We start from the raw sequence: 115,343 nt of genomic DNA on the forward strand, positions 1-115,343 counted from the left end.
AAAATTATTCGATTTCAAGCAATTTTTAAAGACACGGTGGAATTTACCTGTGCACTGGAATTTAAAATTTCAAGTCAGCGCAAATGTATTATTTTTTCTTACGTTTACACTTTGTATCACAAAACTTCTACACTTCAAATACTCGGAAGTGTTTCTGAACAGATTCATATTTCCCTGTTTCGTAATTTAGTATTTTCCATACCGGATTTAATTGCTCGTCCGTTAACGGAGTAACCTGATTGTCTTTATCCAGCCATGCAAAAATTATCTGTTCTGATTCTATCCAGGTTAAGTTTTTATCCTTCTTTATCTCATCAATATTCTCCTAAATATTTTTCTAGTCATTGCAATATAAAATTGCTTATACAGTCTCTCCCTTAAGAGTCCTGGTATTCTGGATAATATACAGAGCGACCGATATGACCATCATTATAGCGCACAAACCAATCAACAGATCTGATACCATCGGTGTAATGTGGAACCATATAATATGCACCGTTGCAGTTCCATATAATAAAAAGGTTACTATCTTTCCATGCCAGTCTGCACCATGTACTTTTCCCGTCTTTCGTATCACAAGACATCCACTGACTACCATATACAGCTCCTTACCTGCCATTATTACGATTAAAAGAAGCACATGCGGAAAACGAGTAAACAGACAGATTAACATCGCTGCCTGTGTCAGCTTATCAGCCACCGGATCAAGTATTTTTCCTAAATTACTAATTCTATGGAATCTTCTTGCGATATATCCATCAGCAAGATCCGTAAGACCAGACAGCAATAAGATTTCACCAGCTAACAGAGGATTTTTCTTTACACAATAACTCCATATAATTACCGGAATCAGACAAAGCCGAAAAAAAGAAAGAAGATTAGGAACCGTAATAATTCTATTCAAATTTTCTTCCTGATTCACTTCACTCTGCATGTACGGTCACCTCACTTTCCTTTTTTTTAGACATAAACCAATAAAATATAACACAAAATGCTAAAGCAAACACAACACCAAAAACATTTTGAATCACTCTAAGACTAACCGCTCCTTGTAGTCCATAAGTCTCTGCAGCAATGGCTAAAGCACCAAATGTGTTAAATACTGCCTGCCAGCCATATTGTGCTGAAAATCCTACACCGATTCCACCAAGAATTCCTATATATGCATAGATTGACGAAGGAAGCAGAAAATATAATACTGTAAAACATATAACACCTGCAATATTTCCGACAATCCTTTTACGGACTCTGTAGTGCATATCTTCCATAAACGGCAAAATCGTGGACATGGCCGCAATACCAGCCCACATTGCACGTGGCATATTACAAAGTTCTGCAATGCAAAGGACAATCGGTACGCATAAAATCTGACATATCTGCCATTTTGTTCTGGAAGAAGTGATATCAAATTCTTGTATCAGATCTTTCAGATTTCTTTTATAGGTTCTGTTTTTATGATTTCGATAAAATACGAAGCAGGTAAGTGCTGCACCTAAAGCCATTCCGACTAATCGCATCTGATAGCTTTTTCCCGTAACATCATAACCATATAGCAGTAGATACCCAAGAACCAATGTAGATTGATTAAACATGAATGGATTATGGCATCCGAACAGAATCAACACAGCCAGTGCCGCAATATTTAACAGCATTCCCAATACCGGTGAAAACTGATTTGCTAAATGCGGACATACAGTCATAATTACAAAGAACAAAGCCAAAAGCATCGTAGATTGTCCGGTGTGGATCCCCAGATCCGCATTTCTAAACACCATGAGACATAATAAGACTACTACACCTACAATGCTGTTCTCATTTCCAAATAGGATACTGAAAATACTAACAAAGAAAAAACAAAATGCCATTGTAGCAGCTATCTTCACCAGATATACCCACATATGATATAATTTTTCTTTTAGTGTTTCACTCTTTTTCAACAGGTTTTTAGAACCTGCCTGATTTAACTGCAACTCCTGATAAAATGTCATGTAATTCCTCCTCTATCTGTTTTTCTTAAACTTATATGGCCTCATCTTTCTGTATTGGAAGCTCTACAACAAATCTGCATCCACCATATTCCCGGTTTTCTGCCTTGATTGTCCCGCCAGCACTATCTACGATCCGTTTCGCAAGTGCAAGGCCGAGACCATTTCCTTCTGCTTTGTGAGAACCGTCTGCCTGATAAAATTTATCAAATATTCTGGTTTTCACATCATCCTCTATTCCCGGTCCTTCATCTTCCAGAATAAACATTACAGAATCCTTTTCCTGCTTCAAAAACATCATAATTGTCCCCTTTGCAGGACTGAACTTAATCGCATTATCTAAAAGATTCATCCATATATGCATAAAAAGTCCCTCATTCCCAGTATATTTAACTTCCTCAAGCTCTACCTGGAAACCAATTTCTTTTTCTGTCCATTTTGTCTCCAGGGAAAGAAATGCCTGACGGATCTGTTCATCCAAACGATATTCTGTTTTTTTCATTGGTATGTTCTGATTCTCTAACTTGGATAACAGCAAAATATTTCCAACCAATCCGGAAAGCCTTTGGGTATTAAACAGGATTTTTTCTACATATTCCTCTTGCTCCTGAGACAGTTCTTCTCCCTGAAGAAGCATTGTATACCCTTCAATGGCATTGATCGGGGTCTTAAACTCATGAGAAACATTGGAGACAAAATCCATCTGCAGTACTTCTGTTGCACGAAGTTCTTTTGTCATAACGTTAAAACTTTGATAAGATTCTCCAACTTCTGCTATACGGCTGTTCGTTTCCAAATGCTGTTCAAAATCTCCCCGAGAAACTTCCTTCATTGCTTTACTGAGTCTGGTAATTGGTTCCAGTAACTTTGCATTAATAAAGGAAGTGATCAGCCCTGCAATCAATGTATTGAAAATCAAAAGCCAGCCAAGCACAGGTATGCTGCCCGGCAGATGAAAAAAATGATTCAAAAAAGCAAATAATAACGCAGATATGACTGTTGAAAATACAAGTGCCAGCCAGATTGCACCAGTCAGACAGGATCGGATCCGCAATCCTTTTTCTTTCTTTTGTTCCATTATTTTTTCACCACCTTGTATCCAATTCCACGCATTGTTACGATTTCAAAATCAGGGTTATCTTTCAAACGCTCCCTGATTCTTCCTATATGTACCTCTATCGTATGTGGGTCTGCCTCCGTCTCGTATCCCCATACTTCATCCATCAACTGTTGTTTTGTAAATGTTCTGCCTGGCGAAGCTGCAAGCTTATATAAAAGCAGGAATTCTTTTTTAGGCAAAACAAGACTTTCCTTATCAGTTGTAACCGTCATTGCATCATAATCAAACTCTGTTGAACCGATCACAATTTTGTGTTCATTCAGTATCTGTGCACGGCGAAGCAGTGCTCCGACTCTTAAAACCATTTCATTCACGTTTACCGGTTTTACCATATAATCGTCACTTCCCGAAAGAAATCCCTGGCGCATATCATCAAAGGAACCTTTCGCAGTGATCATAAGTACCGGTATCTGATATCCTGCTGAACGGAGTTCCGACACCAGTTCATAACCATCCATAACCGGCATCATAATATCGGAAATGATCAGATCAATGTACTCTTTATCCAATATTTCTAATGCCAGTGCTCCATCCGATGCACTTTTGACCTGATATCCATTCTTCTCAAGCACTTTTTGGAATAGCTGGCTTAATTCTTTATCATCTTCTACAATTAATATTTGAAACACGATCTTCTTCCTCCTTTATCAGAACAGATACCTTGCCCATCCAAGCAGATGCTGTACCAAAAGTACGTTTCTCTGACGCTTCTTTGTCAATTCAATTGGCTCTACATGATACGGATCACGATAGGTTCCATCTTCCAATACCTGTCGGGACACTCTTTCATATTCCATCATGCCTTCTTCCAACTGTTTATTAATCTCTCTGCTACGTATTACAAGCATCAGTTCCGTATCCAGATACGTGCTTCTCATATCCATGTTAAAGGAACCGATTACGGATAGATCATCATCAATCAGAATGCTTTTTCCGTGGTAAGAATAGCCGCCTTCATACTCCCAGATATCAATTCCTGTATTTAAAATTCTGTTTCTGTTTCTCGCATAATCAGCAGAACCAAACGGATTTCCATTGTTGGCAACCGAATTGGTCATGATAGAAAAATCCGGAACTCTCTCCGCAATCTCTTTCCATGTATTATACATCATATCATTACAGATAATATATGGTGTATGAATTTTCACGCGCTCTTTTGCATTTTTCATTAGTTCTCCCAGTTGATACCAGACTACTGGTTCCTTGGGACCTGTGTGAATAGGATTTGACACTAATGCAATCTTTTCTGTCTCAAAAGTTTCGTCCGTGTAATCGGTATCGCAGATTCTTTCCTTATTCTCTTCAAAATATTTCTGATAGCCGTTCTGCAGCTCTAAAACTGCGTTCTTTACAGATTGTCTATTTGCCAGTTTTTTATTGTCATGAAAATAACCACTGTCTTCTTGTTCCCATATCGTTTCAAAATACTCTAACAACTGGTTAACTGAATTTTCTTTCTCAGGTTCATCGCAAACCACTAACACGTCTCTGTCATAGTTCTTATGTCCCGGAAAATCACCCAGGAAATAATTGTATGTATTTCTTCCCCCAAGAATATATGTCTTACCATCTGCAATCAAATATTTATCATGCATTCTACCCATCATCTTCCATGGTTTCAACGGATTGGCCTTATTATATAGTTTAATTTCAACATTCTCATGGGAAGATAATCCATAGAAATACGGATTTCCTTCCATATCAATCCAGCTCTCCATTCCATCTACTAACAGACGAATATGTACACCTCTGTCTGCCGCATCATGCAGTGCTCCTAAAATCAATTTTCCACTTTCATCGGATTGAAATGCAAAAGTAGAAAGAATAATTTCCTTTTTTGCATTCTTGATCAAACGCACTCTTTGTAAAAGCGCTTCTGGATTCTTTTCTATGATTACTGCCCGTTCTGTATTTTCACTGCATTCGTTCCATGACCCATTTTTTGTTTCTTTTTTGGTTGTATTGGACACTTCCGGCTGCTTTTTATATGCAACGCAGATTCCGAGCAATTCATAAAAAGCCACACATAAAAAAATTGCCAGTATAACAAGAAGGATTTTACATATTTTATGCTTTTTCATTGTACATCACCTGATTCCTTTTTATTTCATACTTATACAATACAAAGTCAATCTCAATTTAACCTCAACAAGGTTTGTTTTTTCATCCATGCAAAATCTTCTTTGTACAACAGACTGTTAGATATAGCAAAAACGGCCTTTCAAAAACAGTTAACTTCTAAATCAACTGTTTTTTGAAAGGTCGTTTCATCAGATTCTTATAGCAATCCAGCAAATAATCTCATAAATAATTGTCCCAGTCGCAAATATGCACTTCGTCCGGTTTGATATTGGTCTGTCACATCACGACATTCTCCCATCGTTCTTATCAGATCATTTTTTATATCCACAACTGCCTGACAATCTGCCATAAAACAGCCGTTTTCAAAATGGTGATATAAACTTCGATAATCCAAATTAATTGTTCCACAAGTTGCCATACAGTCATCTGCCACACTCATTTTTGCATGACAGAAACCAGGAGTCCACTCATAAACACGAACACCATGTTTAACTAATCCATGATAAAAAGAACGAGTTATATTATAAATGAATTTTTTATCAGGAATACCAGGTGTGATAATTCTTACGTCTACCCCTCGCTTAGCAGCCAGACATAACGCATGCGTCATTTCATCTGTTATGATTAGATATGGAGTCATAAACCAACAATATTTTTCAGCTTTATTTATCATACTGATATAAACTTCTTCTCCTACTTGCTCATTATCCATAGGGCTGTCTGCATAAGGTTGAACAAACCCAGTTTGCTGTGCCGCATAATCATAGCGGAAAAGGTATTTACTAAAATCAGAATCATTAGCATCCTTATTACTTACTGCATTCCACATTTCCAAAAATGTCACCGTAAGCGACTGAACAGCATCTCCTTCTAAACGAATACCTGTATCTTTCCACTGTCCATACGGGTGTGTGTAATTAAAATATTCGTTTGCTAGATTATATCCACCTGTAAATCCGACTTTTCCATCAATAACTGTTATTTTTCTATGATCACGATTGTTCAAAAACAGATTTAAACCTGGCATAAACGGATTGAATACACGGCAATGAATTCCTATTGCCTCCATTTTTTTCACAAAATCTGTGTTAATAAAGCCTATAGAACCCATATCATCGTAGAATACTCTAACTTCCACACCTGCTTTTACTCGCTCTTCCAGAACATCTTGAATCTTATGCCATGCTTCAGCGTCTTCTATCGCATGATATTCCATAAAGATAAACTTCTGTGCTTTCTCCAAATCCTTAAGCTGTGCCTCTAATCCTTTCACTGCTTCATCAAAATACACAATATCCGTATTCTGATAGATTGGATACTGCGAATTTCTTTGTATGTAACTTGCTATATTTCCTGCTTTCGGAATTGTTTCTTTTATTCTGCTCAAACACTCCTGACTGTCCGGAAGCATTGGTAACAATTTGCTATCAATTTCTGCATATCGCTCACGCATTTTATGTGTGCCACCATTCAAACCAATCAACAAATACAGGCCTACACCCATAATTGGGAAAATCAGAATTAAGATGACCCAGGGCATTTTCATAGAGGATGTCTTATTTGATGCGTACAATCCCAAAACCAAGATTCCACTCAAAATCCTTGTAAATAAATTTATGATTTCTGCATATTCATTCAAGCGTGTTACGATAGTAATAATAAAAATCACTTCCAGAAGAATGCAGATTATGGAAAAACACAGCCGTTTTACCCCATTTTTTGTTTTTGCTTTGCCCTCTAAAGTATCTTGTTTCATATATATTCCACCTTCCTACTTGCTCAGTTTTCTCCCTAAATTTCGTAGAACATACCAATTTTGTCTTTTATTCTCTGCATTTCATTATCTGCTTCAATGATAGCTCTTGCAGAATGAAGTAATTCTTCACTTATCTCATCATAGCCAGGCATTTCTTCAATTCCTTTTTTATAGCGAAGTTGATGTTCCAATGTTGCCCAGAAATCCATACCATTGGTTCGAATCTGTAATTCTACACGCATAGGTGTTTTACCCTTAGCAAAAAATACTGGTATTTCAACAATCATATGATAGCTTCGATAACCATTCGATTTTGGATTTTTTATATAATCTTTTATTTCAATAACTTTAATATCATCCTGTTGGGTAATCAAATCTGATATCATATAAATATCGTCAATAAACGCACAAACTATTCGAACGCCTGCTACATCATTGAGATATGTCTGTATATTTTCTGTTGTAAATTCATATCCCATCTTCTGCAGTTTATCGTAAATACTATTGGGCTTCTTAATTCTTGTTTTTATAAAAGAAATAGGATTTCGATTGTTCTCAGCTGAAAATTCATCATCCAAAACCTCAAGTTTAGTTTGTATCTCCCGAATAGCACAACGATACATCATCATTAAATTATAAAATTTTGTAGCATTATTTAAAAACTGTAGTGATTCCGGACTGTCCATCCTGAGTTTTTTTACTTCATCTTTTGTCATGGAACTTTCCTTTCTACCTCATCCCTGATTTCAAAACATTATTTATTTTGATAGTTGATTCGTTCTCCTTGAATTACTGGATAACAAATCATTTTATCACTATCCAGATTTTCTACATGCATATCTACTGCACTGATCTGATGGTTTTCATAAGTATTGTAATAATAAATACCTTTTGTAACATTACAACACGACGTATACAATGTGATTTCATATTTTCCATCCGCTACTTCGCAACATCCTCGTTGCTGATCCACAGATCCGAGAATGTGGAAGAATTGGCTAACGCTTTCTTCCCCTGATTCACCTGAAATTGCATTTACCTTTGTAAAAGCCACACGTACAAAGCGTGAGGAAGATGAGAGATCTCCCGGAAGACCTAATCCTCCCATACCTCTACTATATGCATCAAGAGCCAAATTCTCGCAGAAAGTATTTCTGGGCTGTTTAGGAGATAAATACATATAATTATTTAGTTGAAACATCTGCTGTGGAAATGGCGGATTATTCGTAAGCACTCCTACTGGATTGTCATAAATATGTAAACCATCTGACATAGATTCTACCGTAATTGACTCATTCTCATCAGAAATGATCCAGTGTAATTGTGCTAATGGGAATTGCTCGCTGAAAGGAGTATTAACAATATTAATTCGTTCAAGAAGCTCGCGAACTTCAACTAAAGAAGAACACTGACTTAAAATCCACGGAATAAATTCAAACTGTGCAATATTTTCCACATCTGGCTTAATCGCGGCATAAACAGCATTTCCGACAAAATTCAGTCCTGCCATTGCCACTCCTTTTTCATTCATAGCATCATAATACAAAGGATAATCCTCTGCAACATGAGCCATTCCAATAATTGCATAATGATTTTTCATATCGCCAACATGGCGAAAATTAAACGCATAATTACGTGGTGTAATTACTATCTGATCACCATAAGAGAATTCATAATCGAGGGTTCGTCCAAAGTAAAAATCTTTTGTTTTATAAGTTGCTGCTGTACACATGATCGTTTATCCTCCTAAATAGATTGAAATATGTCAATGAGTTTTTTTCTTGAACAATAGTATAGCACAATCTTTATTTTGTTCCAACTTCATACATGATCATAACATGTAAACTTTAAACTATTTTCCTAGATTATTTCTCCATCAGTTTTTCAAACCAAGTATCCATAGCTAGGATGAATTGACCTACGTCTGGCAATTCTTGCAGCATTTCGTTTCTCGTATATATATTTTACCACATACTTTTTCCAAAGGCACTGACTTCTCAGCCCTTAATTTTCATCTCTGCTATTATACGTTCTTCCCTCTGTCTCTCTTCACAATAATCCCAGAAGTCTTTCAATGCTTCCTCATCCGATTTCCACGGCAATGGTATGGGATCCAATTCATCTAATCGCTTCACAAGTTTGCGTACCTCTTCGGTATCGAACTCCTCATCACTTGCCTCCATTACATAAAAAATCCAGTTTTTCATTTATCATTCTGATTTCTTCGTCTTTAGTCATGTTAAAACCTCACTACATTATATACGTGACAGTTTTCGACAAAATCTTATAAATTTTTTGAAATTATTTTCTATTATTTTCTATTCCAGACTGCTTCGGATGCACAAACCTCAGATGCACAAAAGATCCCGGGCTGCTCACCCGGGATCCTTTGAAAAGAGATGTATGAAACTATGCGTTGCATTTGTTCCTGTCGATCCATAATGTAAGCTCTTACATTTTGAATCATAATTATTCTACCATTATTTCGACTATTTGGCAAACAGATTTCTTACAGTTGCGAGTTTTTCGCACTTTTAGCCAAAATCAGGACTTCTTTTTTGTCTAATCCTCATATTTAAAGTAGTCAAAATCCGCTGCTTTGCGGCTTCCACAGCCTCCGTTGTTGGCATAGATGCCTACCAGCGTACCGGTATGGCGTTTAGGATCATCGGGAACACCCTCGTCACAGAGGTAAATGCAGTTCTCCAGAACTCCGACCTGCTCCCAGTTCTCTCCGTCATAGCTGTAATAGAAAGTTCTGGTCAGCTTCTCCACCACTACTTTCAGATACAGAGCGCCTTCCTTCACATGGTCCACTTCCGCCACCAGCTCCTCGCCGTGGTTGCGGTTGATGACCAGTTGGATCTTCCGTCCGCCCTCATAGCACAGAGAGCATCTGGCATAGGTGGCTGTACTGTAGTAGCAGGTCAGTCCCGCCTGTTCTCCGTCCTTATCCGGGTAGAATTCCAGCTTCGTCTCTGCCACGTAGGACAACTCCTGTTCTCTGCGTAACAACGTATTTTTCGCACGGATCTCATTCAACTGTCCGTCTCTGGTCCAGATCCTGTAATACCCGGGACGTTCCGTCAGTGACCAGGATCCGTTATCCGGGTTGCGCACGAACTCCCATTCCAGATTCAGCCTGGTATCGTTAAAATCATCAAATAAGTTTCTCTCGTAGATACACTCGGGAAGATCCGGTGCAATCTGTGTCAGGCTGGGGCCTTTTCCTTCGTTGACGGTAAACCAGCCGTCCTCCGTCCACTGTACGGGATCCAGAGCAGACTCTCTGCCTACGGTAGTATAGTTGCCCTCGTTAGGTCTTCCGCAGAGATAATAACACCACCACTGACCGTTCTGATCCTGTACCAGCTTGCCGTGTCCGGCTCTCTGAATGGGTGCCGCAGGGTCCTTCTGACGCATGACCGGATTATAGGGAGAACACTCATAAGGACCGTAGAAATTCTTACTTCTTCCCACATTGATGCCATGGCCGTAACCGGTGCCACCCTCAGCCACGATAGCGTAATAATAACCGTCCTTTTTCATGATATGGGGACCTTCAGAGCAACGCTCGCCCGTGCCTTCCCATGCGGTCTTCGCCGGACCCGCCACTGCCAGTCCGTCCGCCGTCAGGGGAACCGCCTGTGCTGCCTTGGCAATGATCATATATCTGCTGCCGTCATCATCCACGAACAGAGACGGATCGATATCGTCCACTTCCAGACATACCGGCTTACTATAAGGACCCTCCGGCCTGTCGGACACCATCACCAGTTGTCTGCGCATTACGTTGTTATCACGCTTGCCGTCCGCATTCAGGCGTAAGGTAACATAGATATAGTATTTTCCGTCCACATATTCAATATCCGGTGCCCAGATTCCGTGGGAATCCCGGATGTCGCTGAGATCCAGCCATTCCGGATTCGTGATGGCATGACCGATAATGTGCCAGTGTACCATATCCCTGGAATGGGAAATGGGGATCGCCGGAAAATACTGGAAACTGGAATTCACCATGTAATAATCGTTACCGACACGGATCACCGAAGGATCCGGGAAAAAACCGCGTTGTACAGGGTTATGATAAGTTCTAGGTTCACTCATAGGGAGTCTCCTTTTTACATGTATTAGTCTTTCTATTTGCGCAAAGCTGCGTGTACCACGCTCATACTATAAGTGTATTCTTTACCAACTCTCCTGTCGTGCCAGTTTCCCTTTTATTTTATGACAAATATTGCGTTTTCTCCGGACATTTCAAAATTTGGCATAATTATTCCATAATGGAATACTGCATCCACTCGTATAACAGCTTCGTGCCCTCCATGATCTCGGGCGGAAGCAGCGCGCGGGCCACCAGCTTTAATTCATCGGATTCGATGTCTGTTCTGCGAAGATGGGCATAATCGCCGTCAATGCTTTCTACGATGTATTCAAAACGATTCATAAGGGTATACCTCTTTCTTTGATGTGTTTGAGATAAGTTTAAGAGGTTTTTGGGGGAGAGTCAAGGGGATCTGACGCAGCAGCGGCTTATCGCATAAATTGCTTCGCAATTCATGCGATATCCGCTGGACTTCGCCATATCCGCACTAAAAAAGAAGCGCACTATTGCAAGCTAGCTTGCATAGTGTGCTCCCTTTTTAGCACGGCTGCGTCGAAGCGGTCCTGACGCTTACATCATTCCGCCCATGCCTGCGCCGCCGGCGGGCATTGCGGGGGTGTCTTCTTTGATATTAGCTACAACGCTTTCGGTAGTAAGTAGTGTGCTTGCTACGCTGGTAGCGTTCTGCAGAGCGCTTCTGGTAACCTTAGCGGGATCCAGGATGCCTGCGCTTACCATATCTACATATTCCTCTTTCAGAGCATCGAAACCGACACCGACCTCAGACTCACGTACCTTGTTGATGATAACGCTGCCTTCCAGTCCTGCGTTTGCTGCGATGTGATACAGAGGTGCTTCCAGTGCTTTCAGGACAATGCCTGCACCGGTCTTCTCATCACCTTCCAGACTTGCTGCCAGTTTGGCAACTTCCTTGGATGCATGAATGTATGCGGAACCGCCACCACAGATGATACCTTCCTCTACGGCTGCTCTGGTAGCTGCCAGAGCATCTTCCAGACGAAGCTTAGCTTCCTTCATCTCGGTCTCGGTAGCAGCACCTACACGGATAACTGCAACACCACCGGACAGCTTAGCCAGTCTCTCCTGTAATTTCTCTCTGTCGAAATCAGAAGTGGTCTCTTCGATCTGCTTCTTGATCTGTGCGATTCTGGACTGTAATGCTTCCTTATCGCCTTCACCGTCTACGATCACGGTGTTCTCTTTCTGTACCTTAACGGATTTTGCACGACCCAGCATATCCATTGTGGTATCTTTCAGTTCATAACCAAGCTCGGAGCTGATCACGGTACCACCGGTCAGGATTGCGATATCCTCCAGCATAGCTTTTCTTCTGTCACCATAGCCGGGAGCCTTAACGGCTACTACGTTGAAAGTACCACGCAGCTTGTTAACGATCAGGGTGGTCAGTGCCTCGCCCTCTACATCCTCAGCGATGATCAGCAGCTTAGCGCCGGACTGAACGATCTGCTCTAACAGAGGCAGGATCTCCTGAATGTTGGAGATCTTCTTGTCAGTGATCAGGATATAAGGGTTATCCAGAACAGCTTCCATCTTATCCATATCGGTTGCCATGTAAGCGGAAATATAACCTCTGTCGAACTGCATACCTTCTACCAGATCCAGTTCGGTCTGCATGGTCTTGGACTCTTCAATGGTGATAACACCGTTGTTGCTTACCTTCTCCATAGCATCTGCAACCAGCTGTCCTACAGCCTCATCCCCTGCGGAGATTGCAGCTACTCTTGCGATGTGCTCCTTGCCGTTTACTTTCTGGCTCATCTTACCGATGGCTTCTACTGCACATGCGGTTGCTTTCTTCATACCTTTTCTCAGGATGATGGGGTTAGCACCTGCTGCCAGGTTCTTCATCCCTGCATTTACCATAGCCTGTGCCAGAACGGTTGCGGTGGTAGTACCATCACCGGCTACATCGTTGGTCTTGGTAGCTACTTCCTTTACCAGCTGTGCACCCATGTTCTCGAATGCATCTTCCAGCTCGATCTCTTTTGCAATGGTAACACCATCGTTGGTGATCAGGGGTGCGCCGAAGGACTTATCCAGTACTACGTTTCTTCCTTTGGGTCCTAAGGTTACTCTTACGGTATCTGCCAGCTGGTTTACACCAGCCTCTAATGCTGCACGGGCTTCTGCGCCGTATTTAATCTCTTTTGCCATAATAATCAGCCTCCAATTTATTTGTTCTTAGTCTTAATTTCTTTTTAGGTTTGCAATTACTGAATGATTGCAAGGATGTCGCTCTGCTTTACGATGATGTACTCTTCATCATCCAGCTTTACTTCGGTTCCTGAGTATTTGGAATAGATGACCTGATCGCCAACCTTAACTTCCATCTTTACTTCCTTACCGTCTACGACACCGCCGGGGCCGACAGCAACAACTTCTGCCTGCTGGGGCTTTTCCTTATTCTGACCGGGGAGCACGATACCGGACTTGGTAGTCTCCTCTGCAACTAACTGTTTTAATACTACTCTGTCACCTAAAGGTTTCAAACTCATGACAACTGCCTCCTTATAACTATTTAAATATCATATTACTCTTTTTCATTTGTTAGCACTCATTTTTATCGAGTGCTAATTTCTATAGTTTATATTAGTTTTATATGCCGAGTTTTTCAAACGCATTCACCGTTATTTAAATAACTATTTCTTTTATTTTCTCGTTTTATCTCCGTTTTTCTAATGTTTTTATATTACATGTGTAAAAATGCGATTTAATATTTCGTTTATAATTCTGAAAATCCATATCCGGTTCATCCCTTGCAAACTCCTGTGCAGACATAAAGCTATACCGGTTACATCGTATAAGCAAAAAGCAGCCGGGGATCTTATCATTATCCCAAGCTGCTTCTGTTCCGCTCTGTATTTACTTTCCCGTCCTATGCGTTCTTGGATTCCTCATGCCATTTCTGCCACTTCTTCTTATAAATAAAGTAGCAGGGGATTCCTACGAATACCATTCCGCCTAAGATATTGCCGATGGTAACGGGAATAAAGTTGTTCAGGCTGTGCAGTACTGTCAGTCCCTGGATCTGCTCTGCGGTCAGGCCGTATGCTTCCTGTGCCTTTGCAACATACGCGGGATTCTGTGCAGCCATCATGCCTACGGGAATGTAGAACATATTTGCAACACAGTGCTCGAAACCGCCGACTACGAAGGCCATGATCGGGAAGAAGATCGCCCAGATCTTACCGACGATATCCGTAGCTGCCGCTGCCATCAGGATCGCAATACATACCAGAATGTTACACAGGATACCGGAGGTAATTCCTTTCAGCGGAGAAATGCCTACCTTGCCGACTGCCACTTTGATGGCATAAGCCCCCAGCAATCCGCCGGTGTAGTCCAGATTTCCGGAAAAGTAGATCAGGGTATCAATGATCAGCGCGCCGATCAGGTTGCTGAAATATACCACGATCAGATTGCGGATACATTCGAACCAGGTCACCTTTTTGCCTACCACGTCCATGACGATCAGGCAGTTGCCGGTGAAAAGTTCTCCACCTACAAATACAATGATCATCAGTCCCACAGGGAAGATGATACCGGCTACGAATCGGGCCAGACCTACGTTGTCAATAGCATGCGCCGCAGTACTGCTGGTAGCTCCGCCCAGTGCAATGAAAGCACCTGCCATAATGCCTAACAGGATCATCTTGCCCAGAGGAAGATGTGCCTTGCCCTCTCCGGCCTTCATGTTATTATCAATGACTTCTGCCGGGGTATTAAAATGCTGTTCCATATTTTCCCTCATTTCCGTACAGCCCTTATCTGCCGTACTTTCTCATACTCATTTACTACCTATATTACACGAAATCTGCGGCGGGAATCAAGCTTTTCCCCCTATGTATCTGATTATATACATTTCCTCTCACCGTTTTTGTCATAACACAATCTTTTTTTGTAAAATTTATGCAAAAAAATAGTAGACAAAAGCCGAAATGTGTAATATACTTAGGATGTTCGGCGAGAGCCGAACCGCTTATATAAGTAGATTTCCGGAAGAATTCCCCTTTTACACAATTAAAGTGGCTGCAGGTTTCCCGCCTGCGGCTGCTTTAATTGTGTTATAAGGTATTCTTTGTGGTTTTCCCCGGAATTGCAAAAGTTTTTGCAAAAATTTAAAATTTTCACTTGCTAAATGATAAACATCTATGCTATAATAGCTTTCGTCAGTGATTCAGCTGATACAATTTCATAGGGGAATAGTACAGCGGTAGTGCGGCGGTCTCCAAAACCGTTAACGGGGGTTCGATCCCCTCTTCCCCTGCTTTCAAAAGTCGATGTTATCGGCTTTTTTTATTTTCTGTTTTGGTAACACTTTTTACCTCACCATGGCGCGATCTGAAGAATCACGCCATGATGGGGTGTTATTTTAATGTGAATTAACAGGAATGTTTTTCATCATGATATTGAACATACGTTCGATTTATGTTATACTGTATTTGTGTAATCGAACAGAAAGCGGATGCGATTTTCCGATTGTTAGATGCCCTCTAGTCTTACAAAGGAGGGTGATGCCCATGAATACGATGGAAGTACTTACTCTGTTGTTAGTTGTCTTTGCAGCTTTATCATACATTGACAGACATGGTGACGATAATAACAAAAAGAAATAGCATCCCCTCGCCAAAGTAGATGCTATTTCTTTTCTAGTATTTTACTGAGGGCAAATCGGAATTTTCACCTCCGACTTACTTTCTAAATAGATTATACACCAAGAGGGATTGAGAAATCAATCCCTCTTACTTTTTTATTTCTCAAATCTCCTCTTTCTCCGCATCCGGCGCAATCACCGCCCCAATAGCGGTAGCATAATCAGAATACTCCGGAATAGTAATCTTTACATCCCACAGGCTCTTGAAGTCTTCGATGATCTGGCGGCACTCGAAGAATTTGGTCAGGCCGCCGATGAGGATATAATCCTTGATGCCGGTGTTCCGGGAGGCCAGGATTCCGGCCTGGCAGATGTTCTCGATGACCATATGGACGATACCAGCCGCGATGTCTTCGGGCTTGGACTGGGCATCCGCTTTGCCGAAGTTGGACGCAGTCACGTCCAGGTTCAGGCCGGGGAGCTTTTCCTTGGCCAGATCGCCGATCCGCAAGTCGATCTTTGCCACATCACCTTTCCGGGACAGAGGGACGATCTCATGGATGTCCCCGGTATTCAGTATGATCGAGGACAGTCCGCAGATGGTTCCGCCACCGAGGCCGACACCACCTAAATGCTTCATCTCATTCTCCGTCACCTTGACGAAAAAGCTTCCGGTTCCCATACTGATAACGATAACTTCCTTTTTATCCGTCAGATAATAGCCTCCGGTTCCTGTGGCAACGAATTCATCTACCTTATAGGTCGGACGATCGTATACCGCTTTCTCCACATATTTGCTTCCCACGCCGGTGATATAGACACCTTCCACATCTAAAAGCTGCAGATTATTCTCATACAGATATCTTCCGAAAGCACCGTAGAGGGATGCCACCTGGCTGTCTGCCTTGACTGCCATGGGCGGAAGCATATGTTCTCCTTCAAAAGCTACGATCTTGGTGGTACTGCTGCCGATATCAATTCCTATTCTTACGGCCATATCTTTGTCCTCCTCATAATGAAATGCTAAAAAGCTTCTTTAGAACAATCGGTCCATGGCATCCTGCACGGAGCTGACGCCGATGACACGGATTTTGCTTCCTTTTTTGCACTCTTCCAGTGACACGTAGGGCACCACGCATTCCTCGAAGCCCAGTTTCTCCGCCTCCGCCACACGCTGTTTTGCCATGCTGACCGCGCGGACTTCGCCGCTTAATCCCACTTCTCCAAAAGCTACCATTTTCGGATTCAATGCCTTATTCCGGAAGCTGGACAGAATCGCCAGCACGATTCCCAGATCAATGGCCGGCTCCTGGATCTTGATACCTCCCGTAATATTCACGTAGGCATCGCAGGAGGACAGCTGCACTCCCGATCTCTTCTCCAATACCGCCATCAGCAGGTTCACACGGTTGAAATCCGTACCGGTGGTCTGTCTTCTGGGGATGCCGAAATTACTGTGGCACACCAGTGCCTGCAATTCGATCAGAAGCGGTCTGGTGCCCTCCATGGTACACGCCACCACAGAGCCGCTGGCATTCTCCGGCCGTCCGTTCAGCATATATTCCGAAGGATTCTTGACCTCTGCCAGTCCCGTTTCCCGCATCTCGAAAACACCGATCTCGTTCGTAGATCCAAAACGGTTCTTCACCCCCCGCAGAATACGGTAGGACGCATGTCTGTCCCCTTCAAAATAAAGAACAGTATCCACCATATGTTCCAGCACTCTGGGACCTGCCACCGTACCTTCCTTGGTCACATGGCCTACAATGAAGATTGAGATTCCCAGTCCCTTTGCCAGCTGCAGCAAAATACCGGTGGATTCCCGCACCTGAGACACGCTTCCCGGCGCCGCCGACACGTTCTCGTTGTACATGGTCTGTATGGAGTCGATGATCACGACCTCCGGCTTGCTCTTGCGGATCACTTCACTGATGATATCCAGATTCGTCTCACACAGTAGCAGCATATGCTCCGAAAAAGCCCCCAGACGATCCGCCCGCATCTTGATCTGTACCTTGGATTCCTCACCGGAAATATACAATACTTTATGTCCCGCCGTGGATAAGTTATGGCAGACCTGCAATAACAGTGTGGATTTACCGATACCGGGGTCTCCGCCTACCAGCGTCAGAGATCCCTGCACAATGCCGCCTCCCAGCACCCGGTCCAGTTCCTTAATTCCGGTGAGAGTCTTATTTTCCTCCCGGATAGCGATCTCCGACAGCACACAGGGCTCCGAAGCCTCTCTCCTGTCTCTCTTTGCACCGTTTCCGGTATTTTTCAATTCCGTTTTATCTATCGTCTCTTCCACGAAAGTATTCCACTCTCTGCAGCCGGGACATTGTCCCAGCCATTTCGTGGATTCATAGCCACAGTTCTGACAGAAAAATACAGTGGCCGTCTTTCCTTTTGCCATGCTCTCTCCTCAATCATTGTAATACCTATTCAGCCCCCGCAAAACCGCCTCCGGAAACTCTGAATATTTAAAAAAAGCCCAGTCACGAAGTACTACAATGTCCTCCGTGCCTGGACTCCTTTGCAGTGCGTCCTTACGCCTCTACGATCTTAACAGGTACTTCACCTGCTGCTTCCAGTTCTACGCTCAGGCTCAGTTTGCCGCCAAGTCCGGTTTTCATGGTTCCTACGTTCTTACCGTCGATAAATACTTCGTACTCGGTATCGTCCTTCAGTCCTACAGTGATCTGGGAATCCTCGTCACCTTCTACGATGAACTCCACACTGTTGTCAGCTTCCTTGAACTCCAATACACTGGTTCCGGGAACAGATTCATATAAAAACATGCCGTTCTTTTCCAGCTTTGTCATCTCATTGTAGGTCTTAACCTTCAGCAGATCTCCTGCATGCTCATAATCTTCCACTTTTGCCTTCTTGGCCAGCTTGTGATTACCAAAACTGATAGATCCGTCTGCTTCACTGCGAAGTATTTCTTCCACTACTGCCATCTGTCTGTCCTCCTGAAAGTAACTGCATCCGCAATACATCTTTCTCTTTCGTTCTTTGCGAATGGGGTTTGAATAGTTACAGTATAATATATCTCACCCTGTTTTTCTACAAAAAGTTTTATTTATTTTGTAACTATTCAGAGTCATGTAAATTGTGTCATAGGTACGTCGAATGCTTGCATTCGTAAGAACCTTTGACGTAATTTATAGGACGAAGTAACCTCAATGAGCAAAAGGAACGCTCTGCAAGAGCGATTTTGCAAATTGAGTGACTGAATAGTTACAAATACTTAATTTTTCACGGTAAATACAACTTTTCCATCCTTGAATCCGGCGGATACCTTATCTCCCGGTACCACCTTTTTCTGCAGGATCTCCTCTGCCAGAGCATCCTCTACCACGGACTGGATTGCACGCTTCAAGGGTCTTGCTCCCATCTTGTTATCCGCATATTTGGATACCAGATGCTCCTTCAGCGCTGCTGTGATGGTCAGATGGATCCCCAGCTGATCCTCACATCTCTTGTACAGATTGGATGCCAGAAGATTCACGATCTCCTTCATGTTCTCATTGTTCAGCTGGTGGAACACGATAATATCATCAATACGGTTGATAAATTCCGGCTTGAAGCTGCGCTTTACTTCTTCCATGACATTGGATTTCATCTTCTCGTAATCCTTTGTCTCGCTCTTCTCTGTGGCAAAGCCCAGATTCTTGGGATCCACGATACGCTGTGCACCCGCATTGGAAGTCATGATCAGCACAGTGTTCTTGAAGCTGACCTTGCGTCCCTTGGAGTCCGTGATATGACCGTCATCCAGTACCTGCAAAAGTACATTAAATACATCCGGATGCGCTTTCTCGATCTCGTCAAACAGAACAACAGAGTAGGGATTACGGCGAACCTTCTCGCTCAGCTGTCCGCCTTCTTCAAAGCCTACATATCCGGGCGGTGATCCGATCATCTTGGAGACCGAATGGCCTTCCATGTATTCGGACATATCAACACGGATCATGGCATCTTCAGAGCCGAACATGGCTTCTGCCAATGCCTTGGACAGTTCCGTCTTACCAACACCGGTAGGACCTAAGAACAGGAAGGAGCCGATGGGACGGTTGGGATCTTTCAGACCCACACGGCCTCTGCGCATGGCCCTGGCCACTGCGGTCACTGCTTCCTCCTGGCCGATGACACGCTTATGCAGCGTCTTCTCCAGTTTTAACAGTCGTTCGCTCTCTTTTTCCGCCAGCTTCTGTACGGGGATCTTGGTCCACTGGGCAACGACCTCGGCGATTTCATTCTCACCGATACTGATAACATTGCCCGCTTCCTGTTTCTCCCGCTTTTTCATCAGGCGGTCATATTTTTTCACCAGCGCATCCTGCTGCTTCTTGATCTCTGCCATCTGGTCAAATGCTTCCATGCGGATAGCTCTCTCCATCTCCTGATCCATCTCGTGGATACGATCAGCGATCTCCTTCGCTTTATCCGGGGCATCCAATGCACTCAGTCTTGCGCTTGCCGAAGCTTCATCGATCAGATCGATGGCCTTATCCGGCAGATTTCTGTCATTGATATAACGGCTGGACAATCTGACAGCAGCCTCAATGGCCTCCGGGGTGATCTGCACATGGTGATGATCCTCATATTTTCCTTTGATGCCCTCCAGAATGCGGACCGCCTCTTCCTCTGTAGGTTCTTCCACAGTCACCGGCTGGAATCTGCGCTCCAGAGCCGCATCCTTCTCAATATACTTGCGGTATTCCGCAATGGTGGTGGCACCAATCAGCTGGATCTCTCCACGGGCCAGGGAAGGCTTCATGATATTGGACGCGTCAATGGCGCCTTCCGCACCTCCGGCACCAATGATCGTATGAAGTTCATCCAGGAATAAAATAATATTCCCGTCCTCCGTCACTTCCTTCAATACCTTCTTGATACGTTCCTCGAACTCACCACGGTACTTACTTCCTGCCACCATTCCCGACAAATCTAATGTCAGTACTCTCTTATTCTGCACGGTAAAAGGTACGTCTCCTGCCACAATGCGGGCTGCCAGACCTTCTACCACGGCGGTCTTACCTACACCGGGTTCTCCGACGAGACAGGGATTGTTCTTCGTGCGGCGACTTAAGATCTGCACTACTCTGCGGATCTCTTCTTCTCTGCCTACCACAGGATCCAATTTTCCTTCTCTGGCCAGAGCCGTCAGGTCTCTGCTGTATTGTTCCAGTGTAGACTGCTTCGCCTTGCGGTCTCCCTTTTTCCCCAGATCTTCCTTGTACAGATTGCCGTCCTGTCCGATGGCGATCAGGGTATCTACATAGATCTTCTGCACATTGGCTCCCAACGTGTTCAGCAGACGCACGGCAACATTCTCGCCCTCTTTGATCAGTGCAAGAAGCAGATGCTCCGTGCCGGTCTGCTTCTGTCCGAAACGGGCAGCCTGGCGGTGTGCCTCTTCCAGAATCCGGGCAGCTCTGGGAGAATATCCCTCTTTGTCCTTCACGGCCACACCGTTTTCAAAGGCGATCAGATCCCGGATCATTTCCATGACCTGATCCACTTCTACTCCGTTATCCGCCAACACTTTTGCGGCTACACCGGTATCTTCCTTCAGGAGTCCCACCAGAATGTGTTCGGTCCCGATATAGCCCTGTTTCAGGCCTCTGGCACATCTGCCGGCCTGGGCAAGCGCATTCTGCGCTTTATCCGTAAACTGTGACTGCATCAATTCAGTCCTCCATATTCTTCATAAATTTCATCAATCAATTCATGTACTTCCTGCCTGGAAATATTTTTGCAGCTGCTCTTAGCAAGTATTACCTGCAGTTCCTTCCGCAATTCATCCACCGCACGCATACGGTCCACATCCAGAGCGATCACGGCTCCCTTTCGCCTGTCGACCTTGACATAGCCCTCCTGCTTCAGAACCGTATAGGCCTTATTTACAGTATGCATATTGATCCCGATGGTATCCGCCAGCTGCCGTACACTCGGCAGGGAATCTCCCTCATGAAACTGTGACGTGGCAATTCCCATGATGATCTGATTGCGCAGTTGCATATAGAGCGCTTCATTACTGTTGAAATCTATCTCTATTATCATCAAAATCACTCCCTTCCCACTGTCACCGATTGTTATACGTCTATTATAACAGTGAGGGCGGTGCTGTCAACTGCAGACCGGGAAAGTTTATCAAAATTTTAAAAAGAAAGCGGCATCCCACTCTCGTAAGATGCCGTTTCCGGTCTTTTTATTCCTATTGTTCTTCGTCGCCGTCCCAGTTCAGGAATTCGAATTCGAACTCGTCATCATCGGACATGAAGTTCTTGGACTTCCAGCCGGGATCCTGCGGATTACCGTTATTCTGTGCCGGTTTTACCGGTCTGTCTACTTGCGGTGCGGGTCTTCCGGTCTGGGGTGCTGCAGGTCTGGTTCCCTGCGGTGCGGGTCTTCCGGTCTGGGGTGCTGCAGGTCTGGTTCCCTGCGGTGCGGGTCTTCCGGTCTGAGGTGCTGCAGGTCTGGTTCCCTGCGGTGCGGGTCTTCCGGCCTGGGGTGCCGTAGGTCTGGCTCCCTGTGTCGCGGGTCTTGCCTGCTGGCCTGCCGGTCTCTGTCCCTGCACCGGTCTGCCGCCCTGTCCGGCGGGCTTTCCTGCGGGACGTCTCTCCGCTCCCACTTCATGCATCACTTTCTGGCCACCCTGGGTTCTGCCGCCCTGAGGTGCCGGTCTTCCACCCTGACCTCTGCCGGTCTGGGGTCTGTCCACTCTTCTTCTGCGAAGTGCTGCTTCCTCCGCATCAGAGAAATCAGCCGCATCCGTCATATCCTTGATCTTGAAGATCAGCAGAGTGACTGCTGCCGCCGCTGCCACCAGAAGAATGACAAGAATAATGATCACGACCTTCTGACTGGTGATCTTCTTCTGATTGGTCTCAAACTGCGCATTGATCTCAGTAATCTGGTCAATAGAGCTGAACAGATCATCGATCTTGTATTGTTTCTGTCCTACCATATCTAACAGATACCATGCATCTCCCTGCAACTGGGTATCCCAGTCCTTGGAAGTGGTCTGTGTATCCTCGGCGGGCTGTTCTTCCGAAGGCTGTTCTTCCGCAGGCTGCTCTGTGGAAGGTGCCTGCAGTTCTCCGGATAACGCCACATAATCGGAACGGATAAATCCGGTCACTTCGGTATTGTTGGCGATGAAATTCACCTGATACCAGGTATTGCCGTCCGTACCGGTAGCCTGTCCGGTGACGGTCAGAGCCATTCCGTTCTCTGCCGTGGTTACGATCTGGCTCGTGGTAGATGCATTGCTGCGCACACGCACCGACTGTCCGCCCGTCACGGTAGCACTTACAGGCTCCACCGCTGTGACATCCACCGGTGTTTCATTCACTGCCGGAGCCGGTGTTGCTGTGGTAGTCGTCGTTGTAGTTGTCGTGGTGGTCGTAGTTGAAGAAGACGGCGGGGTAGATCCGTCGGTAATGCTTACCAGATCGGAACGAATATATCCCAGCGTATTCGCATCCACATATACCTCATACCAGGTATAGCCATCCGCTCCCTTGGTCTGGCTCTTGATGGAAATGGTCTTATCCTTTGCCGCACTGCCGATGACTTCACTGGAAGAATCCGCGCTCTTACGGATCTTTGCACTGGATGCTGTTACCTTGGCTGCGCTTTCCGCATGGCTGACAAACGCCAGATTCTCGGCAAAAAGTCCTGCTCCCAGCACAAGCACCAATGCAAGCATTCCCCAGAAAGCCTTGAATTTACTTGTTCTCTGTACTGTCTTTTTCATCTGCAACTCCTTCTGTATCCTGACATGTCTTACGCTTCATCGATTGCCTTGCCAATGTCATGACGCATGTATTTGTTCTCGAAGGTGATCCATTCCGTTGCCTCATAGGCATTGGCACGGGCCTCCTTCAGGGTAGCTCCCTTGGCTGTCACTCCCAGAACACGTCCGCCGTTTGTCACGATTCCCTTGTCTGTGAGCTTCGTTCCCGCATGGAAACAATAATAGCCGTCTTTTCCGTTGAACTTCTCCAGTCCGTTTATCACATAACCCTTCTCATAGGATACCGGATAGCCATCACTGGCCAGAACCACACAGACTGCAGCATTGTCTTCAAACTGCAGATCGATCTGATCCAGAGTACCGTCCACACAAGCCTCCATGACCTCGATAATATCGTTCTTCATGCGGGGCAGTACCACCTGTGCCTCCGGGTCACCGAATCTTGCATTGTACTCCAGTACTTTGGGACCGTTCGGTGTCAGCATCAATCCGAAGAAAATAACGCCTTTGAAAGGTCTGCCTTCCGCTGCCATGGCATCCACCGTAGCCTGGTAAATATATTTCTTGCAGAATGCATCCACTTCTTCGGTATAGAACGGGCTGGGAGAAAAGGTTCCCATACCGCCGGTATTCAGTCCCTGATCGCCGTCCTTCGCTCTCTTGTGATCCTGTGCAGAAGTCATGATCCGGATGGTCTTGCCATCTACAAAGGAAAGTACACTGACTTCTCTTCCGGTCATAAACTCTTCGATGACCATACGATTACCAGCCGCACCGAATTTCTTGTCCAGCATGATCTCATCCACGCCTGCCAGAGCTTCCTCCAACGTATTGCAGATCAGTACGCCTTTTCCCAGTGCCAGGCCATCTGCCTTCAGCACGGTAGGGAAACTTGCCTGCTCCTTCAGATATTTGATGGCATCCTCCGCATTATCGAAATTCTCATAGGCTGCGGTAGGAATATTATATTTTTTCATAAGATCCTTGGAAAAAGCCTTGCTGCCCTCCAGGATTGCTGCATTTTTACGGGGTCCGAAAGCACGCAGGCCCTCTGCCTCCAGTGCATCTACCAGTCCGCCTACCAGAGGATCGTCCATACCTACGATGGTCAGGTCAACGGCCTGTTCCTTCGCAAAAGCAACGATCTTGTCAAATTCCATGGCTCCGATGGGAACACATTCTGCGATCTGACCGATTCCGGCATTGCCCGGAGCACAATAGATCTTATCTACCTTAGGACTCTTTGCAACACAGGTTGCAATGGCATGCTCTCTGCCACCGCCACCTACGATCAATACTTTCATACCCATATTATGTTTCTCCTTATTCCGTAACTATTCACCCCCCATTCGCAAAACCGCCTCTGCGAGGCTTTCCTGAATAACATGTTTGTATGCTATTTGCTCATGGTGATTACTTCGCCCATTGGCTCTGAATAGTTACTCATTTGTTATGCTTTACTTTGCCGTCTACGACGCAGATCCGTCCATTGGCAATGTCATCCACCGCCTGAGGCAGAAGCAGCCACTCAGCCTGTTCCATGACACGTCTCTGTAAGATTTCCGGGGTATCATCATCTTCCACTGCCACTGCTTTCTGTGCAATGATAGGGCCTTCATCCATGCCTTCATTCACAAAATGCACGGTGGCTCCGGTGACCTTCACACCGCGCTCCAGTGCCTTTTCATGCACATGAAGTCCATAGTATCCCACACCACAGAAAGAGGGGATCAGAGACGGATGAATATTGATGATACGATTACTGTATTCATGCACCATAGTCTCCGGGATCTTCACCAGGAAGCCTGCCAGCACGATCAGATCCGGGGTAAATTCCTTCACCTTTGCAAGCAACGCATCGTTAAATACTTCTCTGCTCTCATAATCCTTCGGAGACACACATACCGCAGGAATTCCTGCATTACGTGCTCTCTCCAGGCTCTTCACCGTCTTGTTGTTGCTGATGACACCGACGATCTGCGCATTGGTGACCTTGCCCGCTGCGATAGCATCAATGATCGCCTGCAGATTCGTTCCGCCGCCGGATACCAGTACGACTACTCTTAACATATGGTCACACCCTTTTCACCGGCTTCGCAGGTACCTACCACGTAAGCGGTCTCCCCTGCTGCTTTCAGCGCTTCCAGAGTCTTGTCCACATCTGCGGGATCCAGTGCCAGCACCATGCCAAGACCCATGTTGTAGGTGTTGTACATCATCTCGTCAGCAATGTTGCCCTTTTTCTGCATCAGACGGAAAATAGCGGGTACTTCGTAGCTGTCCTTCTTCACAACTGCGCAGATGCCGTCAGGAAGCATTCTGGGAATATTCTCATAGAAACCGCCGCCGGTAATATGGCTGCAGCCCTTTACCTTAACGCCTGCGTTCTTCACAGACTTCATAGCCTTCACATAGATTCTGGTGGGAGCAAGCAGTGCTTCACCCAGAGTCTTGCCCAGTTCGTCATAATAGGTATCCAGGCTCTCTTTGGTCATATCGAATACCTTTCTCACCAGGGAGAAACCGTTGGAATGTACACCGGAGGAAGTGATTCCCACCAGTACATCACCGGGCTTGATGTTCTCGCCGGTGATCAGATCCTTACGCTCTACCACACCTACTGCAAATCCGGCCAGATCGTACTCATCCTCAGGCATCAGTCCGGGATGCTCTGCGGTCTCACCGCCTACCAGTGCTGCGTCAGACTGCTTACAGCCCTCTGCCACGCCCTTTACGATGGTAGCGATCTTCTCGGGAATATTGCGTCCGCATGCGATATAATCCAGGAAAAATAAAGGTTCACCACCTGCACATGCCACATCATTTACACACATGGCTACACAGTCGATTCCAATGGTATCATGCTTGTCCATTAAAAATGCCAGCTTCAGCTTGGTACCTACACCATCGGTTCCGGACAGGAGCACGGGATCCTCCATGTCTTTGATGGCACTCAGGGAAAATGCTCCGGAGAAACCGCCGATACCGCCCATTACTTCGGGACGCATGGTCTCCTTCACGTACTTCTTCATCAGTTCTACAGACTTGTAGCCTGCTTCGATGTCTACTCCAGCTTTCTTGTAATCCATTTTCTCCTCATTTCCGCCGCAGGGGCTCTTTCGTTTTATTCCGAATAAATAATACTTTTATAAACCTTACTTCTTCATGCCTTCCAGGTAAGCTTTGTAGCCGATTTCCTGCAATTTTGCATCCTTGGCTTCTACCTGTTCTTTTAATTTGGTGCTGTATGCTTTTAACTTTCCGAGAAGCTCTGCGTCGGAAGTAGCCAGAATCTTGGCTGCCAGAAGTCCTGCATTGGCGCCGCCGTTAATGGCTACTGTGGCAACCGGGATGCCAGAGGGCATCTGAACGATGGAATACAGAGAATCTCTGCCTCCCAGGGAAGTGGTGTGCATCGGGATTCCGATGACGGGCATAGGGAAAATAGCGGCACACATGCCGGGCAGATGCGCTGCCATACCGGCTCCGGCGATGATCACCTTGAAGCCTTTTTCCTCCGCACTTTTTGCATACTCAAAAAACACATCCGGCTCTCTGTGAGCACTGATCACGGTCATCTCATAAGGGATGCCCAGTTCTTCCAGAATGTCTGCGGCTTTCGCCATCACAGGCATATCGGAATCACTACCCATTACAATGCCAACCTTAGGGCAATTCTCTGTATTTGCCATAATGTCCTCCTCATGTATCGGTTGCACCGATTTTATCCATATATATTTTATCTTACTAAAATCTTTTCAATGATGCAATGGTTTTATGAAATCTTATGATAACTATTCAGAACCATGCAAAATTGCTTTCTGCAAATGCTTGCTGAATAGTTTTAATCCAACTCCCGCAGCGGCTCATTCAGTTCTTCCGTTCCGGGAAGGACAAATCTGCCGTTCGCAATAATGGGGATCCGCCCGCCGTCCTTTTTCACTGCGGTCAGCTCTGCCAGTTCATCGTAAGGAATGGTAATGTCCGTATGGCAGTTAAAATAAGCCTTGGAAGGGTTCACACTGCGAAGGGCGGCCACCTCATTGTCTCTGGCCACGATCTCTTTACCGTCGGGATTGTATACCTTCACCTCTTCCGCATGGGAATAGCAGGTATCGCCCACTGCAAAATGCGGTCCCATCTTCTCCGCGATCAGGATCGGCATCCTGGCTTCCACGCCCAGACGCTTTGCCGCCACATAAGCCGTAGTGTTTGTGCCGATGGCAAATTCTCCCAGCGGCAGTGTCTTATGGCGGAACAGGATATTTTCCTTAATGAATGCCCTGTTCTCTTCCTCCGTGGCAAAATTAGCACAGTTGTAGTTTTTAATCCTGCCGTTTTCGAAGGTGATCTCCAGATTCTTATATTCCAAGCCGTTCAGGAACACTTTTGTCACATGCAGCACACCGTTTGAGCCTTCCAGCACCGGAGAGGTAAATACTTCTCCCACGGGAATATTCACGTCTGCCACGCAGTTTTCAAAAATAGTTTCTTTGGCAGGATCTTTGAGCTTCCACAGATTCACTGTGATATCCGTGTGATTACCGTTACAGCCCTTCACCTCACAGTGGTCTGCCTGATCCAGCGCATCGATGATGGTCTGCTGGATCCTCTGATATTTTTTATAATCCAGGGTGTTGATCCGAATAGTCTCCCGGAAAAGTTCTTCAAAGCAGTCCCCTACCTCCGGGATGGGGAACGCAATAATCGTAAAGCTGCGCTCTTCCTCAATAATATACTGTCTCTGCAGCTGTCCCATCTGGGTGCGGTGCTCCACCATAAGAGCGCTCTGCTCATCCGTCATTTTCACCGCTTCCGGCTTGTTCACCGGTGCGAAATCTTTCTCACCGAAGGTCTCCACCACGGCCGGGCCCGCATAGCCTCTGGCCTCTGTCTTATATTTTTCAAAAGCGGTATGCATGACTTCCAGTTTCCGACTGCAATACATTTTATCCAAGAACAGTGCCTTGTCATCCTTGTGATCGAACTCATACTGTCTGTTGGGGCTGACACTGTAGAAGCCGTTTTTATAAATGGAGGGATTATATAAAATACTGGCAGCTGCACGGTAGATCACAGGCTGCAATCCCATTTTGTCAAAATTCTCCAGAGTTCTCCGCATCATGCGTTCGAAGCCCAACTGATAACGGACATCCACCGCAGCTTTTTTCGACAGATCCTTGCCGGTCACTTCAAAACCGATGCGGTACCCCTCGGTATAAGTGTCTGCCATGGTATTTATGGTTTCTTCCGGCAGGGAATTCAGGAATTTCGCCATTGCCAGTTCATTTTCCCCCACGTATTCTCCATAGGCATAGAGATAACGCAGATCGGTCAGTTCCGCCCTTCGGATAATGTCTGCCGCAAAATTATTCCCCGGGCATACCAGTTCCCGTACCCGTGCTTCCGCCGCCACATCCGCGTAATCGCTGACGAACCAGTAAAGGATCTCACGGATGGACGCATAAGACGGAAGTCTGTGATTCTCCTGCTCCTCATATACAAATGCCGCATATACCTCAGAAAACAGTTCCATACGGATCACCAGTTCGTCCAGTCTTCCCTCATAGGTAAAACCGATCAGGCTCCGCATTTCCGTATAAAGGAAGGCGGCCAGTGCGCCGAATTCTTCTCCCAGACACTTTACAGCTACCGCAGGATTAGCAAAGCTGTTCTCATAATTTTCCGGTAAAATATCTTCATACAGGGCATGGTTACGCTGTTTCAGCTCTTCCAAAGTGGCAGTGTTCTGTTTTCCCTGCTCCAGGAACTGTCTGGTATCCTCGATCAGCAGTAAAAATTTTGCTACCGCTGTAAAATATTCTTTCCAGTGCTGCAGGCTTTCTTCCTGCCAGTCCTCCCCGGGGATCTCCCGGATCCGGTCTAAGGCCAGTTCCAGACGTTCCAGTAATAATTCTCTTTCTTCCATAGATCTGATTGCTCCTTCTATCTAAATAACTGCTGTGTGATCCAATGCTTCTGCTCCAGAATATCCGTTACAGACGGCTTCCCAGATACAGCAAAAAGCTGACACCTCCAAGGGCAACAACATTTAATATTGTTCCCAGCACGGGAAAGATACGATAGATATCTTTTTCCCGAAGGGTCAGTATTCCCAGGATCAGTCCGATCAGGGAATAGATGGTGGCCAACACACCGGTAACACCGTATCCACCGTGCATCACGCCGCCCTGACTGTAGGACAGATACGTCACGATCCCCAGGGACACCAGACTGATGCCCCCCAGGATGGTCGACATGATCGCCCTGTTGGAATGTTTTTTATTCGTAAAAATGTAGTTCTTTTTCCGCATACTATTTTCAAGCCTTTCAGTAACCTGCAATCCCCCATGGAACCCGAAAAGGGCACTTCCGGTATGGAAATGCCCAATTTTCACGCCCTGACGGCGTTTTCCTTCTCAATTGTGATCAGAACAGAATACGTGATTTGCCGGAGACCAGCTTGCCGCCACTGATGATCAGCAACACACCTGCCGCGATTCCGACTACCAGGGAAATGACTCCCAGTACAATATTCAGAGCACCTGCTCCACGCATGATCTTATAGATTTTCTCTTCCATGGAATCCTCCTGTCTTCTATCCAAAACTTTCGAAGCCGTCTGCTTAAGCACCGTATACAGCATAATATTCGTCGATTGCCTTCTTCAGAGTATCATCAATGTATACCTGTCCCTTGTAAGGCTTGTTGTACAGATGATCAATGACATCCTGCATGGTTACGATGGCATGTGCATCAAATCCGTACTTTTCCTTGATCTCTTCCAGTGCGCTGACCTTGCCGCCCAGACCCTTTTCCATACGGTTCAGGGATACCATCAGACCAACGATTTCTACATTGGCTGCTCCTCTTACCTTGGGAACGGTCTCTTCCATAGATTTGCCGGAAGTGGTAACATCCTCGATCATGATGACTCTGTCGCCATCTTTTAAGGAGCTTCCCAGGAAGCTTCCCTTATCTGCGCCGTGATCCTTCTCTTCCTTACGGTCAGAACAGTAACGAACCTCTTTGCCGTATAATTTGCTGTAAGCCACTGCGGTTACAACACTGATGGGAATTCCCTTATATGCCGGTCCGAACAATACATCGAAATCATCGCCGTAAGTATCATGAATTGCTTTCGCATAGCTCTCCCCCAGCTTCATCAGCTGAGAACCGGTGACATACGCACCTGCGTTCATGAAGAAAGGAGACTTTCTGCCACTCTTTAAGGTAAACTCGCCAAACTTCAACGCCTGACAATCCACCATGAATTCAATAAATTCCTGCTTGTACTGTTCCATTATATCTAAAAACCTCCGTGATTCTCGTATCTTTGTCAGTTCTGCCCTTTATCATACCATACTTTTTTTTAACATTCAATGAGTTTCCTTGAGAAGAAAAAGGCAGTCCATCGACTGCCTAATAGGTATCTCCCTGTAAAGGTCGGATATTCACTTCCTCCAGTACTGCCTGTGGGGACAGACGGAAGGTCAGGGTGATGACTTTTCCGAGGTCGGAGGTCTCTAAAAGTGACCTGTCCTCTTCGGAGGATTTCTTTCTGGTCTCGGTAAAGGTGCCGCCGGGATTGATGAGGGATACACCGATCCCCATAGGCTTGCATTCCTCCCGGAGGGCATAGGCATAGGACCGGAGCGCCCATTTGGAAATGCCGTAGATGCCGCCCCTGTCTCTGCGGATTCCCGAAGTGGAACCGATGAGTACGATGCGGCTGCCCGGTGCCAGCAGTGGAAGGAACTCTTTCACCAGACGGTAATATGCTGTCACGTTGCTGTCAAGCATTGCCTGCAGTTCCTCCGGCTCCGGCTGTACTACGGATGTCTTCGTGGCCGGATTGGGAAATACCGCCGCACACAGGATCAGTCCATCCACGTTATCTCCGAATCCCGCTATTTTACCGTTCTTCACTGCATCCACCAGTCCAGTGGTTTCCTCTGCCTTCCCGGCATCACAGGAATACGTTGCCGCTCCGGCCAGTTCTTTCCCTGTCTCTTCCAGTGTCTTCGGATTTCTGCCGACGATCAGCACGTTATTTCCATCCTGTAACAATTCTCTGGCGGCCGCCTTGCCGATGCCGCGGCTGCCACCGATGATCACAATATTCATGCGCCGCTCTCCTTCTTCCTAGTATCTTCCGAGAATCGTATCCTTGACATCCCATCTCTGCGGCGGATAAGGAGTCTGATCACCATATCCTACATCCACATAGGTCACCAGCCGGATATAATCCGGCAGATTGAATTTCTTCCGCAGTCTGTCGCAGAATTCCTCTCCGGGGAACGTCAGCCATACCCCCTCTAATCCTACCGCATGAGCAGCCAGAACGATATTCTGTCCGGCGGCTCCGGCATCCAGCAGCTGATTTCTCACCGGGGTAAAGGAGTTGGCTCTGTAGCATCTCATATCCTGTAAGATCACCAGATGCACCGGACCTCCCGGCACGTCACTGCCGCGGAACAGTCCCGGCTCGTTTTTCTCCCGTACCACCACATAGCGGATGGACTGTATATTACAGCCGTGAGCAGCCCAAAGCCCCGCTTCCAGGATCTTATCGATCAGTTCATCCGGTACTTCCTTGTCCTTGAATTCCCGGACGCTTCTGCGTTCCTTTACAATCGTGAAAAAGTCTTTCTCCATCTGTTCCGTCACCGGCGTAGGTTTGTAAGGTGTCAGATCCACGTCTTCCCCCTTTACCAGTTTCTCCGCCGCATCGATCAGGAAAGAGGCATACCGATATTCCGGCAGATTTTTTCCCAATCCTCTTTTCTCCCACAGTTCCAGCAGATGCTTCGTATAATCTGCCTGGTTGGGTTTTAATTTCTGGTGGCGATATGCGGTGGCATATACCTGGATCTCCAGGGTATGATGGGAACGTTCTCTCACTCTTGCCCGGAATTCTGTCTCATCCATGGCTAAAAGCTGCTCGTCTGTCAGACGCATATTGTTATTCCAGATCTCAAGTACTTCATCTCTGGAAAGGTAATCCATACTGGTGTCACGAAACATACTGCTGCCTCCTTATTCTCTGTATTCTCCGCCTATAAGTTGCCCCAATAGTTGTTGGGAATATCCTGTCCGCCACTGTTAATATCTTTGGCAATTTCCGCTGCGATCTTTAACAGCAGAGGATCACTGCGTCCTCTCTTCTGCTCCAGCGGAATCTCGTAGATCTTCTGGATCGTACTGGGTCTTGGGCTTAACAGCACGACTCTGTCTGCCAGAAATACCGCTTCGTTGATATCATGGGTGACGAACAATACCGTCTTGTTCTCTGCCTGACGGATATTGATCAGTTCCTCCTGCAGTGTGCATTTGGTCAGATGATCCACGGCACTGAAGGGCTCATCCATGAGGATGACCTTGGGATTCATGGCAAGGGTTCTGGCGATGCCGGCTCTCTGCCGCATACCGCCGGACAGCTGTGCCGGATATTTGTTCTCAAAACCGTTCAGGCTGACCATGGAGATATAACGCTTTAACCGTTCTTCTCTCTCTTCCCTGGGTACTCCGGCGATCTCCAGTCCGAATGCCACATTTTTCCGTACGGTTCTCCAGGGAAACAGGGAGGCATCCTGGAATACCACGCCAATATCTCTGCTGGTACCGTGTACCGGCTGTCCATCCAGCAATACTTCGCCGCTTGTAGCATCCAGCAGGCCCGCCACGATCTCTAACAGGGTACTCTTACCGCATCCGCTGGGACCTACGATGCAGACGAATTCACCTTCTGCCACATCAAGATTGATGTCATGCAGTGCCTGTACTTCGTTTCCATCCTGATCGATATAGGTTTTGTTGATATTTTTAATGGATATTGCGGGCATTTCCATTACCTCCGTTTCCTGTGTCTCTTATTTTCAGAGCATTTTCAATTATTTTGCTTCCGGGTCGGTCATTCCCAGGGTATCTGCAGCTACCTGCGCAAATTCGTTGGTGTAGGTTCCTTCGTAGCTGACATTTTCATCTCCCCAGCCGTACTCCTTCAGATATTCAAAGGTGGTAGCCAGACGATCTTCGGGGATTACCGGATAATCCAGCCATACATCGATTTCCGACTCGATGGCCTTTCTCATAACCTCTTCGGAAGTATTCATCTCTTTTGCTGCCCATGCAACAAATTCGTCGAAATAGTCATTCTTAACTTCTTCATGTACCTGATAATAAGCGGTCAGGAAGCGCTGCAGCTTCTCCGGCTCATTTTCAATAAAGCTGTTGCTTGCGATGATCGTTCCGGTATAGTAGTCGGGGATGTAGTCCCAGGCTCTTCCCAGGATATGTCCGGTGCCGTCTGCCTCAGCCAGTGCCGCATACGGGTTGTGAATGATCGTAGCGTCCACTTCGCCGGAAGTCAGGGATGCATAAGCGGTCTGGTATACGCCGTTGGCGATCAGATCCACGTTATCCGTGCTGACACCGTTCTTCTCCAACATCTTCAATACGGAAAGTCTCATTCCACCGGAAGCTCCTGCGGTACCGACTTTTTTGCCTTCCAGATCGGAGAAGTCCTGTATATCATTGTTTGCCACCAGCCAGTAGCATCCGGAGTATCTCCACATATTTCCTACCAGCTTGGCAGGCACACCGTTGTAGATACCGGGGATATAAGAACTGGGATCTCCGTCTGCCACATCGATCTCTCCTCTGGTGATCAGGGACATTACTGTGGAGTTGGTATCGGCGCTGGCCTCTACGTTTTCGAACTCAATACCAAGCTCTTTATACAGACCCTTTTCAATGGCAAAACGGTTCACCGCACCGGTCATTCCGGTAGCGAAGCAGGAACGGATCACGATGGTGTCTCCGGATTCCTCTCCTGCGGTAGTTGCACTTGCTGTCTGGCTTCCCTCATTCTGTGCGGCTCCGGTTGCTGCATTGTTGCCGGTTGCTGCACTGCTGCCGCAGCCTGCCAGTACTCCGGTTGCCAGTGCCACAGTCAGTAATACGCTGAATACTTTCTTTTTCATAACATTTTCCTCCTCGTCTATTGAAAAAATTTATTTGCTTATACATGTCTCCATCGATAGCTGATAGCATATTCGATGGCATCGATCAGTTTTACCGCACCTACGGATAATAAGGTGATCAGGATGATCAGGAAGAACATCCTCGGGGTGTTCAACAGGTTCTGGGACTCTGTCAGCAGATAGCCAAGTCCTGCTCTTGCCGACTGCATTTCCGAGAACAATACACCGGTCAGTGCCGTTGCCGCTGCCAGCTTCAATCCATTAAAGATGGAAGGGAGTGCCGCCGGAATGATGACCAGAAATACGGTTTGGAAACGGTTGGCCCGAAAGACCCTTGCCACCTTCAGGTATTCCTTTTTACACTCCTTGGCTCCGGTCACGGTATTGTACAGGATCGTAAATACCGAGAACAGAAATACCAGAAATGCCTTGGACTGGAAGCCGATGCCGAACCACAGGATCAACAGTGGCAGAATCGCTACCTTGGGAACTGCCATGATCGCAGAACAGAACACATTCATGTACTTCTCCGATACCGGAAACAGTGTCCACAACAGACCTACCGCAATACCGACTACCACTGCGGACAGGTAACCTGCCAGTGCCTCCTGGATCGTCAGCAATAAGTGGGGCCATAAGGTTCCGTCTGTAATGATCTTAATGCCCTCTTCCACGATGGAAGTCGGGGACGCCACGAAGATCGTAAGCACCCTGCCGGAATCTACTGCCCATTGCATCCACAGAAGCAGTGCCGCCACGGTGAGCAGCTGTGCCAGATTCACCCAGGTAAAACGTTTCTTATTCTTAGTTTTCTTCTTTTTTTCCATAAGTGTATTCTCCTCGCTTCACCTTATCGCTTTCAAAGTACTCTCTCTTACAACAGGTACCTTCCAGGATGACATTCTGTGTGATCCTGTGGGAGAGACATTTGGAAAAGTTCTCAATGGTAGTAGTGTCGATCACGTCACAGTAAAACGGTGCGATCTCTCGGAACCAGGGATATTTGTCAAAATAAGTTCTCCACACTTCCGCATAGGGACAGTGATCTTCTCCCCATTCCGGGATCCATCCGGTGAAGGGAAGGTCGATAACACTCATAAAGTCTTTTACGGAATCTGCCTTCAGGCCTTGCGCCAGTGCCTTTTCCCGCAGCTGATCCGACCGGTCCACTGCCAGTTCGAATACGGTCTGTCTCACGATATCTTTGGTCTTCTCCAGTCCGAACTGGTCATATAATACTTTGCTGAAATGGAAGAACTGCATGGCGAACTGTCTTGCGGCCTTTCTCACTTCACTTACCAACAGTTCTCTGGGAACCGTTCCTTCTATTTTATAATCTGCTTTACTCAATGTCCGCTTCCTCCACCTTATTAAAGCTGTCCATAAAAGCTATGTATTCCTGTTTATCAGCGAATCTCGGATGATATTCCTGTTTGGTCCGCTTCGTCACTTCCGCGCCGTCCTTCAACATTCGGTAAGCACTCAGGGCAAATATCTTGGCTGTCAGCACATAGGCTTCTTCCTCATCCACGATGTCGAAATCCACCTGGTGCAGACCACCGACGGCACCACCGGTATTGAAAGTGATCACAGGAAGCAGATGCTGTACATCTCCCACATCTGTGGATCCTCCGCTGTGTTCCTCCGGTCTGACCTCGTATACCGTTTTTTCTCCTGCCAGTGCTTTCACCGCATCGGCCATCTCTTCCGGTGCCGGCTGCCAGAGAGAAGGAAGATAGCCCGGCATAGTCTCGATACGATACCCTGCTCCCATGGCAAGTGCTCCTGCCTTGAAGGAACGATCTGTCTTGACGGATGCATCTGCGAAAGCTTCCAGGGTCTTGCCTCTTACCAGTGTCTCCAGCACCGCTTCGTTGGGAACTACATTGACCAGATCTCCGCCCTTGGTCAGGATCGGATGAACCCTCACGCAATCCTCATCCCGGAAGGTCTCACGGTTCAGTGCCAGTGCCTGTAACCCCAGGCTTGCTGCCGATAAGGCGTTGACACCTTTTTCCGGACATCCCGCCGCATGGGCTGCTTTTCCTTTGATACGGATCACCTTGGATACAAAACCATTGCCGCTGTTGCTTCCAAGCCGGATTCCCTCTAAGGAAATATGATGCGCCAGTGCCACATCCACATCATCGAAAGCACCGATGCGGATCAGTTCACATTTTCCACCACCGTAAGCGATCTTGCCATCAGTGATCAGCTGATTCTTGAATTCGATCTCACCGTACTCTTCCGCCGGTGTGGCGAAGAAGATCACCTGTCCATCCAGCTTCTGTGCCACCTCTGCATCCGTAAGTGCCAGCGCCGCTCCGATGACTCCTGCCAGCTGTGCGTGATGTCCACAGCAGTGAGCTGCCTGTGTCTCCTGATTTGCATGTGCATGCTGCGGAATCCTCAGGGCATCCAGTTCTCCGATCAATGCCAGGGATGCATTTCCGGCCTTTTCTTTATTTAAATAGGCTTTTGCTCCGGTGATGGCCAGATCCGTCTGTACCGGCAGCTGTAAGCTCTTCATAAAATCCACGAACTTTTTCGAAGTGCGGAATTCCTTGTAGCCCAGCTCTGCATGATCGTAAATATCTCTTGCGAACTCTACGATGGTCTCCCGGTTGTCATCTATGATCTTAAGGATTCTCTGTTCTGTCGTATCAAAGGTTGCTTCCACGGTGTCATCCTCCTCGTCTTTTATATCCTAGTAAATCTATATGTTTTCTATGTTTTAGATGATATTACCTTATATTTCCTAGTTTGTCAATAGGGTTAGTATGTATTTATATAAAAAAGTTAGGTAACAGTTCAGCCATGAACATATTTGCCCGCAAAATCATGCAAGCATGATTTCTGTGCCCAGATATGTTCATGGCTGAACTGTTACCTATATTTACTTACTTATTTACTCTCTATTCTTCAATACTTCCGCAGGCACCAGCTTGTTCAGTCTGCCCACCAGCAGGAAGTTTATCACCAGATAGCAGATCAGGATGCCTCCGTAGATCATGCCGTACAACTGCGGCGGGAACTGTAAATCCATTCCGATGGCCACATTGGAAATAAAATACGGGAAGATCAGATCCATGGACCATTTTGCCAACGGTACTCCCAACAATGCTCCCAACATTATAATATAGAAGTTCCCGTCCAGATACAGTCTGCGGATCTCTCCCTTTCGGTAGCCGAGTACTTTCATCAGGGAAATGGAGAATGCAGAACGGTCGATCATGACCTTCATCATCAGATACATGACGATCATGAAGATCAGTGCGGAGATGGCCGCCAGCATGCTGACCATAGGTCCCATCATATCCGTAAATATCTGAGAGCTTTCCTCCACGTTTTCTCTGGATACCGTAGAATACAGTCTGCCGTTGTCGATGTCCAGTGCATGATCGGCGAATACTACATTATAATAGTCGTCTTCCTGATCGAACAGTTCCTGCATGGCATCCCGGTCTAAAAATACATAAACACCGGAGGCAAAATGAACGATATCTTTGACAGTAAACGCATAATCTCTCTCGTTCACTTCATCGGAAAGCACCAGTTTGTCACCGACCTTCACGCCAAATTTCTGTGCTGCGGCGCTGGAGATCACGATCTCATTTTTCTTATTGCTGGTCTCCACCGGAAAATATGGATTATCCTTATCGATTCCCAGTACCGTCACATCCAGATTATAACCGTAAGCCTCCTTTTTCAGACTCTCCACATAAGCCGGAGTACCATCCTCCGGCACATCCTCCGTGGGATATTTGTAAGTATACATATAAGCATAGGTCGTCTCATCCAGGCAGGCGTCTCCAAAGTTCTTACACAGAACATAGCAGTCTGCAGAGATCAAAAGTACCAGCAGGCAGATAAACATACCGATCACCACCGCCACGGCAGAACGCATCTCCCGAAGGAGCTGACGGACCTGGAATCTGTGAAGGAACTTCATATTTCCCAGATTTACATCTTGTATCTTCCCGGCCCTGCCTGCGGTCTGTTCATTTCGAAGCAGAGACAGTGCCGTGCGCTTCAACTTCTTGCTGATCACCAGACAGTTTACCAATGCGGCCGTCACCGGCGGCATGACCAGACTGTAGACCAGCAGATAGGCCGGAGTCACGATTTCCATGGGTGGCAGGGAAAAATACACGATACTGTCCTGCATCTGCCAGCCGGTACCATACTTCGAAAAGCCCAGGACACAGCCGACCGCACCTCCTAAGAAGGAGATCATCATGGGATTGAGCAGATAATGGAACAAAAGCTGCCCTCGCGTCACACCCAAAGCGTACAGCGCACCGATGACGCTGCTCTCTTTTTCAATATTATGTACCACAAATACGGAGATCACGTAAGTGAACATGACCATCAGGATAATACCGGATACCATACCGGCATATTTATTGATGATCACATCCCCGCTGGCGGCATCGATTCTGGGATTATCCCCTGCCACCAGAAACTGTGTCAGATTGTCGATATCGAAAGTAAAATACTCATCGATCATATCATTGGCTTCATCCTGCAGTTCCTGCACACCGTCCCGCAGTTCCCTGCTGCCATCCGCAATCTCATCCACGGCATCCGTATAATCGATGATTCCTTCCCGGAAATCCTCCAGATCCGCCAAAGTATCCTTCGCGTCCTTCAAGGAATCCCGCAGCCTGGCATCCACACTGCTGCCCTCTGCCATCAGCTGGTCCAGCTCTTCCTTATAATTGTCGGCAGTCAGTTCTACCTGAATATCACTTTCTTCCAGCTGTGCCTCCACCATATCCATCAGTGCATCCACCACGGCATCTGTGCCGTCTACCAGAGGCTCACTGGCGGTATAAAGCACGCTCAGCCCCTGGAACAGCTCCTGGGATCCTCCGGCTGCTTCTCCGACACCGGCGGTATAGGCTTTCACCCCATCCCGAAACTGTGCCACGGTGTCCAACTGACTTTTCACTGCAGACAGCTGCACCGCTGCCTGGGATGCCCCCATCTGTGTAAAGACAGTTGCCAGCTGATCCAGCTGCTCTCCGTAACCGCCAGCCGTCAGTCCCGGAAAGCTGATCCCGTATGCCGCATAAGGTTCCAACTCTGCCTGGAGCTGTTCATTCACCATGCCCAGAATGGCATTAAAAATAGCATCAGCTCCCTGATTCAACGCAGCACTGTTTTCCGTGATCTGACTCATACCGCCCACCAGTGCTCCGCCGCCGGCAGAAGCTGCATTAACTCCGTCCGTGTAGGATTTCACACCATCCCGGAACTCCTGCAGATCTTCCAGAGACTTTTTCGCGTCCTGCAGGTTCTGCCGCAGGGATGCGGTGTAGGCATGAGGATTAGCGATCATGGCATTCAGCTGTTGTTCATAATTGCCTGAAGTCAGTGTCACTTCCACTCCGGCATCCTTCAGGCTGTCATTCACCTGTTCCAGCATGGCATCAAACAACTCATCCGCCGCATCCGTCAGTTCTGTATTATGATCCGCCAGTTCATCCACACCGTCCACCAGCTCATCCACGCCATCCAGAAGTTCCTGGATACCATCCTGAATATCGTTCTTCGTCTCTTCCGCATCTGCCAGCATTTCCAGAAAATAAGTATCCGTCACCTTACTGCGGTCCAGTTCGAAGGATTGTAACAGTTCCTTCAGTTCCTGATCCGTCATGGTATCATTCAGCAGATAGGTGTAAGTATAATCCTCCGTCCGGAAATTCTGTCCGCCTGCTTTCAGAGCTTCATAATCCTCTGCCGTGACAAATCCGAAGCCAAACAGATTGCTGTCTACAGTGGTATCTGACGTTTTCTCAAAAGCAGCATCGTAATCCGGCGTGCTGCCGATTCCGGCAACGGTGAACTCTTTTCCCCCAACGATAAAGATATCTCCTAATTGCAGCTCATGTTTTTCCGCATAATGCTGTTCCAACAGGATCTCTCCCTGTGCCGGAATTTCCTCCCCTTCTGCTGGAACGAACAGATCTACCGATTCTCTTGCCTGATAGACACGAAACGTGGACTGTCCCAGATGAAAATCCAGGGAAAAATCCCTCTGCAGTGTCACACCTTTTTCCGTGATCTGTGCGGTCTCTTTTTCGGTCAGCGGAACAAAAACGCCAAACTGTCCGTTCTCTCTGTGATGGACACGTCCGCTCTCCTTCGTCCCCTGCATAATAGTCTCGGCAGCTCCCACAATAGCCACCACCATATACATGACCAGTGCCACCAGGAAAAACAGTGCCAGATACCGAAGCAGGTTTTCCCGGATATCCCGAAGTACTCGTTTGCTTAATATCCTCTGCATCCTACAAATCCTCCAGTTCTGCCGCAGGAACACGTTTCTCGTTCCGATAGTTCTTGCTGATCTGTCCGTCCTTGATCATAATGACCTGATGTACCATGTTTTTAATGGAATTATTATGCGTAACAATAAGCATCGTAGTGCCATACTGTCTGTTGATATCCTCCAGCAGTATCAGGATGTCCCGGGAAGTCCTGGAATCCAGCGCACCCGTAGGCTCATCGCATAACAGAAGGCTCGGATTCTTGATTAAGGCTCTGGCGATGGCACAGCGTTGCTGTTGTCCGCCGGAAAGTTGTGCCGGGAACTTGTTCTGATGTTCCGTCAGTCCCAGTACCTGCAGCAGTTCCTCCATATTCAAAGGATTCTTCGTCAGATACTGGCAAACCTGGATATTTTCCTTCACCGTCAGATTCGGCACCAGATTATAAAACTGGAAAATAAAACCCAGCTTCTCCCGACGGTAATTGGAAAGTGCTTTACTGTTAAGCCCCGCCACCTCCTGTCCATCCACTACGATGGAACCGGAATCCACGGTATCCAGTCCTCCGATGCAGTTGAGCAGCGTGGATTTGCCGGAACCGCTGGTGCCCTGGATGACACACATTTCACCTTGTTCCACTCCTGCGGTGATTCCCTTTAATACCTGTACATAACCGCCGCCTTCTCCATAGCTCTTCTTCAGATCCTTCACTTCCAGATACATATCCTGCCTCCTCATCACTAATGATAATGATTTTCATTATAACATAACACTGTTATGTTAATGCTCTGAAACAGCACCCCTGCAAAGTCCAAACTTCCTTGGGGTGCATTGTATTTTAGCTTTCTGTCATTATGCCCATCCATCCGCGCACCAGATACATCGTCAAGGCATCCACATGCTTCAATGCCACTCTCTCTTCTGTCTCATGCAGAAACAGGTGTACAAAAGTATCTACCATAATGTGGGCCATCCAGTGTGTCATGTAATCATCGACCCGCGGTCTTCCGGTGGCATTCGTCACCATATCGCATAATCTGCGGTACTGCTGCTCCGAGATATCCACGACCTCATCCAGACAATTTTCAAATCGGGACCCCTGAGATTTCGTCAGGAGCAGCAGAAAGGCCTCCCGGTTCGCATACATCTGCCGGATGATCTGTCTGGATGCTTCCAGATCCCCGTCATCCGCAATATCCAGCTGTGCCACCTGATCCTCGTTGTGCATCTCTGTGGCATAATGTTCTTCCATTATTGCATACAGCTGCCGCAACGGCTCTTCCACCAGTGCTGCCAACAGATCTTCCTTATCCTTGAAGAAAAAATACAGCGCCCCTGTGGTCACTCCGGCCTCTTTACAGATATTCCGCAGGGAAGCTTTCATATATCCTTTTTCCAAAAACTCCCTTTTGGCACATTCCAGAAGGTGCTGCCTGGTTTCTTTATTCTCATTTTGCGTTTCCTGTTTTAAGGGCATTGCGATCTCCTTCGGGAATAATACTCCTCTCATAGAAAGCATCCCCTGCCTGCAAGCAGTCAGGTATGTTTTCTATGGAAGAGTTTATTCTATCATATGTTCACTCGTTCACATAACGTTGTTATGTCTGCATTATAAATAAAAACAGGATTGCTGTCAACCCTGTTTTTATTTTCGTCATTTCGTGTTATTTTGTTTTCAGCTGTTCGATCTTTTCCTGTAAATCTGCAATGGCTCTCTGGCTGTTCTTAATGGTCTCGCACTGCTTCTCAAAAGGAGGCTCCGGCATATCGCTGTACTGTTCAAAATAGATCTTGCCGATCTCCAGATAGTTCTTCTTCATGACTTCCTCGCAGGTAGAGATCTGGCTCTTCAGATTAGCAATGGCTGCCAGTTCTTTTGCTTTGTCTGCCGCTACTTTTCCCTTTTCGGTGATGGTATCACCGATCTTCTCTATAATATCCATCGTATGATCTCCTTTCTCTTCCTACCGCCCGCACTTTGGATCTGTCTGTCCTTCCCGTCCGGGCTGTTTCGGTTTCCATATTCCGTGTGTATTATTGTACCTTCTTCCGGATACCGCGTCAAGTATAAGCGCTACTTGCGCATTTCAAAGAATCTGTGCTATAATCGCCTTGTAATACTATTGGAGGTGACATCATGCAGCCGCTATATACCACTCTGAAAGTTAATAATGAGATTGAATTGTGCGAAGTATCCGATCCCGATTGCAAGCAGCTCATCGAGAGAGCATTGCTGAAAAACCGGATTTCTTATTATATCCGCTGGCCGAAGGCTTCCCTCTTCAGCCGCAAAAAAGATGCCTGCATCATCTGCATCAACGACAATGTCAAGGATGCTGCGGAAGAAATCGTCCGCGGGATCTGTGACGAATCCGGATACAATGTGCGCTTTATTTTAAAACGTTCCTCTAATAACTATTTATAGACCCTTAAAGCACATAATTTTATGTTTTTTTCGTTTATTGATTGATTTTTTCTCACTAATGGATCATAATGATGATATCATTTAATACAAAGGAGGGGCTTTCTAATGGAAAAGCGTGTTAACAAGCATGTATTTGCCTGGGTTTTCTGCTTTTTACTTGGTGAGTTGGGTGTTGATAGATTCGTCAGAGGTCAGGTTGGTCTCGGAATTTTGAAGCTTCTCACTGCCGGTGGCTGCGGAGTATGGAGCCTGGTCGACTGGATCATTGCTCTTACCAAGGCATACGGTGCTGCTTATGCCGGTTCCGAAGAAGTTGTATTCGTAGACGGTAAATATACAGCATAATCACAGGATAAAAAAAGCTTTTGCCGGAGACGACAAAAGCTTTTTTCTTTTTATAGGTTGCCGATCATGAATAAAAACATAAAACAAACTATATTTCTTATTTCTATTATTGCACTACTCCTGCTTTTCCTGTGGTTCTCAGGATATCAATGCCCTTTACTATTTTTTTTTGGCATTCCATGCCCTTTCTGTGGAATGACCAGAGCATTTTTATGCCTATTAAGCGGTGATCTTACAACAGCCTTTTATTATCATCCTCTCTGGCCTGTAGTATTGGGAATTTTTATTATTTTTCCTCTTTGGAAATTCCGGCTTCTTCACTTATCGGACAAATGGATCGATCATGGGGCGTTTGCGATTGGAATTCTGTTCTTGCTCTGCTTTATCATAAGGCATGTAACACATTCTCCCATTGTACAGATTGATTTTACAAAAGGTATTTTTCATTTCTTTTCATATATGAATACATGAAAAAGGAGCTGTAATACAGCCCCTTTTTTCAATGCTCTTATGCAATCGCTTTATCCGTTTTCTCAATCAAAATCGAATTTGGTGTAACGCTCATACATAGCGCCATAACGGAATCTTGCCATTTCATTTTTCTTGAGGACATCTTCCTCGGATCCCCTGTACTGACAACGCAGGCAGTAGTATTCCTTCTTATCCTTATCGTAGAACATATCCATATCGATATCTCTCATGAAGCAAGAGGGACATCTGTAGTTTAATTTGCCTTTTCCAGCTTGAGCCATGTTGCAACGACCTCCTTATCCTTGATTTTGGAATTGTAACCCAGTGTAAACATCGGGGAGAATGCATATCCTTCCTTCACATATCCGACAGCGCCTTCTGCATTGGTGCTCATGGATACTGCGGTCTCAATCTGAGGAATGACAGCTCTTACTTCGTCAGCCTCTGCCTTCTCCATCTCACGGCACTTGTACTCGTAATCCAGAGTCTCTACCTCGTCACCCTTTTTGGTGCTCAGGGTGATACCCAGCATGTCCTCAGAGTACTCAGTGGTACCATAGCATGCTACGATGTACTCGTTCAGTTCTACTTCTGCGTTCGGATCGCTCATCTCCAGGATCTTACGCTCGATCTTGATCGCTGAGCTGCCTTCCTCGAAGGAAACGATGGTCTGTAATTTTACGGTCAGATCATAGAACTCGATATCTACGGGATCCAATGTCAGGATTCTGGTGTTGCCTTCCTGAGAGAAATGAGCTTTGGTACGGCACAGGCACAGATCCACTTCTTCACCGTTGTGTTTTAACTTGGCACTTCTAACGGTACCTTCTCCTGCATAATGTGTGAAGTAACCTGCACGGTACTTCTCCTGGATCAGGAAAGGATAGGAAGCATCGGTCACATGCTTGGTGCCGATACCTACCGGCCACTCCAGCTTTGCAGCGTAAGGGCGCAGGTCTACGATAGCACCGCCCTGATCCATATTTACGCAGGCACGCATGAAGGGATCACAGTACCAGAACAACTGCTTGTCGGAACCGTACAAAATATCTCTCCACAGAGCACACTCAGGCTCGGTGTAGGTCTTCTTCTGACGATAGTAATCAGCGAACTCCGCCATGGTCATATCGGTAAGCTTGCCTTCCTTCTTCAGGTCGCCGTAATACTTCATACCGTCTTCATAACTCTTCTTCAACAGTTCGTAAGGCTGCTCCCAACGGCCCATTTTGTTCAGCCAACCGGGTCCTACGAACATCATGTTGTATGCGTATCCGTTGTTGTACTTCTCCAGGGAACGATACTGATCGATCAGGTTGTACAGATAAGGATACTCCCAGGTCTTGGTGTCATAGATCATACCACGCAATACGTTCTGAGGATGGGTTCCGAAGTTGGAGCCATTGCCGTCATAGCATGCCAGCAGGTCTCTGGACAGGTGAGGGATTGCTACTACACCGCTGTCCTCAGCTTCGTTGGCTGCAGGTGCATGGGTATTCTGCTTGGAAGGGATCCAAGGTGCCCAGGGGCCGCCATCCATGAAGGTATACCAGGAGTTGTTGCAGGTATGATATGCCTTGGGGCCTTCCTCCCAACAGGTTGCTACCGCACATTTTACGGTAGGATAGGTTGCTTTGATATAATTGGTCAGATCTGCATCCATGTAGTAAGATCCGGTGGATTCGGGATAGAATCCGAACTTTTCATGGAACTTTCCGAATACATCATCCACGATAGACTTTTTGTCTTCCATGGAGAACATCCAGATACAGAAATCCTTGGTCTTGTACTTCTCACGGAACTCTGTGCAGGGCAGTCCTAACAGAGACAGTGCGATCTCATCACCGTACTTCTCGTGATCTGCCTTAGCCAGTGCTACCGCTTCGTCATTGAACAGGGAAGCATAGGTCATCTGAATGGTAGTCTTCAAACCATTCTTGTGTGCAGTTTCCTGCTGAAACTTGAAAATATCCAGAGATTCTGTTAACAGTGCTTTTCTGCCCAGATCCTCTTCTTTGCCGTGTCCGGTTACTTTTTCCGCATACTCGGGAACCATCTCCGGACGGTGAATGATATTCACGATAAACTTATCCATCTTTTCCTCCATCTCGCCATTTGGCATCTTATATCGTGAGCATAGCTCACTCAATGCATTTCACAAAATCACACTTGCAAGCAAGTGATTTTGCTTCAGTATATCATGATTCGCACCTACGGTGCTTACCGTTGCTTCGCAACGATCATGATCAAATTCGCCGTTCGCCAATTATGCAAGCATATTGGCTCACTTGCACTCATTATATCATCCTCCCCGCATTGCGGGAACGAATATCACATTACTTCTGAAAGTCTCTGATCACTTTCAACGCGGGCAGTGCATTTCCATCATAATCGAACAGTGCCTGATTGGCCCATTCGTTTCCGCCCGGACCGGGATCCTGAATATAGTTCAGGGATTCCTCGTTGGCCCAGCCACAACCAGGCATTGGGATCCATGCCGGCTCCCAATAGTAGAAGCCCTTTCCTCTGCCCTCCGGAACCTGTGTGATCCTCTCCATGACCTTCTGCATAAATGCAGACTGTCCTTCCGGTGTCATAGGATACTCCACCGCCTCTGCAAGGTGGGGCTTGGTCGCAATGCCCTTGCGCTGTTCCGGTGACAGCTTTTCCCTGTCTGCATAGTCCTCCATGGTGAAGCCCATGGATACCTCTGCCACAATGACATCCTTCTGATATCTCTGAGAGAGATCGTTCATATTATTTGTCAGATCATCAATGGTTCCATGCCAGAAAGGATAATAGGACAATCCGATGACATCGAAGTCCTCTCCTCTCTGTACATAGGCATCAAACCATTCTCTGCAGCGGGCATTGTTGCCGCCACAGTCCAGATGAAGCATCACGCGGCTATCCGGGGATATTTCTCTCACTGCACGGATGCCCGCACTGATAAACCGGGCGATATTGTCAACATTGTCCCATTTTCCATGAGGCCACATCAGGCCATTGGTGATCTCATTACCTACCTGTACCATCTCCGGAAGCAGATCCAGACGCTTTAATTTCAGCAGCACATCCTTCGTGTAATCATACACATACTTCTCCAGTGCATTGGCATCTGCATACGCCCACTCCTTGGGAGGAAACTGTTTGCCGGGATCTGCCCAGAAATCACTGTAATGCAGATCCAGCAGATAGCTGTAACCCAGCTTTTTGCCTGCGGAAGCCAGTGCCACCAGTTTTGTAAAGTCACTGGTACCGGCTCCGTAAGGCTTGCCGTCCTCACTGTAAGGATCGTTCCAGAGACGGATGCGCAGAGAGTTGGCACCGTATTTTTTCAGGATCTCCAGTGCGTCCCCCTCTTTGCCTTCGTCATAATACTTTGCACCGAGAGCTGTCTCTTCCGGCAAAGTCGATACATCCATACCTTTGATAAATTTATCCATAAATTAACTCTTTATCTCCATGTCATACATTTATCCGGAGAATCCATTCCATGGATTCTCCTAGGTTAAACTGCCTAAGCAGTTTAACCTTTCACTGCGCCACCGGTGATACCTTCCACATAGAACTTCTGCATGATCACAAATAATACAGAGATAGGAATAGATACCAGTACACCGCCTGCACAGAACTGACCAAAGTAAGTGTTGATCAGGCTCTTATCCAGCATATTGTACAGACCGATAGCAACAGTCCACTGGGAAGATATGCCGGCATTTAACATCAGCTTTGCATATACGAAATCCATCCAGGGGGACAGGAAGGAGCTGATAACGGTATATACAATGATGGGACGGCTCATGGGGATAACAACCTTCCAGAAGATCGTAGCCTCACTGGCTCCATCCAGATAAGCAGCCTCGCGCAGGGAATTCGGAATCGTATCGAAGAAGCCCTTTGCGATCAGGTAACCCAGTCCGGCGCCGGCAGAATATACCAGGATCAGTCCGAGGTGAGTGTTGGTCAGGTTCAATGTCTTCAGGATAAAATATACTGCGATCATGGACAATACACCGGGAAACAGATTCACGATAACTGCGGCGTTCATCAGCGGCTTACGTGCCGGGAAACGCATGCAGGAGGTCGCATAGGCCACCATCAGTACAAAAGCGGTGGAGATCACACATACCACACATGCAATGATGAAGGTGTTCTTGAACCAGTTCGGGAACTGTGCCACACTGTCCGCAGAGAAAAGCAGATTCTTATACTGCGCCAGACTCCATTCCTTCGGGAAAAAGGTGCTGGTATTCATGCCGGTGTATGCGCTGAAGGAGGTGACCACCAGCCATACGATAGGCACCAGCCAGACAAATGCCAAAAACGCCAGTAACAGGTTATGTAATAAAGTCTTAATAAATCTCTTCATTAACGGAACGCCTCCTCTCTGTCACCCTTCAGGAATCTGCTGAAGGCAATGAGGGTAAATACCGCACATAGGATAAACACAATAATACCGATGGTGGATGCCATCTTGTAGTTGTAATAGCTCTGTGTCAGATTGAACAGCCAGGTGATCAGCAGATCCACTTCCTTCGCCTGGGAGTTCGCCATGGCCTGATTTGTGGTGGTATATACACCCTGGGTCAACAGATAGATTACGTTGAAGTTATTAATATTCTTGACAAAATCCGTTACCAGAGAAGGACCCGTGACGAACAGCATATACGGCATAGTGATATGAATAAAGCTCTGCATCGGAGTAGCGCCGTCGATCTTCGCACTCTCCAGCTGGTCAGAAGGAATATTCATCAGCACACCGGTAGCGATCAGCATCTGGTAAGGAACACCGATCCAGATATTGATCAGGATGATCATGACATGTGCCCATCCGGGAGCGGACAAAAACGGAATATAACTGGTACTGATCGCGCCGATATCTCTCAGCCACTGGGTAATTCCCGCATTGGCACAGATTGTGTTCATGATGCCGTTGTTCGCGAAAAAGTTACGTACCAGAAGTAAGGAGACGAACTGGGGAACTGCGATCGTTACAATGAACAGCGTTCTCCACAGCTTGGGCAATTTGGTTCTCTTATTATTGATCAGCAGGGACAACAGAATACCGCCGATGTAAGTGGTAGCGGTTGCAAACAATGCCCATACCAGCGTCCAGATCAAGATCCTACGGAAGGCATAACCGAAGGTAATGGTCATTCCACCGCTGGAGAACAGATTCTTGAAGTTGGTAAATCCCACCCATGTAAACAATGCGGAGGGAGGCATATGTCCCTGATCATAGTTCGTAAACGCAACAGCGATCAGGATCAGCAGAGGAACGATCGTGAAAATAACAACACCCATGACAGGAAGTGCCAGCAGTGTGATATAGAATTTGTCATTCTTGAACTGCTGCAAGTCTTCTACAAACGTATTGATATGTTCTCCTGCCTGTGCTTTTTTCTGAAGCCGGTAAACGGTCACTTCATTCTTAAGCCAAATCACCAGGAATGTGAACCAGACCACAAATGAGATTACGGAGAACAATAGGATCATAAATGAGTTGTCATAATCATTGAACTCATTCTGCATGGTTACAATATTGAAAACCGTCTCCTGCTGAACCGTTCCCAAAGTTCCAAAATCACGTACATACTCTGTGGCAAAGCCAAAGGTGAATACAATGACTGCCACTTCGAGCAGAGTCATTAAAATACCTTTGATAATTTGTTTTCTGCGGATATATCCTGCTCCCATCCAGACCAGGGATAATTTTACGAACAGATCTCCTTTTACGACTGCTTCACCGAACTCCTTGAAGAATCCGCCGATTCCGCTCTTTTTCTTCTTCATTCTCTGCCCTCTCCTTTCTTCATATTAATATAAATTTTTAGTAACTGTTCCGAACATCTTCCCACGTTCATCTGACCAGTTACATAAACCTGCAGGCAGGAGTCGAACCCGCTTACCGGAAACGTTTCCTGTAAAAAAGGCATCCATCCACTACGTATTATTGTTCATAGCTTCAGGACGCCTTTCTATTCTCTGTATTCGTTCTGCACCAGAACGTTTTCATCATTCATTTGTCACAGAACCGGAACAGATCATCTTCCCAAACTTATTCAGCGGGTACGGAAACACCTTCTACCAGCTCATCCAGGGCTGCCTGGATACCTGCTTCATCATCAGCCTTCAGCTGACCCTGAGCTACCTTCTCACCAAAAGTCTTGGAAGGATCCCAGTACTTGCCGCCAACGATCTGAACTACACCATAAGCGGACTGCTCAGACAGAGCTGCAATAGCGGTATTGGAAGAAACCTCCTCGGAACCAGCTACATTGATATTGGAAGGTCCGATCTCTCTCTCTGCGAAACGTACTGCCTGGTTGTCTTCGTTGGTGATCCAGTCAGCCAGCAGAGTTGCCCAGCCTGCATTTGCAGAATACTTGTTAACACCTACCAGCTTGAAGCCTGCTACGGAACCCTGCTGGATCTGCTTGTCACCACAGGTATAGGTAGGAAGCTTGGTAGCTGCGTAGCCTTCACCGAAAGCGGTCTGAGCTGCAGCTGCATCCCAGGTACCGGAAACTACTGCACACAGTTCGCCGGAAGCGATCTGGTTAGAAACATCACCATCAGCGATCGGAAGGAATGCGCTGTTGCCGGCGATACCCAGCATAGCCTGTACAACCTGTACACCGGTAACACCATCAGCGCTGGTGCCGTTCCAATCCATAGCAGTACTGCCGTCATCGTTCAGTGCAGTAGTAAATCCTGCGCCATAGAAGAAGGAAGCATTGTACCAACCGGAAGCAAAAGTCATACCAACCTTCTTGCCAGCCTTCTCAGCTGCTGCAAGTAAGGTATCCCAGCTCTGTGCATCTTCGGGAGTTACTAACTCGGAATTGTAATATAAGAAGTAACCGTTATCAGCACTCATAGGGAATGCATACAGTGTGCCGTCCTTGGTTGCTGCGTCTACAGAACCGGGAGCGTTTGCACTCTTGACATCAGCTACGCTCTTGCCAGCGTAAGCTTCCAGAGCTGCGTCCATATCATCAACAGACTGCAGAGCACCTGCATTTACCAGATCGATCAGCTGATCAGATGCGAAAGAATACACATCAGCAGCAGCCTCAATATCGGTTAAAACAGTATCCTTAGCTGTGGACTCGGATTCGGTACCAAGCTGGATATCGAAGTTTGCATAATCTGCGTAATGCTCCTTGAAGGAATCGATCATGCCCTGTAACATGGGCTGATCTTCCTCAGCACCCCACATTCTCAAGGTAACGTCCTGCTTCTCAGCGGGAGCGGTCTGCTGTGCAGCCTCGGTGGTGGTTGCTGCTGCAGAAGTTGCTGTGGTATCTGTTCCGGCATTTGCAGAAGCATCAGAGTTTCCACAAGCTACCAGAGAGAATGCCATAGTCAGTGACATTGCTAAAGCGACTAACTTTTTCATTTTGTTATCCTCCTGTTTTGTTTTGCAAGTTTGTGCGTATTGCGCAACCGCTTGTCTACGATAATAGTTTAGCAACATTTCCTTATGTTGTCAATTTATAATAATGACTGATATTGAGATCTAAAATTGTGCACTTTGCACAATCATGCTTTGAAAGTCTTGATTTTACTTGGTTTTCAGCACATCCTTTTTTTGAAAAAAAATGCTTTTTTTATAATTTTTTTGAGCAAAATTAAGGAAAACGTTTTTCCTGATCATGATTTTCACACTCTTGTCAGCCTTTTGTAGACTCCTTCAGGATGATCTCATAGTCCAAAAGTGTTTTGTCAGGTACTGTTTTGCCATGGATCATATCCAACAGCACCTGACAGGATCTCCGTCCCAGCTCTGTGATATTGAACTTCAGCGAGGTTATGGTAACCGGATAATTTTCCAGAATGCGGCTGTAATGACAGGATGCCACCTTCATCTGGTCCGGGATGCGTACACCCATGCGGGCAAGCTTTCTGACTACCTCATCGCAGATGTAGTCATCCTGACACAGAATGCACTCCACACCGCTCTTTTTCAGCTCTTCCACTGCCTTTTCCACCATGGCTTTATTGCTTAAATCCGTGTACACCAGATCCTGGTTCAGCTTGCGCTTTCCCTTGCGGTAGGCTTCCTCATATCCCTGATACCTGCAGCGGTTTACCATCTGATCCATATTGCTTCCCAGGTAGGCAATATTCTGGATCCCTTTGGCGAACAGAACCGTCACCAGTTCCTTACAGGCTCCCACATTATCATGGTCTACCTGTACCACATCATCATCCGGGAATTTCCCCACAGCCACAAAGGGAATCTGCTTCTGTTTCAGGAATTTAACGTATTTGTCGTTCTCATAAGTTCTGGTAAGAATCATTCCGTCCACTTTCCGGTTCTGGATCAGCCGCTCCAATGGTTTGGTATCGTTTCCGTTCGTCGTGACCACGATAATATCATAATCATTGGCCTGTGCCACTTCTTCCACGCCATACATACAGGTATGGAAAAAAGGCATATCCACAAGGGTATTGACCTCCGGCAGGATAATGGCGATATTATTGGTCTTGGATTGTGCCAGGCTCTGTGCTGCCGCATTGGGATAAAAGCCATGTTCTTCTATGTAGTCGAGAATCCGGTCTCTGGTAGCGGCTCCAATACGGCCTTTTCCGGAGATCGCCCTGGAAACTGTGCTGGCAGACACCCCCAGTTCCCTCGCCACATCATGGATCGTCATTGTCTTATCATTCCCAGAATTATTGTTCATACCTTCATCACGCCTTTCCGTGACCTGCAACCTACAGATTGCAGGCACACTTTCCTCCCCATCCTTGCGCAATCCGTTATTTTCATACCTCTTTATTGTCACAATATGCGCAAACGATTGTTCTTGTTTATAGTATCATCTTGTGATGTAGCTTTCAATGCATCTTTTTACACAAATTGCCTCCTCATTTCTATACAATAGTTACAAAACAATCAAGTTTCTTGAAGTTATTTAACCTGTTTTGCCGCATTTTGTTCCGGAACTGTTTCCAATCTCATTCTTTATGATACTAATTTTCCAGGAGACTCTCCGCCACGCACAGTTTCCCATACCCCACCCGGTCATTGGGATATTCAGTCTCCCCCCTCAGTGGTCTGGCTCCTTTCCTGAAATATGCTTTTACTTTTTCGCCGTAGAGGAAGGGATCATTCCCCCGTACAATGCCCCATTCCATCAAAAGCGCTGCCGCACCACTAACAATGGGCGCTGCGAAGGAGGTGCCGGTCACGGGAGTAAAACTGCCGTAGACATCCGGAGCCTGGATATTCACACCGGGAGCCACAAGATCCGGCTTGGTCAGTCCCGCAGCAGCCACACCAATGGTTCTTGTGCTATCCGCATAGCCTCTGCCGGAGAAATCGGCATAGCTATCATAGACCTGGTCATAGGCTCCCACGGTGATCACCTTGGCTGCGGTAGACGGAATGGTCAGTGTCACCTGGGGTGTGGCACGGTAGAATCCGGTACTCTCCCCGATTCCGCTTCCCGCTGGGAGATACAGATAATATTGTCCTGTCACGGTCACTACCGGTTCCAGCCGGATTGTCCAGATCCCTGCATTGATGTAGCTTCCCTCTGCCGGGATCATGTCCAGATAGATTTCCTGTGCCACCGCATAGGGCAGAGGCTCTCCCAGATAAACCAGTATTCTAGTCTGTTCCAATTCCAGCGTGTATTTTCCTCCTTGGATATTTGTGGACAATTCTGCTTCCTCACCTCCCGGGGCCTGCAGTCTTATCCGGAACACATCGCTGTAATTTTTCCATAGCTGTATGTTCAGGTTTCTCTCATAATTGCCCACAGCCAGTTCCACGCGGCCGTCCCTTGTTATATTGCCGGCAAAATGTCCTCTGGCGGCTCCTTCGTTGCCGCTGCCCACGCATATCACCGTCCTGCCGATCTCCGAAGCATTGTCCAGGAACCTCTCCAGCAGAGAACTTCCATCGTGGGAACCGTAGCTGTTGCCGAAGCTCAAATTGATGACAAGAGGCATATTTAACTGTCTGGCTTTCCGCAGCGCATAAGTAACGCCTCTCATGATCTCCGTGGTCCGGGGAAAACCTTCCTCCCTGGGAAGTCCCAGTTTCACGATGATCAGTTCCGCCTCCGGGGCTGCCCCGGTATAGAGACCGTCCGCACTTCTCCCGGCGGCAATCCCTGCCACTGCCGTTCCATGGCCGGTCAGATCCCTGCTGGGGATCAGGCCGTACCGTTCCAGTACACTGCTGTTCAGTGCCCGGTTGATTTCCTCCTCCGTATATTCAGTCCCGATGGGAAATCCATCCGGTGTCCTCCCATATCCCGTATCGCCCGTTTCCTCCGGCGTTATCTGATTCTGTGGCAATGTCGGATTCCGCAGCGTCTCCTGCTCCCGTGATGCGGCCTGCTTTCCCGGAATCGTCTGATCCCATAGATACCGTATCCTCGTACTGCCATCTGCCTTGCGGAACACCTCCAGATCCCAGGTGATTCCGGAATCCAATACAGCCAAAAGAACGCCCCTTCCATTCAGAAAAGGCGTTCTTCTTGTCACCGGTGGAAAGCAGGATGCGCCGTCCGGATCTGTCTGCTGATAGTAAAACCGCTTAGGCTTCTCCACATACTCGATCTCCGGAGTCTCCGATACGGTATCTACCAGTGTCTCCGGTACCGTAAGGATCGCATATCCGGCAATCAGCTCTTCCACCACAATATTCTGTTCCCGCAGTCCGTCCAGACTGCCATGATATTTTACGATCAGCTCCCAGCTGCGGCTCTCCGCACTGTAACCTACATTCAGACTTTCCGTCTGTTCCCGTTCTTCCTCCGGGGTCTCCAATGCAAGATTCAGGATGTTTTCCAGTTTCTGGTCCATGGGCACTCCCCATTACTTCCGCTTCTTACATCTTATGTCCCATGTGGGAAATCATTCCGGAAAAGTCAGGTCTTACGCCTCCTTCGGAATCTGTCCATCCACATGAAGGATATGGTTGATCAGCCAGTCTGTCAGGTAATTCAGAATATCCATGATCTGCTCATCCTGATTTTCTTCATCTTTCTCATGCTGATCAATAAATTCATCCAGTTTGTTGATAAATTCCTGATGCTGAATCTTCTGGGTAAAAATCTTTTTGTACTGGATGGATTCCATATACGCTTCTTCATCTGAAAAATGTTTTACGGTATAATCACGCAGTTTTTCCAGAATTGCATCAATCTTGTCATACTTGTCCGGTGTAAACTCTTCCTGCAGCAGTTCGTATGCTTCACTGGCATAGTCAAACAACTGTTTATGCTCCTGATCGATCATGTCAATTCCAATATAGTATTCCGGTTTCATTTCAAACATAACTTCAGCCTTCTTTCGTATCTTTTTTGTATCTTTTCCTGTATCCTAAATATGCACTTTTCGTGCAGAACTTTCAAGTGCTTCCACGCTTTTTATACTTTTTTAAGAATTCCCGCTGCCAAAATCATTCGCCCCAGAATTCCTTCAGCGCCCGGACCGCATATTCCGTATCCTTCATGCCTGCTGTCTCCACAGCGGAATGCATGGCCAGCTGAGGCAGTCCGATATCCACGCTGGACACTGATACATGTGCGGTGGAAATATTGCCGAGAGTGGAACCTCCCGCAATGTCGGAACGGTTGGCATAGGTCTGGTAAGGTACCTTCGCCCGTTCGCAGTAATCCTTCATCCTTGCCGCGGAAATACCATCGGTGGTGTATTTCTGGCTGCCATGATATTTGATGACGATTCCGCCGTTTAAGTACGGACGGTTGGTAGGATCTGCTTTTTCGGGATGGTTGGGATGTACCGCATGGGCATTATCCGCAGAGATCAGGAAGCTGTCCGCCACCCAGCGCAGATAGCTGCTGTGATCCGCCTGCAATCCTTCCGCGATCCGCTGTAAAATATCTTCCAGAAAAGTGGAATCTGCACCCTGTCTGGTACCGCTTCCCACCTCTTCATTATCGAACACCGCACAGACATTGATATACTCTGCCGGAGTACTCTCCGTAAAAGCTTTTGTCAGGGCAAAAGCGCTCTGCAGATCATCCAGTCTGGGAGACAACACGAATTCTCCCTTTGCTCCTATCATTTTTCCTTCCTGTCTGGTGTACAGGAACAGGTCTTCTCCGAGAATCGTCTCAGCGTCCACGCCTGCCGTTTCTGCTGCCAGCGCTACCAGTGTGGGCTTCTCTACTGCTTCCGGCTGTTCCTCCGCATTCTCCGATGCGGTCTGTGCATCGTATGTAGTATGTGCATCATATTCGTCAAATGATACGTCCGCAAGCAAAGGCAGCAGATCCACCTGGGGATTGTACTCCACACCCTTGTTCATTTCCCGGTTCATATGGATGGCCACATTGGGGATCACGCAGAGATCTCTGTCGATATTCACCAGTCTGCCCTCTATACCGTTCCCGTTCTTCACAGCCAGTCTGCCAGCGACGGAGAGTGGTCTGTCCAACCAGGTGGACAAGATCATGCCGCCGTATTTTTCGGTGTTCAGACGCAGATAATGCTCCTCCACGGTCAATTCCGGCTTCTCTTTGATCTTAAAGCAGGGGGAATCACTGTGGGCTGCTGCCATATGAAAGCCCCTGATGCCGACCTCCTTTTCCGGAATCACAAACGCAATAACGGAAGAATCATTGCGCTCCGTATAATACCGTCCGCCCTTTTCCAGTTTCCATTCTTCCTTTTCCTGTAACTGCTGAAAGCCTGCTGCCTCCAGCATCCTTCCGATATTGGCCACTGCATGAAAACAGGTAGGACTTATTCTTATAAATTCCAGCATCTCCTGTGCTGTCTTCCGAAAATCATTCATTCTGTTCACTTCATCCTTTCCCGGGTCGTCTGTCTGCCTGCGCTGTTCGTGCCCGGAACCATTAGCGTTCCGCACGCATGGGATTATTGAGGAAATCCTCATAAGTCAGACGGATACCTTCTTCCAGCTCCGTCGTATAATGGTAGCCCAGGCTTTCCAGTTTGCTGACATCCAGAAGCTTTCTGGGAGTTCCATCCGGCTTGCTGGGATCCCATTTGATCTCCCCAGTATAACCTACTACCTTCGCTACCAGTTCCGTCAATTCCCGGATGGTCAGTTCCTTGCCGGTTCCCAGATTCACTGTCTCATCGCCGCTGTAGGTATTCATCAGATACACGCAGGCATCTGCCAGATCATCCACATAGAGAAATTCCCGCAGTGGGGTTCCTGTTCCCCAGCAGACTACTTCCTTCGCGCCGGATACTTTTGCCTCATGGAAGCGGCGGATCAGCGCCGGAAGCACATGGCTGTGGGTGGGATGATAATTGTCGTTGGGCCCGTACAGATTCGTGGGCATGACACTGATATAGTCGGTTCCGTACTGTCTGTTCAGGAACTCGCAGTATTTCAGTCCGGAGATCTTCGCCAGTGCATACGCCTCATTGGTTTTCTCCAGCTCAGAAGTCAACAGGCAGCTCTCCTTCATAGGCTGCGGTGCCATACGGGGATAGATACAGCTGCTGCCCAAAAACATCAGCTTCTTGCAGTTGTTCTGCCATGCCGCATGGATCACATTCATCTCCAGGATCATATTTTCATACATGAAATCCGCCAGTGCCTCACTGTTGGCCATGATGCCGCCCACCTTGGCTGCGGCCAGGAACACATAGTCCGGCTTCTCCCTGGAAAAGAACTCCTCCACGGCATCCTGTCTGCACAGATCCAGTTCCTTATGGCTGCGGGTGATGATATTGGTATATCCGTTTCTCTGGAGTGCTCTACAAATAGCACTTCCTACCATACCCTTGTGGCCGGCTACATATATTTTTGCGTCTTTTTCCATGATATTACAGTACTTCCTCTCTTTATTTCTCCTGTTATTCCGCGGTTTCCTTCAACACTACCGCTTCAGCCTTTGCCAGCTTCAGATCGTGCTCTGCCATCAGACGGCACAGTTCCTCGTAGCTGGTTCTCTGGGGATTCCATCCCAGCACCGTGCGGGCCTTCGTCGGATCTCCCCACAGATTGACCACATCCGTGGGACGGTAAAAGGCCTCGCTGACCTCCACCACCACCTTGCCGTTGGCCTTGTTGATTCCTTTTTCATGGATACCGCTGCCCTGCCATTCCAGTTCGATTCCCACATAATGGAATGCCAGTGTGGTAAATTCTCTTACGGTATGCTGTACACCGGTGGCAATAACGAAGTCCTCCGGCTTGTCATGCTGCAGCATCAGCCACATGCATTCCACATAGTCCTTCGCATAGCCCCAGTCTCTCTTGGAATCCAGATTGCCCAGATAGAGTTTATCCTGGATACCGCAGGCGATTCTGCCGGCTGCCAGTGTGATCTTACGGGTAACGAAAGTCTCTCCCCGGCGCTCGGATTCATGGTTGAACAGAATGCCGTTGACTGCGAACATATTATACGCTTCTCTGTATTCCTTCACGATCCAGAAGCCGTACTGTTTTGCCACCGCATAGGGGCTGTAGGGATGGAACGGGGTGTTCTCATTCTGAGGCACTTCTTCCACTCGGCCATAGAGTTCGGATGTGGATGCCTGATAAATACGGCAGGTCTCGGCCAGTCCCACCATACGCACAGCCTCCAGAATCCGCAGCACGCCCAGTGCATCTACATCTCCGGCATATTCCGGTGCCTCAAAGCTTACCTGTACATGGCTCTGGGCGCCCAGATTGTAGATTTCATCCGGTCTGACTTCTCCGATGATGCGCACCAGGCTGGTGGAATCCGTCATGTCTCCGCCATGGAGAACGATCTTGTCCTCCCGGATCAGATGGTCGATACGACCGGTATTGCTGATGGAAGATCTGCGGATCAGTCCATGCACTTCATATCCTTTTTCCAGCAGGAACTCTGCCAGATAAGAGCCGTCCTGTCCGGTAATTCCTGTAATTAACGCTTTTTTCATTTTCTGTCCTCGTCTTTCTCTTCAGCTGCTTACGGCTGAAATACAATAGCGTGGGCGCAGGCATCTGCCTTATCCTGTCCACAGAATACACCGGCGATCGCCAGTCCGAAGGGGATGGAAGTCCCCATTCCGCGGGAAGTGATCACGTTACCGTCCACTTCCACGGGGCCTGCAGTCACAGCCGCACCTTCCAGATGATCCTCGAAGCAGGGATAGGCGCATGCTCTCTTTCCCTTCAGGATTCCTCTGTGTCCGAAGATACTGGGAGCCGCACAGATTGCCGCAATGTATTTTCCCGATGCATAAAAAGCATCGATCTGCTGCATCAGGGGCTCACAGGCCTCCAGATTCTTCGTTCCCTGTCCGCCACCGGGCAATACCAGACAATCATATTCCTCAAAATTCACCTGGGACAATGTCATATCCGCAGTCACCGGAATCTTATGTGATCCCATCACCTGTTTTTCTTCCGTAATGGACACCATATCAATGGTCAGTCCACATCTGCGGCAGATATCCACTACCGTCAGACCTTCTATTTCCTCAAACCCATTTGCCAGAAAAATCGCTATCTTACTCATGGTTTTCCCTCGCTTTCCGTTTTGTTTTCTGTCTCATTTGCAAGTCATATACTCTGACTTTGCACAGTTATGATTAGTATACACAATTTGGAAGCGTAATTCAATTCCCATGGGCAGATATTTGCAGATTTCACTGTATTTTCAAGGAAAATCATGTTATACTAAAGAAGTGTTTTTAAGTCTTAATTACAGAAGCGAGGCATTAATACTATGGAAATCGAGCGAAAGTTTACCCTGAAATCCTTACCCGACAATCTGGAAAGCTATCCTTCTCATCATATCGAGCAGGTGTATTTGAATTATAATCCCGTGGTCAGAGCCAGAAAACAGGATGATGAATATTATCTCACTTACAAAGGCAGCGGCATGATGGCCAGAGACGAGAGCAATCTTCCGCTGAACGAGGAATCCTATTACCATCTACGGGAAAAAGCCGACGGCAGTGTGATCTCCAAAAGACGCTATCTGATCCCTCTGGAGCATCCCGGATTCAAAGAAGGCTTTCCCACTCCTCCGGCGGATTATTCCCTGACCATCGAGCTGGATGTTTTTGATGCCCCCTTCGCCCCTCTGATCATGGCAGAAGTGGAGTTTGGAAGCAAAGAAGCAGCAGAGGCTTTCGTCCCTCCCGCATGGTTTGACAAAGATGTCACCTACTGCAAGGAATACCACAATTCCTATCTGGCTCTGGAGCTGCATCACGCTCCGGAAAATTCCTAAAATGTAACTGCAGTCATTCAAAATGCACGGTAATTCCCCATCGGGAATCCCGTGCATTTTATTTTTTCTGTCTATACCACTGTAAAACAGCGGATACTTTCTTTCAACTGTCCCACTGCACCGGTCAGATCATCCACCGCATAGGAAATATCCTTCATCTCCTGCTGTAATCCCCGGTTGTTGTTCTTTACCACCGCCAGCTTTTCCGTACTGTCCTCCACGGTTGCTTCCATCTGTGAGTTAGCACTATTGACATTCTGCAGTACCGACAACAGTTCATCGATCTTCTGTCGGAATTCATTCATCATCTCATCCACATGATCCGCAGCCTCATGATAATTTGTGCCCGTATCCTCCAGAGCATCGTAATCTCTCATGACTCTGGTATTCACAAAATCCAAAAGTTTTGTAGCATTTTCGGAAAGTTCTTCCACGCTTTCCACTACCCGGTTACTTATCTCCTGGATATTATTGGCTGACTCTCTGGAGCTGTCTGCGAGCTTGCGGATCTCCTCCGCCACGACTGCGAATCCCCGGCCTGCTTCTCCTGCTCTGGCAGCCTCGATAGACGCATTCAGTGCCAGCAGATTCGTTGTTCCAGCAATTCCCAGGATTTCTTCCGTCAGTTCCGTGATCTTGTGGATCTGCCTGCTGTTGGCGATGGACTCCGTCATTGCCGTGTCGATCTCCTTCATCACCTGGGTTGCCTCCTGCTTACTCGCCACCGCCGTTGCCTTCATTTTTCCGGCCCTATCCTTGATATCCGCCGCATAATTGCGTCCATCCTGTGCCACCTCCAGCATGTTCTCCACCGTGGTATCCAGCACCCCGGTATCCTGTTGCACCCCTCCGATAGCCTCCGTGACAGACTGCATGCCACCAGCCATCACTCCCAGCTTCTGGGTGGTGTCCTCCGCGGTGGCATTTACCTTTTCCACATTGGAGATAATACCGGTCTGTTTTTCCTCCATATGTCCGCAGCTCTCGGTAATCGCCCTTATGATGGTCTGCATCTGCGCTACCAGATCATTGATGGCCATGGATAATCTGCCGACTTCATCCCCCGATTTCACCCGGATCCGTCTGGTAATGTCACCTCTGTTATTGCGAATGCCTTCCACCAGTTCATCCACCTGCCTCGTAGCATATTTCACCGGACCGATGACCCAGATCCGCAATCCCAGCATGATCACCACGACTACTGCAAGCAGTACCAGACTTGCCACCGCCACGATCATGGGCACTCTGGCCGCACTCTGCTCCATCTGTCCCTGTGCCTGTGCCATCTGCTCTCCGGTGATCTCCAGCATCTGATTCATATAGCTTTCAATATGTTCATTGAACATCGGCAGATTCGATGTGGCAGACACATAGGCCTGCGTCTTATTCTCTGCACTGGTGACCAGCAGACTCTCCACGGTCTTTTTGTATTTTGCCAGTTCCGCAGAAGCACTGTCAAACGCCTCTCTCCGGGCATCCCCCTCAGACAGCAGTCCTTCGAACTCCGTCATCTGTTGTTCCATATCAGTGATCTCCTGCAGGATCTTATCCGACAAATTTTCCATTGTCACACTGTTGGTGGTCATGACATGGGTCAACACCTGCCCGTTAATGTAAGTAAACTGTCTGGAAAGCTCCGAGATTTTCTCCTGTTCAGCCACCTGACCGGCCACGATTTCATCGTTGGTTACAATGACCGATTGCAACGTCTGCACCAGCACTCCCATACAGCTGAGTGCAGCAACTGCCAGCAGCAGTAAAAGTGCCACGATCTTGACTCCGATCCCGACTCCTTTTTTCTGCTTTCCTTCCCGCTTCTTCCGTTCTTTTCCCTTATTCATGCTCTTCTCCTCCCAATACCATCAAAAGGGCCTGCAGCGCATATGCACCGGGCCCTTTTGATTAGATATGTAGAAATTAATTCTTGGCAATTAATTTTCCACCACGTTTGGATACAACATCGAAGATAACTGCTGCCAGAAGTACCAGACCCTTGACTACCTTCTGCATATTCTGATCGACACCCATCAGAGACATACCCAGGTTAATAACACCCATCAGTACAGCACCTACGATAACTCCGGGTACAGTTCCGGTTCCGCCGTATGCGGAAGCACCGCCGATGAAGCAGGAACCGATGGCATCCATTTCATAGTTCTGTCCGTATGTCGGCTGTGCGGAAGTCATACGTGCAATGGTTACCATACCAGCTAACGCTGCCAGGAATCCCATGTTCATATAAGCCAGGAAATAAACCTTGTTGGTATTGATACCGGATAATTTGGTGGCCTTCTCATTACCGCCCACTGCGTAGAAATAACGTCCTACAGTAGTGTTGGAAGTGATGTAACCGTATACCATGATAACAATCAGTACCCAGATCAATACGCTGGGAATACCTTTGTGCTGTGCCAGACGATAGCTGAATGCCAGGATCACTGCAGCGATCACTACGATTTTGCCGATCGTGGAACCCATGCTGGGAGCTTCGTATCCTTTTTTCACCTTGTCGGCTCTATTCTTCAGCTGTAACACTGCAAAGATCACTGCAGCGATCACACCGGCAAATACACAGGTCAGATTGATGGGACCATTACCGAAGAAATCGGGAATATAACAGTCAGCACCGCCACCGAACAGATTTACGAATGTAGTGCAGTCCTTAATGGATACGGTCATACCCTGCAGGACTACGTTGCTTAATCCTCGAAAAGCCAGCATGCCGGCCAATGTCACGATGAAAGGCGGGATTCTCACATAAGCGATCCAGAAACCCTGGAAAGCACCGATCAGTGTACCGATAACAAACATGATCAGAATAGCCAGCCACATGTTCATTTTCATGTTGACCATGAGTACCGCTCCGATGGCACCGACGAAACATACAACAGATCCAACGGACAGATCGATGTTACCGCCGGTCAGGATACATAACAGCATACCGGTTGCCAGAATAAACACATATGCGTTCTGCGAGATCAGACTGCTGACATTCATGGGAAGCAGGATTGCTCCTCCGGTTCTCCATGCAAAAAATGCCGTAACCACGATCAGTACGAGGATCATGGTATATCTTTTTATAAAATCGAGGCCCTTTGTTTTATTCATGCCAATGCTCCTTTCTTACCGGCTGATAATATCTTGGACATGATAAGCTCCTGTGTTGCCTCACTGCCCGCCAGTTCTCCTACTATTTTTCCTTCGTTCATTACATAGATCCGGTCGCACATGCCAAGAATCTCAGGCAGCTCCGAGGAGATCATGATAACCGATTTTCCTTCTGCCACCAGTTGGTTAATGATGCAGTAGATTTCGTATTTTGCACCAACATCAATACCTCTCGTCGGCTCATCCAGGATCAGGATATCCGGATCTGTGAACATCCATTTTGCCAAAAGTACCTTCTGTTGATTACCGCCGCTTAAGTTTCCTACATTCTGCTCCACAGTTGGACATTTCGTATTCAGTTTGTTCTTATAGTCTACCGCCACATTGTACTCTTTGTCTTTATCAATAACAGTATGTCTGCTGATGGCATCCAGATTTGCCAGAGTTGTATTAATCTTGATCGGGTTGCTCAGAATCAGTCCGTTGCCCTTTCGATCCTCCGTCACATATGCCAGATGATTTTTGATGGCTTCCTGTACAGTATTCAGCTGTACTTTTTTGCCGTTGATATACAGTTCGCCGCTGATGTTGGAACCATAACTTTTGCCGAACAGGCTCATGGCCAGTTCCGTTCGTCCCGCACCCATCAGGCCGGAAATTCCCACTACTTCACCTTTTTTCACATTAAGATTGACATTATCCACCACCTTACGGTCAGAATACAGTGGATGATGCACGGTCCAGTTTTTGACCTCCATCAGGACCTCTCCGATCTTCGGCTCTCTCTTCGGGAATCGGTCGGCGATCTCTCTTCCTACCATTCCTTTGATGATCCGGCTCTCGGTAATATCATCTTTTCCCTTCACAAGCGTTTCGATGGTAGATCCGTCACGAATGACGGTGATCTTATCTGCCACATAAGAAATCTCATTCAGCTTATGAGAGATGATGATGGATGTCATTCCCTTTTTCTTGAGTTCCAGCATCAGATCCAACAGTGCCTTGGAATCCGTCTCATTCAGAGAGGCAGTAGGCTCATCCAGGATCAGAAGTTTTGCGTTCTTGGCCAGTGCCTTCGCAATCTCTACCAGCTGCTGTTTTCCTACGCCAATATCCTTTATCAATGTCTGGGGGCCTTCCTTCAGGCCTACGGTCTTCAAAAGTTCTGCCGCCCTGGCATTGGTTTCATTCCAGTTGATTTTGTACTTATGTCCCCGTTCATTGCCCAGAAACATATTTTCCCCGATCGTCATATAGGGAATCAGTGCAAGCTCCTGATGAATGATTACGATACCCTTTTCCTCACTGTCCTTGATCTTATCAAATTTGCAGACCTCACCGTCATAGATGATGTCCCCTTCGTAAGACCCATACGGATAAATACCGCTCAATACATTCATCAATGTGGACTTTCCTGCGCCGTTTTCGCCTACAAGTGCGTGGATCTCTCCCTCTTCCACCTGCAGGTTTACATTGTCAAGTGCTTTTACACCGGGGAATGTTTTGGTTATATTTTTCATTTCCAATAAGATTTTTGCCAATGGTATTCCTCCCAAGTCTTATTTCCACATTATCTAATCAAACCGTTCTATTTTGCTTTCCCATGAATACGGCAGGCGGGAAACGCCCGCCTGCCGTAAGGATCCCGCAGGATCCATATTATTTTATAAAATTACTGTAAATCTGCTTCTGTGTAGTAACCGGAATCGATGAGCAGCTCTTTGTAGTTGCTTGCATCAGCGAATACGGGCTCGCACAGGTAAGAAGGAATGACACCGGTACCATTGTCATAGGTTGTGGTATCGTTGACAGGTGCTTCGCCGCCCTTCATGACTGCGTCTACCATCTCTACTACCTTGGATGCCAGAGTACGGGTATCCTTGAAGATGGACATGGACTGTTTGCCGGAGATCATATTCTTAACGTTGGGCTTATCGCAGTCCTGACCGGTAATGATAGGCCACTCGCCGGTGTAGTTAGCTTCCAGAGAGTTAGTTACACCCAGTGCAGTGGAGTCGTTGGAGCACAGAACGGCATCCAGCTTGGTTCCGTCTGCATAGTTAGCGGAAATGATAGCGTCCATTCTGGACTGTGCGGTCTCAGTAGACCAGTTAGCGGTTGCAACGGTTTCGAAATCGGTCTGTCCGGATTTTACTACCAGCTTACCTGCGTCAATGTAGGGCTGCAGCACATCCATGGCACCGCCGAAGAAGAATCTTGCGTTGTTGTCACCGGGATCACCGGTTACCAGCTCGATATTGAAAGGTCCTGCTGCATTGTCCAGATCCAACTGATCTCTGATGTATTCACCCTGTTTCGTACCTACCATGTAGTTATCGAAGGTTGCGTAATAAGTAACTGCATCGGAGTTCATGATCAAACGGTCATATGCGATAACCGGAATGTCTTTTTCCTTTGCCTGCTCCAGAACGGTTCCAAGAGAGTCACCGTCGATGGATGCGATGACCAGAAGTTCGCAGCCGGAGTTGATCATATTCTCGATCTGGGATACCTGTGTGGGAATATCGTTAGATGCGTACTGCAGATCTACATCATAGCCTGCTGCCTCCAGCTGAGCCTGCATGTTGCTACCATCCTGATTCCATCTCTGCAGATCCTTGGTGGGCATTGCTACACCGACCTTACCGCCGCCTGTTGCACCAGAAGTCTCTGTCTTTGCTTCTGCGGAAGTCTCCGTCTTTGCTTCTGCGGAAGTCTCCGTCTTATTGTCCGTTGCCGGTGTGGTTGCCTGCTGTCCCCCATTGGATCCACATCCTGCAAGCATTGTAACAGCCATGGCTGTTGCAAGAAGTGTGCTTAATAATTTCTTCCTCATAAAAAGTAACCTCCCTTGTTTGGTTTGTTTTTGTTGACAAGTAGAGAATACCATAGATCAAATAGCATGATTTTATGACCTTCTGCACTTTTCTGTGCTGTCCGGAAGGCAAAAATAAGCTGTGCTAGCAATATTTTGTCTGCAAGCACAGCTATCTTACCAAATTTTTCCTAATCCTAGTTTTCTGCGTTCACGATCCCGTCAGGGCATTTCGGCAGGGACATTCAGATAGACATCTTCCTTCAGATGGAATCCACTGCCTATGATCACATCATTGATATTGGTCTTATCCACGCTGATGGGTTCCAGTCCGATATAGGGCACCTGATAGTTTCCGCTTTCTATCGTCACAGTCTCTTCTGGAAGCTCCTTTCCTTCTGCCAGAAGCACGGCACATTCCGCAGCCTTCTGGGCCAGCTTCTCCACTGGCTTATAAACCGTCATGACCTGTGTTCCTTCTACGATCCGCTGACAGGCTTCCAGATCGGCATCCTGCCCAACGACCATGATGTCTCCCGCCATCCTCTTTTCCTTCAGGGCATGCACCACCTTACTGGCCAGATCATCGTTGCCACACATGATGGCATCCGCTTCCGAGACAACATCCATATGGTCATAGACATAGGCCGCTGCGAGCTCCGCTTTCCATCCGTCCGCATGCATGGAATCCAGGATTGTCACCTGATGATCCTCCATCACCTTCCGGAATCCTTTCTCTACCATAGCCACGTTGCTGTCCACCGCAGAACCTCCCAGCATCAGCACTTTTCCACCAGACAGCCCGTTATCCACCAGTGCTTCTCCCATCATGGTGCCGACGCGCTCGTTGTCGAAAGTGATATACAGATCAATATCCGAATCCATGATCATTCGGTCGTAGGCGATGACTTTAATCCCTGCTTCCTTCGCCTTTTGCACCTGCTCTGCCAGCCCCTCGGAATCAATGCAGATGATGACAATAACGTCCATTCCCTTATCAATGAAATAATTGATCTGTTTCTTCTGCTGTTCCAGATCCCCGTTGGCATTCTGTACATTGACCTCCGCCCCCAGTTCCTTGGCTGTGGATACGAAGATATCCCGGTCTGTCTGCCACCTCTCGATGACAAAAGAATCGAAGCTCATGCCGATCTGGATCTTCCGGTCCTGTGCGGCATCCCCGGACGTTTTACTGCTGTCCAGATTACCGCAGGCGCCGAGTGTCAGCACACAGACAAGCACAACCGCTGCATATTTCCACATTTTTTTCATTTTACACACTGCCCTGTTCATATATTTTTCCCCGATTCTCCTTATAGACCGTCGGAGTGACCCCCACGTTCTTTTTAAAGCTGCGGCTGAAATAATTCGGATCTGAATATCCCGTTCTGACGCAGATCTCCTTCATGGAGCACTCCGTGGTCTCCAACAGTTCCTTTGCCTTATCCATTCGCAGATTCGTCAGATATTCGATGAAATTCTCTCCCGTGGTTTCCTTGAAAAGCTTGCTGAAATAATACGGGCTGATATTGACCTCTCTGGATACATCATCCAGGGAAATGTCTTTGTGGTAATTATTCTTAATGTAATTTTTGGCCATTTCAATGATACTGCCGGACTTCTCTTCTCTCTTGTTCAAAACATTGCGGCAAGACTCTTTTACCTTTTCCAGGAACCAGGTCTTCATGGCCGATGGCTCTGCCATCTCCATGACCTGCGGCAGATAATCCGCCCGGGAGTTCAATTGATAAGTCATACCGCCTTTCTCATAGGCAATGTGTTCCGACCACAGCACAAATTCCAGGATCTTCAGGCGCATGTTCATCAAATCCGATCCGATGTCCGTCATCCAGTCAAAAAATGCCGCTGCCGTTGCCGAAGCATTATCGATGTCTCCGTCCTCAATCTCCGCAAACAGCTTCTTCTCCAGTTTCACCGGATAGTTTCCGGCAAATTCGCAGCGGATCGGCAGATCATCCACATGAGCCACACTGCCCGTGGATGCCACCAGTGCATTCAGCGCCTCGGTATAGGACTCTGATGCCATGAGAAAATCCTTCGGTCCTCCGATGCCGATACGGAAGCTGATATCCGTACGCTTGCGCATGTAGCGCACCAGTTCCCTGGCTTTCTCGATCAGTTCAATACGTTCGTTGTAATCCATTATTTCTTTTTCGTAAGGAACCAGCACCGCCAGCTTATTGGCCATCACCGTTCCCACGATACAGTCAAAGTGTTCCTTCAGACAATCCCTTACCTCCTGATAATGCTTCTGCATCCGGACACTGCTGCCCACTGCGTTCGTCATATGATTGCCCTGCTGCTCGTCACCGCTGACCACCGCGATCATATAAGCATACTGCCGCGTAATCCCCAGAATGGAACGGTAATTCTCGATATCCTCCCTGAAATGCTCCTGCAGGAGAATATTGTGGATCAGTCCACTTTCAATAATGGGAACCACTGTCTCCAGCTTTTCCTTGATCAACAGCTCATTTTTCCGCTTCAGACGCTCGGCATCGATATTTTCCATGGCCTTGCGAAGAGCGTTCACGATCCTGGTCTTCTCCATGGGTTTGGTGATATACTCCATAACTCCCAGCTTGATTGCTTCCTTGGCATAGTCGAATTTATCATAGGCCGACATCACAATAAACACCGTGTGATTATTGGTCCTGCGGATCTCTTTCATGGCATCGATGCCGTTGATCCCCGGCATCTGGATATCCATGACTGCAATGTCCGGTCGAAAGCTCTCCGCCAGTTCGATGACACTCCTTCCGGTTTTGGCATACTGCACTTCACAGATATCCTTAAATTCTTTCTCAATAATGAACTTCAGGGAATCGATCACGATTCCTTCATCATCTGCCAACATGATCTTATACATCTGCTTTTTCTCTCTCCTTTACCGGAAGATACAGGATCACTTCCGTGCCCTGGTTCCTGCCATCACTACGGATCGTCATGACATCTTCGTTCTGGGTGAACAGCTTCAGTCTTGCTATGACATTTCCCATGGCGATACCGTTGGAACCGGAGCTCTGCCGCTCCTCATGGTAGGTTCCATTTCTCAGCTTCTCTATGATCTCCGCATCCATACCGATGCCGTTGTCCCGGATACTGATGACCAGCGTATCTTCTTCCCCGTAATACACCTTCAGCCAGATCCGTCCTTCTCCACTCATCTCCCGGATACCGTGATTTACACAATTTTCCACAATGGGCTGCAGGATCATGCTGGGCACGGCACAATCCAACAGATCCTCCGAAATCTCCTTTTCATAATGAATATCTCCGGAAAAGCGGACATTCAGGATATAAATATAATGATCGATCAACTCCAGTTCCTCCCGGAGCGTGACGATATCATTGCCCTTTTTCACATTATAGCGGAAGAAATCCGCCACATTCTGTATATAATCATAGGTTCGGTCCGCCCCCTCCATCATCGCCAGCTGAGCTCCGGCATTGAGGGTGTTGAACAGAAAATGGGGATTGATCTGCGCCTGCAGATATTTCAGCTGCGCATCCTTCAGATGGGATTCCATCAGAAGTTCCTTCTCCATCAGTGAACGCTGGATCTCCATACTCTGCCGCAGTCTCTCCAGATATTGTCTGATACTGATAACCATCTGGTTGAACGCTCCGGTTACCACGCCGATCTCATCCTCCGACTGCACCGGCAGAAGTTCCGTATCAAAATTTTCACCCGCCACTTCATTGGCCATTACCGTGAGCCTCTTCAACGGACTGATGATTTCTCCCGTCAGTTTTACCACAATGGCCACGCTGATCACTGCCACGATCGTCAGGGTAATGACACTGAACAGTTCAAAGCTGCGGAATGCCACTGACAGGCGGCTGTAGTTCTCGGAATTGCTGCGGAACTGTTCGTTATTCAGACTGTATATATAAGTATTTATGTACTCATACATCTGGGTGGCATTTTCATAGCGCACCCTGTATTTTTCCACGTTTCGTCCTCTCTTGGCTTCGATGGTCTGCCCCACCAGATCCAGATACTCCTCAGACATATGCCGGATGCTACGCTCCATCCGTCGAAAGGTGGCTTCCGTCACGTCATCACTCAACCCCTGTACCATCTGGGCATAAATCTGTTCACTGCGATAGAATTCCTCCAGGGAATCACTGGTCTTGGAATCCAGATACTCTGTCATGCTGTCCTGTACTGCCGTCAGGGCATCCGACAGTTCATTCAGCCGCAGATTCCCCTGATAGACCATATCGATTTCAGAGGACATGCTGTTGATGCCAAGGATCAGAATTACCGTCACCGCAAACACCACCAGATTTACCAGAATAAAAATGCTGCTCATCTTCGCCTGAAGAGACAGCTGCCGAAATTTCTTTGTCATACCCCGCCTCACTCTGCCTCTTCCTGTTTGCCTAAATACTCTTCCACGTTGCTCTGATCGATCACGGTAACATCTGCCGTAAAATACTGGCTCGTATAACCGTAATTGTAATATTCCTGCAACGCATCCACACAAAATGCCCCCATCTGTTCCGTGTCAATGGAGATCGTTGCTGTGATGACATTGCGTTCGATAGCCTTTAATATAGTATCCGTGTCATAATATCCGAGAATGGCGATCTCTCCCACACAGTTGTAATCCACCACAGCCTGGTAGACACAGGTCGTACTCAGTTCGTTCAGACAGATGATAATATCCGGAAGAGTCTGGTCCATAAAAATATCCCGGATGGACTCCTCGACGGAGAAGGTATTGGTGTCATCCACCGTGATCAGAGACATCTGGATCTCCGATCCCTGAAGCTTCTCCTGTTCCAGAGCATCCTGAATTCCGGAACACACGATATTCTGGGCAGAATTCAGTGCGTGAGCATTCATCAGTACCGCTACCTTTAACGGATCTTCTGTATCCTCTGCCGCTGCCAATTTCAGCACCTGTCTTCCATACTCTCTTCCCAGATTATAACTTCCCACACCCACAAAGCTGCATCTGGCACTGTGGGTATTGTCTCCATACAGGGTAACTACCGGAATTCCACGGTCTACCGCCTCATCAATCAGCTCCGACATCTCGTCACTTTCATCGGATTCCACCAGAATACCGTCCACACCGGATGTCATGGCGATCCGCATAAGGTCGGATCTGGAATATTCCTGAGACAAGTGCTCCCCCAGCAGGTCCACATATACATTTTCCGCCTGCCCCCGCTCATAGGCTCCGCGGTATACCGACTGCCAGAAGTCCGGCTTCCGATCCTCCGTGATCATCACATAATACTGGTCATATTTTTCCTTTTCTGTTACTTTATGAAACTCCCGCACATAGGAACGAAAAATAATTGTGCATATCGAAATGACTGCAATAACAAACACCAGAAACCCTATAATGATCCCCTGGCCTCTGTTTCTGCCCATTTTTTCAGCCTTATGACGCATATGTATCTCTCCCAAACCGGAATCCCTGACAGAATTCCGCCCAATCTACTGTTAAAGATACCATATAAAAATGCTATTTTCCACATTCGTGCAAAAATGTCCAAAAATATACAGATAGTCCACTAAAAAATGCTATTCCCCGGAACTAAAATACGGAAGGCTTATCGCCTTCCGCATTTTTATACTCTTGCATATAATTTTGCCATTTTATAAATCTTCTTCGCCAGCTTTGGATCCAGTGCATTCTTATCCATACGCCATTTCCAGTTGCATCCCAGAGTGGAGGGCGTGTTGATCCTGGCGCTGCTGTCCAGCTCCAGATAATCCTGCATGGGAATGATTGCGGTATCCGCACAGCTGGACAATGCTGCCCGGATGATCTCAAAGCAAAGCTTCTTGTCATTCTTATGTCCCAGATATTTCTTTGCAAATTTCTTGTCCTTCTCCGGCATATTCTGTAAGAACCCCACCGCAGTATCGTTATCGTGGGTTCCGGTATAGACCACACAGTTCTTGTCATAATTGTGCGGCAGATATTCACTGTCATTTCCGGCATCAAAAGCAAACTGAAGAATCTTCATTCCGGGATACCCGGTCTTCTTCACCAGCCGGATCACGCTGGGAGTCAGAAATCCCAGATCTTCCGCGATCACTTTCTTCCTGCCCAGTTTCTTCTTCATGACATCGAATAATTCGTAACCGGGGCCTTTTTCCCAATGGCCGTTCTCCGCCGTCGGATCTCCGTAAGGAACGAACCAGTATTCATCAAAGCCGCGGAAATGATCAATACGAAGCACATCATACAGCTGATAGCAATAGGCGATCCGCTGCATCCACCACGCATAACCGGTCTTCTTATGATAACTCCAGTCGTAGAGTGGGTTGCCCCATAACTGTCCGGTCTCGGAGAAACAATCGGGTGGACATCCCGCCACTCCGATGGGCCGGCCTTCCTTATCCAGCTGGAACAGCTTCGGGTTTGCCCAGGTATCGGCACTGTCAAATGCCACATAGATGGGAATATCCCCTACGATCTCAATACCTTTCTTATTGGCATAGGCTTTCAGTTCTTTCCACTGTTTTGCAAACAGGTACTGTTGGAAGCAATAAAATGCGATTTCTTCCGCCAGCTTCTTACGGTATTTGCGAAGTGCCGCTGCTTTTCTGAGACGGATGTCCTCGTCCCATTCCATAAAGCAGACACCGCCAAAAGCATTTTTCACCGCCATATACAGAGCGTAGTCATCCAGCCAGTACGCATTTTCCGTAAGGAATTTCTGATAGTCTCCGGTCTCTGTAAGACCCTGTTCCCTGGCATTGTCAAACGCAATTTTCAGGACTTTAAAACGGGACAGATAAATCTTCTCATAGTCCACATAATGCTCATTGTCTCCGAAATCATAGCTGTCACAGATCTCTTTTGTCAGATAGCCGTCTTCGATCAGAAGCTCCAGGTCAATATAGTAGGGGTTCCCCGCAAAGGTGGAAAAGGACTGGTACGGAGAATCGCCGTAGCCGGTAGGGCCTAACGGCAGGATCTGCCAGAGATGGTTGCCTGATTTTTCCAGGAAGTCCACAAAACGGTAACTTTCCTTACCGAAAGTTCCGATACCATATGTCGAGGGAATACTGGATATCGGCAGCAGAATTCCCTGTTTTCTTACATTTTTCTTCATAGCTTTTGTATTCCTTTATATTTCTGTGCTTTCGTACATTACTTATCCGATGCTCTCTGATTAAAAAAATAACTATTCAGTCCTTGTCATGAGCTCTGAATAGTTATTTCGAGTGGAAGCAAGGGGGCTCGAACCCCTGACCTTTCGCGTGTGAGGCGAACGCTCATCCCGGCTGAGCTATGCTTCCATAATTACGCAATGCGGATAACAGGACTTGAACCTGCACGTCTGTTGACAATAGAACCTAAATCTATCGCGTCTGCCACTTCCGCCATATCCGCTTACTAACTGCCATATCTGACGATTAGCTTAAAACCTTGACAAACGGGAATGCTCTCTGCCAAAGGACCTTGAATAATTATACTCTTCCTTCCTTTTGCTTGTCAAGCATCCCCGCCGCATCTGTTTCTATTTTATTCTGTAATCTCTCTTGTCGTTACTGGTTCTCCAATGTGGCATATGATCTTTTTATAGATCCTTACGAGGAAATAGGTACTTAAGAGCAGGCTGGCCAGTTCCGCGATGGGAAAGGCCCACCAGATCAATGTCACTTCACCGCTTAAGGACAAAAGCTTTGCCACCGGAAGCAGCACGCACATCTGTCTGGCCACGGACACGATCATACTGTAGACGCCGTTACCCAGTGCCTGGAATACGCTTCCCACCACGATACAGAAGCCAGCAAACACAAAGCTTAGGGAAATGGTCTCCAGCGCCGGAACACCGATGGCGATCAGGCTTTCCTCCGCATCAAACATACGCATGAGCTGTGCCGGGAAGATGTGCATTACAATCAGTCCCACGCACATGATACCCACACCGTAAGCCACACTATGCTTAATCGTCCTAATAACCCGGTCCTTATGCTCTGCGCCATAATTGTAGGCAATGATAGGCACCATGCCGTTATTCAGTCCAAACACCGGCATAAACACAAAGCTCTGCAGCTTAAAGTAAATGCCGAACACTGTCTGGGCGGAACCGAATGCCGCCAGGATCAGGTTCATTCCATAGGTCATCAGGGAACCGATAGCCTGTACCACGATGGAAGGGGCTCCCACCTTATAAATCTGTCCGATCAGATGACCGTTGGGATGGAATCCTTTCATGGAAATATCCAGTTCCTTATTGAATTTCAGATTAAACCATAATGCCATGGATGCGGCAACGATCTGTCCAAACACGGTAGCCACTGCAGCACCGGCGATTCCCATGCGGGGCATACCGAAATACCCAAAGATCAGGATCGGATCCAGAATGATATTGATGATCGCGCCGGTTGACTGGGTAATCATCGTATATATGGTCTTACCAGTAGCCTGTAGCAGCCTCTCAAAAGTCGTCTGCAGAAAAATACCCATTCCCGCCACACAACAGATCGTCAGATAGGTCACACCGTATTCCCGCACCTCCATAACTTCCGTCTGGCTGGAAAAAAACGGTCTGCTGATCAGTGCACCGATCACCGCAAAGCCTATATAGCTGGCAATTGCGATAAAAATACCGTTTCTGGCAATAATATTGGCTTTCTCAAAATCCTTTTCTCCCAGGGTTCTGGACAAGAAGGCATTGATACCTACCGCTGTTCCCACCGCCACAGCGATCATCAGACTCTGGATGGGGAATGCCAGAGATACAGCACGTAGGGCATATTCGTTGATCCTGGACACGAAAATACTGTCCACAATATTGTACAGTGCCTGTACCAGCATGGAGATCATCATGGGCAGTGACATGGAGATCAGTAATTTGTCTATGGGCATGACACCCATCTTGTTTTCTTTCGTCTGCATAGTATTTCCTTTCTTCTATAAAATGGAATAAAAAAAGCCCCGAAAGGGGTTTTCAAAATGTGAGGATGCTGTATAAAAGAAACAAGTGAGGCATGGGGGATTCGAACCCCCGACAACTTGATTAAAAGTCAAGTGCTCTACCGACTGAGCTAATACCCCATAATAAAACAGGGCTAGCTGGATTCGAACCAGCGAATGCAGCAGTCAAAGTGCTGTGCCTTACCGCTTGGCGATAGCCCTATAAATATGACACCAAGCGTGCCATTACGACACTTCACTCATAATAAAGGTGGATAAAGGGATTCGAACCCTTGGCCTCCAGAGCCACAATCTGGCGCGCTAACCAACTGCGCTATACCCACCATGCGAGACAGTGATGACCAAAAGTCTTCCTTATCTCAAATGTGCTCGAAGGGATTCGAACCCCCGACCCACGGCTTAGAAGGCCGTTGCTCTATCCAGCTGAGCTACGAACACATATCTGTCTGTTATCTACATCAGCGAACCGACGAAGCATATTGTAACTTATCCGACATCATTTGTCAACAGTTTTGTATTAATTTTTTGAAAAATAAATACAAAATCCAAGTTACACGTCGGGGTGACAGGATTCGAACCTGCGACCCCCTGGTCCCAAACCAGGTGCTCTAGCCAAGCTGAGCCACACCCCGAAGCTGCGTTATCGCGGATTTCCGCAACGCAGATGTTATTATAACCCAGAAATTTTCTATCTGTCAAGAGAGAAGTTTGAAGCATTACTGGCGAAGATAAGCAATCGTAAAATGCACCTTTCCCCTTCTGTCAATCTCCATGATCGCATAGGAAGGCTGGCGTCCCTCCTGTCTCGGATAGGACAGACTTCCCGGGTTCACGGCAATGATGTCATCATCAATATCGATCACCGGCCGATGGGTATGTCCGTACAGCACGATATCAACGCCCCGGTCAATGGCCTCTTTTTTGATAGTCTCATTTCCCATGGATACATAATAATTGTGTCCGTGGGTCACCCATACTTTGTAGGATCCGATATCCAGTGTGATCTCTCTGGGGAGATCCGAGAAAAAGTCATTGTTGCCCAGAACGATATAAACCGGGCATTCTGCCGCAGAAGAAAGTGCATATTCACTGCCCTCCGCATCTCCGCAGTGGATCACCATGTCCGGGTGGTGCATCTCCAGTACTTTGAAGTAATTCTCATTCTTTTTATGGGTATCACTTACGATCAGTATCTTCATATTTCTTCAGTTCCTCTTTCATCAGCTCCAATGCCTTACCTCTGTGACTGACCTGGTTCTTCTCTTCTTCTGTCAACTCCGCCGTAGTCTTGCCGAATTCCGGTACGTAAAAAATAGGATCGTAACCGAATCCGTTGGTCCCCTTCTCTTCATATCCGATCCGCCCTTCGATGGTGGCTCTTGTGGTAAGTTCTCTGCCGTCCGGGAGCACTGCTGCAATGGCACAGACGAATCTGGCAGTACGCTTTTCCTCCGGCACTCCTTCCAGTCTCTGGATCAGATTTGCATTTTTTATGGAATACGGCGTATCCTCTCCCAGATATCTGGCAGAATAGATTCCAGGTTCCTTATTCAGGGCATCGATCTCCAGTCCGGAGTCATCCGCCATCACGATATCTTTCGTAAAAGCAGCCACCGCACGGGCCTTGATCAGTGCATTCTCTTCGTAGGTCTTACCGTTTTCTTCAATATCTGCTTTAATGCCCGCATCTTTCATGGATACGACTTCCAGACCGGTATCCTCCATGATCATGCGGATTTCTTTGATTTTTCCGGCATTGCCGGTCGCGAATACGATTCTTCCCTGCATATTAACTCCTTGCCGCATTTGTGTTCTTATATAGTCATCATTGCGTATTAGTATAAACCTCGGAAATAGCTTCTGCAATACCTTCCGCCAGCTTTTTTTGATAGCTTTCCTGTTCCAGCAGCTGTCTCTCGCTGCTGTTGGTCACATATCCGAGAGAAATTCTGGCTGCCGGGATCTTCAGCTGCCACAGAATGTCATCTTCCTCCGCCGGGAACAATCCAATGGCCCGGTTGCTGGAAGCCACCGTCACTTGTCTGGTCACGCAGTCGGCCCATTGTACATTTCCGAAATCCGGCAGATAATACTCATCATTGTATTCTGCCCGGATGCCGTAGGTACTCTCCTGTGCATCATCTGCTGACAGTCCGATCTCCAGGTACAGATCTGCATCCACCCAGTCAGCGAAGCTACGCCTTACTTCCTGTGCGACCTCTGTATCTTCTGTACGGGTAAGATATATTTTTACCATGCTTCCTTCCAACAGCTGTGCCGTCTGTCTTGCCACCTCCAGAGCGATGTTCTTCTCCTCACATCCGGAATCGGCAACGCCTCTGTCCCTTCCGCCTCCCACGGGATCCAGCACTACGATCCGGTCGTAAGATTCTCTGGGATTGACAAAATCGATCTTCAGAGTTCCCTCTTCCAGAGTACTGTGATACTCCAGGATCTCCTTCATGGACAATCTAAGCAATACGCCCTCGTTCTGTGCTTCACAGATGCCGTTTCCCACCAGGCTGAAATCTCCGGTAAGCTGATGTTCCCGGTAAAAAGATTTTCTGCCGTTCTGCACATAGATCCAGAGTTCCCTTTCCATGTAATGATTTTCCACCACTACATTTTCCGCTTTCGTACCGGTCTCCAATGGTATACAGATCTCCCGTTCTGCCTTCCTGTCTTCCGCCATGGCCAGCTGCATTTCATGGGACCGTTCCGCCTGATTCTCTGTGACCAGACCGCCCTGTTCCTGACTTAACGCGGAGATCACCACCGTCTTATGCGCTGCCGTCCAGAGCATGATGCCCATAGACATACTTCCCAGCAGGAGCCAGAGGATCAATGTAATGCGTCTATTCTGTTGTTGATCCCTGATCTGCAGTAAATTTTTCATTTCTTCTAAACGTCTCTTCTCTTCGGAGGCTTCGGTCCCAGAAACTGATAATAATAAGTCTTCATCATTCCGTTGTAGATCTTGCGGTTCTTGTCCGCTTTCCTGCCGATATCCTTCTCTGCCTGCTCATAGGCAGTGATCAGATACATACTCCAGGAATCCAGTTCCCGGAATCGTTCTCCGATGGTACGGTACAACTGCGGCATCTGGCTCTTATCCTGCAAACGCTCTCCATAGGGAGGATTGGTGATAATAAAGCCGTATTTCTTCGGGTGATGAAGCTCTTCCACACCACGACGCTGGAAATGGATCAGCTTGTCCACACCCGCCATCCGTGCATTTTCTCTGGCGATCTTCACCATATCCTCGTCAATATCATAGCCCTGAATATCTGTCTCCACTGACAGATCGATCATCTCTTCCGCCTCATCCATTGTATCATACCATACCTTTTTTCCTATGATATGGGGCCATTCTTCCGCCGTAAAACTGCGGTTCCTGCCGGGTGCCATATTGGCCGCCATCATGGCTGCCTCAATAGGGAAGGTGCCGCTTCCGCAGAAGGGATCCACCAGGATCCTGCCCGCATTCCAGGGAGTCAGTTCGATCAGTGCAGCAGCCAGATTCTCCGCAATGGGGGCTTTTGCCGTCAGCTTACGATATCCTCTCTTATGTAAGGACTCTCCGGTGCTGTCCAGTCCCACGGTCACTTCATCCTTCATCAGGAATACCCGGACAGGGAAATTTTCTCCATCTTCAGGGAACCAGCTGATCTCATACTGGGCCTTCAGCCGCTCCACCATTGCTTTTTTCATAATGGACTGAATATCTGAGGGGCTGAACAATTTGGACTTTACACTAGCTGCCTTGGCCACCCAGAATTTGCCGTCCTTCGGAATGTATTCTTCCCAGGGAAGATTTTTCGTGCCCTGAAACAGTTCTTCAAAAGTCTCCGCATGAAAACTTCCGATTTTGATAAGGATTCTTTCTGCCGTCCGCAAAAAAATATTTGCTCTGCACAAAGCCTCCTCATCTCCGAAAAAGGTGACACGACCATCCGCCACTTCTGTAATATCATATCCCAGATCTGTGATCTCTCTTTTTAATACTGATTCCATACCGAAATGGCAGGGAGCAATCAATTCAAAACGTCTCATTCGTTCCTCCGGATCTTAGTCATCAATTATTGCACATATAAAGTTATTATATATGGATTCTGAAAATATGTAAATAGGGCTGCCTTACGGCAGCCCCTGAAAATTATGCACCCGATTAGCAGCTCTTGTTCTGCTCCCTGTTGTTGCTCTGATTCTTATTCTGATTCTGGCTGTTCTGCTTATTCTGGGAGTTCTTACTGTTCTCGCTCTCGTCATAAGAGTTGTTATACTTGTTCTGATTGTTCTGTTCATAATTGTTAGACATATTTGTGACCTCCTGATAGGAAATATCTTTTTTAGTTACAGGAGTAGTATGTCTATTTCGCACAAAAATATGCCCAAAAATTATGGTACTTTAGAACTAAATTTCTTCTTGCATTTTTATATCATTAGTACTATAATCATAATTGTAAATAGAAACCCCTTCATGATTCTATTTGCACCCTTATGTATTATTTATTTATACTCCCCTCATGAGAGTCACCAGCTTCCCCCTGGTGGCTCTTTACGTTGGAACTATTCAGAGTCAATAAATATAATCGGAGCAACCGTCAGATGCTCGCATCTGTAAGGTACTCCGATTATATTTATTTGACGAAGTAACCTCAATGAGCAAAAAGTAAGCCTCGCAGAGGCGTTTTGCGAATCGAGGGACTATGAATAGCTGATTTATATAGTTGCTAGTTAAGCCAGTCCCGAAATAATTTCACCAGGAACAATACTACCACAATCGGAATCAGTACCGGTGCCAGTAAAGACAATACGGAAAATACCGCACCGAAGATCAATACTACCACCAGAATCCCAAGGATCAGCCACACCCAGCCCGGAAGCTTCGCCAGAACATTTCCCACCTTACTCTGGTGTGTTCCGTAGCCATCCTCTTCCTCTGTATAACTACGATGGACATTCTGTCCGGCAGCCTCCCGATACTCTCCGTTGCCGTAGACCGTGTTCCGGTAGCCGGAACGGTTGTCTCCACCGTTGGTCTGAATGATTGTGCGGGCGATCAGTCTGGGATCTCCCAGGCTCTCTAAGACTTCCTCTTCTGTCCTGCCCTTGCGGATCTCTGTATTTATATAATCCTGGTAATAATTTACATTATCCATGACCAGACCGGGAGAAACACGCCCATTCAGCGCCATCCGCAGTCGGTCCACAAATTCCTGTTTGTTCATACTTTCACGACTTCCTCCATTTACATCATCATTTTAGCATGACATAAGTACCACGTAAATATACGGATCGGGAAGTATTTCTAAAACTTTTCTAAAATGCAAAATAAAAACCCCGGAGATATCATCTCCGGGGCTTCCGATGTACGTGACAGGATTCGAACCCACGACCTTCTGGTCCGTAGCCAGACGCTCTATCCAGCTGAGCTACACGTACATTCACAGGTTTTCGCCTGCAACAGTATGTATTGTAACTGCTGCGGGCGAAAATGTCAATAGAATTTTTCAATTTTTTCAAACAATTTTATCTGCTGCCTGCTTTTCCGTAGCCTGTACGACTTTTACGTCGTATTTTTCCAGGATGGCCTGCTGGAATTCTTCGTAGTTATCTTCATCGTCATAGCAGGCATATTCAATCTCAAGGGGTTCCTCTGTCTTCATCAAAAGCATTCCCAAAAGAGACTTAGCATCCATGGCAGTCTTCTGCATACGGATATCGATTGCATCATCGCATTCATTGCAGGTATCTACAAAATGTCTGATATCATCCTCCGAGTGGAAGGTAATATATAACTTTTCTTTCATCCTCTGTTCTCCCATCTGTCCGCTTGCGGACACCCCATACATTTATAACTATTCAGAGCCAAAAGTAAAGTCTCAAAGAGACGATTTTGCGAATGAGACTCTGAATAGCAGCTGTCTTCTGCCTAGCGTGCTGCCAGCGCCTGTGCGATATCTTCACGCATATCCAGTACTGCCGCGCGGGAAGCATCTGCATAATTCTGCTCGCCAAACTGTGCGTATTTCTCCTGCTGGTATGCAGCAATGATGCCACGGGAAGAGTTGATAATGGCACCCAGTCCGTCCTCATTGAAAAAATGTACCAGATCTGCGCCTTTACCGCCCTGTGCACCGTAACCGGGCACCAGAATAAATGCCTTGGGCATTACCTTACGCAGTACTTTGCCCTGCTCAGGATAGGTCGCTCCTACGACAGCACCTACATAGCTGTAGGAATCACCCATACAGTCAGCTCCCCAGGCTGCTACCTTTTCTCCTACCAGCTCATACAGAGGTCTGCCGTTCACCAGCTGATCCTGGAACTCGCCGCTGCTGGGATTGGAAGTCTTCACCAGTACGAAAATACCTTTTTTCTCTTCCTTACAGATCTTCACAAAAGGATTTACACCGTCGGATCCCAGATAAGGGTTCACGGTTACAAAATCTTCATCAAAACCGTAATAGCTCTTGCTGCCTACCTGTACTTTGCCCAGATGTCCTACCGCGTATGCTTCGGAAGTGGATCCGATATCGCCGCGCTTGATATCGCCGATGACGATCAGGCCTTTTTCCTTACAATAATCCACAGTCTTCTTAAATGCCACCATGCCGGGAATACCGAACTGCTCATACATTGCCACCTGAGGCTTCACAGCGGGTACTAGATCATAAATAGCATCCACAATCCCCTTATTGTACTGCCAGATGGCCTCTGCAGCACCTTCCAGTGTCTCACCGTATTCGGTGAATGCTGCTTTCTTAATATATTCCGGCACGAATTTCATCATAGGATCCAGTCCTACCACGATCGGTGCGTTGGTTTCTTTGATTCGAGTGATCAGTTTGTTGATCATATTTCCTCCGTTCTGCAATCATTTTCATTGCATTTTATTTTCTCAATTGTATAAATTTCCCTCTGCGGTGTATCTGTAATAACCGCAGAAAAGGCACCGCCTTCGGGCGATGCCTCCTGACCTGTTTCTATTCTACCCCAACTAATGTCAGTTGGTCAACGTACTTCTTGATATTTGAAGCATTTACATACTTTTTATGGCTGTCACCGTTTACCACCACCAGAGTCGGTGCCTGCATTACACCGTAACGTCTTGCCAGCTCCATATTCTCCTCCGCATCGATGGTCACGTAGGGTACATTTTTCAGATATTCCTTCACCAGCTTACAGTTGGGACAGGTCTTGGTGGTGAACAGATACTTGATGTTCTGCGGCTGCTCCACTTTTACATCCACCTCTTCTGCAAAATTGGACAAGGTCACCACGCTTCTGGTGGGACGCTTCAGGGAAGAATGTGCAATATCATACTCTGTTCTGTTGGCGTATTCCTGTAGCTTACCATCATTCCAGTTCTGTACCGGACGATAGTAACCGGTGATACGGCTATAGACCTCGGTCTTCGCCCCACAGTGAGGACATACCTTCACTTCGCCCGCCAGATAACCATGCTCCTTACAGATGGAATAAGTCGGAGACAGGGTGTAATAGGGCAGCTTGTAATTGGAAGCTATGGTGCGTACCAGAGAAGCCGCTGCCTTCCAGTCGGGAAGCTTTTCTCCCAGGAATGCATGGAACACTGTGCCGGAAGTATACAGGGTCTGCAATTCATCCTGAATATCCAGTGCATCGAAAATATCCACGGTATAGTCCACCGGCAGATGGGAGGAATTCGTATAATAAGGGGTATCTCCGGGCTTTCCGGCCGTCTTGATGCCGGGCCAGCGCTTTCTGTCGTGCTTTGCCAGACGGTACGTGGTACTCTCCGCAGGGGTTGCCTCCAGATTGTAGAGGTCTCCGTACTGCTCCTGATAATCCGCCAGACGCTCTCTCATATGGTTTAGTACTTCCTTGGTGAACTCCTGGGTCCTGGGATCGCTCATATCCGCTCTCAGCCAGTTGGCATTTAAGCCCACTTCATTCATACCGATCAGACCGATGGTGGAAAAATGATTCTCAAAGGTTCCCAGATACCGCTTGGTATAGGGATACAGTCCCTCGTTCAGCAGCTTCGTAATGACACCGCGCTTGATCTTCAGGGATCTGGCTGCAATGTCCATCATGTGGTTCAGTCTTGCGTAAAACTCGTCCTTGTTGGCAGACAGATATGCGATTCTGGGCATATTGATGGTGACAACGCCCACGCTTCCGGTGCTCTCGCCGGAACCGAAGAATCCTCCGGTCTTCTTGCGCAGTTCCCGCAGATCCAGACGCAGTCGGCAGCACATACTGCGGACATCACTGGGCTGCATGTCAGAATTGATATAATTGGAAAAATACGGTGTACCGTATTTTGCGGTCATCTCGAATAACAGTCTGTTGTTCTCGGTGTCGGACCAGTCAAAATCCTTTGTGATGGAATAAGTCGGGATCGGATACTGGAAACCACGGCCGTTGGAATCGCCCTCGATCATGGTCTCGATAAACGCCTTGTTGACCATGTCCATTTCCTTTTTACAATCCTTATATTTGAAATCCATCTCCACACCACCTACCAGCGCCGGCAGCTCTGCCAGATCATCGGGCACCGTCCAGTCTAGCGTGATATTGGAAAAAGGAGCCTGTGTGCCCCAGCGGCTGGGGGTGTTGACACCGTAAATAAATGCCTCGATGCATTTTTTCACTTCGGGATAGCTTAAATTATCTACCTTTACAAATGGGGCAAGATAGGTATCAAAGGAAGAAAATGCCTGTGCTCCCGCCCATTCGTTCTGCATGATCCCCAGGAAATTTACCATCTGGTTGCATAGCACGGATAAGTGTCTCGCCGGAGCAGAAGTAATCTTGCCGGTGATGCCGCCCAGTCCTTCCTTGATCAGCTGCTTTAAGGACCATCCGGCACAGTAGCCGGTCAGCATGGACAGATCATGGATATGGATATCCGCATTCCGATGTGCCTCTGCAATCTCTTCATCATAGATTTCAGACAGCCAGTAGTTCGCCGTCACCGCACCCGAGTTGCTTAAGATCAGACCACCTACGGAATAGGTCACCGTGGAGTTCTCTTTCACACGCCAGTCTTCCACCTTGACATAACTGTTGACCACATCCTTGTAGTCCAGAATGGTAGACTTCATGGCACGCATTTTCTCCCGCTGCTTGCGGTACAGAATATACGCTTTCGCCACCTCTTCATAGCCGGCCTGTCCCAGTACACGCTCCACACTGTCCTGAATGTCTTCCACGTGGATCTCGTCATTCTCCACCTTTTTCTGGAAATCCGCAGTTACCCGTAACGCAAGAAGATCAATAATGTCATTATTGTAGCTCATCTGCGTCGCAGTAAAAGCCTTCATAATGGCATCATTGATCTTCGTCAGTGTAAAGTCCGCTTTGGAACCATCTCGTTTGATTACCTGAAACATCTTATGTACCCCCTTACCTTCGTGTCCCCATGGGCTTTCGCCCGTAAAACCTATCACGGTCTATTCTACAATACTTTGTAGGGGAAGTCAATTAAAGGATACAAGATATTGTGTATACATCAGTTCACCCGTCGATTTGTGCGGAGACGGCTTTACGCTTGCGTAAGGAGCCGGCTCTGTGCAAATCGACGAGGGGAGCGCCATCTCATGAGCAAAAGGCAGCTGCGTAGCAGCGGAAAGCCTCGAAGAGGCGATTTTGCGAATGGCGCGGGGTGAACGGCCGCGGGTACGAATGGCGCGGGGTGAACGACCACGGGTACGAATGGCGCGGGGTGAACGACCACGGGTACGAATGGCGCGGGGTGAACGGCCGCGAATGTGAACGGTACTCGCCTCTTACGCTCTCTTCCACACCCTGTGGTACAACACATACGCCACCACCGCAGTCACGCTCTCCGTGCAGACAAATGCCCCCCACACACCGGTGACGCCGATCAGGCGGCTCAGCACAAATGCCGCAGGAATGATCACCGCCACATACCGCATCACGGAGATCACCAGGGAAGCCATGCCCTGTCCCAGCGCCTCCAGTGCGCCGGAGCTGGTCACCGACACAGCGGACAGAATAAAGCCCAGACTGATGATGTGCAGTGCTGTAATACCGATGGTAACAGTCTCCGGATTCTCGGTGAACAGTCCGATCAGTCCTCCGGGGATCAGCCAGCACAATGCCGTGCCGATAGCCATGATCCCGGCAGTCAGTTCCAGCGTCAACCGGTAGATCTGCTCCACACGCTTCCGCTCTCCGGCACCGTAATTGTAACCAATCAGCGGCCGGATGCCCTGAATGATGCCATTGGAGGGCAGATAGATAAAGGTCTGCAGCTTGTAATAAACGCCCAGTACCAGCACATACGCACCCGAATAAGCCGCCAGAATACCGTTCAGTGCGGAAATCAACAGAGACGGCAGTGCCATATTCAGCGTAGCCGGAATGCCGATGCCGTAGGTCTTGCCACAGATCTCTCCTTCCGGTCGCAGATAAGTTCTGCGCAATTTTACCGGCAACGGATCCAACACATAATAGATGATATATACTAATAACGTGATCACCTGACCGATTCCGGTAGCCAGAGCCGCTCCGGCGATCTCCATCCGGGGAAACGGTCCGATACCGAAGATCAACAACGGATCCAACACAATATTCGTCACAAATCCGGCGATCATACTGACCATGGTGGCACGCATCCGGCCCACCGCCTGAAAGATTTTCTCTAACGTGATACCTCCGGTGACAATGGTGGAGAACAGGAATACCACATTGGAATATTCCATGCCCAGTGCCCGCACGGTATCGCTCTTCGTAAACATCCCTAAGAACCAGTTCATGCCGCAGAGGAATAAGATCATAAGCAGTACGCCGTGCAATACTCCCAGCACCATGCCCTGGGTTGCCGTCTTATCCGCTTTTTCCTGATTCTGTGCTCCCAGATAGAAGGAGATCATGGCATTCACACCCACACCGAAGCCCACTGCCACCGCCGTCAACAAGTTCTGTGCCGGATAGACTAAAGACAATGCCGTCATGGCATCTTCACTGAGCTTCGCCACGAAATAACTGTCTACAATGTTATAGAGGGAATTAAATGCCATGGACAGCATCATGGGAAGTGCCATGGACATGACCAACGGGAATATCTTCTTTTCTTTCATATAAGTCTGGTTCATTTTTCCTCTCCTTAAACAACAAACGCCACACAACATTCCTGCTGTGTGGCGAAAATAAGATCGATATCTTGAAAAATCCACTCCCTTACGGGTTTTATGACCGGTTATTCATTTTGTTCCAGAGCGTATTATAGGGAAGAAATGCCTTTCTGTCAAGCCTGTACGCCCAGTATTTTTGCAAATAACTGTGCCCCTTCCTCCGCCTGATAGATATTGATACCGTCAATGTCTGTGCTGTGGTTGGCAAAGGCAGGGTACAAAAATCCCGCCTCCGGTTTTCCGGCCTCGTAGTCTCCGGTCACCGGACTGATCGTGCCGATGAGAAACTGATAGACTTCCTCGGACTCCCACTGGTTCTCTTTGTCTTTTCCCTTGGTGGGTACATCGTAGCTGCCGAAGAAAAGATAAACGGCATAAGGATATCCCGGCTGGTATCTCTCCCCAATATATTCATAGAGGGAGTACAATAATGCATCATTTTTCAGTTCGCACTGCCGTAATGCCTCCAATAACTGCATAATGCTGCCCGGTTTCCGGGCTCCCTGATCCAGCCGGTAATTTTTCAGATTCACATTGGTATTGGAATAAGGTACCGTCTTGGCAATATTCAGATTTTTCTCTTTTTCGCTTCCGGACAACTTCAGAAAATGAGTATTAAAAGTACCGTCAATAAACCCTTCTTCGTCCATATAGGCTCCTGCAATTCTGGAAAAACAGTTGCGGGACACGGTCATTCTTCTGGTCAGTTCCAGCATGTCTTCTCTGTCTATGTGCATTCTTAACCTCTCACCTTTCAGCAGTCTGCAAGCTCTGTATCCGGAACTTACAGCAGTTTGCTCTTCGTATTTACACTTTCACTGTCCTGATATTCCAACAGAGACAGCTTTCCTTCCCGGCATTCCAGAATCGCAGTAGCACAGTTGCCCATATGGAAATGCCAGAAGTCGCTGACCGGAATATCCAACACCGCATTCAGGATACTGCGATTCAATGCTCCATGAGCTACCACCAGCACTGTTTCATAAGTTCCCTCCAACGGCAGCAACACCTGCTTCACGAACTCGCCGCTTCTGGCATACAACTGGGCAAAACTTTCCGCTCCCTCGGGCGGGAGATAGCTCCCCGGATCCGTAAACGGACTGTTGGCCCCCTCCCGGATTTTACGGACATCGGTCCCTTCCCATGGTCCGAAATTGAGTTCCCGGAGTCTTTCGTCTGTGGTCAGCGTAATTTTCCTCTCGCCCACAATGGTCTCTGCCGTATGTCTTGCACGGATCAGCGGGGAACAAAACGCGATTTCAAAAGGAACTTCCTTTAATCTCTCTGCCGCTTCCGCCGCCTGCGCAAAACCTTGAGCATCCAGGTCAATATCCGTCTGTCCCTGCAGCCGCCCCGCCTGGTTCCAGTCTGTCTCCCCGTGTCTTACCAAATAGATTTTCATATATCTGTATCCTCATTCTTCTGTCGTAACTTACTTTTCTTCTGCCTACATTTTTCACTTGCCCTGTTATCCACAGTGGTCTGTTTCAAAATACTACGGTTTCCACCGTTCTGTCAACCTGCTCCCCGGACGTATACGCAAAAACAGTGGGTTCCGCTCCCGGTTCCCGCTGTCTTTTTCATAATTGCCTATATCGATTTTCTTATTTTTCGATCTCCGCCGTCATAATGGACTTTGCCTTTGATGTCAGTTCCGCACAGTACTCTCCCAGCCGCAGATACACCGGAATCTCTTCCTCCGTCCGGTTTAAAAGCACCACCGTGATCCGCCCGTCCTTTTCAAACGCCGTCACCTCGATCTTATCTGTGTATCTGGTAACACCGATCCGCTGTGCTCCCGCTTTTAGGAAATGTGTAAAATGCCACAGGTGCCCGCGGCTGCGGTATTCCTCAATGTAACGGCAGATATACTCTGCCCAGCGCTTCCGGTATTCCGGCTTTAATTTGCCGCCGTTGTTCCGCTCTCCATTGGTCTTCATGTAGACCGGCGGACTTCAGGGGGGACAGGAGGATATCCAGCTTCCCGACGTAAGCTTTCTCCGCCGCATCCAGCAGTGGCAGAATGTATTTTTCCACTCTTTCAAAAGAAAAGTGTTCAAAATTCTCATCCGCCTCTTCCCCGTCTGCTTCGTAATGCGCCAGGGAAAAATCGCAGCTGTCTATAGGAATCCGGACACGATAGGTCTCTGTTTTGGCATCTGTCGTTGCAGCGCCTGCTCCTGTTGCTTCATTTGTTCCGCTCTGTCCACATCCGGTCAGCCTGGATACTGCCATGGTTACCGCAAGTACGGTAGATAATAATTTACGCTTCATACACTCGTCCTCCCAATAGGTAAATATTGTTTTTTGTATTTATCATTATCACTGACGGCCGTCTGTTTTATTTGATAATTGAATTCTACCATTAGTTTCCATCAGGCAACAGATAGCAAATTTTCAAAAAGGGGGATTTTTTTCGAATGGAAAAAGGTGGATAATATTACACTGTAAATGGAAAGTTACGCGAGCAATGAGCCGCGCATAGGCATAGTGAAGACAGCGATGGGCGCTCGCGCATGATTCGCTGTCTTTACTTATGCCGAGATGCGGCGAACGCCGTGATATGAAATAAGATTGGCAGCGTTTTATGCTGACAATCTTATGAATAGCGTGGCTCATTGCGGAGGGGTTTATCTTCGGGACATAGTAGAAGAAAAATGTAGATTACGCCCCGCTTGTCGGAAACTTCCGGGGCTCAACAGAGAAAAAACATGGATTACGCCCCGCTTGTCGGAAACTTCCGGGGCTCAACAGAGAAAAAACACGGATTACGCCCCGCCTGTCGGAAACTTCCGGGGCTCAACAGAGAAAAAACATGGATTACGCCCCGCTTGTCGCAAACTTCCGGGGCTCAGCAGAGGAAAAACACGAATTACGCCCCGCTTGTCGCAAACTTCCGGGGCTCAACAGAGAAAAAACATGGATTACGCCCCGCTTGTCGCAAACTTCCGGGGCTCAACAGAGAAAAAACATGGATTACGCCCCGCTTGTCACAAACTTCCGGGGCTCAACAGAGAAAAAACGTAGATTACAGGGCATTTCGTAACGTAGGCTATAATAAATGCCGCGATGCCCACCGTGGAAGGATGTTCCGTTTGCTGTGGACGTTCGTGGATTTGAAACTACCATCCGCAATGAGCCACGCTATTCATAAGATTGTCAGCAAAGAACGCTGCCAATCTTATTTCATATCGCGGCGTTTGCCACATCTCGGCATAAGTAAAGACAGCGAATTGTGCACGAGCGCCCATCGCTGTCTTCACTATGCCTATGCGCGGCTATGCTTTCGTAACTCTCTAGTTAAAACTCTACTTCTCAAACTTATCATGCAGGTACTCCGAGAGCTTGGTATTTTCGCCGTAGTCCACAGGACAGTCGATGATGCAGGGGACCTTCTGCTGAAAGGCATCCTCCAGGATCGGCAGCAGGTCTTCCGCCTTCTCCACGCGGTAGCCTTTGGCATGCATGCTTTCCGCATATTTCACAAAATCGGGATTCTGGAAATCCACAAAGCAGTTGTGTCCGAAGTGATCCATCTGCTTCCATTTGATCAGACCATAGCTGGCATCGGAGAAGATCAGAGTCACAATGGGTGTCCCCTCTCTGAGGGCTGTCTCATACTCCTGGCTATTCATCATGAATCCGCCGTCTCCGGAGATCGCCAGTACCTTTTTCTCCGGGTAGATCAACTTGGCTGCCACAGCCCCCGGCACTGCGATGCCCATGGTGGCAAAACCGTTGGAGATGATGCAGGTATTGGGTTCGTAACAGTTGTACTCTCTGGCAATCCACATTTTATGAGCGCCCACATCCGAGATCACGATGTCATCCGCACCCATAAATTTACGGACATCGTACAGTATTTTCTGTGGCTTCATGGGAAAAGAGGTGGCATCTGCATAGCTTTCATATTCCGCCACCATTTCTTCCCGCAGTTTGAGAAATTCTTCCGGCTCCTCTTTTGCGTCACTGCGGTACAGGATCTGCTGTAAAGAATAGGAAATGTCTCCGACAACTTCCACCTCCGGCTGGTACAGCATGTTGATATGCGCCGGCCTCTGGTCGATATGAATAATCTTATGTTTCCCCTCTCCGTTCCATTTGCCGGGAGCAAATTCCACAATATCATAACCGACGGCGATCACCAGATCTGCCATATCCAGCACCTTGTTCTGGTAATCCTTCTGGGGGATGCCTATGGTCCAGAGGGAATATTTGTTGTTATAAGGAATGATGCCTTTGGCCATCATAGTATTGACCACCGGGATCTTCAGGACATCTGCGAAGCTGGTAAGAGCCTCCCCGGCGTGATTGCGCACCGCACTGTGTCCCACCAGGATCACCGGGTGCTTTGCCTTGAAGATCATGGCCGCCGCCTGATCGATACTGGAAAAGGATGCGTACTCCTTATCCCTCTCCGGCTTTTTCAAAGGCCGTGCGGCAATACCGGAGCTGACCGGAAGCTTCGCCACGTTCGTGGGAAGATCCACATGACAGGCTCCCGGCTTCTCACTCTCCGCATATTTAAAAGCGATCCTGACGATTTCATTGACGGAATTGGGGTTCACGATCTGTTTGCTCCGCTTGGTGATTGGTGCAAACAGCTCTACCAGATCCAGATACTGATGAGAAGTCAAATGCATCCGCTCCGTTCCCACCTGTCCGGTAATGGCAATCAGCGGTGCACCGTCGGAATTAGCATCTGCCGTGCCTGTGATCAGGTTCGTGGCACCGGGGCCCAACGTTGAGAAACACACACCTGCTTTTCCCGTCAGTCTTCCGTACATATCAGCCATGAATGCCGCTCCCTGTTCATGCCGCACCACGATCACCCGGATGTCCGATTTTTCCAGTGCATTCATCATATCCAGATTTTCCTCCCCCGGAATCCCGAAGACATATTTCACGCCCTCGTTTTCCAGACATTTTACTAACACCTCTGCAACTGTATTTTGCTTCTTTTCCTGCTCACTCATAAGTTTCACCTCGTAATTTCCTGACTTTTTCTACAAAATAAAAGAGACAACGCTTTCCGTTTCCACGGACTTCGTTGTCTCTTTATTTGCTCATGTTAGCACACTCACAGATGATAGTCAATTATACTTTTTCTATCCAATATAAATCCTAAATTTTTTATTTAAATTCCACCGCCCATTTTTCCCACAACAAATCCAAAGACATTCCGCACTCCGGGGCCTGCGAAAAAGATCTGCCAGCACAGCGCCATGGGGAAGTTCTGGACGGTCTTCTGCAGCCACAGGGCGATGATCTGGTTGCCGGGGTGCATGAAGAGGCAGGTGGCGATAAAGCTCATCACCGGGCACATCAGGCATACGATCATGGAAGAGATCGCTAAAGTAATGAAAACGGGCTTATCCTCCGGGGATACCATGCGGAATGCCAGCTTCCGGGACAGCTTTTCCACTGCGAAATACTCCAGAATGCAGGCAATGGGCCACATAATGGGAATCTCGTGGAACGCTAACAGGAAGATCTCGTTGGTCATTCCTCCCTTGTCCAGTGCGATGTTGTAGCAGACCATAGCGTATACCATAACGAATGCCATGATCAGGGTAAAAATAATGTTCTGTAATCTTGTTTTCGGCATAATTGGATGCCCTCCTTTTCTAAAAATGGGCGCAAAAAGACACATGTGTGTTGTTCGTTAATCAGTGAGCAGTGCGCACATGTGTCGTTTCCAATTCTTACCTAAAGTCTCTATGCTATTTTCGCAACGGTGAGATTTTATCACATAGGTTTCGGAAAAGTCAATATGAAATAATGTATTTTTTCTTCCGCGGCTTCCTTCGGCTGTTCCCGGGATCTTACGCCATTTTCCCTGCCGCTCTATCTTAGATACAGATGGGAGAAAAAATGTTGCAAGGTTTTTAAAAAAGAAAAACGCAAACGGGACTGTCCTTTCGAACAGTCCCTGAAGAGAAAAAGAGAAACCAAAATAGTTTTGGGTAAAAGCAAATTAATTCTGAACGTTGAATGCGCCCATGCCGGGATATACGGCTGCTGCACCCAGTTCTTCTTCGATACGGAGCAACTGGTTGTATTTTGCCACACGCTCGGTTCTGCTGGGAGCACCGGTCTTGATCTGACAGGTGTTCAGTGCCACTGCCAGGTCGGCAATGGTGGTATCCTCGGTCTCACCGGAACGGTGGGAGGAAATAGCGGTATAACCGGCCTTGTGTGCCATCTTGATGGCCTCCAGAGTCTCGGATACGGATCCGATCTGGTTCAGCTTGATCAGAATGGAGTTACCACAGCCAAGGGAGATTCCCTTTGCCAGTCTCTCGGTGTTGGTTACGAAGAGGTCGTCGCCGACTAACTGTACCTTGTCGCCCAGTTCTGCGGTCAGCTTCTTCCAGCCTTCCCAGTCTTCCTCATCCAGTGCATCTTCTATAGAAATGATGGGGTATTTCTCCACCAGTTTCTTCCAATGTGCGATCAGTTCTTCGGAGGTAAATACGGTGCCTGCCTTAGGCAGCTTGTACTCGCCCACCTTGCCGGTCTTCCATTCGCTGGAAGCAGCATCCATAGCAATCTTGAAGTCCTTGCCGGGCTCATAACCGGCTTTCTTCACAGCCTCTAAGATTGTCTCGATAGCTTCTTCGTCAGACTTCAATGCCGGTGCAAAACCACCCTCATCACCTACGGAAGTAGCCAGTCCTCTGTCCTTTAAAATAGAAGCCAGTGCGTGGAATACTTCAGCGCACCATCTTAAGCATTCCTTGAAGGAAGGCGCACCTACGGGCATGATCATGAATTCCTGTACATCCAGTCCGGAAGAAAGCGCATGACAACCGCCGTTGATAATGTTCATCATGGGAACCGGAAGCCTGTTACCGGAGATACCTCCTAAAAAGCGATACAGGGGAATATCCAGGGAGATCGCTGCTGCTCTCGCGCTGGCAATGGATACTGCCAGGATCGCATTGGCTCCCAGTCTGGACTTATCCTTGGTTCCATCTGCGTCGATCATTGCCTTATCAATCGCATAAATATCGGATGCATCCATTCCCTGCAGAGTCTCATTGATTACAGTATTGATATTTTCTACAGCCTTCTGAACACCCTTGCCCAGATATCTGCTCTTATCGCCATCTCTCAGTTCCAGTGCCTCGAACTCACCGGTAGATGCTCCGCTTGGAGCCATGCCGCGTCCGATGGTACCGTCTACCAGAGTTACCTCTGCTTCTACAGTAGGATTGCCTCTGGAATCCAGAATCTCTCGTCCAATGACTTTTTCAATCTCTAAATAGTTCATCTTGTTCTTCTCCTTTATCCTCTATTCTAAACTTTTTATTCCCAAACCTTCTCTTTCGTGAATCCCTCATCCCTGTGTATAAGGGCTGAAAAACTCCTCCCGGAAGATGGCCTCCCGGCAGTCCGCGGATTCAGCAGCTCCGTTTTCTCTGAGGAGTTTCACATAATTCACTCATTAGTTAGTTGCACCTAACTCTTGGATTATTATATCCGGCTTTCTTCAAAATAGCAATAGGTGTTAATGAGAGGATTTCTCAATGGATATTTTCCTGCATAATTTGTACTTTTTAGTTAAAATTAATTCTAGGAGCATTTTTCATTATTTTCCTCAATTTCTAAATTCATATTCCTTTAAAACTAAAATATAGTAAAATAGAATTTATCAAATCTTAAAAGAAAACATTTAAATAGGCTGCATCTGCGGCAGAATGCGAGGCATTATGAGGAGTTTCGGTGAAATTCTGGCATCCCTGCGGGAAGAACGGGGCATTTATCAGAAAGAACTGGCTGCCATACTGAAAGTATCCGTTGGCACCATTTCGAATTACGAGAACAATATTCACTTCCCGGATCAGGAAGCTTTAATACAATTAGCGGAATATTTCGATGTAACCATCGATTATCTGTTGGGTCGGACTCCTTATCGTTACAATCCGGAAGTTCTGAGACAGGAATGTGTCCCCGGCACCACCGTATCCGATGTGGTAGAGGTGATACAGCATTTTAATCCGAAAAACATGGCTTCTCTGCTGGATTTTGTGGATCTGCTGCAATTAAGAGAAAAAGCAGAATCTTCCTCCCGGGAAGACTCTGCTAATGATTGATCCATAAATTCTATTGTCTTTTTATCTGGTGGACAGGAACTGTTGCTCCCGGATGGCTGTCTGGTCGTCCGGGTAATTTTGTAAATAAGCATTCATCAGTACTTCTGCCTGCTGATAATCTTCCAGATACTCATATGCTACAATTTCATTAAAGCACAAGGTCTGCATCAGGCTGTTTCCTTCGATCTGTTTTCCCGCCTGAAATGCCGCCAGAGCATTCTGATACTCCTTTTTTGCCATTTCGCACAGACCCAGTTCATTGTAGATTTCTGCATTCGGCCCCTGCTTGGAGAGATAATTGTTGTACACACTGGACGCATAGTTATAATCTCCGGTAGCCGCATAGGCTCTTCCCAGATAGAGATAGCTGTCCGCGCCTCCCTTATCCCGGGCTTCATCCAGCGCCAGATAAGCTTTCTGGTATTCTCCCAGATAATAATAGATCCGTCCGCTGTCATAAGCATCCAGTTGTTTGGCTGTGTCCAGTACATTTTGCAGATATTCCTGACCGACCTCACGGTAGCCGTGCGCTGCCAGGGCTTCATAGATTTCTATTAACCGGTCATAATTTTTCGGATCCATGGAGATTGCCTGATCAAAATCCGCTTTGGCACTCTCATAATCTCCCAGCTCCAGTTCTGCAGAACCTCTGAGAAAATAAGCGTCCTTTTCCTCCGGCTTCAGGCCCAGAATGGCATCGTATACCTTTTTGGCTTCCGCAGGCTGTCCGTTCTTGGTGTATGCCGCCGCCAGATAGTAATTCATATCATAGTCCACGTTCTGAACCCAGCCGTCACTGAGTTCCAGGGCCTGTGTAAAATATTCTACGGCCTGATCATACTCTGTCAGCCCCATGCTGGCGATTCCCCGGCCTCTTGCGATCAGACGGCTGTCCTCTTTCTGTGCTTCCGCTTCGTCAAAGGCATTCAATGCCCCCTGATAATCCAGAGTTTCCACCAACTGCATTCCTTCGGTGATCTTCGTGGTATCACTTCCGCAGCCTGTCAGCATGCCTGTCATCAGACAGCAGACTCCTGCTGCCACTATTTTCCTGTGTATTTTTCCCATGCTTTCCTCCACGGCCGTATCTGTATTACCGGTTCCTATTTGTCTAACTGAGAAGTACAATGAGGGCATCTTGTGGCATCGATAGCGATCTCGCTCTTACAGAACGGGCATTTTTTCGTCGTGGGCACTGCCGGTGCTTCCTCTCTGTGATGCAGGGTGTCTCCCAGCTTATTGATGAATTTTACCAGACAGAAGATTACAAATGCTGTGATCAGGAAGTTGATAACTGCCGTGATAAAATTACCGTACATCAATACCGGTGCCGTATCGCCGCTTCCCAGCTTTACATATAAATTCGAAAAATCCGTGCCTCCGAAGATGGCCAGAATCGGTGTCAGGATATCTTGATTCAGAGAAGTAACGATAGCGGTGAATGCTCCGCCGACGATCACGCCGACTGCCATATCCATTACATTTCCCCTCAAAATAAACTTTTTAAATTCCTGAATGAATCCGCTTTTCTTGCTCATTTTTCTCTTCCTTCCTCTTATGGTATGAAGGTCGAGCCGCGCTTTCCGTCACTTCGTGACTACCTTTGCTCATGAATCGGCGCTTAACTCATGGACATATACGTTCGCAAAATCATGCAAGCATAATTTTGCGAACGTATATGTCCATGGTCGAACTGTTTTGTTCCATAATAGCATACCCCCCTTGAAACCTCAATAGGAAATGGGGTATACTCTTTTAGGAATCTAATGTAGAAGTAACCGCATTTTCCCAGAAAGGATCAATTCATGCAGCGGATCAATGAAGACATCAAAACCGGCAATTTCAAACAGATCTACCTGCTCTACGGAGAGGAACGTTATCTGAAGAACCAGTACACGACCCGTCTGCGTAAAGCGTTGTGTCAGGACGGCGACGAGATGAATACCCATTTCTATCAGGGGAAGGATTTCTCCTTGGGACAAGTCATCGATCTGGCAGAGACGCTTCCTTTTCTGGCAGAACGCCGGGTCATGTTCTTCAAGGATACAGGGCTTTTTAAATCCGGCGGCGAAAAACTGGCGGAATACCTGGCAAGCCCTAATGACACCACTTTTTTTGTGTTCACGGAAAGCGAAGTGGATAAACGGAGTAAACTGTATAAGACCGTGCAGTCCAAGGGTTATGTGGCAGAATTCACGGTACAGGATGAGAATTCCCTGAAACGCTGGATCGCCGGTATTTTAGGCAGAGAAGGGAAAAAAATCTCCGAGAATACCGCACAACTGCTGCTCTCCAAGACCGGCACGGACATGGAGAATATCCAGATGGAGCTGGAGAAGCTGATCTGCTATTGTCTCGATCGGGATGTAGTCACCGCGGAGGATGTGGAAGCCGTCTGCACCACCCGCATCACCAACCATATCTTCGATATGGTCAATGCCATTGCGGAAAAACAGCCCCAGAAAGCATTGCAGCTTTACTATGATCTGTTGGCATTAAAAGAGCCGCCCATGCGCGTACTGTTCCTGATTGCCAGACAATGTAACCTGCTGCTCCAGACCAAGGAATTAAAAAGCAGAGGCCACGACAATAAGACCATTGCCTCCAAGATCGGCGTACCTCCTTTTGCGGTCGGAAAATATGTGGCACAGGCATCCCATTTCAAGACTTCCGTGCTGAAAAATGCGGTAAAGCAGTGCGTGGAGACTGAGGAAGCCGTGAAATCCGGACGGATGAACGATATGATGAGTGTAGAGATACTGATTTTGTCGGTATTGCCCTCGTAAGCTTACGAAATGCATTAAATGAGTTCTGCTCACGATATAGAAAAGTCCATGGACAGTTTTCCTGCTCATGGACTTTTTATTTGCATTACTTTTATTACCATGTTACATATTCAGATTCAAAGTAATGGTCTTCTGCAATGATACCTGTGACGCCTTGAACTTTTTTGGATATACATCTTTGTATCTGTAAATACTCAGGATAATTCCCACCAGTGCGTAGCACAGTAAAATATTATTTCTGCCAACAGATAAGAACGGCAGGAAGGTCGATGTCAGCGGGATCCATCCCAACATTCCCGCAAAGTTCAGAGAAATATTTAATAAAATGATCATTCCGCATCCGAATCCCATCACCATGCCTAGTTCATTTTTCTGTCGGGCCGCAGCTCCGAACATAAACAATACCAGTGCCGCCAGGATCGCGGCTACAAAGATTCCGGCCAGCAGTCCGTAACTGTTCAGAATATAAGAGAAAATGTAATCCTGATTGAATTCCGGCAAACCTCCCACCACATCTTTTCCACTGTTGCCCCAAAGTAAAATATTTTCATTAAATTTATGAAGCATGGCCGTCATGTAATTGGCATCTCCGGAATGGGATAAATAGGAGCGGATCCTGGCTTCCTGATAGGCTTCCAACATGTGAAGTGCATACATTGCAGTCAATACCAGGACCGGCCCTGCCGTAAAAAGCAGCCACATGCCGATAATCGTCTTTTTCACAGGCAGTTGAAACCACCCCTTCCAGACAGCCACCGTAAGTTCTATCAGCATACTGACCATCATGATGACGGCTACACCAAGGCTGGGAATCCGGGACGTAATAAATACCGGAAGGATCAGCCACAGGATCTCCCTGCACAGTGCGGATACACCACCGTCCCTGTATTTATATAGGATAGCGCCGTAAATCGGCACATAGAACATCATCAGGGAAGTAACCGCCACCCGGAGCCTTCCAAATCCGATCCAGTTGCCGATTCCGTTGACATCCAGACCACCGAAGCCTGCCACCCGCAGCCCTCCCAGAATCAGAATAGCTCCTCCGATGAACCTGGAGTACTTTGCAATTACGGTATAATCTAGGAAGTAGATCACACACATGAGGAGGAATCCAATAGCAACGGCTGAGCCAAACCCCTCCGTAGTATAGCGGTACACTTCCTGTCTCCATGTTTCCAGCTCCTGATAACCGGGTTGTCTGAGAATGGATTGCTGTATCAGAATGCCCAGCAGGCTTAAAATTCCTACGATCACAAGTAACCTCCATGCAATCTTAGGCTTGTGGATCCTGTCCAGCGAAATTCCCACTTCCACCGGATCTCCCATGTCCGCAACCGCATTTTTCTCTGCTTCCTCAGAGGTCATCCCTTCGGAAAGATTGTCTGCAATCTGGCATTCTATATGGTCTCTTATCTCCTCAGCGATATAAGGTCTTGCTTTTTTGCAGCGGATCTGTGACAACAGTTTTTCCAAATATGTTTCCATCCTTATACCCCCATTGCCAGAACGCTGGTCACAGCAGACTGATATTCCATCCACTCCGCTTTTTTGGTTTCCAGTAATTTTCTGCCCTCTTTCGTAATACTGTAATACTTCCTCGTCTTGCCTGAATATTCCTGCTCATATACCGTAAGCAGGCCCTTCGCTTCCAGCCCATGCAACAGCGGATACAGCGTACCTGCTTTTAACTCGAACACGTTACAGGATTTTTTCCGCAGTGTATCGATCATCTCGTATCCGTACATATCCTTCTCCGCCAGTAATCTGAGCAAAAGCATCGTCATACTTCCCGACATCAGTGATTTGTCCACAGCCATTTTTTGTCCTCCTTATATAGATAGCCGATATATATCGTTGTCTATAATATATATCGGCTATCTATATATGTCAATATTTATTTTTCAAAGCAATCACTAATCCATCTCAACTTCATCTACGATTTTGTATTTGTTATCCGTATCTTCTTTTCTTATAATAAACAGCACATCCGTAGTCATCTCGTTCTGTCTAACAGCGTTCCCCGAATCATCAAATCATTATTTGCTGTATTTTTCTACATTTTCAATGCTTTCCGATACCGTTGCATTCTCCGGCTCCCATTCACGGATCTGGCAGCTGGCAACCATCTGCGAGATAATCTTTTTATATTTTTTATAATCCTTTTGTGACATAGAGATGGTAATATTATAGAATCCCTGACCGGTGAAATCCCCTTTAAAAACATAGGATTCGCTTATCCATTCACCGCTTGTTTCGATTCCATGAAGCGTCGTAAGTTCCTCATTCACTTCCACGGTCTCCAGATCATTTTCATCCCCTGCATAATAAGGAGAAAAACTGTTACAAAAATAGATACTGCTCTCCTGGCTATCATCCGTATAAATCCGGATTCCCTCGTCGGGACTGGCTTCCTCTGTCTCGGTCGCAGGCCACCCTTCCTGAAGCTTCGCTGTCCATTCTACAGGTCTGTCTATGCTTAAGGTAAACCCTGCTGTCTCATTTGTGTATTCGCAGCGGATCATCTCCTGCTTTCCACAACCGGTCATTGCCCATACTATTGTTAAAATCATCAGACACTTAATCATTTTTTACCCATAGACACCTCCGCCATTCTACTCTGCTGTTGCTATCTCTACACCCTGGGCAATATCTTCCGCCATCGGATCAATGCTCCTGATATATCCGGCACTATTTACGGTCCGTTTTATCAACCGGTCCCCATATATAACCGCCTAACATTCCGGTCAGGATAAATACCATAAAATAAAGTCCCGGAACACCTGCGACAAAAGCATAAAACGCTATCTGAAATTTCCAGATGGGAATTAGCAGATTAAGCGCAGCCACACAGACAACAGCAAAAGCAACATATTCCACAGCTTTTGCTTTGTCCCGTCTGGTCTTTGTTGCCAGCAGGAATCCCCATGCCGTGTAGAGCAGCATGCGTACCACCGTCCGGACTCCGCTCATTTCATCAAAAGAAGTTTTGTAATTCTCCTTCAGTGCCACCAGGACAATCAGGATCACAACAGACAAAATAATTTTGTAGTAATTTGAAAAAATCTTCTTCATAGCTACTCCTTTCATTCTACATTCAGGAATGTATATCCCTTCATATCCGTTTCCTCTGTCTCTCCTTTCTGCGGTTCTGGATTCGCTAATCGCTCCAATGTCTTTTCCGGATTCAGTAATTCATCACAGGATACCTGAAGGGTCTCCGCGATGCTGCCAAGCATCGTCATATCCGGAAGATTCTTGCCATGTTCCCATTTGCTTACCGCCGAAGTAGAGACCGACAGCTGCTCTGCCATCTCCTTCTGGCTGATTCTGTTTTTCTTTCTTAAAGTCGTAAGCAATATACCAAATTGCTCTTTCTGCATGATGTCTTTGCTTCTTAATTGTACTTGATAATGACATCATTATACAATATAATGACATCTTATACAATTGAGCAATTGGAAAATCAATTGAGCGAACGGCAACCTTCCTCTTTGTTAATCATAACGAAGAATTTTTCGCTATTTGTTACAAATTTCAAAAAAGCGTGCAGATCTCTCCACACGCTTTTCGTTCATCGTCTTATTTATTCAAAAATTATTTCCACATTCCCGTCGCAAAGCACATCAATGCCGCCCAGGTATATAACGGGTAAAAAAATCCCTGGTCATCCACGCCGTCTTTTAAGATTTTCTGTGCTTCTTCTTTGGTCAGCAGCAGAAAACCATCAAAACATTCCGTTCCAACGGCGCCTTCCTGACTTACCTTCGGCATCTCTTCACGGTTCAATATGATCTGCACCAGTGCATTGCTCTCATCCGTCATACCGGGGGTACTGAATACCAGCGGATTCACCAGACGGATGCTGTCGCTCTCTTCCAGTGTGATGCCGGTCTCTTCCCGAAGCTCCCGGGCTGCCGCATGGAATACGGGATTTTCTTCCGTTGCATCCTCCGGGTCTAAAAGTCCTGCCGGAACGCTCAGCAGAAAATGTCCTGCCGGGTAACGATACTCACGGCTTAAGCAAAGTCTCGGTTCTTGTCCTCTGATCTTCAGGATCACAACGCAGCTGACTGCATCCGGCAGCATCTGTCTGAATTCTTCGTCGCTCTTTACCGCTGCCAGATTATCTTTGGCTCTTCTGGTAGCATCAAAATAATGTTTTCCCGGCTCATATTGCAGATCAAATACCTTGATAAATCTGCTGTCGTAGACGGTCTCTACCTGTTCCTTTTTTATGATCGGTCTGTTCTCCATAGTCATTTTCCTCTTTCTGTTCTTCTGTTCCGCACGTTGCACACTATCTGTCGTTCGCTTCTGTTGTGCGGCTGTCATTTTGCAATTTTTCCGCTTCCCCAGCCGCTCTTTCCAGTCTGCAAAGTACCTGTTCGTAACGTCGTCCCGCTTTTTTCCAGTGGATCAGCTTATGCCATCCTTCCACGTAATCCGGCCTGCGGTTCTGATACTGTAAATAATAGGCATGCTCCCACACATCTATGGGAAATATGGAGGTATACAATTTCAGATCCGGGACATCCTGATTCGCTGTAGTAAGGACTATCAGAGTACCGTCCTGGTCACTCACAAGCCATGCCCATCCAGAGCCAAATACCCCCGTGGCTGCCTGTGACATCTGTTCTTTCCATTGTCTCACCGATCCAAAATCCCGGACCAGCGCCTCCTCCAGAGCTCCACAGGGCTCCTGTCCTACCGGGCTTCGCATACTGTCAAAATACAGCTGATGATTATATACACCGCCACCGTTATTGTGAATGCTTTTCCGGGCTTCCTCCGGCAGGGACGCAAGTATATTATCCTCCGAAGTGAGCAGTTCCGTCAAGGACATCTGCTGTAACTGCGGATAATCGGCAAGGGTGGCATTCAGCTTATCCACATAGGTCTGATAATGCTTGTCGTGATGAAAATGAAGTGTTTCCTCATCTAATACCGGAAGCAGGGCATCATATTCGTAGGGAAGAGGCTGCGCAACAAAAGGATAATGTTCTTCTAACATGAGACTCCAATCCGCCTGCGGGATACAGGCTTACGATCATACAATATTTACCATACGCCTAGTATATGCTGTCCCCACGGATTTTATTTTCAAATTTGTGCTTTTACAGCCGACCGCTCCTATGCTCTCTTTCTCTGCACGGCCGGATAGATCTCTCTGGCAACTTCCAGACTTTGTCCGGATCTAACTTTCTGCACATCCGCTGTCTCCTGGGCTAACAGCCATCCGCAGACTTCCTCTGCCAGTGGCTCTCCCTGTTCTCTCAGCCAGAAGCTGACATTCGCCAGCATCTGTAAATGATTCAGGATCGTATTACGGCAAAGTCTTCGGTCCGTAATGCGGGTCTTCCAGGGCTCCCCCTCTACGTACAGTTGTGCCGCCTCCCGCAGATAGGCCCGGATCAATGCGGTCTGTTCATGATTGCTCTTCTGCAGTTCCTCACTGATCTTCTTGGTCTCCCAATACAGTTCTTCGCTGCATCGGCCAGCGGGAACGATCCCTTCCATGTATTTTTGTATAAAATGCAGGCTTTCATTTACCTGTCTGCAATATTCTCTGATCAGTTCTTCTCTTTTTGACATAATAAAAAACCGCCCTTAAATTAAAATTTAAGGGCGGAACATTCTTCCGCGGTACCACCTTAATTCGCCCATCTCTCACGGGATCAGGCCTCTGCAACTACGGACAAACAAACGCTCATCGATAGTCAGGTACGATAACGGATACTCCCGTTGCAGCCTGTCCGCATCTGCCGGATATCCTGTCCGAATACGAAGTCGGTGCAAAGCTCCGAGACCATGTTCAAAGAAGCCTTCCATATCCCTTCCCACCTGCCGGGACTCTCTGCGACGTATCTCTTCTCCTACTCTTCTCTTCACAGCCTTTATGTCTTTAACTGTTTGTATTTTATTCCTTTCGCGGACATTTGTCAACACTTTGTTTTTGTCACAAACACAAACAGTGGAGCAACTTTCGCGACTCCACTGTTCTTATCCATTTTTATATCTTACAGTTGTGCAATATCCACCAGCGTCAGTTCCTTGCAATCGTTCATATGCTCCATGCTGGTCACGAGAGCATTGGCGGTGTCCATTGCAGTGATGCAGTAGATACCGGTCTCGATAGCGGTACGGCGGATCAGGAAACCGTCTCTGGTCTTGTCGCGGCCCTGGGTCGGGGTATCGATGACAAGGTCGATCTTGTGTCCCAGGATCAGGTCCATAACGGTCGGGGATTCCTGAGAGATCTTGTTGACCTTTCTTGCTTTCACACCGGCTTCATTCAGAGCAGCTGCGGTACTTCTGGTAGCATAAATGGTGTATCCCAGCTTTTCGAAGCGTCTTCCGACTTCAATGGCTTCACCCTTATCCGCATCCTTCACGGTGATGATCATGTTCTTGTACTTGGGCAGTTCTACGCCTGCTCCCAGGAATGCCTTGTACAGAGCCTCATTGAAGGTCTTGGCGATACCCAGACACTCACCGGTAGACTTCATCTCCGGTCCTAAGCTGATCTCGGCACCACGGATCTTCTCGAAGGAGAACACGGGCATCTTGATGGCAAAATACTCTGCCTCAGGCTGTAAGCCGGGCTCGTAGCCAAGCTCACGGATGGTCTTGCCGATGATCACTTCGGTCGCCAGATCCACGATAGGAATACCGGTTACCTTACTGATATAAGGTACGGTACGAGAAGAGCGGGGGTTAACCTCAATGACATATACCTCGTCACCGATGGCAATGAACTGGATATTGATCAGTCCCTTGACATGCAGTGCCTTTGCCAGTCTTCTGGTGTACTCTGCGATCTTCTCTTTTACTACTTTATCAATGGTCGGAGCCGGGTATACGGAGATACTGTCTCCGGAGTGGATACCGGTTCTCTCGATATGCTCCATGATACCGGGGATCAGGATATCGGTACCGTCGCATACGGCATCGACCTCGATCTCCTTACCCTGTAAATACTTATCTACCAGGATCGGGTGATCCTGTGCGATACGGTTGATGATCTCCATGAATTCTTCGATCTCTTCATCGGAGATAGCGATCTGCATGCCCTGTCCGCCCAATACATAGGAAGGACGCACCAGTACGGGATAGCCCAGTCTGTTAGCAACCGCCTTAGCTTCCTCTGCGGTGTATACAGTACCGCCGGCTGCACGGGGGATCCCGGTCTCTTCCAGAATCTTGTCGAACAGTTCTCTGTCCTCAGCGGCATCTACATCCTCCGCCTTGGTACCTAAGATAGGCACGCCCATCTTCATCAGGCTCTCAGTCAGCTTGATAGCGGTCTGTCCGCCGAACTGTACCACAGCACCATCGGGATGCTCAATATTTACGATAGATTCCACATCTTCCGGAGTCAAAGGCTCAAAATACAGCTTGTCCGCAATATCGAAGTCGGTACTTACGGTCTCCGGGTTATTATTGATGATAATGGTCTCATAGCCTGCCTTGGAGAATGCCCAGGTAGCATGTACAGAACAATAGTCGAACTCGATACCCTGTCCGATACGGATAGGACCGGAACCCAGTACCAGGACTTTCTTGCGTCCGGTGGTCTCCTTGGCTTCGCACTCGCCGCCGAATACGGAATAGTAATAAGGAGTGGACGCTGCGAACTCTGCAGCACAGGTGTCTACCATCTTGTAGACAGCCTTAATGCTGTTGTCATAACGCATCTTCTTGATCTCTTCCTCGGTCTTGCCGGTCAGCCTTGCGATCACGTTATCCGGGAACTCGATTCTCTTGGCTTCCTTCAACAGATCAACCGTCAGCGGCTGTGTCTCCAGCGCATGCTCCATCTCGGTCAGAATGGCAATCTTGTCGATGAACCACAGGTCGATCTTGGTAATGTCGTGGATCTGCTCGTAGCTGATGCCCTTACGGATAGCTTCCGCAATGACATAAATACGCTGGTCATCCACGATCTTCAGACGCTCTAACAGTTCCTCCACAGACAAAGCGCTGAAATCATAGCTGCGCAGGCAGTCCACATGCTGCTCCAGGGAACGGATAGCCTTCATCAGTGCTCCCTCGAAGTTATTGCAGATACTCATAACCTCACCGGTTGCTTTCATCTGGGTGGTCAGAGTACGTTTTGCAGTGATAAATTTATCAAAAGGCAGTCTGGGAATCTTCACGACACAGTAGTCCAGTGTCGGCTCGAAGCTGGCATAGGTCTTGTGGGTGATGGCGTTCTTGATCTCATCCAGGGTAAAGCCCAGTGCGATCTTCGCTGCTACCTTTGCAATAGGATAACCGGTCGCCTTACTTGCCAGTGCGGAAGAACGGCTGACACGGGGGTTAACCTCGATAACACAATATTCAAAGCTGGTGGGATGCAGTGCAAACTGTACGTTACATCCACCGGTGATCTGCAGTTCGTTGATGATCTTCAGAGCGGAAGTACGTAACATCTGGTACTCCTTGTCGCTCAGGGTCTGGGAAGGAGCTACTACGATACTGTCTCCGGTATGCACGCCGACGGGATCGATGTTCTCCATGTTACATACGGTGATGCAGTTGCCTGCGCTGTCACGCATTACCTCGTACTCGATCTCTTTCCAGCCTGCAATACAACGCTCTACCAGTACCTGACCCACACGGGACAGACGTAAACCGTTCTCCAGGATCTCTTCCAGTTCTACCTGATTGTGGGCGATACCGCCACCGGAACCTCCCAGGGTATAAGCGGGACGCAGTACGACCGGATAGCCGATGGTATTGGTGAATTCCACACCGTCTTCCACATTTTCAACGACCTTGGACGCTGCACAGGGCTCACCGATGCGCTCCATCAGGTCTTTGAACTCCTGACGTCCTTCGGCGTTACGAATGGTAGCTGCGGTAGTACCTAACAGCTTTACATTATGAGCAGCCAGGAAACCGGACTCCTCCAGCTCCATACCGAGGTTCAGACCAGCCTGTCCTCCCAGGGTGGGAAGGATGCTGTCGGGCTTTTCCTTTTCAATGATCTGCTCCAGAACCTTTACGTTCAGGGGCTCGATATATACCTTATCTGCGATATCTTTATCAGTCATGATGGTCGCAGGGTTGGAGTTCACCAGGATTACCTCTACTCCCTCTTCCTTCAGGGAACGGCAGGCCTGGGTACCTGCATAGTCGAATTCCGCTGCCTGTCCGATGACAATAGGACCGGAGCCGATTACCATTACTCGTTTTACATTAGGATTCTTGGGCATCTTAGTTCTCTCCTCTCATCATATGAATGAACCGGTCAAACAGGTAACCGGAGTCCTGGGGTCCCGGACATGCTTCCGGGTGGAACTGTACGGTGAAAATGTTCTTGCCGGTGTAGGACAGACCCTCGTTGGTACCGTCGTTGACATTGATAAATGCGGGAACCGCTACGGAAGGATCCAACTTGTCGGTATCTACCACATATCCATGGTTCTGAGAAGAAATATATACTCTTCCGGTCATCAGATCCTTTACCGGATGGTTGCCTCCTCTGTGTCCATATTTCATTTTGTGGGTATCTGCGCCGGTAGCCAGAGCCATCAGCTGATGTCCCAGACAGATTGCGAAAATAGGAATCTCGGTATCGTATAACTTTTTGATCTCGGCGATCACACCGGTACACTCCTTGGGGTCTCCCGGTCCGTTACTTAACATGATACCGTCGGGATTATCATCAATGATCTCCTGTGCGGGAGTTCCAGCGGGGTATACGGTCACCTCACAGCCTCTCTCTGCCAGGGATCTGGCGATATTTCTCTTGGCTCCCAGGTCTAACAGAGCTACCTTTAGTCCCTGTCCGGACAGCTCCGTTACCAGTGCGGGCTTGGGCTCTCTGACACCCTTTTCATAAGCTTCTTTATCAAAACGCGCTGCACCGGACAGAGGGCCGTTCTGTGCCAGATCCGTGGTGGGATTCACTACATACTTCTCCTTGCAGGTCACCTTTTCCACGACCCTGCCTGTGGTATATGCTTTCAGCTTCGGAAGCACTTCGTTCAGGTCATAGGCCTCGTTGGTGGTGATCATACCGTTCATGGTACCCTTCTCACGCAGGATCTTGGTCAGCGCACGGGTATCGATTCCGGCGATACCGGGCACACCGTTCTCCTCTAAGTATTCCTGTATTGTGCAGTCACAGCGGAAGTTGCTGGGAATACGTGAAAGCTCTCTGACGATGAATCCATCCGGCCAGGGTCTCTCCGACTCGCAGTCATCCCTGCATATGCCATAGTTACCGATCAGGGGGTAAGTCATGCATACAGCCTGTCCTGCATAGGACGGATCCGTCAGGACCTCCAGATATCCGGCCATGGATGTGTTAAATACGATTTCACTGATGATCTCTTTGTCTGCACCGATGTGCGTTCCTTCGAACACCGTTCCATCTTCCAAAATCAAAAATGCCTTCATTCTTTCCTCACATTCTGCCGCTTTTTGCGACGTTTGTATTTCCAGTGTGTTTCTCTACTGCTTAATCGATTTATTATATCATAAAAAAAAATGCGTCGCAATAGACCCTGTCTGCGTAAAAACCTACAAAAAACAATTACGCAATCCCGATACTCCTTGGAGAATCTGACAAAGCTGTGTAAAAGCTTACATTTTCCATTGCTTTTTCCACCGGGTCTGATATAGAATAGATATGTATTTTCTATTTTTCAATTATCACAAAACGCTGTTTTCCTACAGCAGATTGGACAGGCATCTATGGATCGTATCGAAAATGCTCAAATGAACTCCCTGGGAACCCGCAAACTCTATTATGAAGATGTGCATCAGACGGATTTCACCGCTGTGGTAATGGAATGTGTTCCCGACAAGGAAGAGGGATATTACAGGATCGTTCTGGACGCTTCCGCTTTTTTCCCGGAAGAGGGCGGTCAATCCGCTGACAAAGGCACCTTAAACGGTCAGGAAGTACTGGATGTCAGCATTAAGCAGGGCATCCTGTATCATAAAATGACCTGTGAGCTTCCCACAGGCACTGAAGTCACCGGTCATGTGGACTGGAACCGCCGGTTTGATTTCATGCAGCAGCACTCCGGGGAGCATATGATCTCCGGCTTGCTGCATTCCCATTTCGGTCTGGAAAATGTGGGTTTTCATTTAAGTGACAGAGAAGTGACACTGGATATGAACGGGGAAGTCTCTCTGGAACAACTGCGCCTTATCGAACAGGAAGCCAACGCTTACGTCTGGAAAAATCTTCCGGTCAACATCAGCTGGCCCTCCTCCGAAGAACTGGTGAACTTAAATTATCGCAGTAAGCTGGCTCTCACGGAAAATGTCCGCATCGTGGAGATCCCTGGCGTGGATCTGTGCGCCTGCTGTGCTCCCCATGTGGATACTACCGGTCAGATCGGTCTCATCAAGATCGTGAATGTCCAGAGCCACAGAGGCGGTGTCCGTATCAATATTCTCTGTGGCGGCCGTGCTCTGGCCGACTATACCGAAAAACAGGATTCCGTCTGGGCCATCTCCTCTCTGCTGTCCGCAAAGCAGCCGGAAGTGGCCGATGCCGTTGTCCGGGTCAAAGAGGATGCACGCCAGCAAAAAGAACGCGCCAATGCTTTGCAGGCGGAACTTCTGAAGGTACAGATGAATGCACTGCTCTCCCCGGAAGAGACCTGTCACGTGCTTCTCTTCGTCGGCGAACTGGATGCCATTGCCCTGCGTAATGCCGTCAATTCCCTGACCGAAAAATATTCCGGCTACTGCGGCATCTTTGCCGGAGACGATGCAAACGGCTACCGCTTTATCGTGGGCAGTTCCTCCTGTAACTGTCAGGAACTGGCGACCCGTATGCGGCAGGAACTTCAGGCCAAAGGCGGCGGATCCGCTCCCATGATCCAGGGCAATGTCGGTGCCACGGCTGAAGCTCTGCGGAAAATGTGGGAGACCTTGTAGTCCCGGCTAACCCTTCTACAGCCTCGTCAATTGTCAAGTACCTGCATTTTGGGATGGAACGCATCAGACATTTTTCCCTAACGAAGCAGTTCGAATACCCTCTGAATCATTTTCTTATTATTTTATATAACAACCCCCGGGCTATGACGTTTCGCCATTCTCCCGGGGGCTTATCTTCTTTGCTATTTATTTTTCATTCCTGTAAATCTCAGATTCGATTACTGCTCTTCGATCGCTGCGTTCTTCTTCAGTGCTACGCTGACTGCCTTGGCAACACCACCGCCTACTACACAGCTCATAGGCATCTCCAGTGCTCCGTTGATACCGCAGAATGCCACGGCAAATGCGAACAGATTTGCTCCGGTTGCATTCAGGCTCTGCAGATACTCGGTATGACCGAAACAGATCATCAGGGTGGACATGAAGAACAGAGTGTTCATAAATGCTCCCAGCAGACCGGTCACAAAGAAAGATACGGTCTTCGTCTTGTCGATCTTCCACAGTGCTTTGAAGATCACACCGGACAGCCATCCCATCAGAGTTCTGGTAGGGATGCATACCAGGAAAGTGAAAAACGGATTCATTGCTACCAACGCTGCTCCAAAAGGATCTCCTGCAAAGCACTGGTAAAAGCTTGTCAGTCCGAATACCAGTCCCAGTACGGCTCCGCCTGCGGGTCCCAGGATCATTGCACCGATTACTACGGGAATGGTCATCAGAGAGATTGCTAACGGTCCGATGCGCAGATATCCAAGCGGTGTAAACGCCAGAATCAGCATAATAGCGATGAGTACGGCCAATTGTACCATCTCAAGTGTCTTGTTCTTTTTCATATGAAATTTCCTTTCCGCGCTGTTTGCGCCTTTGCTACTATTCCTCCCCTTTTATGGAGGATATAATTACAAGTTCTTGAAGAAAATAACATAAATGTATACAAAATACAAGTACATTTTTTAATACAATCAACGTACGGTGCGATACCACTTCAACGCCGATGTATAGGCTTCATATACTGTATTCATATCAATATTCTTTAATAGCATCAGGCGGGATACCTCCGCCCAGTTGGCTGTCTCATACTGCAGCATAAAATCGTACACCGGTGCCAGTACGCCGATGCGGTAGATCAGTGCATTGCTGATCTCGCCAGCCACATGGACCACCTTCAAAGCCTCTGCCATAGGTTTCTCAAGGATCACATCCAGCACAGAGAACAATCCCATCAGGAACAATTCATCCTTCTGCGCCTTCAGGCCAAACGCTTCCGCCAGATTCTCGGCAAATTTCGCACGAAGCAGAGATAATCTGGTGACCTCATTCGGCTTATCCGCATACAAAGCATTGGCTACTGCCGTGTTGATCCACTTTTTCAGTTCCCGTTGTCCCAGCATGGCAGCTGCATGACGGATAGACGTAATCTCCGAATTTACAGCCAGTGGCTGAACCATTTTCAGCAGATCGATCGTAAGTGCGGTATCACGGCTGATGATATCCGCCGCTGTCGTGAGTTCAAAATCCGGGCTGTTCACAATATTCAGCAGGTCAATATAGTTACCCTTCAAGGGTGCCACATCCGTCTGTCCCTTCGTAATGGGAACTCGATAGAACTTACCCTCATAGAAACGATATCCGCCGGTCTCCTTCAGTCTCTCGAAGTCCTCCATGGTATCAATATTACCGGCACACAGATTGATATTCGGAAATAATTTTCCGAAATAAATCTTGGCTTTATCAATGGCTATTTTACGGTTATTCAGAAGGACATAATCCATCAGCTTCAGGACTTCTCTGTAATTTTCAAAATCACTGACCGCAAGCTTACGAATGGCAAGTTTATAGCCTTGCTGTTTCAATTCCTTCAGACGATTGACATACATTTCAATCGGCGGAATGGTATTATCGATCAAAAGTACGATTTTTTCATGAGGTGCATCGCACTGCTCCGGAATATCCGCAAAAATCGAGATATTGCTGATCGGTACGAAGATTTCTTTTCCCTGAGACAAGGTATCAATACCCATTTTCTGGATCAGTTCCAGACCCGTGATCTGGGATGCCCCGTCGAACTGTGCGGTTCCAAGCAACAGAGGATTCAACAGGAAATTCTCCCTCTGGGTAAAAAAGGAGTAGGCACAAACGGCCATATTTTCATCAAAAAGCGGTACTAATGTAAGCAGCATATTTTTACCTCCCAATCTATCTATATTATACCGATTCCGACAAGACTTTACAAGTGGTACTATCAGCACAGAGATGTAAATAGAGAGTTAGTAAAGAAATGCTATCAAATCCCCGTAGCCCTTGGCAGGGTATAAGAAACGCGGCACGCTCGTACTTTTAGTACGATGTGCTCCTGTCGCAGAGCGTAGCGGTACATAAGCGGTCACAATACGACCGCAATGCGTCCCTTGGGACGCTATGGTACCGACGTCTGCTTACGGCACTGCTTATTCTTATACCCAGCCGGGGCTACTGGTTTTTTTGAAAGCTTTCCAAAACGCAGAACTCCCGGCGTATGCGGTGCCATGTCGAAGATGTTTGTCGGAGGATGTTGATATTTTCTAGAAAAGTGCTGAAAGGCAGGGGGAAAGCGGACACGATGTCCGCGTCAGCCGATTGTCGACATGGATGTCGACTGTAGGCGGCCCCGTCATGACGAGAACTACTCATCACTTTTCGTAGAAAATTCACATCCGGAGACCTTACATCGAGACATGTGTATCGCATGCTCCGGGAGTTCGTCTGGTCTAAGGCTCCCTCCGCAATGAGCCACGCTATTCATAAGATTGTCAGCAAAGAACGCTGTCAATCTTATTTCATAGACGGCTGTCGCCGTATAAAAATAGAGTGAACCAGCCTCGCTTGTGCGCAAGCGCCCATCGAGGTGTTCCACTCTATTTTTGCATGGCTCGTAGCTATGCTAACTCTCAATTTACTTAAAGTACTGTACCCCGGATTCAAAGATCTTCATATCCTGCTCGCCATAGATGTTCATGGCCACAGCGGTATCTCTTCTCTCGGAGTGTGCCATCTTACCGAGGCATCTGCCATCGGGGGATGTGATACCCTCGATCGCACAGTAGGAACCGTTGACATTGTATTCCTCATCCATGGATACATTACCGTTCTGATCAGCGTACTGAGTAGCGACCTGTCCGTTAGCAAAGAGCTTGTCGATCCACTCTTTCGGTGCTACGAAACGGCCCTCACCGTGGGATGCGGGATTGCAGTAGGTAGCACCCAGTGTAGCGCCCTGTAACCAGGGAGACTTGTTGGATACGACTTTGGTGTATACCATCTTGGAGATATGACGGTTGATGGTATTGAAGGTCAGGGTAGGTGAATCCTCCTTCTGACCGGTGATTTCGCCGTAAGGAACCAGTCCCAGCTTGATCAGAGCCTGAAATCCGTTACAGATACCCAGTGCCAGTCCGTCTCTCTCATTTAACAGCTTCATGACCGCTTCCTTCAGCTTCTCATTCTGGAATGCTGTTGCAAAAAACTTCGCGCTGCCGTCAGGCTCATCACCTGCGGAAAAGCCGCCGGGGAACATGATGATCTGTGCCTGTGCAATGGACTTCTCGAATTCCTCTACGGATTCGCGGATATCCTCTGCGGTCATGTTACGGAACACTCTTGTCTCCACATGGGCTCCGGCACGTTCAAACGCCTTGGTGCTGTCGTATTCACAGTTGGTTCCGGGGAATACCGGAATGAATACGGTAGGCTTTGCGATCTTGTGCTTACATACATAAATACTGTCTGCCTTGTAAACATTGCTTGCCACTGCCTCGGTACCCTTCACTGCCTTGGTGGGGAATACCTTCTCCAGCTTGGAAGTCCAGGAAACAAGTGCCTCTTCCATGGTGATCTTCACATCACCATATACGAATACAGGCTCCTCGGTCACGGTACCGATCACGGTGTAATCCAGTTCCTTCTCTTCCAGTGCAGCCATCTTGTCTGCGGGGATCTCTGCCAGAATATCGCCCAGTCCGTTGTCAAACAGGTCGTCTGTGGTTACCTCATCGTCGATCTTCACACCCAGCTTGTTACCGAAGGCCATCTTTGCTACAGCTGCTGCCACACCCTTGGAATCCAGAGCATAAGCGGATACGATCGTACCATTTTCGGTCAGTTCGTGGATCTTGCCATATAATTCTGCCACATTCTCATACATCGGAATGTCGAAATCGTCTTTATTAATAGAAAAACGTACCAGCTTATTGCCGGGGGTCTTCAGTTCCGGAGTAATAATATCGCCATATTTTGCCACGTCCACTGCAAAAGATACCAGTGTGGGAGGTACATCAATATCATTGAAAGTACCGGACATACTGTCCTTACCACCGATGGAGGGCAGCCCGAACCCGATCTGTGCATCGTAGGCGCCTAACAGTGCTGCGAAAGGCTGGCTCCAACGCTCAGGATCGCTGGTCATTCTGCGGAAGTACTCCTGGAAGGTAAAGCGGATCTTGCTGAAATCACCGCCGGAAGCCACGATTTTCGCCATGGACTCTGTCACTGCGTAGACAGCTCCGTGGTAAGGACTCCAGGAGGACAGATACGGATCGAAGCCGTAACTCATCATGGTCACGGTATCGGTCTTACCTTCCAGTACAGGCAGTTTGGCTACCATGGTCTGGGTCTCAGTCAGCTGATATTTTCCACCGTAGGGCATCAATACACTGCCGGCACCAATGGAGGAGTCGAACATCTCTACCAGACCCTTCTGGGAACATACATTGAGGTCATTTAACAGTGCCACCCAGGCACCCTTCACATCGCCCTCTTCCAGTTTCTCACCTACAGCGGGAACAGCCCATTTATCAAAATAATTCTCTTCTTCGGAAGGAATATCTACTTTTACTTTGGTCTCCTGATGGGCACCGTTGGTATCCAGGAAAGCTCTCTTCAGATCCACGATGGGCTTGCCTCTCCAGTTCAGTACCAGTCTGGGTTCCTCAGTAACAACTGCTACGGGAACAGCCTCCAGGTTCTCTTCCTTTGCATAGCCCAGAAAAGTATCTACATCCTTAGGATCTACTACCACTGCCATACGCTCCTGAGACTCGGAGATTGCCAGTTCCGTGCCATCCAGTCCGGCATATTTCTTGGGTACCTTGTCCAGATCTACGGTCAGACCGTCTGCCAGCTCACCGATGGCAACGGAGACACCGCCGGCACCAAAGTCGTTACATTTTTTGATCAGACGGCTGACTTCCTCACGACGGAACAGTCTCTGGATCTTACGCTCGGTCGGTGCATTACCCTTCTGTACCTCAGCACCACAGGTCTCGATGGAAGTATCGGTATGTACCTTGGAGGATCCGGTCGCACCGCCGCAGCCGTCACGTCCAGTACGTCCGCCTAACAGGATGATGATATCGCCGGGATCAGAGGTCTCACGGATAACATTCCTGCGGGGAGCTGCGCCCATAACGGCACCGATCTCCATACGCTTTGCCACATAAGAAGGATGATAGATCTCTTTTACAAAGCCGGTAGCCAGACCAATCTGGTTACCATAAGAGGAATAGCCACTGGCTGCGCCTCTTACCAGCTTCTTCTGGGAGAGCTTGCCGTGCAAAGTCTCGGATACAGGAACGGTAGGATCCGCAGCACCGGTGACACGCATTGCCTGATATACATAGCCACGGCCGGACAGGGGATCACGGATGGCACCGCCCAGACAGGTGGCAGCACCACCGAAAGGCTCGATCTCTGTAGGATGGTTGTGGGTCTCGTTTTTGAAAAATACCAGCCACTCCTCGGTCTCTCTATGGTCGCCGTAATCCATCTCCACGGGAACCACTACGGAGCAGGCATTGATCTCATCGGATTCTTCCATGTCATCCAGTTTGCCGTCTTTTTTCAGCTTTCTCATGGCCATCAGTGCCAGATCCATCAGGCAGACGAACTTGTCCTCTCTGCCTTTGAAGATCTCTTCTCTGGTATCCAGATAACTCTGGTAAGTGGTCTCTAAGGGAGAACGATAATAACCCTCACCGAATTCCACATCGGTCAGCTCGGTGGAAAAAGTGGTGTGACGGCAGTGATCGGACCAATAGGTATCCAGTACACGGATCTCCGTCATAGAAGGATCTCTCTTCTCATCATCATGGAAATATTTCTGGATATGCAGGAAATCTTTGAAGGTCATGGCAAGTCCCAGAGATTCATACAGAGCTTTTAAACTGCTCTCGTCCATATCTCTGAAGCCGTCAAAAACAGCAACATCAGCGGGATCATCATACACCGTGATCAGAGTATCCGGCTTCTCCATGCCGGTCTCTCTGGAATCTACAGGGTTGATACAGTAAGATTTGATCTTGGAAAATTCTTCGTCGGACACCTGTCCTTCGATCATATAAGTCACAGCGGTACGGATCACAGGTTC

102 protein-coding genes, 9 tRNA genes and 1 other annotated feature (1 of these 112 running past the window's edge) are annotated in these 115,343 nt (G+C 47.6%); of the genes, 9 read left to right on the top strand and 102 right to left on the bottom strand.

The features are described 5' to 3' along the window. On the top strand, positions 1–234 hold a 234-nt coding region (locus OCV96_RS13070), incomplete at its 5' end, for a hypothetical protein (protein WP_262594692.1). A gap of 127 nt (positions 235–361) precedes the next feature. Here OCV96_RS13070 and OCV96_RS13075 read toward each other — a convergent pair. From OCV96_RS13075 to OCV96_RS13140, 14 genes are all read right to left on the bottom strand, one after another. Beyond that, positions 362–934 (bottom strand): CDP-alcohol phosphatidyltransferase family protein, encoded by a 573-nt coding sequence (locus OCV96_RS13075; RefSeq protein ID WP_262594693.1) that lies wholly within the window; start codon positions 932–934, stop codon positions 362–364. Continuing rightward, positions 924–1,988: an FUSC family protein gene (locus OCV96_RS13080; protein WP_262594694.1), complete on the bottom strand. Its 1,065-nt coding sequence runs from the start codon at positions 1,986–1,988 to the stop codon at positions 924–926. The genes OCV96_RS13075 and OCV96_RS13080 overlap by 11 nt, the downstream gene beginning before the upstream one ends. 31 nt (positions 1,989–2,019) lie before the next feature. Further along, a complete protein-coding gene (locus OCV96_RS13085) occupies positions 2,020–3,063 on the bottom strand; it encodes a sensor histidine kinase (protein ID WP_262594695.1) in 1,044 nt (347 codons plus the stop codon). Beyond that, positions 3,063–3,734, bottom strand: coding sequence for a response regulator transcription factor (locus OCV96_RS13090; RefSeq protein ID WP_117504378.1), 672 nt, complete (start codon positions 3,732–3,734; stop codon positions 3,063–3,065). The genes OCV96_RS13085 and OCV96_RS13090 overlap by 1 nt, the downstream gene beginning before the upstream one ends. A gap of 18 nt (positions 3,735–3,752) precedes the next feature. After that, positions 3,753–5,186: a phospholipase D family protein gene (locus tag OCV96_RS13095; RefSeq protein WP_262594696.1), complete on the bottom strand. Its 1,434-nt coding sequence runs from the start codon at positions 5,184–5,186 to the stop codon at positions 3,753–3,755. 197 nt (positions 5,187–5,383) lie between these two features. Then, positions 5,384–6,943, bottom strand: coding sequence for a cardiolipin synthase (gene cls / locus OCV96_RS13100; RefSeq protein ID WP_262594697.1), 1,560 nt, complete (start codon positions 6,941–6,943; stop codon positions 5,384–5,386). Positions 6,944–6,978: 35 nt separating this feature from the next. After that, on the bottom strand, positions 6,979–7,659 hold the full coding sequence (locus OCV96_RS13105; protein ID WP_118503513.1) for a GTP pyrophosphokinase: 681 nt from the start codon (positions 7,657–7,659) through the stop codon (positions 6,979–6,981). Positions 7,660–7,697: 38 nt separating this feature from the next. Further along, complete coding sequence (gene bsh, locus OCV96_RS13110) at positions 7,698–8,675, bottom strand: choloylglycine hydrolase (protein WP_118503515.1); 978 nt, start codon at positions 8,673–8,675, stop codon at positions 7,698–7,700. Positions 8,676–8,940: 265 nt separating this feature from the next. Then, a complete protein-coding gene (locus OCV96_RS13115; protein WP_227733136.1) occupies positions 8,941–9,150 on the bottom strand; it encodes a histidinol dehydrogenase in 210 nt (69 codons plus the stop codon). A 355-nt stretch (positions 9,151–9,505) separates the two neighbouring features. Beyond that, a complete protein-coding gene (locus OCV96_RS13120) occupies positions 9,506–11,050 on the bottom strand; it encodes a glycoside hydrolase family 43 protein (protein WP_118537935.1) in 1,545 nt (514 codons plus the stop codon). Between the two features lie 166 nt (positions 11,051–11,216). After that, a complete protein-coding gene (locus tag OCV96_RS13125; protein ID WP_022153764.1) occupies positions 11,217–11,390 on the bottom strand; it encodes a hypothetical protein in 174 nt (57 codons plus the stop codon). A 228-nt stretch (positions 11,391–11,618) separates the two neighbouring features. Beyond that, the gene (gene groL / locus OCV96_RS13130; protein WP_117465882.1) at positions 11,619–13,244 is read right to left on the bottom strand and encodes a chaperonin GroEL; all 1,626 of its coding nucleotides are present in this window, start codon (positions 13,242–13,244) and stop codon (positions 11,619–11,621) included. A 56-nt stretch (positions 13,245–13,300) separates the two neighbouring features. After that, positions 13,301–13,585: a co-chaperone GroES gene (groES, locus tag OCV96_RS13135; protein ID WP_117465883.1), complete on the bottom strand. Its 285-nt coding sequence runs from the start codon at positions 13,583–13,585 to the stop codon at positions 13,301–13,303. A 380-nt stretch (positions 13,586–13,965) separates the two neighbouring features. Further along, positions 13,966–14,829: a formate/nitrite transporter family protein gene (locus tag OCV96_RS13140; RefSeq protein ID WP_022313392.1), complete on the bottom strand. Its 864-nt coding sequence runs from the start codon at positions 14,827–14,829 to the stop codon at positions 13,966–13,968. A gap of 457 nt (positions 14,830–15,286) precedes the next feature. Here OCV96_RS13140 and OCV96_RS13145 point away from each other — a divergent pair. Next, positions 15,287–15,357: transfer RNA gene (locus tag OCV96_RS13145), tRNA-Trp, on the top strand. Between the two features lie 490 nt (positions 15,358–15,847). Here the strand turns inward: OCV96_RS13145 and coaW are convergent. The 25 genes from coaW to OCV96_RS13270 all read right to left on the bottom strand — a co-directional run bounded on the left by coaW (position 15,848) and on the right by OCV96_RS13270 (position 42,657). Further along, positions 15,848–16,681: a type II pantothenate kinase gene (coaW, locus tag OCV96_RS13150; protein WP_118503521.1), complete on the bottom strand. Its 834-nt coding sequence runs from the start codon at positions 16,679–16,681 to the stop codon at positions 15,848–15,850. A gap of 39 nt (positions 16,682–16,720) precedes the next feature. Continuing rightward, a complete protein-coding gene (gene radA, locus OCV96_RS13155) occupies positions 16,721–18,100 on the bottom strand; it encodes a DNA repair protein RadA (RefSeq protein ID WP_118503523.1) in 1,380 nt (459 codons plus the stop codon). 133 nt (positions 18,101–18,233) lie between these two features. After that, positions 18,234–18,647, bottom strand: a complete 414-nt coding sequence (locus tag OCV96_RS13160; protein ID WP_022313542.1) for a hypothetical protein — start codon at positions 18,645–18,647, stop codon at positions 18,234–18,236. A 290-nt stretch (positions 18,648–18,937) separates the two neighbouring features. Next, complete coding sequence (locus tag OCV96_RS13165; RefSeq protein ID WP_118503525.1) at positions 18,938–21,379, bottom strand: ATP-dependent Clp protease ATP-binding subunit; 2,442 nt, start codon at positions 21,377–21,379, stop codon at positions 18,938–18,940. Continuing rightward, on the bottom strand, positions 21,379–21,756 hold the full coding sequence (locus OCV96_RS13170) for a GntR family transcriptional regulator (protein WP_022312745.1): 378 nt from the start codon (positions 21,754–21,756) through the stop codon (positions 21,379–21,381). Before OCV96_RS13170 ends, OCV96_RS13165 begins: the two co-directional genes overlap by 1 nt. 154 nt (positions 21,757–21,910) lie before the next feature. Beyond that, the gene (locus tag OCV96_RS13175; RefSeq protein ID WP_262594698.1) at positions 21,911–23,455 is read right to left on the bottom strand and encodes an SH3 domain-containing protein; all 1,545 of its coding nucleotides are present in this window, start codon (positions 23,453–23,455) and stop codon (positions 21,911–21,913) included. A gap of 29 nt (positions 23,456–23,484) precedes the next feature. Continuing rightward, positions 23,485–24,759, bottom strand: coding sequence for a phosphoribosylamine--glycine ligase (gene purD / locus OCV96_RS13180; protein WP_227733159.1), 1,275 nt, complete (start codon positions 24,757–24,759; stop codon positions 23,485–23,487). Between the two features lie 139 nt (positions 24,760–24,898). Then, on the bottom strand, positions 24,899–25,525 hold the full coding sequence (purN, locus tag OCV96_RS13185; RefSeq protein WP_227733138.1) for a phosphoribosylglycinamide formyltransferase: 627 nt from the start codon (positions 25,523–25,525) through the stop codon (positions 24,899–24,901). Continuing rightward, the gene (purM, locus tag OCV96_RS13190) at positions 25,519–26,544 is read right to left on the bottom strand and encodes a phosphoribosylformylglycinamidine cyclo-ligase (protein ID WP_262594699.1); all 1,026 of its coding nucleotides are present in this window, start codon (positions 26,542–26,544) and stop codon (positions 25,519–25,521) included. Before purM ends, purN begins: the two co-directional genes overlap by 7 nt. A 66-nt stretch (positions 26,545–26,610) precedes the next feature. Then, positions 26,611–27,147 (bottom strand): 5-(carboxyamino)imidazole ribonucleotide mutase, encoded by a 537-nt coding sequence (gene purE, locus OCV96_RS13195; RefSeq protein ID WP_022153778.1) that lies wholly within the window; start codon positions 27,145–27,147, stop codon positions 26,611–26,613. Positions 27,148–27,299: 152 nt separating this feature from the next. Beyond that, positions 27,300–29,384, bottom strand: coding sequence for an aminopeptidase (locus tag OCV96_RS13200; RefSeq protein WP_262594700.1), 2,085 nt, complete (start codon positions 29,382–29,384; stop codon positions 27,300–27,302). 67 nt (positions 29,385–29,451) lie between these two features. Then, positions 29,452–29,769, bottom strand: coding sequence for a DUF6142 family protein (locus OCV96_RS13205; RefSeq protein ID WP_117465892.1), 318 nt, complete (start codon positions 29,767–29,769; stop codon positions 29,452–29,454). A 115-nt stretch (positions 29,770–29,884) separates the two neighbouring features. Further along, positions 29,885–30,037 carry a hypothetical protein gene (locus tag OCV96_RS13210; protein WP_172594711.1) on the bottom strand — a complete coding sequence of 51 codons (153 nt, stop codon included), beginning with the start codon at positions 30,035–30,037 and terminating at the stop codon, positions 29,885–29,887. Between the two features lie 43 nt (positions 30,038–30,080). After that, entirely contained in the window at positions 30,081–30,758 is a 678-nt protein-coding gene (gene pyrE, locus OCV96_RS13215) for an orotate phosphoribosyltransferase (protein ID WP_022312846.1), read from the bottom strand. A 118-nt stretch (positions 30,759–30,876) separates the two neighbouring features. Further along, a complete protein-coding gene (locus tag OCV96_RS13220) occupies positions 30,877–31,581 on the bottom strand; it encodes an SDR family oxidoreductase (RefSeq protein ID WP_262594701.1) in 705 nt (234 codons plus the stop codon). Positions 31,582–31,599: 18 nt separating this feature from the next. Continuing rightward, complete coding sequence (locus OCV96_RS13225) at positions 31,600–32,481, bottom strand: nitroreductase family protein (RefSeq protein WP_118537943.1); 882 nt, start codon at positions 32,479–32,481, stop codon at positions 31,600–31,602. A 32-nt stretch (positions 32,482–32,513) separates the two neighbouring features. Next, a complete protein-coding gene (locus tag OCV96_RS13230) occupies positions 32,514–33,299 on the bottom strand; it encodes an ABC transporter ATP-binding protein (protein WP_227063555.1) in 786 nt (261 codons plus the stop codon). 48 nt (positions 33,300–33,347) lie between these two features. Next, positions 33,348–34,439, bottom strand: coding sequence for an ABC transporter substrate-binding protein (locus OCV96_RS13235; protein ID WP_262594702.1), 1,092 nt, complete (start codon positions 34,437–34,439; stop codon positions 33,348–33,350). A gap of 38 nt (positions 34,440–34,477) precedes the next feature. Beyond that, on the bottom strand, positions 34,478–35,266 hold the full coding sequence (locus OCV96_RS13240) for an ABC transporter permease (RefSeq protein ID WP_117465898.1): 789 nt from the start codon (positions 35,264–35,266) through the stop codon (positions 34,478–34,480). Beyond that, on the bottom strand, positions 35,244–35,789 hold the full coding sequence (locus tag OCV96_RS13245; RefSeq protein WP_262594703.1) for an L-2-amino-thiazoline-4-carboxylic acid hydrolase: 546 nt from the start codon (positions 35,787–35,789) through the stop codon (positions 35,244–35,246). The genes OCV96_RS13240 and OCV96_RS13245 overlap by 23 nt, the downstream gene beginning before the upstream one ends. Continuing rightward, positions 35,782–37,119, bottom strand: a complete 1,338-nt coding sequence (locus OCV96_RS13250; RefSeq protein ID WP_262594704.1) for an amidohydrolase — start codon at positions 37,117–37,119, stop codon at positions 35,782–35,784. Before OCV96_RS13250 ends, OCV96_RS13245 begins: the two co-directional genes overlap by 8 nt. Before the next feature lie 228 nt (positions 37,120–37,347). Continuing rightward, complete coding sequence (locus OCV96_RS13255; RefSeq protein WP_262594705.1) at positions 37,348–40,734, bottom strand: FtsX-like permease family protein; 3,387 nt, start codon at positions 40,732–40,734, stop codon at positions 37,348–37,350. Position 40,735: 1 nt separating this feature from the next. Further along, positions 40,736–41,437 (bottom strand): ABC transporter ATP-binding protein, encoded by a 702-nt coding sequence (locus tag OCV96_RS13260; protein ID WP_022312065.1) that lies wholly within the window; start codon positions 41,435–41,437, stop codon positions 40,736–40,738. Positions 41,438–41,552: 115 nt separating this feature from the next. After that, entirely contained in the window at positions 41,553–42,224 is a 672-nt protein-coding gene (locus tag OCV96_RS13265) for a TetR/AcrR family transcriptional regulator (RefSeq protein WP_172594710.1), read from the bottom strand. A gap of 154 nt (positions 42,225–42,378) precedes the next feature. Beyond that, positions 42,379–42,657, bottom strand: a complete 279-nt coding sequence (locus OCV96_RS13270; RefSeq protein ID WP_022312067.1) for a hypothetical protein — start codon at positions 42,655–42,657, stop codon at positions 42,379–42,381. A 194-nt stretch (positions 42,658–42,851) separates the two neighbouring features. On the opposite strand from OCV96_RS13270, the gene OCV96_RS13275 reads away from it, so the two are divergent. From OCV96_RS13275 to OCV96_RS19735, 3 genes are all read left to right on the top strand, one after another. Continuing rightward, complete coding sequence (locus tag OCV96_RS13275; protein WP_262594706.1) at positions 42,852–43,139, top strand: hypothetical protein; 288 nt, start codon at positions 42,852–42,854, stop codon at positions 43,137–43,139. A 105-nt stretch (positions 43,140–43,244) separates the two neighbouring features. After that, a complete protein-coding gene (locus OCV96_RS13280) occupies positions 43,245–43,484 on the top strand; it encodes a TM2 domain-containing protein (RefSeq protein ID WP_117465905.1) in 240 nt (79 codons plus the stop codon). Positions 43,485–43,550: 66 nt separating this feature from the next. Next, entirely contained in the window at positions 43,551–43,955 is a 405-nt protein-coding gene (locus tag OCV96_RS19735) for a DUF2752 domain-containing protein (protein ID WP_262594707.1), read from the top strand. 62 nt (positions 43,956–44,017) lie between these two features. Here the strand turns inward: OCV96_RS19735 and OCV96_RS13290 are convergent, their stop codons facing one another. From OCV96_RS13290 to OCV96_RS13350, 13 genes are all read right to left on the bottom strand, one after another. Beyond that, complete coding sequence (locus OCV96_RS13290) at positions 44,018–44,236, bottom strand: hypothetical protein (protein WP_022312070.1); 219 nt, start codon at positions 44,234–44,236, stop codon at positions 44,018–44,020. Next, positions 44,209–46,047: a hypothetical protein gene (locus OCV96_RS13295; protein WP_262594708.1), complete on the bottom strand. Its 1,839-nt coding sequence runs from the start codon at positions 46,045–46,047 to the stop codon at positions 44,209–44,211. The genes OCV96_RS13290 and OCV96_RS13295 overlap by 28 nt, the downstream gene beginning before the upstream one ends. Positions 46,048–46,288: 241 nt before the next feature. After that, a complete protein-coding gene (locus OCV96_RS13300; RefSeq protein ID WP_262594709.1) occupies positions 46,289–47,398 on the bottom strand; it encodes a glycoside hydrolase family 53 protein in 1,110 nt (369 codons plus the stop codon). Positions 47,399–47,481: 83 nt separating this feature from the next. Beyond that, entirely contained in the window at positions 47,482–48,324 is an 843-nt protein-coding gene (locus OCV96_RS13305; protein ID WP_022312073.1) for a sugar ABC transporter permease, read from the bottom strand. Further along, complete coding sequence (locus OCV96_RS13310) at positions 48,324–49,748, bottom strand: carbohydrate ABC transporter permease (RefSeq protein ID WP_227063549.1); 1,425 nt, start codon at positions 49,746–49,748, stop codon at positions 48,324–48,326. The genes OCV96_RS13305 and OCV96_RS13310 overlap by 1 nt, the downstream gene beginning before the upstream one ends. Before the next feature lie 265 nt (positions 49,749–50,013). Beyond that, positions 50,014–51,357 (bottom strand): extracellular solute-binding protein, encoded by a 1,344-nt coding sequence (locus OCV96_RS13315; protein ID WP_262594710.1) that lies wholly within the window; start codon positions 51,355–51,357, stop codon positions 50,014–50,016. 274 nt (positions 51,358–51,631) lie between these two features. After that, a complete protein-coding gene (locus OCV96_RS13320; RefSeq protein ID WP_227063544.1) occupies positions 51,632–52,648 on the bottom strand; it encodes a LacI family DNA-binding transcriptional regulator in 1,017 nt (338 codons plus the stop codon). 289 nt (positions 52,649–52,937) lie between these two features. After that, positions 52,938–54,782, bottom strand: a complete 1,845-nt coding sequence (locus OCV96_RS13325) for a S8 family peptidase (RefSeq protein ID WP_227063541.1) — start codon at positions 54,780–54,782, stop codon at positions 52,938–52,940. 72 nt (positions 54,783–54,854) lie between these two features. Then, a complete protein-coding gene (locus OCV96_RS13330) occupies positions 54,855–55,256 on the bottom strand; it encodes a bacteriohemerythrin (protein ID WP_022312079.1) in 402 nt (133 codons plus the stop codon). A 124-nt stretch (positions 55,257–55,380) separates the two neighbouring features. Beyond that, on the bottom strand, positions 55,381–56,742 hold the full coding sequence (locus OCV96_RS13335) for a M18 family aminopeptidase (protein ID WP_227063564.1): 1,362 nt from the start codon (positions 56,740–56,742) through the stop codon (positions 55,381–55,383). Positions 56,743–56,803: 61 nt separating this feature from the next. Then, positions 56,804–57,745 (bottom strand): GDP-L-fucose synthase family protein, encoded by a 942-nt coding sequence (locus OCV96_RS13340; protein WP_022312081.1) that lies wholly within the window; start codon positions 57,743–57,745, stop codon positions 56,804–56,806. 34 nt (positions 57,746–57,779) lie between these two features. Beyond that, the gene (gmd, locus tag OCV96_RS13345; protein ID WP_117465913.1) at positions 57,780–58,835 is read right to left on the bottom strand and encodes a GDP-mannose 4,6-dehydratase; all 1,056 of its coding nucleotides are present in this window, start codon (positions 58,833–58,835) and stop codon (positions 57,780–57,782) included. A gap of 29 nt (positions 58,836–58,864) precedes the next feature. Further along, on the bottom strand, positions 58,865–59,416 hold the full coding sequence (locus OCV96_RS13350; RefSeq protein WP_117465914.1) for a DJ-1 family glyoxalase III: 552 nt from the start codon (positions 59,414–59,416) through the stop codon (positions 58,865–58,867). A 210-nt stretch (positions 59,417–59,626) separates the two neighbouring features. On the opposite strand from OCV96_RS13350, the gene OCV96_RS13355 reads away from it, so the two are divergent. Then, positions 59,627–60,136, top strand: a complete 510-nt coding sequence (locus OCV96_RS13355) for a CYTH domain-containing protein (protein ID WP_022312083.1) — start codon at positions 59,627–59,629, stop codon at positions 60,134–60,136. Positions 60,137–60,207: 71 nt separating this feature from the next. Here OCV96_RS13355 and OCV96_RS13360 read toward each other — a convergent pair whose 3' ends face one another. The 35 genes from OCV96_RS13360 to eno all read right to left on the bottom strand — a co-directional run bounded on the left by OCV96_RS13360 (position 60,208) and on the right by eno (position 93,427). Next, positions 60,208–61,977: a methyl-accepting chemotaxis protein gene (locus OCV96_RS13360; protein ID WP_227063539.1), complete on the bottom strand. Its 1,770-nt coding sequence runs from the start codon at positions 61,975–61,977 to the stop codon at positions 60,208–60,210. Positions 61,978–62,053: 76 nt separating this feature from the next. Continuing rightward, positions 62,054–63,244, bottom strand: a complete 1,191-nt coding sequence (mmsB, locus tag OCV96_RS13365) for a multiple monosaccharide ABC transporter permease (protein WP_227063538.1) — start codon at positions 63,242–63,244, stop codon at positions 62,054–62,056. Next, complete coding sequence (gene mmsA / locus OCV96_RS13370; RefSeq protein ID WP_022312086.1) at positions 63,241–64,785, bottom strand: multiple monosaccharide ABC transporter ATP-binding protein; 1,545 nt, start codon at positions 64,783–64,785, stop codon at positions 63,241–63,243. The genes mmsB and mmsA overlap by 4 nt, the downstream gene beginning before the upstream one ends. A gap of 131 nt (positions 64,786–64,916) precedes the next feature. Next, complete coding sequence (chvE, locus tag OCV96_RS13375) at positions 64,917–66,080, bottom strand: multiple monosaccharide ABC transporter substrate-binding protein (protein ID WP_118537952.1); 1,164 nt, start codon at positions 66,078–66,080, stop codon at positions 64,917–64,919. A gap of 201 nt (positions 66,081–66,281) precedes the next feature. Further along, on the bottom strand, positions 66,282–67,331 hold the full coding sequence (locus tag OCV96_RS13380; protein WP_022312088.1) for a sugar ABC transporter substrate-binding protein: 1,050 nt from the start codon (positions 67,329–67,331) through the stop codon (positions 66,282–66,284). A 1-nt stretch (position 67,332) separates the two neighbouring features. Next, positions 67,333–68,949: a response regulator gene (locus tag OCV96_RS13385; RefSeq protein WP_227733152.1), complete on the bottom strand. Its 1,617-nt coding sequence runs from the start codon at positions 68,947–68,949 to the stop codon at positions 67,333–67,335. Then, positions 68,942–70,438, bottom strand: coding sequence for a sensor histidine kinase (locus OCV96_RS13390; protein WP_262594711.1), 1,497 nt, complete (start codon positions 70,436–70,438; stop codon positions 68,942–68,944). The genes OCV96_RS13385 and OCV96_RS13390 overlap by 8 nt, the downstream gene beginning before the upstream one ends. 8 nt (positions 70,439–70,446) lie before the next feature. Then, on the bottom strand, positions 70,447–71,472 hold the full coding sequence (locus OCV96_RS13395) for a substrate-binding domain-containing protein (protein WP_262594712.1): 1,026 nt from the start codon (positions 71,470–71,472) through the stop codon (positions 70,447–70,449). A gap of 200 nt (positions 71,473–71,672) precedes the next feature. Next, positions 71,673–73,169, bottom strand: a complete 1,497-nt coding sequence (malQ, locus tag OCV96_RS13400) for a 4-alpha-glucanotransferase (protein ID WP_262594713.1) — start codon at positions 73,167–73,169, stop codon at positions 71,673–71,675. Positions 73,170–73,282: 113 nt separating this feature from the next. Next, positions 73,283–73,356: transfer RNA gene (locus OCV96_RS13405), tRNA-Val, on the bottom strand. Positions 73,357–73,368: 12 nt separating this feature from the next. After that, positions 73,369–73,450 (bottom strand) — tRNA-Leu (locus OCV96_RS13410). Between the two features lie 132 nt (positions 73,451–73,582). After that, positions 73,583–74,962: an MATE family efflux transporter gene (locus OCV96_RS13415; protein WP_227063523.1), complete on the bottom strand. Its 1,380-nt coding sequence runs from the start codon at positions 74,960–74,962 to the stop codon at positions 73,583–73,585. 86 nt (positions 74,963–75,048) lie between these two features. Continuing rightward, positions 75,049–75,121, bottom strand: a tRNA-Lys gene (locus tag OCV96_RS13420). Positions 75,122–75,130: 9 nt separating this feature from the next. Continuing rightward, positions 75,131–75,202: transfer RNA gene (locus tag OCV96_RS13425), tRNA-Gln, on the bottom strand. Positions 75,203–75,250: 48 nt separating this feature from the next. Beyond that, positions 75,251–75,324, bottom strand: a tRNA-His gene (locus OCV96_RS13430). Positions 75,325–75,365: 41 nt separating this feature from the next. After that, positions 75,366–75,439 (bottom strand) — tRNA-Arg (locus OCV96_RS13435). A gap of 119 nt (positions 75,440–75,558) precedes the next feature. Next, a tRNA-Pro gene (locus OCV96_RS13440) sits at positions 75,559–75,633 on the bottom strand. 84 nt (positions 75,634–75,717) lie between these two features. Next, on the bottom strand, positions 75,718–76,200 hold the full coding sequence (locus tag OCV96_RS13445) for a metallophosphoesterase family protein (protein ID WP_022312032.1): 483 nt from the start codon (positions 76,198–76,200) through the stop codon (positions 75,718–75,720). Beyond that, positions 76,178–76,789 (bottom strand): XTP/dITP diphosphatase, encoded by a 612-nt coding sequence (locus tag OCV96_RS13450; RefSeq protein ID WP_118503557.1) that lies wholly within the window; start codon positions 76,787–76,789, stop codon positions 76,178–76,180. Before OCV96_RS13450 ends, OCV96_RS13445 begins: the two co-directional genes overlap by 23 nt. A gap of 37 nt (positions 76,790–76,826) precedes the next feature. Then, on the bottom strand, positions 76,827–77,897 hold the full coding sequence (locus OCV96_RS13455) for an N-acetylmuramoyl-L-alanine amidase family protein (protein WP_022312034.1): 1,071 nt from the start codon (positions 77,895–77,897) through the stop codon (positions 76,827–76,829). 5 nt (positions 77,898–77,902) lie between these two features. Beyond that, complete coding sequence (locus OCV96_RS13460) at positions 77,903–79,054, bottom strand: THUMP domain-containing class I SAM-dependent RNA methyltransferase (protein WP_227063521.1); 1,152 nt, start codon at positions 79,052–79,054, stop codon at positions 77,903–77,905. Positions 79,055–79,169: 115 nt separating this feature from the next. After that, complete coding sequence (locus OCV96_RS13465) at positions 79,170–79,319, bottom strand: hypothetical protein (protein ID WP_022312036.1); 150 nt, start codon at positions 79,317–79,319, stop codon at positions 79,170–79,172. Between the two features lie 415 nt (positions 79,320–79,734). Beyond that, positions 79,735–80,232 (bottom strand): DUF1700 domain-containing protein, encoded by a 498-nt coding sequence (locus OCV96_RS13470; RefSeq protein WP_262594714.1) that lies wholly within the window; start codon positions 80,230–80,232, stop codon positions 79,735–79,737. 140 nt (positions 80,233–80,372) lie between these two features. Then, positions 80,373–80,446: transfer RNA gene (locus OCV96_RS13475), tRNA-Arg, on the bottom strand. Between the two features lie 77 nt (positions 80,447–80,523). Next, on the bottom strand, positions 80,524–80,814 hold the full coding sequence (locus tag OCV96_RS13480; RefSeq protein ID WP_262594715.1) for a hypothetical protein: 291 nt from the start codon (positions 80,812–80,814) through the stop codon (positions 80,524–80,526). 122 nt (positions 80,815–80,936) lie between these two features. Next, positions 80,937–81,863 carry an orotidine-5'-phosphate decarboxylase gene (gene pyrF / locus OCV96_RS13485; RefSeq protein ID WP_022312039.1) on the bottom strand — a complete coding sequence of 309 codons (927 nt, stop codon included), beginning with the start codon at positions 81,861–81,863 and terminating at the stop codon, positions 80,937–80,939. A gap of 127 nt (positions 81,864–81,990) precedes the next feature. After that, complete coding sequence (locus OCV96_RS13490; protein WP_262594716.1) at positions 81,991–84,384, bottom strand: ribonucleoside triphosphate reductase; 2,394 nt, start codon at positions 84,382–84,384, stop codon at positions 81,991–81,993. 396 nt (positions 84,385–84,780) lie between these two features. After that, positions 84,781–86,112, bottom strand: coding sequence for an MATE family efflux transporter (locus OCV96_RS13495; RefSeq protein WP_262594717.1), 1,332 nt, complete (start codon positions 86,110–86,112; stop codon positions 84,781–84,783). Between the two features lie 152 nt (positions 86,113–86,264). Continuing rightward, positions 86,265–86,888 (bottom strand): DUF4317 family protein, encoded by a 624-nt coding sequence (locus OCV96_RS13500; protein ID WP_022312940.1) that lies wholly within the window; start codon positions 86,886–86,888, stop codon positions 86,265–86,267. A gap of 47 nt (positions 86,889–86,935) precedes the next feature. Beyond that, on the bottom strand, positions 86,936–87,553 hold the full coding sequence (locus tag OCV96_RS13505) for a histidine phosphatase family protein (RefSeq protein ID WP_118537972.1): 618 nt from the start codon (positions 87,551–87,553) through the stop codon (positions 86,936–86,938). Positions 87,554–87,755: 202 nt separating this feature from the next. After that, positions 87,756–88,091, bottom strand: a complete 336-nt coding sequence (locus tag OCV96_RS13510) for a glycoside hydrolase family 30 beta sandwich domain-containing protein (protein ID WP_207665419.1) — start codon at positions 88,089–88,091, stop codon at positions 87,756–87,758. Further along, positions 88,003–88,425 carry a hypothetical protein gene (locus OCV96_RS13515; RefSeq protein ID WP_262594718.1) on the bottom strand — a complete coding sequence of 141 codons (423 nt, stop codon included), beginning with the start codon at positions 88,423–88,425 and terminating at the stop codon, positions 88,003–88,005. The genes OCV96_RS13510 and OCV96_RS13515 overlap by 89 nt, the downstream gene beginning before the upstream one ends. A 1,034-nt stretch (positions 88,426–89,459) precedes the next feature. Next, positions 89,460–91,127: an acetolactate synthase large subunit gene (locus tag OCV96_RS13520; RefSeq protein ID WP_262594719.1), complete on the bottom strand. Its 1,668-nt coding sequence runs from the start codon at positions 91,125–91,127 to the stop codon at positions 89,460–89,462. 161 nt (positions 91,128–91,288) lie between these two features. Further along, on the bottom strand, positions 91,289–91,759 hold the full coding sequence (locus OCV96_RS13525; RefSeq protein ID WP_262594720.1) for a DUF2798 domain-containing protein: 471 nt from the start codon (positions 91,757–91,759) through the stop codon (positions 91,289–91,291). A gap of 369 nt (positions 91,760–92,128) precedes the next feature. Continuing rightward, on the bottom strand, positions 92,129–93,427 hold the full coding sequence (gene eno / locus OCV96_RS13530) for a phosphopyruvate hydratase (RefSeq protein ID WP_117467351.1): 1,299 nt from the start codon (positions 93,425–93,427) through the stop codon (positions 92,129–92,131). 439 nt (positions 93,428–93,866) lie between these two features. Here eno and OCV96_RS13535 point away from each other — a divergent pair, with 439 nt between their 5' ends. Continuing rightward, complete coding sequence (locus OCV96_RS13535) at positions 93,867–94,250, top strand: helix-turn-helix domain-containing protein (protein WP_172594708.1); 384 nt, start codon at positions 93,867–93,869, stop codon at positions 94,248–94,250. Between the two features lie 21 nt (positions 94,251–94,271). On the opposite strand, the gene OCV96_RS13540 is transcribed toward OCV96_RS13535, so the two are convergent. Together OCV96_RS13540 and mscL are read right to left on the bottom strand one after the other, a co-directional pair. After that, positions 94,272–95,318, bottom strand: a complete 1,047-nt coding sequence (locus tag OCV96_RS13540; protein ID WP_022313128.1) for a tetratricopeptide repeat protein — start codon at positions 95,316–95,318, stop codon at positions 94,272–94,274. A gap of 35 nt (positions 95,319–95,353) precedes the next feature. Next, positions 95,354–95,788, bottom strand: a complete 435-nt coding sequence (gene mscL, locus OCV96_RS13545; protein WP_262594721.1) for a large conductance mechanosensitive channel protein MscL — start codon at positions 95,786–95,788, stop codon at positions 95,354–95,356. Positions 95,789–96,055: 267 nt separating this feature from the next. On the opposite strand from mscL, the gene holA reads away from it, so the two are divergent. Next, positions 96,056–97,036 carry a DNA polymerase III subunit delta gene (gene holA / locus OCV96_RS13550; RefSeq protein WP_262594722.1) on the top strand — a complete coding sequence of 327 codons (981 nt, stop codon included), beginning with the start codon at positions 96,056–96,058 and terminating at the stop codon, positions 97,034–97,036. A 102-nt stretch (positions 97,037–97,138) separates the two neighbouring features. Here holA and OCV96_RS13555 read toward each other — a convergent pair whose 3' ends face one another. The 10 genes from OCV96_RS13555 to OCV96_RS13600 form a co-directional block, all read right to left on the bottom strand. After that, on the bottom strand, positions 97,139–98,524 hold the full coding sequence (locus tag OCV96_RS13555; protein WP_262594723.1) for an FtsW/RodA/SpoVE family cell cycle protein: 1,386 nt from the start codon (positions 98,522–98,524) through the stop codon (positions 97,139–97,141). A gap of 2 nt (positions 98,525–98,526) precedes the next feature. After that, on the bottom strand, positions 98,527–98,856 hold the full coding sequence (locus OCV96_RS13560) for a PadR family transcriptional regulator (protein WP_262594724.1): 330 nt from the start codon (positions 98,854–98,856) through the stop codon (positions 98,527–98,529). A 219-nt stretch (positions 98,857–99,075) separates the two neighbouring features. Next, positions 99,076–99,609 carry a hypothetical protein gene (locus tag OCV96_RS13565; protein WP_262594725.1) on the bottom strand — a complete coding sequence of 178 codons (534 nt, stop codon included), beginning with the start codon at positions 99,607–99,609 and terminating at the stop codon, positions 99,076–99,078. A 118-nt stretch (positions 99,610–99,727) separates the two neighbouring features. Further along, positions 99,728–100,111 carry a hypothetical protein gene (locus OCV96_RS13570; RefSeq protein ID WP_147326716.1) on the bottom strand — a complete coding sequence of 128 codons (384 nt, stop codon included), beginning with the start codon at positions 100,109–100,111 and terminating at the stop codon, positions 99,728–99,730. A gap of 11 nt (positions 100,112–100,122) precedes the next feature. Further along, complete coding sequence (locus OCV96_RS13575) at positions 100,123–100,419, bottom strand: helix-turn-helix domain-containing protein (RefSeq protein WP_227064624.1); 297 nt, start codon at positions 100,417–100,419, stop codon at positions 100,123–100,125. A 214-nt stretch (positions 100,420–100,633) separates the two neighbouring features. Beyond that, the gene (locus OCV96_RS13580) at positions 100,634–101,293 is read right to left on the bottom strand and encodes an NUDIX hydrolase (RefSeq protein WP_022312238.1); all 660 of its coding nucleotides are present in this window, start codon (positions 101,291–101,293) and stop codon (positions 100,634–100,636) included. Between the two features lie 43 nt (positions 101,294–101,336). Continuing rightward, a complete protein-coding gene (locus OCV96_RS13585; RefSeq protein WP_227064625.1) occupies positions 101,337–102,050 on the bottom strand; it encodes a superoxide dismutase in 714 nt (237 codons plus the stop codon). Between the two features lie 119 nt (positions 102,051–102,169). Next, positions 102,170–102,631 carry a hypothetical protein gene (locus OCV96_RS13590; protein WP_117467335.1) on the bottom strand — a complete coding sequence of 154 codons (462 nt, stop codon included), beginning with the start codon at positions 102,629–102,631 and terminating at the stop codon, positions 102,170–102,172. A 26-nt stretch (positions 102,632–102,657) separates the two neighbouring features. After that, positions 102,658–102,937 (bottom strand) — a binding site (T-box leader). 119 nt (positions 102,938–103,056) lie between these two features. Beyond that, positions 103,057–106,257, bottom strand: a complete 3,201-nt coding sequence (carB, locus tag OCV96_RS13595) for a carbamoyl-phosphate synthase large subunit (RefSeq protein ID WP_262594726.1) — start codon at positions 106,255–106,257, stop codon at positions 103,057–103,059. Position 106,258: 1 nt separating this feature from the next. Beyond that, complete coding sequence (locus OCV96_RS13600; protein WP_262594727.1) at positions 106,259–107,446, bottom strand: carbamoyl phosphate synthase small subunit; 1,188 nt, start codon at positions 107,444–107,446, stop codon at positions 106,259–106,261. 297 nt (positions 107,447–107,743) lie between these two features. On the opposite strand from OCV96_RS13600, the gene OCV96_RS13605 reads away from it, so the two are divergent. After that, entirely contained in the window at positions 107,744–108,943 is a 1,200-nt protein-coding gene (locus tag OCV96_RS13605; RefSeq protein ID WP_262594728.1) for an alanyl-tRNA editing protein, read from the top strand. Positions 108,944–109,161: 218 nt separating this feature from the next. On the opposite strand, the gene OCV96_RS13610 is transcribed toward OCV96_RS13605, so the two are convergent. The 3 genes from OCV96_RS13610 to OCV96_RS13620 form a co-directional block, all read right to left on the bottom strand. After that, on the bottom strand, positions 109,162–109,776 hold the full coding sequence (locus tag OCV96_RS13610) for an ECF transporter S component (protein WP_262594729.1): 615 nt from the start codon (positions 109,774–109,776) through the stop codon (positions 109,162–109,164). Positions 109,777–109,905: 129 nt separating this feature from the next. Next, entirely contained in the window at positions 109,906–111,123 is a 1,218-nt protein-coding gene (locus OCV96_RS13615) for an EAL and HDOD domain-containing protein (RefSeq protein WP_118731449.1), read from the bottom strand. A gap of 752 nt (positions 111,124–111,875) precedes the next feature. Next, a protein-coding gene (locus tag OCV96_RS13620; protein ID WP_118730609.1) for a phosphoribosylformylglycinamidine synthase crosses the window boundary here: on the bottom strand, positions 111,876–115,343 show its 3' portion. Its footprint extends 330 nt past the window's final position; 3,468 of the gene's 3,798 nt are visible here — the last part of the coding sequence; its start codon lies off the right edge, out of view; the stop codon is at positions 111,876–111,878.

This window comes from Waltera acetigignens (genome assembly GCF_025567015.1).
GTDB lineage: Bacteria > Bacillota > Clostridia > Lachnospirales > Lachnospiraceae > Acetatifactor > Acetatifactor acetigignens.

Excerpts from the sequence above, each read along its gene's own strand:
- OCV96_RS13200 (WP_262594700.1), bottom strand. The coding sequence starts at position 29,384 with ATGGAAGAAAGAGAATTATTACTGGAACGTCTGGAACTGGCCTTAGAC.
- gmd (WP_117465913.1), bottom strand. The coding sequence starts at position 58,835 with ATGAAAAAAGCGTTAATTACAGGAATTACCGGACAGGACGGCTCTTAT.
- OCV96_RS13205 (WP_117465892.1), bottom strand. The coding sequence starts at position 29,769 with ATGCGGAAAAAGAACTACATTTTTACGAATAAAAAACATTCCAACAGG.
- carB (WP_262594726.1), bottom strand. The coding sequence starts at position 106,257 with ATGCCCAAGAATCCTAATGTAAAACGAGTAATGGTAATCGGCTCCGGT.
- OCV96_RS13450 (WP_118503557.1), bottom strand. The coding sequence starts at position 76,789 with ATGCAGGGAAGAATCGTATTCGCGACCGGCAATGCCGGAAAAATCAAA.
- OCV96_RS13560 (WP_262594724.1), bottom strand. The coding sequence starts at position 98,856 with ATGGCTGTGGACAAATCACTGATGTCGGGAAGTATGACGATGCTTTTG.
- OCV96_RS13585 (WP_227064625.1), bottom strand. The coding sequence starts at position 102,050 with ATGTTAGAAGAACATTATCCTTTTGTTGCGCAGCCTCTTCCCTACGAA.
- OCV96_RS13210 (WP_172594711.1), bottom strand. The coding sequence starts at position 30,037 with ATGGAAGAGAAAATCTATAAGATCATGCGTGGAGCAGGTGCTCTGAAT.
- OCV96_RS13515 (WP_262594718.1), bottom strand. The coding sequence starts at position 88,425 with ATGAAGCGTAAATTATTATCTACCGTACTTGCGGTAACCATGGCAGTA.
- OCV96_RS13520 (WP_262594719.1), bottom strand. The coding sequence starts at position 91,127 with ATGAGTGAGCAGGAAAAGAAGCAAAATACAGTTGCAGAGGTGTTAGTA.
- OCV96_RS13095 (WP_262594696.1), bottom strand. The coding sequence starts at position 5,186 with ATGAAAAAGCATAAAATATGTAAAATCCTTCTTGTTATACTGGCAATT.
- OCV96_RS13360 (WP_227063539.1), bottom strand. The coding sequence starts at position 61,977 with ATGAATAAGGGAAAAGAACGGAAGAAGCGGGAAGGAAAGCAGAAAAAA.
- OCV96_RS13290 (WP_022312070.1), bottom strand. The coding sequence starts at position 44,236 with ATGGCTCAAGCTGGAAAAGGCAAATTAAACTACAGATGTCCCTCTTGC.
- OCV96_RS13325 (WP_227063541.1), bottom strand. The coding sequence starts at position 54,782 with ATGGACCAGAAACTGGAAAACATCCTGAATCTTGCATTGGAGACCCCG.
- OCV96_RS13255 (WP_262594705.1), bottom strand. The coding sequence starts at position 40,734 with ATGCAGAGGATATTAAGCAAACGAGTACTTCGGGATATCCGGGAAAAC.
- malQ (WP_262594713.1), bottom strand. The coding sequence starts at position 73,169 with ATGAAGAAAAATGTAAGAAAACAGGGAATTCTGCTGCCGATATCCAGT.
- OCV96_RS13455 (WP_022312034.1), bottom strand. The coding sequence starts at position 77,897 with ATGAAAAATTTACTGCAGATCAGGGATCAACAACAGAATAGACGCATT.
- OCV96_RS13080 (WP_262594694.1), bottom strand. The coding sequence starts at position 1,988 with ATGACATTTTATCAGGAGTTGCAGTTAAATCAGGCAGGTTCTAAAAAC.
- OCV96_RS13310 (WP_227063549.1), bottom strand. The coding sequence starts at position 49,748 with ATGAAGAAGAAAAAGAGCGGAATCGGCGGATTCTTCAAGGAGTTCGGT.
- OCV96_RS13385 (WP_227733152.1), bottom strand. The coding sequence starts at position 68,949 with ATGTATAAGATCATGTTGGCAGATGATGAAGGAATCGTGATCGATTCC.
- OCV96_RS13390 (WP_262594711.1), bottom strand. The coding sequence starts at position 70,438 with ATGACAAAGAAATTTCGGCAGCTGTCTCTTCAGGCGAAGATGAGCAGC.
- OCV96_RS13335 (WP_227063564.1), bottom strand. The coding sequence starts at position 56,742 with ATGAATGATTTTCGGAAGACAGCACAGGAGATGCTGGAATTTATAAGA.
- OCV96_RS13220 (WP_262594701.1), bottom strand. The coding sequence starts at position 31,581 with ATGAATATTGTGATCATCGGTGGCAGCCGCGGCATCGGCAAGGCGGCC.
- OCV96_RS13565 (WP_262594725.1), bottom strand. The coding sequence starts at position 99,609 with ATGATTTTAACAATAGTATGGGCAATGACCGGTTGTGGAAAGCAGGAG.
- OCV96_RS13085 (WP_262594695.1), bottom strand. The coding sequence starts at position 3,063 with ATGGAACAAAAGAAAGAAAAAGGATTGCGGATCCGATCCTGTCTGACT.
- OCV96_RS13535 (WP_172594708.1), top strand. The coding sequence starts at position 93,867 with ATGAGGAGTTTCGGTGAAATTCTGGCATCCCTGCGGGAAGAACGGGGC.
- OCV96_RS13225 (WP_118537943.1), bottom strand. The coding sequence starts at position 32,481 with ATGTTTCGTGACACCAGTATGGATTACCTTTCCAGAGATGAAGTACTT.
- pyrE (WP_022312846.1), bottom strand. The coding sequence starts at position 30,758 with ATGGAACAGTACAAGCAGGAATTTATTGAATTCATGGTGGATTGTCAG.
- OCV96_RS13105 (WP_118503513.1), bottom strand. The coding sequence starts at position 7,659 with ATGACAAAAGATGAAGTAAAAAAACTCAGGATGGACAGTCCGGAATCA.
- OCV96_RS13235 (WP_262594702.1), bottom strand. The coding sequence starts at position 34,439 with ATGAAAAAGAAAGTATTCAGCGTATTACTGACTGTGGCACTGGCAACC.
- OCV96_RS13320 (WP_227063544.1), bottom strand. The coding sequence starts at position 52,648 with ATGAACAATAATTCTGGGAATGATAAGACAATGACGATCCATGATGTG.
- OCV96_RS13510 (WP_207665419.1), bottom strand. The coding sequence starts at position 88,091 with ATGAAGACCAATGGAGAGCGGAACAACGGCGGCAAATTAAAGCCGGAA.
- OCV96_RS13305 (WP_022312073.1), bottom strand. The coding sequence starts at position 48,324 with ATGAAGAGATTTATTAAGACTTTATTACATAACCTGTTACTGGCGTTT.
- chvE (WP_118537952.1), bottom strand. The coding sequence starts at position 66,080 with ATGAGGAAGAAATTATTAAGCACACTTCTTGCAACAGCCATGGCTGTT.
- OCV96_RS13160 (WP_022313542.1), bottom strand. The coding sequence starts at position 18,647 with ATGGCAGTAGTGGAAGAAATACTTCGCAGTGAAGCAGACGGATCTATC.
- OCV96_RS13470 (WP_262594714.1), bottom strand. The coding sequence starts at position 80,232 with ATGAACAAACAGGAATTTGTGGACCGACTGCGGATGGCGCTGAATGGG.
- OCV96_RS13495 (WP_262594717.1), bottom strand. The coding sequence starts at position 86,112 with ATGAACCAGACTTATATGAAAGAAAAGAAGATATTCCCGTTGGTCATG.
- OCV96_RS13265 (WP_172594710.1), bottom strand. The coding sequence starts at position 42,224 with ATGAGAGGAGTATTATTCCCGAAGGAGATCGCAATGCCCTTAAAACAG.
- OCV96_RS13570 (WP_147326716.1), bottom strand. The coding sequence starts at position 100,111 with ATGAAGAAGATTTTTTCAAATTACTACAAAATTATTTTGTCTGTTGTG.
- purE (WP_022153778.1), bottom strand. The coding sequence starts at position 27,147 with ATGGCAAATACAGAGAATTGCCCTAAGGTTGGCATTGTAATGGGTAGT.
- OCV96_RS13115 (WP_227733136.1), bottom strand. The coding sequence starts at position 9,150 with ATGAAAAACTGGATTTTTTATGTAATGGAGGCAAGTGATGAGGAGTTC.
- OCV96_RS13260 (WP_022312065.1), bottom strand. The coding sequence starts at position 41,437 with ATGTATCTGGAAGTGAAGGATCTGAAGAAGAGCTATGGAGAAGGCGGC.
- OCV96_RS13600 (WP_262594727.1), bottom strand. The coding sequence starts at position 107,446 with ATGAAGGCATTTTTGATTTTGGAAGATGGAACGGTGTTCGAAGGAACG.
- eno (WP_117467351.1), bottom strand. The coding sequence starts at position 93,427 with ATGAACTATTTAGAGATTGAAAAAGTCATTGGACGAGAGATTCTGGAT.
- OCV96_RS13270 (WP_022312067.1), bottom strand. The coding sequence starts at position 42,657 with ATGGATATTATAGAGAAGATCGGTGATACCATCACCGAAAAGGGAAAA.
- OCV96_RS13280 (WP_117465905.1), top strand. The coding sequence starts at position 43,245 with ATGGAAAAGCGTGTTAACAAGCATGTATTTGCCTGGGTTTTCTGCTTT.
- radA (WP_118503523.1), bottom strand. The coding sequence starts at position 18,100 with ATGGCAAAAGGAAAGACGGCCACTGTATTTTTCTGTCAGAACTGTGGC.
- purM (WP_262594699.1), bottom strand. The coding sequence starts at position 26,544 with ATGGATTACAAGAAAGCTGGAGTAGACATCGAAGCAGGCTACAAGTCT.
- OCV96_RS13315 (WP_262594710.1), bottom strand. The coding sequence starts at position 51,357 with ATGAAAAAGTTAGTCGCTTTAGCAATGTCACTGACTATGGCATTCTCT.
- OCV96_RS13170 (WP_022312745.1), bottom strand. The coding sequence starts at position 21,756 with ATGATAATAGAGATAGATTTCAACAGTAATGAAGCGCTCTATATGCAA.
- OCV96_RS13490 (WP_262594716.1), bottom strand. The coding sequence starts at position 84,384 with ATGTTTCAGGTAATCAAACGAGATGGTTCCAAAGCGGACTTTACACTG.
- OCV96_RS13575 (WP_227064624.1), bottom strand. The coding sequence starts at position 100,419 with ATGCAGAAAGAGCAATTTGGTATATTGCTTACGACTTTAAGAAAGAAA.
- bsh (WP_118503515.1), bottom strand. The coding sequence starts at position 8,675 with ATGTGTACAGCAGCAACTTATAAAACAAAAGATTTTTACTTTGGACGA.
- OCV96_RS13460 (WP_227063521.1), bottom strand. The coding sequence starts at position 79,054 with ATGAGACGTTTTGAATTGATTGCTCCCTGCCATTTCGGTATGGAATCA.
- OCV96_RS13555 (WP_262594723.1), bottom strand. The coding sequence starts at position 98,524 with ATGGAAACATATTTGGAAAAACTGTTGTCACAGATCCGCTGCAAAAAA.
- OCV96_RS13340 (WP_022312081.1), bottom strand. The coding sequence starts at position 57,745 with ATGGAAAAAGACGCAAAAATATATGTAGCCGGCCACAAGGGTATGGTA.
- OCV96_RS13330 (WP_022312079.1), bottom strand. The coding sequence starts at position 55,256 with ATGTTTGAAATGAAACCGGAATACTATATTGGAATTGACATGATCGAT.
- OCV96_RS13415 (WP_227063523.1), bottom strand. The coding sequence starts at position 74,962 with ATGCAGACGAAAGAAAACAAGATGGGTGTCATGCCCATAGACAAATTA.
- OCV96_RS13525 (WP_262594720.1), bottom strand. The coding sequence starts at position 91,759 with ATGCCGAAAACAAGATTACAGAACATTATTTTTACCCTGATCATGGCA.
- mscL (WP_262594721.1), bottom strand. The coding sequence starts at position 95,788 with ATGAGCAAGAAAAGCGGATTCATTCAGGAATTTAAAAAGTTTATTTTG.
- OCV96_RS13275 (WP_262594706.1), top strand. The coding sequence starts at position 42,852 with ATGCAGCCGCTATATACCACTCTGAAAGTTAATAATGAGATTGAATTG.
- purD (WP_227733159.1), bottom strand. The coding sequence starts at position 24,759 with ATGAAAGTATTGATCGTAGGTGGCGGTGGCAGAGAGCATGCCATTGCA.
- OCV96_RS13355 (WP_022312083.1), top strand. The coding sequence starts at position 59,627 with ATGGAAATCGAGCGAAAGTTTACCCTGAAATCCTTACCCGACAATCTG.
- OCV96_RS13605 (WP_262594728.1), top strand. The coding sequence starts at position 107,744 with ATGGATCGTATCGAAAATGCTCAAATGAACTCCCTGGGAACCCGCAAA.
- groES (WP_117465883.1), bottom strand. The coding sequence starts at position 13,585 with ATGAGTTTGAAACCTTTAGGTGACAGAGTAGTATTAAAACAGTTAGTT.
- OCV96_RS13075 (WP_262594693.1), bottom strand. The coding sequence starts at position 934 with ATGCAGAGTGAAGTGAATCAGGAAGAAAATTTGAATAGAATTATTACG.
- OCV96_RS13175 (WP_262594698.1), bottom strand. The coding sequence starts at position 23,455 with ATGAAAAAGACAGTACAGAGAACAAGTAAATTCAAGGCTTTCTGGGGA.
- OCV96_RS13125 (WP_022153764.1), bottom strand. The coding sequence starts at position 11,390 with ATGAATCGTTTTGAATACATCGTAGAAAGCATTGACGGCGATTATGCC.
- OCV96_RS13165 (WP_118503525.1), bottom strand. The coding sequence starts at position 21,379 with ATGCAGTCACAGTTTACGGATAAAGCGCAGAATGCGCTTGCCCAGGCC.
- OCV96_RS13465 (WP_022312036.1), bottom strand. The coding sequence starts at position 79,319 with ATGTCTAACAATTATGAACAGAACAATCAGAACAAGTATAACAACTCT.
- OCV96_RS13295 (WP_262594708.1), bottom strand. The coding sequence starts at position 46,047 with ATGGATAAGTTTATCGTGAATATCATTCACCGTCCGGAGATGGTTCCC.
- OCV96_RS13590 (WP_117467335.1), bottom strand. The coding sequence starts at position 102,631 with ATGTCAAAAAGAGAAGAACTGATCAGAGAATATTGCAGACAGGTAAAT.
- pyrF (WP_022312039.1), bottom strand. The coding sequence starts at position 81,863 with ATGATCAACAAACTGATCACTCGAATCAAAGAAACCAACGCACCGATC.
- groL (WP_117465882.1), bottom strand. The coding sequence starts at position 13,244 with ATGGCAAAAGAGATTAAATACGGCGCAGAAGCCCGTGCAGCATTAGAG.
- OCV96_RS13230 (WP_227063555.1), bottom strand. The coding sequence starts at position 33,299 with ATGCCCGCAATATCCATTAAAAATATCAACAAAACCTATATCGATCAG.
- OCV96_RS19735 (WP_262594707.1), top strand. The coding sequence starts at position 43,551 with ATGAATAAAAACATAAAACAAACTATATTTCTTATTTCTATTATTGCA.
- OCV96_RS13120 (WP_118537935.1), bottom strand. The coding sequence starts at position 11,050 with ATGAGTGAACCTAGAACTTATCATAACCCTGTACAACGCGGTTTTTTC.
- mmsB (WP_227063538.1), bottom strand. The coding sequence starts at position 63,244 with ATGAATAAAACAAAGGGCCTCGATTTTATAAAAAGATATACCATGATC.
- OCV96_RS13480 (WP_262594715.1), bottom strand. The coding sequence starts at position 80,814 with ATGAAAGAAAAGTTATATATTACCTTCCACTCGGAGGATGATATCAGA.
- OCV96_RS13505 (WP_118537972.1), bottom strand. The coding sequence starts at position 87,553 with ATGAAAATCTATTTGGTAAGACACGGGGAGACAGACTGGAACCAGGCG.
- coaW (WP_118503521.1), bottom strand. The coding sequence starts at position 16,681 with ATGGCCGTAAGAATAGGAATTGATATCGGCAGCAGTACCACCAAGATC.
- OCV96_RS13540 (WP_022313128.1), bottom strand. The coding sequence starts at position 95,318 with ATGGGAAAAATACACAGGAAAATAGTGGCAGCAGGAGTCTGCTGTCTG.
- cls (WP_262594697.1), bottom strand. The coding sequence starts at position 6,943 with ATGAAACAAGATACTTTAGAGGGCAAAGCAAAAACAAAAAATGGGGTA.
- OCV96_RS13240 (WP_117465898.1), bottom strand. The coding sequence starts at position 35,266 with ATGGAAAAAAAGAAGAAAACTAAGAATAAGAAACGTTTTACCTGGGTG.
- OCV96_RS13380 (WP_022312088.1), bottom strand. The coding sequence starts at position 67,331 with ATGAAAAAAATGTGGAAATATGCAGCGGTTGTGCTTGTCTGTGTGCTG.
- OCV96_RS13445 (WP_022312032.1), bottom strand. The coding sequence starts at position 76,200 with ATGAAGATACTGATCGTAAGTGATACCCATAAAAAGAATGAGAATTAC.
- OCV96_RS13615 (WP_118731449.1), bottom strand. The coding sequence starts at position 111,123 with ATGCTGCTTACATTAGTACCGCTTTTTGATGAAAATATGGCCGTTTGT.
- OCV96_RS13580 (WP_022312238.1), bottom strand. The coding sequence starts at position 101,293 with ATGGAGAACAGACCGATCATAAAAAAGGAACAGGTAGAGACCGTCTAC.
- OCV96_RS13395 (WP_262594712.1), bottom strand. The coding sequence starts at position 71,472 with ATGGGCAGAAACAGAGGCCAGGGGATCATTATAGGGTTTCTGGTGTTT.
- purN (WP_227733138.1), bottom strand. The coding sequence starts at position 25,525 with ATGTTAAGAGTAGTCGTACTGGTATCCGGCGGCGGAACGAATCTGCAG.
- OCV96_RS13300 (WP_262594709.1), bottom strand. The coding sequence starts at position 47,398 with ATGGATAAATTTATCAAAGGTATGGATGTATCGACTTTGCCGGAAGAG.
- OCV96_RS13500 (WP_022312940.1), bottom strand. The coding sequence starts at position 86,888 with ATGCACATAGACAGAGAAGACATGCTGGAACTGACCAGAAGAATGACC.
- OCV96_RS13610 (WP_262594729.1), bottom strand. The coding sequence starts at position 109,776 with ATGAAAAAGAACAAGACACTTGAGATGGTACAATTGGCCGTACTCATC.
- holA (WP_262594722.1), top strand. The coding sequence starts at position 96,056 with ATGCAGCGGATCAATGAAGACATCAAAACCGGCAATTTCAAACAGATC.
- OCV96_RS13350 (WP_117465914.1), bottom strand. The coding sequence starts at position 59,416 with ATGAGTAAGATAGCGATTTTTCTGGCAAATGGGTTTGAGGAAATAGAA.
- OCV96_RS13140 (WP_022313392.1), bottom strand. The coding sequence starts at position 14,829 with ATGGAACAGCATTTTAATACCCCGGCAGAAGTCATTGATAATAACATG.